The sequence below is a fragment of the Pantoea folii genome (assembly GCF_056678875.1).
In genome coordinates this window covers 1-105,250 of sequence record NZ_JBWXON010000024.1, presented here as the reverse complement: position 1 = coordinate 105,250, position 105,250 = coordinate 1, and the positions used below count along the sequence as shown (strand labels likewise).

The 105,250-nt window shown below is 54.2% G+C and carries 97 protein-coding genes, 2 tRNA genes, 2 pseudogenes and 1 other annotated feature; of the genes and pseudogenes, 43 read left to right on the top strand and 58 right to left on the bottom strand.

What is annotated here, in order from left to right:
* Positions 1–108 precede the first annotated feature (108 nt).
* A complete protein-coding gene (locus AC1MDE_RS23105) occupies positions 109–3,258 on the bottom strand; it encodes a multidrug efflux RND transporter permease subunit AcrB (RefSeq protein ID WP_058962251.1) in 3,150 nt (1,049 codons plus the stop codon).
* A 17-nt stretch (positions 3,259–3,275) separates the two neighbouring features.
* Positions 3,276–4,466 carry an efflux RND transporter periplasmic adaptor subunit gene (locus AC1MDE_RS23100; RefSeq protein WP_034828153.1) on the bottom strand — a complete coding sequence of 397 codons (1,191 nt, stop codon included), beginning with the start codon at positions 4,464–4,466 and terminating at the stop codon, positions 3,276–3,278.
* Between the two features lie 142 nt (positions 4,467–4,608).
* On the opposite strand from AC1MDE_RS23100, the gene acrR reads away from it, so the two are divergent.
* Entirely contained in the window at positions 4,609–5,247 is a 639-nt protein-coding gene (acrR, locus tag AC1MDE_RS23095; RefSeq protein ID WP_058962250.1) for a multidrug efflux transporter transcriptional repressor AcrR, read from the top strand.
* Here acrR and rsmS read toward each other — a convergent pair.
* The 3 genes from rsmS to priC form a co-directional block, all read right to left on the bottom strand.
* Positions 5,244–5,399, bottom strand: a complete 156-nt coding sequence (gene rsmS, locus AC1MDE_RS23090; protein ID WP_064511361.1) for a pleiotropic regulatory protein RsmS — start codon at positions 5,397–5,399, stop codon at positions 5,244–5,246. The genes acrR and rsmS overlap by 4 nt on opposite strands.
* A gap of 12 nt (positions 5,400–5,411) precedes the next feature.
* Positions 5,412–5,657, bottom strand: a complete 246-nt coding sequence (locus AC1MDE_RS23085; RefSeq protein WP_034828157.1) for a GlsB/YeaQ/YmgE family stress response membrane protein — start codon at positions 5,655–5,657, stop codon at positions 5,412–5,414.
* 173 nt (positions 5,658–5,830) lie between these two features.
* Complete coding sequence (gene priC / locus AC1MDE_RS23080) at positions 5,831–6,343, bottom strand: primosomal replication protein PriC (RefSeq protein ID WP_479414714.1); 513 nt, start codon at positions 6,341–6,343, stop codon at positions 5,831–5,833.
* Positions 6,344–6,400: 57 nt separating this feature from the next.
* On the opposite strand from priC, the gene AC1MDE_RS23075 reads away from it, so the two are divergent.
* The 6 genes from AC1MDE_RS23075 to htpG all read left to right on the top strand — a co-directional run bounded on the left by AC1MDE_RS23075 (position 6,401) and on the right by htpG (position 12,816).
* Entirely contained in the window at positions 6,401–6,781 is a 381-nt protein-coding gene (locus AC1MDE_RS23075; protein WP_479402817.1) for a DUF454 family protein, read from the top strand.
* A 153-nt stretch (positions 6,782–6,934) separates the two neighbouring features.
* Entirely contained in the window at positions 6,935–7,486 is a 552-nt protein-coding gene (gene apt / locus AC1MDE_RS23070) for an adenine phosphoribosyltransferase (protein WP_058962246.1), read from the top strand.
* Between the two features lie 284 nt (positions 7,487–7,770).
* Complete coding sequence (gene dnaX, locus AC1MDE_RS23065) at positions 7,771–9,855, top strand: DNA polymerase III subunit gamma/tau (protein ID WP_480345121.1); 2,085 nt, start codon at positions 7,771–7,773, stop codon at positions 9,853–9,855.
* Positions 9,197–9,258: a sequence feature (DnaX frameshifting element), on the top strand. (Overlaps the previous gene by 62 nt.)
* Positions 9,856–9,907: 52 nt before the next feature.
* Positions 9,908–10,237: a YbaB/EbfC family nucleoid-associated protein gene (locus tag AC1MDE_RS23060; RefSeq protein ID WP_031377860.1), complete on the top strand. Its 330-nt coding sequence runs from the start codon at positions 9,908–9,910 to the stop codon at positions 10,235–10,237.
* A complete protein-coding gene (gene recR / locus AC1MDE_RS23055) occupies positions 10,237–10,842 on the top strand; it encodes a recombination mediator RecR (protein WP_007886897.1) in 606 nt (201 codons plus the stop codon). Before AC1MDE_RS23060 ends, recR begins: the two co-directional genes overlap by 1 nt.
* Before the next feature lie 99 nt (positions 10,843–10,941).
* Positions 10,942–12,816, top strand: coding sequence for a molecular chaperone HtpG (htpG, locus tag AC1MDE_RS23050; protein ID WP_479401097.1), 1,875 nt, complete (start codon positions 10,942–10,944; stop codon positions 12,814–12,816).
* 89 nt (positions 12,817–12,905) lie between these two features.
* Here htpG and AC1MDE_RS23045 read toward each other — a convergent pair whose 3' ends face one another.
* Entirely contained in the window at positions 12,906–13,775 is an 870-nt protein-coding gene (locus AC1MDE_RS23045) for a LysR substrate-binding domain-containing protein (protein WP_038648497.1), read from the bottom strand.
* Positions 13,776–13,966: 191 nt separating this feature from the next.
* Between AC1MDE_RS23045 and AC1MDE_RS23040 the strand changes: the two genes are divergently transcribed.
* From AC1MDE_RS23040 to AC1MDE_RS23025, 4 genes are all read left to right on the top strand, one after another.
* A complete protein-coding gene (locus tag AC1MDE_RS23040) occupies positions 13,967–14,797 on the top strand; it encodes a DUF6024 family protein (protein WP_479401096.1) in 831 nt (276 codons plus the stop codon).
* A 151-nt stretch (positions 14,798–14,948) separates the two neighbouring features.
* Positions 14,949–15,593 (top strand): adenylate kinase, encoded by a 645-nt coding sequence (adk, locus tag AC1MDE_RS23035; RefSeq protein ID WP_034828185.1) that lies wholly within the window; start codon positions 14,949–14,951, stop codon positions 15,591–15,593.
* A 117-nt stretch (positions 15,594–15,710) separates the two neighbouring features.
* Entirely contained in the window at positions 15,711–16,670 is a 960-nt protein-coding gene (hemH, locus tag AC1MDE_RS23030; RefSeq protein WP_034828187.1) for a ferrochelatase, read from the top strand.
* Positions 16,671–16,727: 57 nt separating this feature from the next.
* Positions 16,728–18,029, top strand: a complete 1,302-nt coding sequence (locus AC1MDE_RS23025; RefSeq protein ID WP_034828189.1) for an inosine/guanosine kinase — start codon at positions 16,728–16,730, stop codon at positions 18,027–18,029.
* Positions 18,030–18,169: 140 nt separating this feature from the next.
* Here AC1MDE_RS23025 and ybaL read toward each other — a convergent pair whose 3' ends face one another.
* Both ybaL and AC1MDE_RS23015 read right to left on the bottom strand, forming a co-directional pair.
* Entirely contained in the window at positions 18,170–19,858 is a 1,689-nt protein-coding gene (gene ybaL, locus AC1MDE_RS23020; protein ID WP_034828192.1) for a YbaL family putative K(+) efflux transporter, read from the bottom strand.
* 220 nt (positions 19,859–20,078) lie between these two features.
* Positions 20,079–21,275 carry an MFS transporter gene (locus tag AC1MDE_RS23015; RefSeq protein ID WP_034828194.1) on the bottom strand — a complete coding sequence of 399 codons (1,197 nt, stop codon included), beginning with the start codon at positions 21,273–21,275 and terminating at the stop codon, positions 20,079–20,081.
* Positions 21,276–21,437: 162 nt separating this feature from the next.
* Here AC1MDE_RS23015 and ushA point away from each other — a divergent pair, with 162 nt between their 5' ends.
* Positions 21,438–23,189, top strand: a complete 1,752-nt coding sequence (gene ushA / locus AC1MDE_RS23010; protein WP_479402812.1) for a bifunctional UDP-sugar hydrolase/5'-nucleotidase UshA — start codon at positions 21,438–21,440, stop codon at positions 23,187–23,189.
* A 28-nt stretch (positions 23,190–23,217) separates the two neighbouring features.
* Here the strand turns inward: ushA and AC1MDE_RS23005 are convergent, their stop codons facing one another.
* Positions 23,218–23,649: a multidrug/biocide efflux PACE transporter gene (locus AC1MDE_RS23005; RefSeq protein ID WP_034828198.1), complete on the bottom strand. Its 432-nt coding sequence runs from the start codon at positions 23,647–23,649 to the stop codon at positions 23,218–23,220.
* 90 nt (positions 23,650–23,739) lie between these two features.
* On the opposite strand from AC1MDE_RS23005, the gene AC1MDE_RS23000 reads away from it, so the two are divergent.
* On the top strand, positions 23,740–24,609 hold the full coding sequence (locus AC1MDE_RS23000) for a LysR family transcriptional regulator (RefSeq protein ID WP_034828200.1): 870 nt from the start codon (positions 23,740–23,742) through the stop codon (positions 24,607–24,609).
* A 43-nt stretch (positions 24,610–24,652) separates the two neighbouring features.
* Here AC1MDE_RS23000 and ybaK read toward each other — a convergent pair whose 3' ends face one another.
* From ybaK to copA, 4 genes are all read right to left on the bottom strand, one after another.
* The gene (gene ybaK / locus AC1MDE_RS22995; RefSeq protein ID WP_058962239.1) at positions 24,653–25,132 is read right to left on the bottom strand and encodes a Cys-tRNA(Pro)/Cys-tRNA(Cys) deacylase YbaK; all 480 of its coding nucleotides are present in this window, start codon (positions 25,130–25,132) and stop codon (positions 24,653–24,655) included.
* A gap of 24 nt (positions 25,133–25,156) precedes the next feature.
* Positions 25,157–25,333, bottom strand: coding sequence for a hypothetical protein (locus tag AC1MDE_RS22990; RefSeq protein ID WP_479401094.1), 177 nt, complete (start codon positions 25,331–25,333; stop codon positions 25,157–25,159).
* Between the two features lie 305 nt (positions 25,334–25,638).
* Positions 25,639–26,439: a TraB/GumN family protein gene (locus AC1MDE_RS22985; protein WP_480345120.1), complete on the bottom strand. Its 801-nt coding sequence runs from the start codon at positions 26,437–26,439 to the stop codon at positions 25,639–25,641.
* Between the two features lie 71 nt (positions 26,440–26,510).
* A complete protein-coding gene (gene copA, locus AC1MDE_RS22980) occupies positions 26,511–29,009 on the bottom strand; it encodes a copper-exporting P-type ATPase CopA (RefSeq protein WP_480345119.1) in 2,499 nt (832 codons plus the stop codon).
* Positions 29,010–29,119: 110 nt separating this feature from the next.
* On the opposite strand from copA, the gene cueR reads away from it, so the two are divergent.
* Entirely contained in the window at positions 29,120–29,536 is a 417-nt protein-coding gene (gene cueR / locus AC1MDE_RS22975; protein ID WP_058960852.1) for a Cu(I)-responsive transcriptional regulator, read from the top strand.
* On the opposite strand, the gene AC1MDE_RS22970 is transcribed toward cueR, so the two are convergent.
* From AC1MDE_RS22970 to tesA, 5 genes are all read right to left on the bottom strand, one after another.
* A complete protein-coding gene (locus AC1MDE_RS22970) occupies positions 29,512–29,970 on the bottom strand; it encodes an NfeD family protein (protein WP_058960857.1) in 459 nt (152 codons plus the stop codon). The two genes, cueR and AC1MDE_RS22970, sit on opposite strands and share 25 nt — an antisense overlap.
* Positions 29,970–30,884, bottom strand: coding sequence for an SPFH domain-containing protein (locus AC1MDE_RS22965; RefSeq protein ID WP_034828210.1), 915 nt, complete (start codon positions 30,882–30,884; stop codon positions 29,970–29,972). The genes AC1MDE_RS22970 and AC1MDE_RS22965 overlap by 1 nt, the downstream gene beginning before the upstream one ends.
* Positions 30,885–30,947: 63 nt before the next feature.
* Positions 30,948–31,802 (bottom strand): thioredoxin family protein, encoded by an 855-nt coding sequence (locus AC1MDE_RS22960; protein WP_034828212.1) that lies wholly within the window; start codon positions 31,800–31,802, stop codon positions 30,948–30,950.
* Positions 31,803–31,881: 79 nt separating this feature from the next.
* Positions 31,882–32,655 (bottom strand): SDR family oxidoreductase, encoded by a 774-nt coding sequence (locus AC1MDE_RS22955; protein WP_200573220.1) that lies wholly within the window; start codon positions 32,653–32,655, stop codon positions 31,882–31,884.
* Between the two features lie 31 nt (positions 32,656–32,686).
* Positions 32,687–33,313, bottom strand: coding sequence for a multifunctional acyl-CoA thioesterase I/protease I/lysophospholipase L1 (gene tesA, locus AC1MDE_RS22950; RefSeq protein ID WP_480345118.1), 627 nt, complete (start codon positions 33,311–33,313; stop codon positions 32,687–32,689).
* Between tesA and ybbA the strand changes: the two genes are divergently transcribed.
* Entirely contained in the window at positions 33,281–33,967 is a 687-nt protein-coding gene (gene ybbA / locus AC1MDE_RS22945) for a putative ABC transporter ATP-binding protein YbbA (RefSeq protein WP_160867904.1), read from the top strand. The genes tesA and ybbA overlap by 33 nt on opposite strands.
* Complete coding sequence (ybbP, locus tag AC1MDE_RS22940) at positions 33,964–36,381, top strand: putative ABC transporter permease subunit YbbP (protein ID WP_480345117.1); 2,418 nt, start codon at positions 33,964–33,966, stop codon at positions 36,379–36,381. The genes ybbA and ybbP overlap by 4 nt, the downstream gene beginning before the upstream one ends.
* A 44-nt stretch (positions 36,382–36,425) precedes the next feature.
* Here the strand turns inward: ybbP and purK are convergent, their stop codons facing one another.
* The 4 genes from purK to ppiB all read right to left on the bottom strand — a co-directional run bounded on the left by purK (position 36,426) and on the right by ppiB (position 39,407).
* Positions 36,426–37,490, bottom strand: coding sequence for a 5-(carboxyamino)imidazole ribonucleotide synthase (purK, locus tag AC1MDE_RS22935; RefSeq protein ID WP_480345116.1), 1,065 nt, complete (start codon positions 37,488–37,490; stop codon positions 36,426–36,428).
* Complete coding sequence (gene purE / locus AC1MDE_RS22930; protein ID WP_479401089.1) at positions 37,487–37,996, bottom strand: 5-(carboxyamino)imidazole ribonucleotide mutase; 510 nt, start codon at positions 37,994–37,996, stop codon at positions 37,487–37,489. The genes purK and purE overlap by 4 nt, the downstream gene beginning before the upstream one ends.
* A 200-nt stretch (positions 37,997–38,196) precedes the next feature.
* The gene (gene lpxH / locus AC1MDE_RS22925; RefSeq protein ID WP_479414711.1) at positions 38,197–38,913 is read right to left on the bottom strand and encodes a UDP-2,3-diacylglucosamine diphosphatase; all 717 of its coding nucleotides are present in this window, start codon (positions 38,911–38,913) and stop codon (positions 38,197–38,199) included.
* The gene (gene ppiB / locus AC1MDE_RS22920; protein WP_034828227.1) at positions 38,913–39,407 is read right to left on the bottom strand and encodes a peptidylprolyl isomerase B; all 495 of its coding nucleotides are present in this window, start codon (positions 39,405–39,407) and stop codon (positions 38,913–38,915) included. The genes lpxH and ppiB overlap by 1 nt, the downstream gene beginning before the upstream one ends.
* 218 nt (positions 39,408–39,625) lie before the next feature.
* Between ppiB and cysS the strand changes: the two genes are divergently transcribed.
* Positions 39,626–41,011 (top strand): cysteine--tRNA ligase, encoded by a 1,386-nt coding sequence (cysS, locus tag AC1MDE_RS22915; protein ID WP_480345115.1) that lies wholly within the window; start codon positions 39,626–39,628, stop codon positions 41,009–41,011.
* A 173-nt stretch (positions 41,012–41,184) separates the two neighbouring features.
* Here the strand turns inward: cysS and ybcJ are convergent, their stop codons facing one another.
* The gene (gene ybcJ, locus AC1MDE_RS22910) at positions 41,185–41,397 is read right to left on the bottom strand and encodes a ribosome-associated protein YbcJ (protein ID WP_034828230.1); all 213 of its coding nucleotides are present in this window, start codon (positions 41,395–41,397) and stop codon (positions 41,185–41,187) included.
* The gene (gene folD / locus AC1MDE_RS22905) at positions 41,397–42,263 is read right to left on the bottom strand and encodes a bifunctional methylenetetrahydrofolate dehydrogenase/methenyltetrahydrofolate cyclohydrolase FolD (RefSeq protein WP_034828233.1); all 867 of its coding nucleotides are present in this window, start codon (positions 42,261–42,263) and stop codon (positions 41,397–41,399) included. The genes ybcJ and folD overlap by 1 nt, the downstream gene beginning before the upstream one ends.
* Before the next feature lie 176 nt (positions 42,264–42,439).
* On the opposite strand from folD, the gene AC1MDE_RS22900 reads away from it, so the two are divergent.
* From AC1MDE_RS22900 to AC1MDE_RS22875, 6 genes and pseudogenes are all read left to right on the top strand, one after another.
* Positions 42,440–42,943 (top strand): DUF1198 family protein, encoded by a 504-nt coding sequence (locus AC1MDE_RS22900; RefSeq protein ID WP_479402802.1) that lies wholly within the window; start codon positions 42,440–42,442, stop codon positions 42,941–42,943.
* 181 nt (positions 42,944–43,124) lie between these two features.
* Positions 43,125–43,201: transfer RNA gene (locus AC1MDE_RS22895), tRNA-Arg, on the top strand.
* Between the two features lie 348 nt (positions 43,202–43,549).
* Positions 43,550–43,978: pseudogene (locus AC1MDE_RS22890) on the top strand (tyrosine-type recombinase/integrase); the annotation flags it as partial.
* A 193-nt stretch (positions 43,979–44,171) separates the two neighbouring features.
* The gene (locus AC1MDE_RS22885) at positions 44,172–46,844 is read left to right on the top strand and encodes a class I SAM-dependent DNA methyltransferase (RefSeq protein ID WP_479414709.1); all 2,673 of its coding nucleotides are present in this window, start codon (positions 44,172–44,174) and stop codon (positions 46,842–46,844) included.
* A 40-nt stretch (positions 46,845–46,884) separates the two neighbouring features.
* On the top strand, positions 46,885–48,900 hold the full coding sequence (locus AC1MDE_RS22880) for a DEAD/DEAH box helicase (protein ID WP_479414708.1): 2,016 nt from the start codon (positions 46,885–46,887) through the stop codon (positions 48,898–48,900).
* A 3-nt stretch (positions 48,901–48,903) separates the two neighbouring features.
* The gene (locus AC1MDE_RS22875) at positions 48,904–50,166 is read left to right on the top strand and encodes a GIY-YIG nuclease family protein (protein ID WP_479414707.1); all 1,263 of its coding nucleotides are present in this window, start codon (positions 48,904–48,906) and stop codon (positions 50,164–50,166) included.
* Positions 50,167–50,321: 155 nt separating this feature from the next.
* Here the strand turns inward: AC1MDE_RS22875 and AC1MDE_RS22870 are convergent, their stop codons facing one another.
* Positions 50,322–50,489: a hypothetical protein gene (locus AC1MDE_RS22870; RefSeq protein WP_479414706.1), complete on the bottom strand. Its 168-nt coding sequence runs from the start codon at positions 50,487–50,489 to the stop codon at positions 50,322–50,324.
* A 203-nt stretch (positions 50,490–50,692) separates the two neighbouring features.
* Positions 50,693–51,801, bottom strand: a pseudogene (locus AC1MDE_RS22865) (IS3 family transposase).
* A gap of 112 nt (positions 51,802–51,913) precedes the next feature.
* On the opposite strand from AC1MDE_RS22865, the gene AC1MDE_RS22860 reads away from it, so the two are divergent.
* Entirely contained in the window at positions 51,914–52,798 is an 885-nt protein-coding gene (locus AC1MDE_RS22860) for an alpha/beta hydrolase (RefSeq protein ID WP_480345114.1), read from the top strand.
* Between the two features lie 250 nt (positions 52,799–53,048).
* On the top strand, positions 53,049–53,675 hold the full coding sequence (locus AC1MDE_RS22855; protein WP_058960820.1) for a response regulator: 627 nt from the start codon (positions 53,049–53,051) through the stop codon (positions 53,673–53,675).
* A 13-nt stretch (positions 53,676–53,688) separates the two neighbouring features.
* On the opposite strand, the gene AC1MDE_RS22850 is transcribed toward AC1MDE_RS22855, so the two are convergent.
* Complete coding sequence (locus AC1MDE_RS22850) at positions 53,689–57,255, bottom strand: ATP-binding protein (protein WP_479414704.1); 3,567 nt, start codon at positions 57,253–57,255, stop codon at positions 53,689–53,691.
* A 49-nt stretch (positions 57,256–57,304) separates the two neighbouring features.
* Positions 57,305–57,928: a response regulator gene (locus AC1MDE_RS22845; RefSeq protein WP_034828290.1), complete on the bottom strand. Its 624-nt coding sequence runs from the start codon at positions 57,926–57,928 to the stop codon at positions 57,305–57,307.
* Between the two features lie 739 nt (positions 57,929–58,667).
* Between AC1MDE_RS22845 and AC1MDE_RS22840 the strand changes: the two genes are divergently transcribed.
* The gene (locus tag AC1MDE_RS22840; RefSeq protein ID WP_479402792.1) at positions 58,668–61,367 is read left to right on the top strand and encodes a cation-transporting P-type ATPase; all 2,700 of its coding nucleotides are present in this window, start codon (positions 58,668–58,670) and stop codon (positions 61,365–61,367) included.
* Position 61,368: 1 nt separating this feature from the next.
* On the opposite strand, the gene AC1MDE_RS22835 is transcribed toward AC1MDE_RS22840, so the two are convergent.
* Complete coding sequence (locus tag AC1MDE_RS22835) at positions 61,369–62,370, bottom strand: AI-2E family transporter (protein ID WP_480345113.1); 1,002 nt, start codon at positions 62,368–62,370, stop codon at positions 61,369–61,371.
* Between the two features lie 63 nt (positions 62,371–62,433).
* Positions 62,434–63,537, bottom strand: a complete 1,104-nt coding sequence (locus tag AC1MDE_RS22830) for an AI-2E family transporter (RefSeq protein WP_480345112.1) — start codon at positions 63,535–63,537, stop codon at positions 62,434–62,436.
* Between the two features lie 182 nt (positions 63,538–63,719).
* Between AC1MDE_RS22830 and AC1MDE_RS22825 the strand changes: the two genes are divergently transcribed.
* A complete protein-coding gene (locus tag AC1MDE_RS22825) occupies positions 63,720–63,959 on the top strand; it encodes a DUF1272 domain-containing protein (RefSeq protein WP_058960815.1) in 240 nt (79 codons plus the stop codon).
* On the opposite strand, the gene AC1MDE_RS22820 is transcribed toward AC1MDE_RS22825, so the two are convergent.
* The gene (locus AC1MDE_RS22820; protein ID WP_479402790.1) at positions 63,932–64,423 is read right to left on the bottom strand and encodes a 2-thiouracil desulfurase family protein; all 492 of its coding nucleotides are present in this window, start codon (positions 64,421–64,423) and stop codon (positions 63,932–63,934) included. The genes AC1MDE_RS22825 and AC1MDE_RS22820 overlap by 28 nt on opposite strands.
* A gap of 253 nt (positions 64,424–64,676) precedes the next feature.
* Here AC1MDE_RS22820 and AC1MDE_RS22815 point away from each other — a divergent pair, with 253 nt between their 5' ends.
* The 3 genes from AC1MDE_RS22815 (at position 64,677) to AC1MDE_RS22805 (ending at position 66,637) form a co-directional block, all read left to right on the top strand.
* Entirely contained in the window at positions 64,677–64,991 is a 315-nt protein-coding gene (locus AC1MDE_RS22815) for a hypothetical protein (protein ID WP_479402789.1), read from the top strand.
* A 236-nt stretch (positions 64,992–65,227) separates the two neighbouring features.
* Positions 65,228–65,701: an RcnB family protein gene (locus AC1MDE_RS22810; protein WP_479398113.1), complete on the top strand. Its 474-nt coding sequence runs from the start codon at positions 65,228–65,230 to the stop codon at positions 65,699–65,701.
* A 108-nt stretch (positions 65,702–65,809) separates the two neighbouring features.
* On the top strand, positions 65,810–66,637 hold the full coding sequence (locus tag AC1MDE_RS22805; protein WP_480345111.1) for a Cof-type HAD-IIB family hydrolase: 828 nt from the start codon (positions 65,810–65,812) through the stop codon (positions 66,635–66,637).
* Positions 66,638–66,796: 159 nt separating this feature from the next.
* Here the strand turns inward: AC1MDE_RS22805 and AC1MDE_RS22800 are convergent, their stop codons facing one another.
* Entirely contained in the window at positions 66,797–67,942 is a 1,146-nt protein-coding gene (locus AC1MDE_RS22800; protein WP_480345110.1) for an iron-containing alcohol dehydrogenase, read from the bottom strand.
* Between the two features lie 292 nt (positions 67,943–68,234).
* Between AC1MDE_RS22800 and gntT the strand changes: the two genes are divergently transcribed.
* Positions 68,235–69,551, top strand: a complete 1,317-nt coding sequence (gene gntT, locus AC1MDE_RS22795; RefSeq protein WP_045816524.1) for a gluconate transporter — start codon at positions 68,235–68,237, stop codon at positions 69,549–69,551.
* A 47-nt stretch (positions 69,552–69,598) separates the two neighbouring features.
* Here the strand turns inward: gntT and AC1MDE_RS22790 are convergent, their stop codons facing one another.
* On the bottom strand, positions 69,599–70,681 hold the full coding sequence (locus AC1MDE_RS22790) for a malate/lactate/ureidoglycolate dehydrogenase (RefSeq protein ID WP_058960811.1): 1,083 nt from the start codon (positions 70,679–70,681) through the stop codon (positions 69,599–69,601).
* Positions 70,682–70,789: 108 nt separating this feature from the next.
* Positions 70,790–71,035 carry a hypothetical protein gene (locus tag AC1MDE_RS22785; RefSeq protein WP_008103719.1) on the bottom strand — a complete coding sequence of 82 codons (246 nt, stop codon included), beginning with the start codon at positions 71,033–71,035 and terminating at the stop codon, positions 70,790–70,792.
* A 202-nt stretch (positions 71,036–71,237) separates the two neighbouring features.
* On the opposite strand from AC1MDE_RS22785, the gene AC1MDE_RS22780 reads away from it, so the two are divergent.
* The 4 genes from AC1MDE_RS22780 to AC1MDE_RS22765 all read left to right on the top strand — a co-directional run bounded on the left by AC1MDE_RS22780 (position 71,238) and on the right by AC1MDE_RS22765 (position 73,701).
* Entirely contained in the window at positions 71,238–71,378 is a 141-nt protein-coding gene (locus AC1MDE_RS22780; RefSeq protein ID WP_445515029.1) for a small membrane protein YohP, read from the top strand.
* 652 nt (positions 71,379–72,030) lie between these two features.
* Complete coding sequence (gene pagP, locus AC1MDE_RS22775; protein ID WP_082678124.1) at positions 72,031–72,552, top strand: lipid IV(A) palmitoyltransferase PagP; 522 nt, start codon at positions 72,031–72,033, stop codon at positions 72,550–72,552.
* A 150-nt stretch (positions 72,553–72,702) separates the two neighbouring features.
* Complete coding sequence (gene cspE, locus AC1MDE_RS22770) at positions 72,703–72,912, top strand: transcription antiterminator/RNA stability regulator CspE (RefSeq protein WP_034829024.1); 210 nt, start codon at positions 72,703–72,705, stop codon at positions 72,910–72,912.
* Between the two features lie 357 nt (positions 72,913–73,269).
* Positions 73,270–73,701 carry a GNAT family N-acetyltransferase gene (locus AC1MDE_RS22765; protein WP_034829026.1) on the top strand — a complete coding sequence of 144 codons (432 nt, stop codon included), beginning with the start codon at positions 73,270–73,272 and terminating at the stop codon, positions 73,699–73,701.
* Here the strand turns inward: AC1MDE_RS22765 and AC1MDE_RS22760 are convergent.
* On the bottom strand, positions 73,679–75,034 hold the full coding sequence (locus AC1MDE_RS22760; RefSeq protein WP_058960809.1) for an aminotransferase-like domain-containing protein: 1,356 nt from the start codon (positions 75,032–75,034) through the stop codon (positions 73,679–73,681). The two genes, AC1MDE_RS22765 and AC1MDE_RS22760, sit on opposite strands and share 23 nt — an antisense overlap.
* 135 nt (positions 75,035–75,169) lie before the next feature.
* Here AC1MDE_RS22760 and AC1MDE_RS22755 point away from each other — a divergent pair, with 135 nt between their 5' ends.
* From AC1MDE_RS22755 to tatE, 6 genes are all read left to right on the top strand, one after another.
* Complete coding sequence (locus AC1MDE_RS22755; protein WP_479398114.1) at positions 75,170–76,129, top strand: ABC transporter substrate-binding protein; 960 nt, start codon at positions 75,170–75,172, stop codon at positions 76,127–76,129.
* Between the two features lie 2 nt (positions 76,130–76,131).
* Positions 76,132–76,926, top strand: coding sequence for a deaminated glutathione amidase (locus AC1MDE_RS22750; RefSeq protein ID WP_034829032.1), 795 nt, complete (start codon positions 76,132–76,134; stop codon positions 76,924–76,926).
* Between the two features lie 21 nt (positions 76,927–76,947).
* Complete coding sequence (locus AC1MDE_RS22745; RefSeq protein WP_058960808.1) at positions 76,948–77,835, top strand: ABC transporter substrate-binding protein; 888 nt, start codon at positions 76,948–76,950, stop codon at positions 77,833–77,835.
* Positions 77,832–78,782 carry an amino acid ABC transporter permease gene (locus tag AC1MDE_RS22740; RefSeq protein WP_058960807.1) on the top strand — a complete coding sequence of 317 codons (951 nt, stop codon included), beginning with the start codon at positions 77,832–77,834 and terminating at the stop codon, positions 78,780–78,782. The genes AC1MDE_RS22745 and AC1MDE_RS22740 overlap by 4 nt, the downstream gene beginning before the upstream one ends.
* A complete protein-coding gene (locus AC1MDE_RS22735; protein WP_058960806.1) occupies positions 78,779–79,549 on the top strand; it encodes an amino acid ABC transporter ATP-binding protein in 771 nt (256 codons plus the stop codon). Before AC1MDE_RS22740 ends, AC1MDE_RS22735 begins: the two co-directional genes overlap by 4 nt.
* A gap of 107 nt (positions 79,550–79,656) precedes the next feature.
* The gene (gene tatE, locus AC1MDE_RS22730) at positions 79,657–79,860 is read left to right on the top strand and encodes a twin-arginine translocase subunit TatE (protein ID WP_034829040.1); all 204 of its coding nucleotides are present in this window, start codon (positions 79,657–79,659) and stop codon (positions 79,858–79,860) included.
* Positions 79,861–79,991: 131 nt separating this feature from the next.
* On the opposite strand, the gene lipA is transcribed toward tatE, so the two are convergent.
* The 13 genes from lipA to leuS form a co-directional block, all read right to left on the bottom strand.
* The gene (gene lipA, locus AC1MDE_RS22725) at positions 79,992–80,957 is read right to left on the bottom strand and encodes a lipoyl synthase (RefSeq protein ID WP_034829042.1); all 966 of its coding nucleotides are present in this window, start codon (positions 80,955–80,957) and stop codon (positions 79,992–79,994) included.
* A 170-nt stretch (positions 80,958–81,127) separates the two neighbouring features.
* The gene (gene lipB / locus AC1MDE_RS22720) at positions 81,128–81,784 is read right to left on the bottom strand and encodes a lipoyl(octanoyl) transferase LipB (RefSeq protein ID WP_479402786.1); all 657 of its coding nucleotides are present in this window, start codon (positions 81,782–81,784) and stop codon (positions 81,128–81,130) included.
* Positions 81,785–81,853: 69 nt separating this feature from the next.
* Entirely contained in the window at positions 81,854–82,117 is a 264-nt protein-coding gene (gene ybeD, locus AC1MDE_RS22715) for a DUF493 family protein YbeD (protein WP_034829045.1), read from the bottom strand.
* A 159-nt stretch (positions 82,118–82,276) separates the two neighbouring features.
* Complete coding sequence (dacA, locus tag AC1MDE_RS22710; RefSeq protein WP_034829047.1) at positions 82,277–83,488, bottom strand: D-alanyl-D-alanine carboxypeptidase DacA; 1,212 nt, start codon at positions 83,486–83,488, stop codon at positions 82,277–82,279.
* A gap of 122 nt (positions 83,489–83,610) precedes the next feature.
* Positions 83,611–84,711, bottom strand: coding sequence for an endolytic peptidoglycan transglycosylase RlpA (gene rlpA, locus AC1MDE_RS22705; RefSeq protein WP_097117438.1), 1,101 nt, complete (start codon positions 84,709–84,711; stop codon positions 83,611–83,613).
* A 10-nt stretch (positions 84,712–84,721) separates the two neighbouring features.
* The gene (mrdB, locus tag AC1MDE_RS22700; RefSeq protein WP_058960853.1) at positions 84,722–85,834 is read right to left on the bottom strand and encodes a peptidoglycan glycosyltransferase MrdB; all 1,113 of its coding nucleotides are present in this window, start codon (positions 85,832–85,834) and stop codon (positions 84,722–84,724) included.
* A gap of 8 nt (positions 85,835–85,842) precedes the next feature.
* Entirely contained in the window at positions 85,843–87,747 is a 1,905-nt protein-coding gene (mrdA, locus tag AC1MDE_RS22695) for a peptidoglycan DD-transpeptidase MrdA (RefSeq protein WP_034829051.1), read from the bottom strand.
* A 34-nt stretch (positions 87,748–87,781) separates the two neighbouring features.
* On the bottom strand, positions 87,782–88,252 hold the full coding sequence (gene rlmH / locus AC1MDE_RS22690; protein ID WP_038648318.1) for a 23S rRNA (pseudouridine(1915)-N(3))-methyltransferase RlmH: 471 nt from the start codon (positions 88,250–88,252) through the stop codon (positions 87,782–87,784).
* Positions 88,253–88,255: 3 nt separating this feature from the next.
* On the bottom strand, positions 88,256–88,573 hold the full coding sequence (gene rsfS, locus AC1MDE_RS22685) for a ribosome silencing factor (RefSeq protein ID WP_038648315.1): 318 nt from the start codon (positions 88,571–88,573) through the stop codon (positions 88,256–88,258).
* 91 nt (positions 88,574–88,664) lie between these two features.
* The gene (gene nadD / locus AC1MDE_RS22680) at positions 88,665–89,309 is read right to left on the bottom strand and encodes a nicotinate-nucleotide adenylyltransferase (protein ID WP_480345109.1); all 645 of its coding nucleotides are present in this window, start codon (positions 89,307–89,309) and stop codon (positions 88,665–88,667) included.
* A complete protein-coding gene (holA, locus tag AC1MDE_RS22675) occupies positions 89,302–90,333 on the bottom strand; it encodes a DNA polymerase III subunit delta (protein WP_038648309.1) in 1,032 nt (343 codons plus the stop codon). The genes nadD and holA overlap by 8 nt, the downstream gene beginning before the upstream one ends.
* Positions 90,330–90,929, bottom strand: coding sequence for an LPS assembly lipoprotein LptE (gene lptE, locus AC1MDE_RS22670; RefSeq protein WP_058960800.1), 600 nt, complete (start codon positions 90,927–90,929; stop codon positions 90,330–90,332). Before lptE ends, holA begins: the two co-directional genes overlap by 4 nt.
* 14 nt (positions 90,930–90,943) lie before the next feature.
* The gene (gene leuS, locus AC1MDE_RS22665) at positions 90,944–93,526 is read right to left on the bottom strand and encodes a leucine--tRNA ligase (RefSeq protein WP_160867874.1); all 2,583 of its coding nucleotides are present in this window, start codon (positions 93,524–93,526) and stop codon (positions 90,944–90,946) included.
* A 343-nt stretch (positions 93,527–93,869) separates the two neighbouring features.
* On the opposite strand from leuS, the gene AC1MDE_RS22660 reads away from it, so the two are divergent.
* Positions 93,870–94,352, top strand: coding sequence for a zinc ribbon-containing protein (locus tag AC1MDE_RS22660; protein WP_058960798.1), 483 nt, complete (start codon positions 93,870–93,872; stop codon positions 94,350–94,352).
* 85 nt (positions 94,353–94,437) lie between these two features.
* Here AC1MDE_RS22660 and AC1MDE_RS22655 read toward each other — a convergent pair whose 3' ends face one another.
* The 9 genes from AC1MDE_RS22655 to miaB form a co-directional block, all read right to left on the bottom strand.
* Entirely contained in the window at positions 94,438–95,163 is a 726-nt protein-coding gene (locus AC1MDE_RS22655; protein ID WP_034829065.1) for an amino acid ABC transporter ATP-binding protein, read from the bottom strand.
* On the bottom strand, positions 95,164–95,841 hold the full coding sequence (gene gltK / locus AC1MDE_RS22650) for a glutamate/aspartate ABC transporter permease GltK (RefSeq protein WP_058960797.1): 678 nt from the start codon (positions 95,839–95,841) through the stop codon (positions 95,164–95,166).
* A complete protein-coding gene (locus AC1MDE_RS22645) occupies positions 95,841–96,581 on the bottom strand; it encodes an amino acid ABC transporter permease (RefSeq protein WP_034829069.1) in 741 nt (246 codons plus the stop codon). The genes gltK and AC1MDE_RS22645 overlap by 1 nt, the downstream gene beginning before the upstream one ends.
* A 161-nt stretch (positions 96,582–96,742) precedes the next feature.
* Positions 96,743–97,636, bottom strand: coding sequence for a glutamate/aspartate ABC transporter substrate-binding protein (locus AC1MDE_RS22640; protein ID WP_058960796.1), 894 nt, complete (start codon positions 97,634–97,636; stop codon positions 96,743–96,745).
* 439 nt (positions 97,637–98,075) lie between these two features.
* Positions 98,076–99,602 (bottom strand): apolipoprotein N-acyltransferase, encoded by a 1,527-nt coding sequence (gene lnt / locus AC1MDE_RS22635; protein ID WP_058960795.1) that lies wholly within the window; start codon positions 99,600–99,602, stop codon positions 98,076–98,078.
* Positions 99,603–99,606: 4 nt separating this feature from the next.
* Positions 99,607–100,488, bottom strand: a complete 882-nt coding sequence (gene corC / locus AC1MDE_RS22630; RefSeq protein WP_034829075.1) for a CNNM family magnesium/cobalt transport protein CorC — start codon at positions 100,486–100,488, stop codon at positions 99,607–99,609.
* An 84-nt stretch (positions 100,489–100,572) separates the two neighbouring features.
* Positions 100,573–101,046, bottom strand: a complete 474-nt coding sequence (gene ybeY, locus AC1MDE_RS22625; RefSeq protein WP_058960794.1) for an rRNA maturation RNase YbeY — start codon at positions 101,044–101,046, stop codon at positions 100,573–100,575.
* Entirely contained in the window at positions 101,043–102,116 is a 1,074-nt protein-coding gene (locus AC1MDE_RS22620) for a PhoH family protein (RefSeq protein WP_058960793.1), read from the bottom strand. The genes ybeY and AC1MDE_RS22620 overlap by 4 nt, the downstream gene beginning before the upstream one ends.
* A 205-nt stretch (positions 102,117–102,321) precedes the next feature.
* Complete coding sequence (miaB, locus tag AC1MDE_RS22615) at positions 102,322–103,746, bottom strand: tRNA (N6-isopentenyl adenosine(37)-C2)-methylthiotransferase MiaB (RefSeq protein WP_058960792.1); 1,425 nt, start codon at positions 103,744–103,746, stop codon at positions 102,322–102,324.
* A 169-nt stretch (positions 103,747–103,915) separates the two neighbouring features.
* Between miaB and ubiF the strand changes: the two genes are divergently transcribed.
* Entirely contained in the window at positions 103,916–105,088 is a 1,173-nt protein-coding gene (gene ubiF, locus AC1MDE_RS22610) for a 3-demethoxyubiquinol 3-hydroxylase (protein ID WP_480345108.1), read from the top strand.
* An 86-nt stretch (positions 105,089–105,174) separates the two neighbouring features.
* Here the strand turns inward: ubiF and AC1MDE_RS22605 are convergent.
* Positions 105,175–105,249 (bottom strand) — tRNA-Gln (locus AC1MDE_RS22605).
* Between the last annotated feature and the right edge of the window lies 1 nt (position 105,250).

Here is a 105,250-nt window from a genome sequence, read left to right as displayed (position 1 = left end):
TTACCCAAGGGCGGTAAAAAAGAAGCCGCAACGTTATCCGTTGCGGCCTCCATTAAGATCTTAACTGACAAGCATTACGCTTGCGCGGCCTTTTCAACAGGTGACAACTTAGTGTTTGTGCTCGACCGGATGGCCTTGCTCAATCTCCGCTTTGTTCTTACCAAAGCGGCGACGTACCACCACAAAGAACACCGGCACGAAGAAGATCGCCAACGCAGTTGCGGTTACCATGCCGCCCATTACGCCAGTACCTACGGCGTTCTGTGCGCCGGAACCAGCACCGGTACTGATGGCCAGCGGCAGAACACCGAGGATAAAGGCCAGTGAGGTCATCAGAATTGGACGCAGACGCATACGTGCTGCTTCCAGTGTTGATTCCACCAAACCTTTCCCTTCCTTCTCCATCAAATCCTTGGCGAATTCAACGATCAGGATGGCGTTCTTCGCCGACAAGCCAATGGTTGTCAGCAGTCCCACCACGAAGTAGACGTCGTTACTGAGTCCGCGCAAGGTGGTGAAGATCAATGCACCGACCACACCCAGCGGCACCACCAGCATAACGGAGAACGGAATCGACCAGCTCTCATACAATGCGGCCAGACACAGGAACACCACAATCAGCGAGATGGCGTACAGGGCAGGGGCCTGGTTACCGGACAGACGTTCCTGGTAAGACATACCGGTCCAGTCATAGCCGATACCCGCAGGCAGTTTGCCCGCCAGCTCTTCCATCAGGTTCATGGCATCACCTGAGCTCTTACCAGGCGCCGCCTGACCCAGGATTTCCATCGATGGTAAGCCGTTGTAGCGTTCCAGACGCGGTGAACCGTACTGCCACTTCGCCGAAGAGAAGGCGGAGAACGGAACCATGGTGCCAGAGCTGTTACGCACAAACCATTTGCTGATGTCATCTGGCAACATACGCGAGTCAGCCTGGCCCATGACGTACACTTTCTTCACACGACCACGGTCGATGAAGTCATTGACGTACGAACCACCCCAGCCCGCGCCGAGCGTGGTGTTGATGTCAGACAGCGACACACCCAATGCCTGCGCTTTTTCCTGATCGATGATCAGTTTGTACTGTGGCGTATCTTCCATACCATTTGGACGCACGCCCACCAGCGTATCCGGATGCTGGGCAATCATGCCAAACAGCTGGTTACGCGCGGCGGTTAACTTCTCGTGACCCAGGTTACCCTGGTCCGTCAGCATGAAGTCGAAGCCGGTGGCGTTACCCAGTTCGATAATTGCTGGCAGGTTGAACGGGAAGACCATCGCATCTTTGATCTGACCCAACGCCTGCATGGCGCGTCCGGCAATCGCTGGCACTTTCAGGCTGGCATCGCCACGCTCATCCCACGGTTTCAGGCTGACGAAAGCAATACCGGTGTTCTGACCACGACCCGCAAAGCCAAAGCCGTTAACGGTAAATACCGAGTTAACGCTGTCTTTCTCTTTGTTCAGGAAGTAATCGGTCACCTGATCCAGCACTTTCTGCGTACGTTCCTGGGTTGCACCGGCTGGCAACTGCGCCTGCGCCAGTAACAGACCCTGATCCTCTTCCGGCAGGAAGGAGGTAGGCAGTTTCAGGAACAGATACGCCATGCCGACCACGATCACCAGGTAGATCACCAGATAACGACCGGTGCTACGTACGATGTGACCTACGCTATCGACGTAGTGGTTGGTGCTCTTATCGAACAAGCGGTTGAACCAGCCGAAGAAGCCAGTGGTTTTACCGTGATCGCCTTTCTTGATCGGTTTCAGCATGGTGGCACAGAGCGCCGGCGTCAGAATCAACGCCACCAGTACTGACAGTGCCATCGCGGAAACGATGGTGATCGAGAACTGACGATAAATAACCCCGGTCGAGCCGCCGAAGAAGGCCATCGGGATAAATACTGCGGACAGCACCAGGGCAATACCCACCAGCGCACCCTGAATCTGCTCCATTGAACGTTTAGTCGCTTCTTTCGGCGGTAAACCTTCTTCCGCCATCACACGCTCAACGTTCTCTACCACCACGATGGCATCATCCACCAACAGGCCGATGGCGAGCACCATCCCGAACATCGTCAGGGTGTTTATCGAGTAACCAAAGGCACTGATAATCGCAAACGTACCCAGCAGGACCACCGGCACCGCAATGGTCGGAATCAGCGTGGCGCGGAAGTTCTGCAGGAACAGGTACATCACCAGGAACACCAGCACGATCGCCTCAAACAGCGTTTTCACCACTTCGAAGATCGAGATCTTCACGAACGGCGTGGTGTCGTACGGATAAACGGTTTTCATGCCTGACGGGAAGAACGGCTGCAGTTTGGCCAGCTCATCTTTCACCGCTTTGGCGGTATCCAATGCATTCGCACCGGTTGCCAGTTTCACACCGATACCCGAAGCCGGTTTGCCGTTGTAGCGGGCGATGATCTCGTAGTTTTCACCACCGAGTTCAATCTTCGCCACGTCACGCAAGCGTACCTGTGAGCCATCCTGGTTAACTTTCAGCATGATGTTGCCGAACTCTTCAGTATTGGTCAGACGGGTCTGCGCAATGATCGAGGCGTTCAACTGCTGGCCCGGTACTGGCGGTGTGCCACCCAACTGACCGGCGGCGACCTGGGTGTTCTGAGTACCCAACGCACTGATGACATCCACCGGCGTCAGCTGGTAGTTGTTCAGTTTGTGTGGATCAAGCCAGATGCGCATCGCGTACTGCGCACCAAACACCTGAGTATCACCGACGCCAGGCGTACGGCTGATCGGATCTTTGATGTTGGAAGCGACGTAGTCAGAGATGTCATTCTGCGTCATGCTGCCGTCATCACTGACAAAGCCGGCCACCATCAGGAAGCTGCTGGAAGACTTTTTAACCTGAATACCTTGTTGCTGTACTTCCTGCGGCAGCAGTGGCATGGCCAGCTGCAGCTTGTTCTGTACCTGTACCTGCGCAATATCTGCGTTAGTACCGGACTGGAAGGTCAGGGTCAGAGTCAATGTACCGGACGAGTCACTGCTCGAGGCCATATACATCAGGCCATCGATGCCGTTCATGTTTTGTTCGATAACCTGGGTTACCGAATCCTGCAGCGTTTTCGCATCAGCACCCGGGTAGGTTGCCTGGATTTCAACCGCCGGCGGCGCAACATTGGGATATTGCTCAATCGGCAAGCTGATAATCGCAAGAGTACCTGCCAGCATAATGATGATGGCAAGCACCCAGGCAAAAATGGGGCGATCGATAAAGAACTTAGCCATGTATCAGTGGCTCCTGTTTAGGACGATGATTTAGCAGACTGTGATTCCGGTGCTGCTTTGGCATCATCTTTGACTTCTTGTGGTGTCACCTGCGCACCTGGCTTGGCACGCTGAAGACCGACGGTGATCACGCGATCGCCTTCTTTCAGGCCATCAGTTACCAGCCATTTGTCGCCAAATGCCTGATTAGCGGTGATATTACGGACTTCCACTTTGTTATCTGCGCCCACTACCATCGCGGTTGCCTGACCGGTTGGGGTACGAGTTACGCCCTGTTGCGGTACCAGCAGTGCGGTTGGGTTGGTGCCTTCATCCAGACGCGCACGCACAAACATCCCTGGCAGCAGGCGGTGGTCCGGGTTCGGGAAGATGGCGCGCAGCGTGATGGAGCCGGTAGTTTCATCCACGGTCACATCAGAGAATTCCAATGTGCCTGTCTGCGTGTATGCGTTACCGTTTTGCATCAAGAGCGTGACGTTGGCTTTGCCGTCATTCTGTTTCAGCTGACCGGATTCCAGTTCTGCGCGCAAACGCAGGAAATCATCACTGGATTGGGTCACATCGACATACATAGGATCGAGCTGCTGCACGGTTGCCAGCGCAGTGGTTTGACCGCTGGAGACCAGAGCGCCCTCAGTGACTGACGATTTACCAATGCGACCGCTGATCGGCGACGTCACTTTGGTGTAAGCCAGATTGATGCGGGCGGTTTCCACGTTAGCCTGGGCTGCCTGAACGGCTGCAGCCGTCTGTGCAGCGGTGGCCGCAGCGGTGTCATAGTCCTGCTGACTGATGTACTTAGTACCCAGCAGCGGCTTATAACGTTTGATGGTTAACTGCGCGACGTGTGCATTGGCTTGCGCCTGTGCTAAATCGCCTTTGGCGCTGTCATAAGCCGCCTGGTAAGTTGCCGGATCGATCTGATACAGGGACACGCCTGCTTTGATATCCGTCCCTTCCTCAAAATTACGCTTCAGAATAATGCCTGACACCTGAGGGCGCACTTCTGCCACGCGGAATGCCGAAGTACGTCCTGGCAGTTCGGTGGTAATTTTCAAAGGCTCGTTTTTTAACGTCACAACACCCACTTCTGGGGGCTGCTGCTGGGCGGCTTGCTGGGATTTATTATCATCACATCCTGTTAACACAAAGCTGCCTGAAAGCATCAGGACGGCCGCCAGAGGCGCTAATCCTCTGTTTTTATTCATAAATAAACCTCTAGTGTCCGATATCAAATGATCAATGGATCACAAACCGATAAACCCATTGCTGCGTTAAAACACGGGTCGTGCTATGGTACATACATTCACAAATGTATGTAAACTTGCCAGTTTGTAAAAAAAGTCCTCTATGGCACGAAAAACCAAAGCGCAAGCACTTGAAACGCGGAACCAAATTCTGGATGCCGCTTTAGCACACTTCTCTGAACACGGTGTGGCTGCCACATCCCTGGCAGATATCGCAGCAGCGGCCGGCGTCACGCGCGGTGCTATCTACTGGCATTTCAAAAATAAAGCCGATGTTCTGCATGAAATCTGGCTTCGGTGTGACGCTGGGCTTGACGATGTGGAACTTGAGTATCAGACAAAATACCCGGGCGATCCACTTTCTGTTATCCGTTCGATGTTGATCTATATCCTTGACGCCACAGCAAAGGATCCACAAAGACGCGCTTTAATGGAGATTATCTTCCATAAATGTGAATTCGTTGGCGAAATGTCGACATTACAGGATATGCGTCAAAGTTTACTGCTTGAGTGTTACGACCGAATTGAATTGGTGCTACGTGAGTGTATCGAAGTGGGCCAGTTGCCTGCGGGATTGAACACGTTGCAATCGGCGCGTCTGATGTGCGGCTATATCAACGGTATGATGGAAAACTGGCTGTTTAACCCGCAGGCGTTTGATCTGGCAGCAGATGCGCCGCAGTTGGTGGATGCCTTTATTGATATGCTGCGACTCAGTCCCACTCTTTCCTCGGCGCGTTAATTTACGCCCTCTGCCGCCTGTTTCTGCTGATAATCGCGTTGGACAATCGCCAGCGCGGCTAACACGGTTGCGGTCGGCACCTGGTTCTCTTCCAGCAGTTGAATCAAATCCACTGCCAGTTTGATCTCATCGGATGCAGTTTCCAGTGACATGATCTCTCCTTGTTAAATACGTAATTTTGCCGCCACCAGCAGCATCAAAATGGAACCCAGCAGTGCCACCCCAAAGCCAGCGGGATGCAACGTCGCTAAATCACCCGTTGTAAAATAAGTCGCGATGTAACCCCCAATTAACGCACCAATCACGGCCAGCACCAGCGTCGGAACAAACCCACCCGGCCGACCGGGAAAAACCATGCGCTTGATGCAGCCAGCCACCACGCCAATCGCTATCCACATAATTAGGGTCATGATTTTCCTCCTTCATTCATAGGGGGAGTATATATCCTAAATAATTTCAGGTGCAGGCAAGTGGCAAAGGAATGAACCCGCAGGGGCTTACTCATGCAGACACGGGGGGAATGAGCGTAGCCAACGCACCTGCCCTGTGAAGTATGACGGATATAAAGGAAAGTGGGCGGTGATTACCGTGTCGGGCCTGACATTTCCAGTTTGTGCATCGCATGGCGACAGCGTGCCAGCCGCTCGTGCAGCACTTCGATATCGCGGATCAACTGCTGCTGCACGCTGAGGGTTTCGGCGCGCGCCAGATGTTGCTCACGTTGTTCGATCATCGCCAGCAAGCGCGTTTCATAGCCCTGATACTCTTCGCGCTTCGACTGGCGCGGATCAACGCGAGGACGCTCACGCGGGGTGCGCAGTTGCTGGCTCTGGCATTCGCGTTGCAGGGCGGCAATCTGGTCCAGCACTTTCTCCGCCAGCCACTGACGGCGTATGACGTTGGTATCAGCAGCGATGAGCTGGGTTAAATTCTGTTCCAGCTCAGCAAGATAATCAGCGAGCCGCGTGCCTTTGCAATGGAACAGTTGGGCGTCAAAACGGGGCTGTCGGCACGCACCATCGCGTTGCTGCGCGATTTGCCGTCGTAGCTGATCGACAATGGCGAGCAGACGTTGATGTGCGGGCGGTTGGGGCATCACTCTGATTCCGACTGTGTTAACGTAGCGCAGTTCCGATTTTATCAGGCATCAGGCATGCAACGAATTTTTCTTCTGTGTCTTGGCTGGCTGGCGATTGTGCTGGGCACGCTGGGCATTGTATTACCTTTATTACCGACCACGCCATTTATGTTGCTGGCCGCCTGGTGCTTTGCCCGTTCGTCACCGCGTTTTCATCACTGGCTGCTGTGGCGCTCGCCGTTTGGTCGCTATATCCGCCACTGGCAACAGCATCGCGCCATGCCGCCCGGCGCCAAAGGCCGCGCCATGTTGCTGATTGTCATCACCTTTGCCGTCTCTATTTATGTAGTTAACATGCTGTGGGTGCGGATTATGCTGGGCATCATGTTGTGCGCGCTGCTGTTGTTTATGTGGCGTATCCCGGTAGTGGCAGAAAATGCTGACAGCGGCGATTAAGTGCGGCAGGGTTGCATTTAGACAGGTATTTGCATAGATTTGGGCATCTTCGTGCGTGGCTTCCCTTTTTAAACGTCTTCGCTTAACCCGGTTTCCGGGTATTGGCGCTGTCGGATGCTGCGCGTATTAGATATTTTTCCAGGCGTAACACTTATGACCGCAACTGCTCAGCAGCTTGAACTCATCAAAAACAGCATCAAAAGCATCCCTGACTACCCTAAGCCGGGCATCCTGTTCCGTGACGTCACCAGTTTGATGGAAGATCCGCAGGCCTATGCTGCGTCGATTGCCATTCTGGTTGAACGCTATCGTGACAAAGGTATCACCAAAGTGGTGGGTACCGAAGCACGTGGCTTCCTGTTTGGTGCACCGGTGGCACTGGGTCTGGGTGTCGGTTTTGTGCCGGTGCGTAAGCCGGGCAAGCTGCCGCGTGAAACCTACAGCGAGAGCTATGAGCTGGAGTACGGTTCTGATGCGCTGGAGCTGCACAAAGATGCCATTAAGCCAGGTGATGTGGTGCTGGTGGTGGACGATCTGCTGGCCACCGGCGGTACGCTGGAAGCCACGGTGAAACTGATCCGCCGTGCCGGTGGTGAAGTGAAAGATGCTGCGTTCGTGATCAACCTGTTTGATCTGAGCGGTGAAGCGCGCCTTAACGCGATCGGCATTGATTGCTACAGCCTCGTGAATTTCCCCGGCCATTAAGGTCTGTGCGCCGCTGGCCTTGGCCATCGCGGCGCATTTCATTGCGCGTTCCTGCCGTCGTACCTTTGTATCAATATCTGATAAATCGTACCGCTCAAGCGGATGCGCGATGAAATTCAGCGCCTGCAGCGCGGGTATAGGCATATCCTGTTGTGGCTGTTAGACTACTGCCCATATAAACAGGGGTTGCGAAGCTGCATTTTTCCTCTTTGTCTTGTGGCGGAACCCGGTTCACTTAGCCGCACCGCTGTGCCAACTCAATAAATTCCAGTGATTGAATCCACATGAGCTATCAGGTACTTGCGCGAAAATGGCGTCCCCAGGCTTTCGCTGACGTAGTCGGTCAGGAACATGTGCTGACTGCGCTGGCCAACGGATTGTCACTGGGACGAATCCATCATGCTTATCTCTTCTCCGGTACACGCGGCGTGGGGAAAACCTCGATCGCCCGTTTGCTGGCGAAAGGTCTTAACTGCGAAACCGGCATCACCTCCACGCCATGTGGTCAGTGTGATAACTGCCGTGAAATCGAGCAGGGGCGCTTTGTCGATCTGATTGAGATCGATGCCGCGTCGCGCACCAAAGTCGAAGACACGCGCGATCTGCTGGATAACGTGCAGTACGCCCCGGCGCGCGGTCGCTTCAAGGTTTATCTGATCGATGAAGTGCACATGCTCTCGCGTCACAGCTTTAATGCGCTGTTGAAAACGCTGGAAGAGCCGCCGTCGCACGTCAAATTCCTGCTGGCGACCACCGATCCGCAAAAACTGCCGGTGACCATACTGTCGCGTTGCCTGCAGTTCCATCTTAAAGCGCTCGACGTCGAGCAAATTCAGCAGCAGTTAGTGCATATATTGCAGCAGGAGCAGATTGCCGCCGAGCCGCGTGCACTGCATCTGCTGGCGCGTGCCGCTGATGGCAGTATGCGTGATGCCCTGAGTCTCACCGATCAGGCGATTGCCATGGGGCAGGGCAGCGTGACGCGTGAAACCGTGGCGCAAATGCTGGGCACGCTGGATGACGAACAGCCGCTGGCGCTGATTGAAGCGCTGGTGGAGGGCCAGGGCGAACAGGTGATGGCACTGCTGAATCAGGCGGCATCGCGTGGTGTCGAGTGGGAAGCGCTGCTGGTCGAGATGCTGCGATTGCTGCATCGTGTGGCGATGGTGCAACTGCTGCCGGCTTCGCTGGGCGAGGATGATGTGAATCAGGCACAGCGCTTGCGCGATTTAGCGCGCGTCTTACCGCCCACCGACGTGCAACTTTATTACCAGACTTTGCTGATGGGACGTAAAGATCTGCCGCTGGCACCGGATCGTCGCCTCGGCGTCGAGATGACGCTGCTGCGCGCGCTGGCATTCCATCCGCAGGCGACTATTGCCGAGCCGGTTGCGCGGCCCAGCCTGATTCCGCAGGCGGCATCGCAAGCGTCTGCTGGCACTGCTGCGCCAGCGTCCGGCGCTCAGTCTACTGCGCCGGCGGCTTCTGCCACCGCTGCTTCATCTGCAACGCCGGCGGCTTCAGCTCACACCGCCGGACCTGCTGCCACTTCTTCGGCACCTCGCACCGCCTCTGCCGCGCAGCCGCAGATGGCGCCGCCGATGCAGGACGCACCGCCGATGGCTGATGATTACGCCGATATGCAACCGGCGCCAGAACATATGTCCGACTCCACCAGCCAGCTGTTACAGGCGCGAACGCAGTTGCTGCGTCAGGGAGCCGGCAAAGCAAAAAAGAGTGAGCCGGCAGCGCGTCCCGCGCGGCCGGCGAACCCGGCGCTGGAACGTCTTGCCAGTGTCACCGAACGCGTGCAGCAGCGTGCGTCTGAACCCGCGGTAAAAACGCCCGCGAAGCCAGAAGCCTATCGCTGGAAAGCCCAGCAAACGGTCGAGGTAAAAGCGGAGCCTATCGCAACGCCAAAAGCCTTGCGTTCCGCTCTGGAGCATGAGAAAACGCCTGAGCTGGCGCTTCGTCTGGCCGAAGAAGCCCAGCAGCGCGATGCGTGGGCCGCCGAAATAGCCGCACTGACGTTGCCAAAACTGGTGCAGCAGGTGGCGTTAAACGCGTGGAAAGAGGTGGGCGAGAACGCCGTCACGCTGCATTTGCGCAGCAGTCAGCGTCACCTGAATTCAGCGTCGGCAAAACAGGCGTTGACGGAAGCGCTCAGTCAGGCAGCCGGACAAACGGTTGAACTGACCATCGTTGAAGACGATAATCCTGCGGTGTTGACGCCACTGGAATGGCGTCAGGCCATTTATGAAGAGAAACTGGTGCAGGCGCGCCAGTCGATTGAAAGCGATACTCACATTCAGACATTGCGTCGATTCTTCGATGCCGATCTGGATGAAGAGAGTATTCGACCCGTTTGAACACCCGCTGTCGCGCGTGAGTGGCGCGCAGCCCCAGCAGAGAGAGAAGACTATGTTTGGTAAAGGCGGATTGGGCAACCTGATGAAACAGGCCCAGCAGATGCAAGACAAAATGGCCAAAGTTCAGGAAGAGATTGCCGCGCTGGAAGTGACCGGTGAATCAGGCGCTGGCCTGGTCAAAGTCACCATCAATGGTGCACATAACTGCCGCCGTGTTGAAGTCGATCCAAGCTTGCTGGAAGACGACAAAGACATGCTGGAAGATCTGATTGCGGCAGCCTTCAACGATGCAGCACGTCGCATTGATGAAACGCAGAAAGAGAAAATGGCCTCTGTGTCATCTGGTATGCAGCTGCCACCTGGCTTCAAGATGCCGTTCTGATGCAAACCAGTCCACTGCTTGAATCTTTGATGGAGTCGCTGCGTTGCCTGCCGGGTGTGGGCCCGAAATCGGCGCAGCGCATGGCTTTTCAGCTGTTACAGCGCGATCGTAGCGGTGGTATGCGTCTGGCGCAGGCTTTGACCCGCGCGATGTCGGAAATCGGCCACTGTGCCGATTGCCGCACTTTCACCGAGCAGGAAATTTGCACCATCTGCGCCAATCCGCGCCGTCAACAAAACGGCCAGATTTGCGTGGTGGAGAGTCCTGCCGATATCCACGCCATTGAGCAAACCGGCCAGTTTGGCGGCCGTTACTTTGTGCTGATGGGCCACTTGTCACCGCTGGATGGCATCGGTCCGCAGGATATCGGTCTGGATCGGTTAGAGCAGCGGCTGGAGCGTGAAACGCTGACCGAAGTGATCCTCGCTACCAACCCAACGGTGGAAGGTGAAGCCACGGCCAATTACATCGCTGAACTGTGCGGGCAATATGGCGTCGATGCCAGCCGCATTGCACACGGTGTGCCGGTCGGCGGTGAGCTGGAAATGGTCGATGGCACCACGCTGTCGCACTCACTTGCCGGACGCCACAAGATTAAATTCTAATCACTTGCCGATGTCTTCACCGACATCGGCTTGAAATTCCCATCATCATCCCCATTTCTCTCTCGACATATGATCAACCCCGATTTAGTTGAGGTAGCAATGACCATGAAAGGACAAGAGACGCGTGGCTTCCAGTCAGAGGTAAAACAACTTCTGCACCTGATGATTCACTCCCTCTATTCAAACAAAGAGATTTTCCTGCGTGAACTGATCTCCAACGCTTCGGATGCCGCCGACAAACTGCGCTTCCGCGCCCTGTCCACGCCGGATCTGTATGAAGGCGATGGCGACCTGCGCGTGCGTATCTCGGTCGATAAGGATAATCGTACGCTGACCTTAAGCGATAACGGTATCGGTATGCGCCGTGATGAGGTGATTGAGAACCTCGGCACCATCGCGAAGTCCGGCACCAAATCTTTCCTTGAATCGATGGGCTCAGACCAGGCGAAAGACAGTCAGCTGATCGGTCAGTTCGGCGTGGGCTTCTACTCGGCGTTTATCGTTGCGGATAAAGTCACCGTGCGTACTCGTGCTGCGGGCGCGAAAGCCGATGAAGCCGTGTTCTGGGAATCGGCGGGCGAGGGTGAATACACTCTGGCAGAAATTGAGAAAGCCGATCGCGGTACCGAAATCACGCTGCACTTCCGCGAAGGCGAGGATGATTTCCTTGATGCGTGGCGCGTACGCAACGTGATCAGCAAATACTCCGATCACATTGCGCTGCCGGTTGAGATTGAGACCAAAGACGAAGAGAACGACACCACCACCTGGGAGAAGATCAACAAAGCCCAGGCGCTGTGGACGCGCAACAAGTCTGAAATCAGCGACGAAGAGTACAACGAGTTCTATAAACACATCGCCCATGATTACAGCGATCCGGCGATCTGGAGCCACAACCGTGTGGAAGGCAAGCAGGAGTACACCAGCCTGCTGTACATCCCGCAGCGTGCGCCATTCGACATGTTCAACCGCGACAGCAAACACGGCCTGAAGCTGTATGTGCAGCGCGTGTTCATCATGGACGATGCCGAGCAGTTCATGCCGAACTACCTGCGCTTCGTACGTGGCCTGATAGATTCCAACGATCTGCCGCTGAACGTCTCGCGTGAAATCCTGCAGGACAGCCGTGTCACCCAGAGCCTGCGCGCCGCGCTGACCAAGCGTAGCCTGCAGATGCTGGAAAAACTGGCTAAAGACGACGCCGAAAAATACCAGCAGTTCTGGAAAGAGTTTGGTCTGGTCCTGAAAGAAGGCCCAGCGGAAGACAACACCAATCAGCAGGCGATTGCTAAACTGCTGCGCTTTGCCACCACGCAGAGTGAAGGCGCTGAGCAGACCATTTCGCTGGACGATTACCTGAGCCGCATGGTGGAAGGGCAGGATAAGATTTACTACATCACTGCTGACAGCTATGCCGCCGCGAAGAGCAGCCCGCATCTGGAACTGTTCCGCAAAAAAGGTATCGAGGTGCTGCTGCTGTCCGATCGTATCGACGAGTGGATGATGAGCTACCTGACCGAGTTCGACGGTAAAACCTTCCAGTCAGTGAGCAAAGCGGATGAGTCGCTGAGCAAACTGGCCGATGAAGAGACCGAGGAGCAGAAGGAAGCGGAAAAAGCGCTGGAGCCGTTTGTTGAGCGCGTGAAAACGCTGCTGGGCGAGCGTGTGAAAGAGGTGCGTCTGACTCATCGTCTGACCGACACCCCGGCGATTGTCACCACCGACGCCAACGAAATGACCACCCAGATGGCGAAGCTGTTTGCTGCTGCGGGTCAGGATGTGCCGGATGTGAAGTACATCTTCGAAATCAACCCGGAGCATACGCTGGTGAAACGCGTGGCGGATACCCACGACGAAGCGCAATTTGCTGAATGGGTTGAGCTGCTGCTGGATCAGGCGCTGCTGGCTGAGCGCGGCACGCTGGACGATCCCAACCAGTTTATCCGTCGTATGAACCAACTGCTGACGGCATAAGCCATTCAGCGCCCGCGCCGGTTGGCATCAATACCGGCGGCAGGGTTGGCAAGAGACAAAAAAGGTCGGCATTGAATGCCGACCTTTTTTTAATGCAGCGCCTGATCGCGCAGCCAATCCCGGAACAACGTTATCTCCGCATCATGCTGACGTGACATTTTCGTCATCATCCAGGTGGCGCGGTCCACCCGCACAAATCCCAATGGAGCGATAAGCGTACCGTCGCTCAACTCCTGCCTGACCAGTAAACGCGGGGCCATGATCACCCCTAAGCCATTTCTCGCCGCCTGAATGCCCAGAGTGAGATTATCGAAATGCTTACCGACCCAATAATTGCCACGCGCACCGCTGGTTTTCGCCCACTCGGCCCAAGCGTGCAGTCGTGTATCGGCATGCAGCAGCGGCAATGACGCTAAATCCTGCTCATTGTGAAAACGCGCGGCATACTGAGGCGCGCACAGCGGGCCGATGTAGTCATCGCTGATCAGCGTAGCATCAATATCCTCATCCGGTGACTGCTCATAGCTAAGGATCAGCACATCGGTGTGTTCACTGCGCAGCTGATCGATCTCCACCAGCGGCTGAAACTGCACTTCAATATCGGGATAGCGTTGATAAAAACTGCTAATACGTGGAATCAGCCATTGCGAGAGAAAACTGGGCGCGCAAGAGACGCTGAGGTGATGACGCATGCCGGTGCGAATGCTTTCGCAGGTGGTGGAGAGTTCGCTAAACGCCTTCTGACAACTCACCAGCAAGCGCTCGCCGTGTGAGGTTAATTTGACGCGCCCATTGGTACGGACGAATAAGGGCTTTCCCATCCAGCTTTCCAGCTGTCGAATCTGATGGCTAATGGCGCTGTGTGTCACATGAAGACGCTCGGCCGCCACGCTAAAACTGCTGTGCAGTGCTGCCTGATGAAAATAGTGCAGTGCACGTAACGACGGAAGCGCGGTCATACTCATCCCCTGTGTAAAAACCTAACAGGGATTGTCAGTTTATATCATTTTAATGTCCAGCCGCATTGGCCTAACCTTTCCCCCAGATTATGGCGGGTTGACGGATGGCGTTGTCTGTGTTTAACGCGGCTAATGTTCCCCCTCAATCTGCGACACACACAGCATTTTTATAATTAGAGAAATCTCACGCGATGGATCACCAACATGCTTCTGCCAGGGCGGCGGCAGCGCGCGATCGACTTCGCGGCTTGCTTTCACGTCACTATCGGCTGGAAAATTACGACCTCTTCTTTGCACCTTCTTTGCATATTTCGCGGGTGCTGCTCTCACAACTGTTTTTACGTCAGGAACAGGCGCGCAATCAAACGCGTTACGCTTCGCAATATCCGGTCAGTGAACTGAGTGTGTTACCCGCAGTGCCGATGATGGCTGGTAACATTGCGCTGGTGGAGCATGTCGACATGCTGCAGGGGCGGGTGCGTCCGCTGGCGGAGTGTCAAAGTCAGGGCGTGACCGACGCCTCGGAATCCTTTGCCACCTTGTTGCATAAACGATTAATCAGCGATGCGCGATTGTTTGTGGCGCGGCTCGATCGTCATGCGGCGTTAAGCAGTGACCTGGTGTTAATTGCATTGAAAACCAGCGATTTCAGCACGCTGGTGCGCAGCGAATTGCGGTTATTTGAGCAGGGGCTGGCCTTTGGCTCGTCGCTGGATCAAACGCTGGAAATGATGGAAAACAGCGACTGGCGGCCGTTTAATATCGCTAGCGTGGATAATATTACGCTTGAGGCCCCGGTTCAGCTGCAATCGATTCAGCAGCACGGCTTACCGTTCGCCCTGTTCCCCATGCCGGTCAGTCTTATCTTGCCCGACTTACCGCAGGATATGCATCTGCTTCCCGCTCATCACCGATTGCGCCTGCATGCCAACGTGCGAGGCGGTGTGAACAAAAATCAAAACGTCACGCCGATCCTGAAGAGACGTCTGAAAGACGTGTTAAGCGTTAGCCTTGATTCTTAAAAACGGGCACTCTGCTGGTGTTTTGCGCTAAAGCAAGTCAAAGTAAAGCTTTCACCGGAAGCGCGCCCGTTTCCTTGTGGTGCGCGGGTCATAATGGTATGTTCTTGGCCTTCTCAGATTGATCAATGCGATTCGCAAGGGGAATTACGCAATGCGTATTATTCTGCTCGGGGCACCGGGCGCAGGTAAAGGCACTCAGGCTCAATTCATCATGGAGAAATACGGTATTCCGCAAATCTCCACCGGTGACATGTTGCGTGCGGCAGTTAAAGCAGGCACCGAACTGGGCCAACAGGCGAAAGCCATCATGGATGCCGGTAAACTGGTGACAGACGAGCTGGTGATTGCGCTGGTTAAAGAGCGTATCGCGCAGGAAGACTGCAAAAACGGTTTCCTGCTCGATGGCTTCCCACGCACTATCCCACAAGCTGATGCCATGAAAGACGCGGGCATCAATGTGGACTTCGTGCTGGAGTTTGCCGTACCGGACGAACTGATTGTGGATCGTATTGTTGGTCGTCGCGTGCATGCGCCGTCTGGCCGCGTGTATCACGTCACCTATAATCCTCCAAAAGTGGAAGGCAAAGATGACGTGACCGGCGAAGAGCTGACCACGCGTAAAGACGACCAGGAAGAAACCGTGCGTAAGCGTCTGGTGGAATACCATCAGCTGACTGCACCGCTGATTGCTTACTACAGCAAAGAAGCGGAAGCCGGTAACACCCAGTATCACAAGATCGACGGCACCCGTAAGGTGGCTGAAGTGAGCACGCAGCTGGCCGGTATTCTCGGTTAATGCGGATCAGGGGCCGGTTGTCCGGCCCTTTTGCAGCAATTGCTTTCCCCTCCCACGATTTCCGCTACAATTTCCCCCTGATTTTGATCCATTCGTTTTGACATCAAGGAAATACCAATGAGGCAAGAAAAGCCTGGGGTTTTGCTGGTCAATTTAGGCACACCTGATGCGCCTACAACACCTGCCGTTAAGCGCTATCTTAAACAGTTCCTTGGCGACCCGCGCGTGGTGGATACACCGCGTTGGTTATGGTGGCCGATTCTCAATTTCGCCATTTTGCCGTTCCGTTCGCCGCGCGTGTCGAAGCTGTACGCCTCGGTGTGGATGAAAGAAGGCTCTCCGCTGATGGTGTTCAGCAAGCAGCAGCGCGATGCGCTGGCGCAGCGCGTGGATATGCCGGTTGAGCTGGGCATGAGCTACGGCCAGCCAAGCCTCGACGGGGCGGTACAGCGTTTGCTGGACCAGGGTGTCACCAAACTGATTGTGTTGCCGCTCTATCCGCAATTCTCGTGCTCGACGGTGGCTGCCGTTTGGGACGGATTATCCGCCAGCTTTAAACCGCTGCGCTCCCTGCCTGAAGTGGCTTTCATTCGCGATTATGCCGAGCATCCTGCCTATATCGCAGCACTGAAGGCTTCGGTTGAGCGTTCGTTTGCGCAGCATGGCGAACCGGACCTGCTGGTGCTGTCGTATCACGGCATCCCACAGCGCTTTGCCGACGAAGGTGATGATTATCCGCAGCGCTGCAAAGACACCACCGAGGCGCTGGCTGCCGCGTTGGGCATCGCGCCGCACAAAATCATGATGACCTTCCAGTCACGCTTTGGTCGCGAGCCATGGTTGACACCGTACACCGACGAAACCATGCAAGGTTTACCGGCCAAGGGCATCAAACATGTGCAGGTGATGAGTCCCGGCTTCTCCGCAGACTGCCTGGAAACCCTGGAAGAGATCAGCGAGCAGAACTGTGAGTTCTTCCTGCACGCCGGTGGCGAGAAGTTTGAATACATTCCCGCGCTCAACGCCGATGACGAGCACATCGAGATGATGGTTCAGCTGGTCAACGCACGCCGATAAAGTGCTGGCAGAGAGTGTGATATCATTCTCTGCCAGATTTCCCTTACGGCAGCCACGATGAAATTTCCCGGCAAACGCAAATCCAAACACTATTTCCCCGTTAACGCGCGCGATCCGCTGCTGCAAGCCACACCTCAAGAGCAGGAAGAGGGCAGTTGGGTGGTGGGTATCGACCAGACGCTGGTGGATATTGAAGCCAAAGTTGATGATGACTTTCTGCAACGCTACGGACTGAGCGCCGGCCACTCGCTGGTGATCGACGATGCTACCGCAGAAGCTTTGTATAACGAGCTGATGCGCGATGCGCTGATCAGCCATCAATTTGCCGGCGGCACCATCGGTAATACGCTGCACAACTATTCCGTGCTGGCCGATGACCGTTCCGTATTGCTCGGCGTGATGTGCAACAACATCCAGATTGGCGGCTACGCTTATCGCTATCTGTGCAACACCTCCAGCCGTATGGATCTCAACTTCCTGCAAGGCGTGGATGGCGCGATTGGCCGCTGCTTCACTCTGATTGGTGAGCAGGGCGAACGCACCTTTGCCATCAGCCCGGGTTTAATGAACCAACTGCAGGCGGACAGCATTCCGGAAGAGGTGATTGCCGGGGCGTCGGCGCTGGTGCTGACTTCCTATCTGGTGCGCTGCCAGCCGGGTGAACCGATGCCAGCGGCCACGCTGCGTGCCATCGACTACGCGAAAAAACATAACGTGCCGGTGGTGCTGACGCTGGGAACCAAATACGTGATTCAGGACGATCCGCAGTTCTGGCGCGATTTCCTGCGCGATCATGTATCGATCGTGGCGATGAACGAAGAAGAGGCGCTGGCGCTGACGGGTGAGCAGGATCCGCTGCTGGCGTCGAATATTGCGCTGGACTGGGTGGATCTGGTGCTGTGCACTGCTGGCCCTACCGGTTTGTATATGGCTGGCTTCACCGAAGATGAATTCAAGCGCAAAACCAATCATCCGCTGTTGCCGGGCGCGATTGCCGAATTCAACCAGTATGAGTTCAGCCGCGCTATGCGTCATCAGGATTGCCAGCAGCCGCTGCGCATCTTCTCGCACATCGCGCCTTATATGGGCGGCCCTGAGAAGATCATGAACACCAATGGCGCGGGCGATGGTGCTCTGGCCGCGCTGCTGCACGACATCACCGCCAATAATTTCCACCGCCAGAAAGTGCCGAACTCCAGTAAACACGCACGCGGTTATCTCACCTATTCGTCGCTGGCGCAGGTGTGTAAGTATGCCAACCGGGTGAGTTATCAGGTGCTGAATCAGCATTCACCGCGTCTGATGCGCGGGCTGCCTGAGCGGGAAGACAGTTTAGAAGAGTCGTACTGGGACAGGTAACAGTGAACCCGTAACGGCGCGATTTATCGCGCGTTTGTTGGCAGCGGTGCTGCTTGAATTGCGCGATTAATCCCGCCGCTACGGTGTCTGTTGAATAGCGGCGCTACGGTATCAGTTGAATTATGGCGCTACGGTGTCTGTTATATCGGGCATTCCCGCACAATCGGGTTCTGCGCGATCTCTTCCTGCAGCACGTTCAGCATGCTGTTGGCGATCTCACGCTCGCCCATCACCACGCGATTGGCACCGCGCTCCATGATGTAATTCACTTCATCGTCGTAATGCGCGCGGGCAATAATTTCGATATCCGGACGCTTCTCACGCGCGGCGGTGACAATCTCCCCGGCTTCGTAACCGTTTGGAATGGTCAGCAGCAGCCAGCGTGCACAGTCGAGTCGGGCTAACTCCATGGTATCGACGCGAGCCGCATTGCCCAGCACCGCCTTGATCCCTTGCTCACGCAGCGCTTCAACGCGCGGACGGGAATTTTCCACCACCACCAGCGGCACATCGGCTTCCATCAGCTGCTGGCCCAGCAAGCTGCCAACGCGGCCATAACCCACAATGACCGCGTGATTGCAGATATCTAGCGGAATCTGCTTCTCTTCTTCAATCGCCTCTTCCAGCGTCTGCTCTTCGATGGTTTCAGTCTTATCGAGGTAGCGCTCCAGAAGGGTAAATAGAATCGGGTTGAGCATAATCGAGAGGATCGCAGCCGCCAGCACCAGATTGCGTCCTTCATCACTCAACATGCCGAGTGAAATACCTAATCCGGCAAGGATAAAAGCGAATTCCCCAATCTGCGCCAGACTCACCGAAATGGTCATAGCGGTGCGGCGCGAGTGGCCGAGCAGCGTCACCAGCAGCCAGGCGGCGATGGATTTCCCGAGCACGATGATCGCCAGCGCGCCCAGCACCGCCAGCGGCTGCTCGATCAAAATCATCGGGTCAAACAACATACCGACCGAGACAAAGAACAGCACCGCAAAAGCATCGCGTAGTGGGAGAGTATCGTGCGCGGCACGGTGGCTGAGTTCGGATTCGTTAAGCACCATACCGGCAAAGAAGGCGCCGAGGGCGAAGGAGACATCGAAGAATTCAACCGCACCGAAAGCGATACCCAGCGCCAGGGCCAGTACGGATAAGGTGAACAGTTCACGCGATCCAGTCGCGGCGCTTTTTGCCAGAATCCACGGCACCACACGACGGCCCACCACCATCATCAGCACCATAAAAGCGACGACTTTGCCGATGGTCAGCATCAGGTCCCAGAACAGCAGAGAGGGGCTGGCGTTGCCTTCTTCCAGCATCCCGGCAATGGCGGGCAGCAGCACCAGCGTCAGGACCATCACCAAATCTTCAACAATCAGCCAGCCAATGGCGATCTGCCCCCGCTGGCTATCAATCAGTTGGCGCTCTTCCAGCGCACGCAGTAACACCACGGTACTGGCGGTGGAGAGACAGAGGCCAAACACCAGACCGGTCATCCACGACCAGCCCATCGCCCACGACAGCCCCATTCCCAGCAGCGTGGCCACCGCGATCTGCGCGATGGCGCCGGGAATGGCGATCGACTTTACCGACATCAAATCCTTCAGCGAGAAGTGCAAACCCACGCCAAACATCAGCAGGATAACGCCGAGTTCGGCGAGCTCAGGCGCGAGGTTAGTATCGGCGACGAAGCCCGGGGTAAAGGGACCGGCGAGCACGCCAGCCAGCAGATAACCGACCAGCGGGGAGATTCGCAGACGGTTGGCAATCATTCCAAGGATAAAGGCGAGGACCAGGCCCCCGACAATGGTGGTGATCAACGGTGTGGTGTGATGCATGCCTGTCTCCTTGTGTGCAAATGTATCCGCTTGTAACAACCTAGTGTAATGCACAATCGCTAACCACGTTTAAACATTTGAGCGGTGAAAAGCGAATAAATTGAAAAAATGAGAAGAAAACGCAGCTGAAGCAGCATTTTCCTCAGTTATCTCACACTATCGGCAGGTTTTACGCAGAATGGAGGGGGGCGAGGAAAAAGCGTTGCCCCCCAAAAGCGGCTTACGCGTGGCGGTTATCAGGTAAGAAAGCGGTCAAAAGGCCAATTAAAGGCAGCCAGGCACAGATTTGATATACCCATTCGATGCTGGTGTGGTCTGCCACCACGCCGAGTACTGCAGCACCAAGCCCGCCCATGCCAAAGGCAAAACCGAAAAACAGCCCGGAAACCATACCGATACGTCCTGGCATCAGCTCTTGTGCGTACACCAGAATGGCGGAAAACGCTGAAGCGAGAATCAACCCGATGATCACACTCAACACGCTGGTCCACATTAAGTTGGCGTGAGGCAACAGCAAGGTGAAGGGAGCAACGCCGAGAATCGATACCCAAATCACGTATTTACGGCCGATTTTATCGCCAATCGGCCCGCCAATAATGGTGCCCGCAGCCACCGCGCCGAGGAAGGCAAACAGATGGAATTGCGAGGCCTGAACAGAAAGTCCGAACTTCTGGATTAAATAGAAGGTGTAGTAGCTGCTCAGGCTGGTGAGATAGAAGTATTTAGAGAAGATAAGCAGCAGCAAAATGCTGATCGCCAACGCCACTTTCTTACGCGGCAGCGGGTTAACCGGCGCAACCGTTGCCTTTGCCTTACTGGCGCGCTGCTGGTGGCTATACCAGCGGCTGACCTGCAGCAGCACGATAATGCCGAGCAGTGCCGCCAGCACGAACCAGGCAAGATGCCCTTTGCCGTAAGGGGCCACGATCATCGCTGCCAACAGTGGGCCTAACGCGCTACCAAAGTTGCCGCCCACCTGGAACAGGGATTGAGCCAGGCCATGACGTCCACCGGAGGCCATACGCGCCACGCGCGAAGATTCCGGATGAAACACCGAGGAACCACTGCCCACCAGCGCGGCAGCGAGTAGCACCTGCGGATAGGTGCTGGAGAACGTCAGCAGCACCAGACCACACAGCGTAAAGCCCATCCCCACCGGCAAAGACCAGGGTTTTGGGTATTTGTCGGTGTAATGACCGATGATCGGCTGTAGCAGCGAAGCGGTGACCTGAAAGGTTAGCGTTATCAGACCTATCTGGACGAAGTTAAGGCTAAAATCTTTTTGCAGCATCGGGTAGATCGCCAGCAGCAGCGATTGCAGCATATCGTTGAGCAGATGCGCGAGGCTGATGGCACCTAAAATGCCAAAAGCGGTCCGTCCCGGTGCGCGTGCCGGGGTTGCGATGTCACTTGCCATAAAAATCCTGAAGAGTGCGGTTATCGTTATCAGTTTGTTACTACCGCATGACTCTATAAGCCTTTAGTCTTGAGTTAAAGTGCCATCTGTGCGACACAGAAGGGTGATAAAGCACATTAAGTCCACGGCAAAGTGGAAAGACGCAGAATAAGGAGATCGGCTTTGTTGTTATTCCCGCGGAGAGGGCGCTGGCTGGCGCTGATCATGCTGTTGCTGCCGATGCTGGCGCAGGCATGGCAGACGGATCGCAGTTATCGATTCAGTATTCTGCACACCAATGATCATCACGGTCGCTACTGGACCAATGCGCAGGGCGAATACGGTCTGGCGGCGCAGAAAACGCTGATGGATAAACAGCGTTATGATGTGCAGGCTAAAGGCGGTGGTGCCTTGATCCTTTCCGCCGGGGACGTGAATACTGGCGTGCCGGAATCGGATCTGCTCAATGCCGAACCCGATATTCGTGGCATGAACCTCATCGGCTACGATGCCATGGCGCTCGGCAATCACGAATTCGATAAGCCGCTCAGCGTGCTGCAACAGCAACAGAAGTGGGCCAAATTTCCCTTCCTCTCTGCCAATATCTATCAAAAGGGCACCGACCAGCGTCTGTTCAAGCCGTGGGCGATCTTTAATCGCATGGGGCTGAAGATCGCGGTGATTGGCCTGACCACCACCGATACGCTGAAAATTTCCAATCCGGAAAATATTGCCAATATCGACATCCGCGATCCGGTGAAAGAGACGGAAAAAGCGGTGGCGGAACTGCGTGCCAGTGAAAAACCCGATGTAATTGTGGCGCTGACGCACATGGGCCATTACGACGATGGGCAGCACGGCAGCAACGCGCCGGGTGATGTGGAACTGGCGCGCAGCCTGCCGCCGGGCACTATTAATGTGATTATTGGTGGCCACTCGCAGGACGCGGTGTGCATGGAAAAAGATAACGTCAGCGTGAAAGATTATCAGCCCGGCCAGCCTTGTCAGCCCGATCGCCAAAATGGCGTGTGGATCATGCAGGCAAAAGAGTGGGGCAAATACGTCGGGCGCGGCGATTTCACCTTCCGCAACGGCGAATTGACGCTGGACAGCTATCAGCTGATCCCGGTGAACCTCAAGCACGAAGTGAAGAATCTGGATGGCAGCGTTTCCTGGCTTACCTGGCAGGAAGAGATCCCACCCAACAGCGCAATGATGAAATTGTTGACGCCGTATCAACTGCGCGCGGCAAAGAAACTCGACGTCACGGTTGGCAGCAGTGATGGCGTGTTCGTGGGCGAACGCGACAAAGTGCGCTTTGAACAAACCAACCTAGGGCAGCTGATTCTGCGCGCGCAGATGGCAGCGACCCAAGCGGATTTCGCGGTGATCAGTGGTGGTGGCATTCGCACTTCACTGGCCGCAGGCAAACTGAGCTGGCGCGATCTGTTGCAGGTGCAGCCGTTTGGTAATCAGGTGGTGTCAGTCACGCTGACCGGAGACGAATTACTGAAGTATCTTGCCACGGTTGCCAATATCAAGACCAACTCCGGTGGTTTCGCGCAATTCAGCAATATCAGTCTGGTGGCGGATGGCAAAGCGGTGAGTGAGGTGAAGATCAATGGCGAGCCGCTGCAAAAAGACAAAACCTATCGCATGGCCACCAACAGCTTTAATGCCAGCGGCGGTGATGGTTATCCCAACATCGAGGCGCATGCGGGCTTCAGCAATACCGGACTGCGCGATGCAGATGTGCTGCGCGATTTTGTCACGGCGCACTCACCGCTGAAAATCGCCGACTATGCGCCAACCGGCATCGTGCATTTGACGGAGCAGCAGGTACAGGAGCGCGACAAAGCGCAGGAAAAACCCAGGAAGCGCAGCTACCCGCAAGCCATTTTGGCGTGGATCTGGCCGCGTGCGCTGCACAATTAAAAACGGCGCCCGATTGGGCGCCGTTGTTTTATGCCTGACAGGATTTCTGCGTCAGCCAGCGCTGGCGCAATTTATCCCACATCCAGTTATAAGCCATGGTATAGGGCAGGAAGAACAGGAAGAACGCCACTTCCAGCATGAAGGCTTCCAGCAGCGTGATCTTCAGCATCCAGGCGGCGATCGGCAAACCGATAACGATAAAGCCCCCTTCAAAGCCCAGCGCGTGGATGGCGCGCAGGCCGAGGCCGCGTTTTCTCTGCGGCGGCCAGATGCGATCAAAACCGGTGTTATAGATCATGTTCCACAGCATGGCGACCGTTGACAACATAATCGCCAGCGCGCCCATCTGAAACAGCGGCTTTTCCATAATCCAGGCGGCCAGCGGAGCCACAGTGAGAATCGCCAGCACTTCAAATCCTGCAGCATGATAAAAACGTTCTTTCAGCGAACGGGTACGCATATAAACCTCCTTTTGGGTAACGCGACACATTTTCTCACCGCAAAATGCTAAGATAAAATGATTACCTATCGATAAAAGCGATGGTTCACCATGAAATACTCCCCGGAATCCCTTGAGGCCTTTGTCCAGACTGTCGCCAGCGGCTCGTTTTCTGCGGCGGCGCGTGCGCTGGCCAAAAGCCAGTCCACCATCAGCAGCGCCGTGGCAAATCTGGAAGACGATCTCGGTTTCACTCTGTTCGATCGCAGCGGTCGTCAGCCGGTACTAACCGAGCAAGGACAGCGCGCACTGGCGCAGGTACAGCAGATTCTGGCGGCCAGCCAGCGGTTGGATGAGCTGGCGGTGCGGCTGTCACAGGGCGTGGAACCGCGACTCAGTCTGGCGATTTCTGATTTCTGGCAGGCCGATCATCATGAAAATCTGCTCAACCGCTTTGAAGCGCGTTATCCGGATATTGAATTTGAATGCATGATTGCTGAGGACGCGGACGCGCTGGACCTGCTGCAGGCCGGTCGCGTGCATCTCGGCGTGGTGCGTGCGCAGCCGCAGCTGCCGCCTGATTTAGCGGTGGCACGTTTACAGGTGGGGGCGGAAATGGCGATCTATCTGCATCAGGAGCATGTGCTGGCGCAGTCAAAACAGGTGAGTGAAGCACAACTCGGTGAATTGCGTCATTTACGGCTTAATACCTGGGTGCAAAACCGTGAACCCTTGCCTGCTGGCCGAGTGTGGTCGGCGCCTTCTTATTTATTGCTGCTGGAAATGGCGGAGCAGGGATTTGGCTGGAGCGTATTACCGCGCTGGCTGGTGGAGCAGTTTGGTCATCAGGTGTTGAAAGAGTTGCCGGTGCCAGGCTGGCCACAGCGCATCGCGGTGGATGTAATCTGGTCGCGACGCAATCCGCCAGGTCCTGCCGGGCGCTGGATGATTGATCAACTCTGCGCCCAGCAACCGGATTAATCGCGGCGCGACACGTCGGGCAGTGCGGCATCCAGCAGCCGGATTAATCGCGGCGCGCCACGTCGGCCAGTGTGGCATCCAGCAGTCGTGCCAGGTCATGCGCCGCCAGTTCTATATCCAGCCCGCGCTTACCGCCGGAGACAAAGATGGTGGCAAATTCTGCAGCCTGCTGATCGATCACCGTTGGCAGACGTTTTTTCTGACCCAGCGGGCTGATGCCACCCACCAGATAGCCGGTGACGCGCTGTGCCAGTTGCGGGTCGGCCATATCCGCTTTTTTGGCGCCCAGCGCCTTTGCCACTTTTTTCAAATCGAGCTGCGAGGAAACTGGCGTCACGGCTACCGCCAGCGCTTTGGCATCGCCGTTGAGCGCCACGAGCAGGGTTTTGAACACCTGGCGTGCATCGAGATTGAGCTTACGCACCGCCTCATCACCAAAATTTGTTTCGTGGCTGTCATGCTCATAAGGATGAAGGGTAAAGGCGACCTTTTGTTTTTCCAGCAGTTTTACGGCGGGTGTCATGTTCTGTCCTTGCTACGAAAATTCTTATTTCAGTTTTGGTGAATAATACTGGCGAAATTCTGAACTTTGCGCGAAAATTGGCCCGCGCCAGCAATGCTGGTGATAACCAAAATCATAAACAAATTCCTCTTTGACGGGCCGATAGCAATATTGGCCTTCTTTTTTGCCTGCAATTCGCCGCGCATCCGCTTTGTTTGCCATCTGCTGCTCAACGGCTCAACGGCTCAACGGCTCAACGGCTCAACGGCTCAACGGCTCAACGGCTCAACGGCTCAACGGCTCAACTGCTCAACGGCTCAACGGCTCAACTGCTCAACTGCTCAACTGCTCAACTGCTCAACTGCTCAACTGCTCAACTGCTCAACTGCTCACTGCTCATCCGCTGTGCCAACCCTCCGCCGCGCATCCGGCAAAGCACATTTCCGCACAATCAGAGAGACGCACGTCATCGATCTGATCGCTTTCAGGACATGAGGATGCATAAGGTCTTGCGGTGACGGCATTTGTTACGATTTCAACAATCCTGGCAGGTTATCCTCGCCATACAGATGCAGTGCACCGACAGCCACCACATAGCGGCCTTTCGGCAGCGCCTGCAATAACTCGCGCCAGTGCTGATTGCGATTGCGCATCAGCGAGTCATTGAGATCGCTACTAAAGGTAGTCGGCAGAGCCACCGGTTGCTGCGTGGGCGGTGCATCCAGCCACCAGCTGATCATGGTTTGCAGCAGGCGGGCGTTGGTGTGCCAATGCTCCAGCGTGTCCAGTAACAGCGATAACCCCTCCTGCGGTAGCGACTTCAGCAGTGCGATCTGGGTTTCCGGGCCTTCCAGTTCAATAATGCGCTTATTAGCCGATTTCGCCGCCATCAGCAGTTGGTAATCAATGCCATATTGCGGCCGTAACCCCAGACGCTGCGCCTGTTGTGCCTGCAGCATCAAGGCGATTTGCCAGAACGGCAGCGTGTCGAACACTGCCATGGAAAGCGAAAGCTCATCGCACAGCACATCCAGTCGCTGCAGCACCTCGGCATCCAGACGCATTGACAGCGGTGCACAGGCATCATCATTGCTGAAGGGCGATGCACCCTGAGTGATATCCGCCTCAACAATCAGCGCATCGGCGCGACTCAACTGGCGTAACAGGCCCGCTGGCAACGGCTGCATATCGCGCGTGCCCATATGAATACTGCCCGTCAGATGCAGGCGTCGATCGCCCAATTGGATATCCATTGCCGGCCAGGTATAGCGTGCCGGGAAGAGGCTGGCGGCCATCTGCTGGAAGCTGTGCCACAGACTGCGTCTCATGCCCTGTCCTTTTGAAGTCAAAAATCCATGCTAGCGATTTCAGTCACTGAAAAACAGGGCAGAGAGGGCGATTAGCGTTTTGCTGGCTTAAAGCGCAACAAACGATTCGCGTTACTCACCACGGTAATCGAAGACAGCGCCATCGCCGCGCCCGCCACGATTGGGCTAAGCAGCAAACCCGTGAATGGGTAGAGCACGCCCGCCGCAATTGGAATCCCCAGGCTGTTATAGACAAAAGCCCCGAGCAAGTTCTGGCGCATATTACGCAGTGTCGCGCCTGCCATCGCCAGCGCATCGGCAACACAGTGCAAATCGTTGCGCATCAACGTCATGGCGGCGGTTTCGACGGCCACATCGCTGCCGCCACCCATGGCAATCCCCACATCGGCCTGCGCCAGCGCGGGCGCATCGTTGATGCCATCGCCGACCATCACCACTTTGCGCCCCTGCTGCTGCAACTGCGCAATCGCCTGCGCTTTGCCTTCGGGCAGCACGCCCGCGATCACTTCATCAATACCGGCTTCGGCAGCAATCACCTGCGCGGTTTTCTGATGATCGCCGGTCAGCATGATTAACCGATAACCCAACTGGCGCAGGCGCTGTAACGCCTCCGCACTTTCCGGGCGCAGGCTGTCACGCAGGGCGATCAGGCCGAGCAACTGACGATGATCGGCCAGCAGCACTGGCGTAGTGCCTTGCGCGGCGAAACGGTCGATATCTTGTTGTGCAGCGCGGTAATCAATCTGCTGCTCATCCAGCAGCGCCTGATTGCCGAGCAGCAGCGTTCTGCCTGCCACTTTAGCGCTCACGCCTTTGCCGCGTATTGTACGAAATTGCTTAGTCGGCTCATCGCTGAGATCCGGCGCTGCCGCCAGAATCGCTTTGGCCAGCGGATGGTTCGAACTTTGTTCCAGTTGCGCCGCAGCGCTCAGCACCTGCTGACGATTCCAGTCGCCATACACCAGCACATCGCTCACCTGCGGGGTGCCGCGCGTCAGCGTGCCGGTTTTATCAAACACGATGGTATCGACTTCGCTGGCACGCTGTAGCGCATCAGCATCGCGCACCAGCACGCCCAATTCTGCCGCGCGACCGACGCCGGCAATCACCGACATCGGCGTTGCCAGCCCCAGTGCGCAAGGGCAGGCGATAATCAGCACCGTGGTGACGATCACCAGCGTGTAGGCCAACTGCGGCTGCGGGCCGACCAGATACCACGCCAGACCCGCCAGAAGAGCAATCGCCACCACCACCGGCACAAACACTGCCGAGATGCGATCGGCCAGGCGGCCAATGTCCGGTTTACTGCTCTGCGCCTGGCGCACCAGGTTGATGATACGCGCCAGCGTGGTGTGGCTGCCGGTGGCGCGTGCCACGAAGCGCAACGTGCCATCCTGCACCAGCGTCCCGGCATAGACTTTATCGCCCGGCTGTTTCGCCTGCGGCACCGCTTCACCGGTTAACATCGCTTCATCAAACCAGGCTTCGCCGCTTTCGACTTCGCCGTCCACCGGCACGCGATCGCCCGTCACCAGCTTCAGCAGCATGCTGGGTTGCACCTCGCTCAGCGGCATTAACGTTTCACCTTGTTCGTCGATGACACAGGCTTGCGCCGGGGTGAGATCCAATAGCCGTTCGAGGGCTTTGGAGGCCCGCTGGCGTGCTCGCTGTTCCAGCGCATGGCCGAGATTAATCAGACCGACGATCATCACGCTGGCTTCGAAATAGAGATGTCGTGCCTGCATCGGGAAAAATTCCGGCCACAGCGCCACGCTCATCGAATAGAGCCAGGCGGCGCCAGTGCCTAAGGCCACCAGCGTATCCATGGTGGCGGTGCCGTGCTGTAGGCTGCGCCACGCACTGCGATAGAAATGGCCGCCGGCGATCACCATTACCAGCAAAGTGATCACGCCGAGCGAGCGCCATAACGTTTGGTTGGCGTCACTCAACATCATGTTGTCGCCGAGCATGCCCCAGATCATCATGGGCACGCCGAGCAGCAGCGCCAATGCCGCCTGCCAGCTAAAGCGGCGCATCGCCTGCTGTGCGCTAACCTGCTGGCGTTCACGCCGCGTCTGTTCATCGTCGATCACTTCAGCGGAATAGCCCGCCTGATCCACTGCGCCAATCAGCGCCTCGGCTTGCGCATCGCCTAACACCAGCGCACTGCGCTCTCCGAGGTTGACGCGGGCCTGACTGACACCAGGCACTTTCTGCAACGCCTGTTCCACCCGGCTCACACAGCTGGCGCAGCTCATGCCGCCGATCAGCAAATGGTGCACCGGAAGGTTTTCTTCTGCCGGTTGCGACTCCGTTGTCAGCGCCTCCGGCGGCGGCTCTGTTGCTGTCAACGGCTCAGGCTTTGGGCTGTCTTTCACCGCCGCGTGATAGCCGGCCTGTTCCACGGTCGCAATCAGATCGCTGATGCTGGCAGCACCGGTAACGCGCGCTTCCTGCTGCGTGACATCCGCCTGTTCCACATCGTCGCGCTGCTCCAGCGCTTCTTTGACCCGTTTGACGCAGTGGCCACAGGACAAACCGTCCAGTACCAGTAATTGTGTGTGTGACATCTTAAACTCCTTAAACGAGAGGTTTGACTGTCTGCAAACTTTGCATTAGTTATAGAGCCTAAACCTTCCATTCAGGGGAAGGTCAAGCGGTCATGAGGTGAAGACAAAAGATGAACATCAGCGATGTGGCAAAAAAAACCGGGCTAACCAGCAAGGCGATCCGTTTTTATGAAGAGAAGGGCGTGGTGACGCCGCCGTTACGCAGTGACAATGGCTATCGCAGTTATGCCGCGCACCATATCGATGAGCTGAATCTGCTGCGTCAGGCGCGTCAGGTCGGGTTTACGCTGGACGAATGCCGCGAGCTGGTGACGCTGTTCAACGATCCCGCACGCCACAGCGCGGATGTCAAAGCGCGCACCTTGCAGAAAGCAGATGAAATCGCTGCACACATCGAAGAATTGCATGCAATGCGCGCGCGACTGCTGGAACTTGCTGAAGCCTGCCCCGGCGATGACAGTGCCGAGTGCCCGATCATCAATCATCTGGCGGGCTGCTGCCATCAGGGCGAAGGGAAACGCGGCTGAATCTGCAGCGTGATACCGATCACACCGGTGACGATCACGGGCGTTCCGGCGGGCAAATCTTCTGTCGCCTGCACTCGCCAACTGCTGTCGCCTATGCGCACATGGCCTAACCCATCTTTAAGGGTGTTATCAAGGGTCAGGTGCATCCCGATCAGCTGCGATCCGCGTTGATTCAGGGTGTTAGGCTGCTGTGAAACCTCGCGGTAGCGCATCCAGCGATACCAGAAATAGACGCACAGCAACGTCAGCACCGCGAACAAAATGCCCTGATGCGTCCACGAGAAAGGGAAAAACCATTCAATAAGACCGACCAGCACCGCCGCTAATCCACTCCACAGCAGATAACCGCTGGTGCCGAGCATTTCAGCCGCCAGCAGCAGGCCACCCAGCGTCAGCCAGAACCAGTGTGGATGGGCAATCAGCTCAATCAGGATCACGGTTTACGCTCCTGACGGCTCTCCTTCAACAATTCGCCGATCCCGGCAATCGAACCCAGCAAACTGCTGGCATCCAGCGGCATCATCACCACTTTGCTGTTATGTGATTCACCGATCTTCTGCAACGCATCGGTATATTTCTGCGCCACAAAGTAGTTCACCGCCTGAATATCGCCTGCGGCAATCGCTTCCGATACGGCACGCGTGGCGTTGGCTTCCGCCTGCGCCTGACGTTCACGCGCTTCGGCCTGCAGGAAGGCGGAGGTACGTTCACCTTCGGCTTTCAGAATCTGCGACTGCTTGTCACCTTCAGCACGCAGTATCGCCGCCTGGCGCACGCCTTCTGCGGTAAGGATGTCAGCACGCTTGGTACGTTCGGCTTTCATCTGCGCATTCATTGCCGCGATTAATTCCTGCGGTGGACGCACGTCACGAATTTCGATACGGGTGATCTTTACGCCCCACGGATTGGTGGCTTCATCAACGATGTGCAGCAAACGGGTATTGATGTTATCGCGCTGCGACAGCATCTCATCCAATTCCATGCTACCGAGCACCGTACGGATGTTGGTCATGGTCAGATTGAGGATCGACAGCTCAAGATTGCTGACTTCATAGGCCGCGCGCGCAGGATCAACCACCTGAATAAAACACACGGCATCAATAGTGACGTTAGCGTTATCTTTGGAGATGATTTCTTGCGAGGGGATATCGAGGACTTGTTCCATCATATTGATTTTGCGACCAATACGATCCATGAACGGCACGATTAAACTCAGGCCGGGTGGCAGGGTTTTGGTGTAACGGCCAAAACGTTCCACCGTCCACTGATAGCCTTGTGGCACAATTTTTACACCGGCCCACACCGTAACGAGTGCGAGCACGATAATGACGGGAATCACAGTCAACATATAACCTCCTGGTTGTCAGATTGTCGGGCCGAGTCGTTCGGCCCGTTGCACGCGCGGTACCGATCAGTACAGCAGCGAGTACAGCTGGCGGCGATAGCGCGTGGCGAGTGCATCGCCCGTACCGAGCGCGGCCAAAATCTCCTGGAACATCTTGCGTACCTGGCCTTCTCCGGCACTGAGATCGCTCTTCAGGAAGCTGAACAGCAGATCCAGCGCTTCTTCGTTACGGCCCACCTGATGCAGCTGTAAAGCAAGTTTAGCAGCCAGCTCCGCATTCGCGGGCTCGGCTGCCAGCTGTTCCTGCAGTTGTTGAATTTCAGGGGTATCGGCAGCTTGTTTTAGCAGATCGATTTGCGATACCAGGCTTTGATAACGGGTGTCCTGATCCTGCAATGGCACCACCGCCAGCACCGCTTCTGCTTCTTCACTGCGGCTCAGGGTGATCAGCACCTCTGCCAGCAGGAAACCAATTTCACTGTTCTGGTTGCTCAGCGCCCAGGCATCTTTCAGCAACGGCAGCGCATCCAGCGGTTTGCCTTCTTCCATCAGCTGCATCGCCTGATGGGTTTTGATCTCTTCTTCACGCGGCAGCACTTTTTGCAGCAGCGCGCGAATCGCTTCTTCCGGCTGCGGGCCCTGGAAGCCATCCACCGGCTGCCCGTTCTGGAACAGATACACGGTTGGAATCGAGCGCAGACCAAACTGCGATGCCACCATCTGCTCTTTATCACAATCCAGTTTGGCCAAAATAAACTGACCGGCGTACTCCTGTGCCAGACGCTCCAGCACTGGCGTCAGCTCCTGACAGTGTTGGCTGCGATCGGACCAGAAATAGAACAGCACCGGCATCTGCGTGGATTGTTCCAGCGTCTGGTGCAGGTTGGATTCGTTGATGTCGATAATCAAAGCGTGTGACATGAATACGTCTCTTTGCAGAAAGTGTGTTGAGAATATGGGGGCAAGCTGCCCCGCTTCAAGTTCAAATCTAGCTTGTCGATCAGTTGCTGCGCAAGATGCGATCCAGCATCCAGCCCGGTAACAGGCGTTTCAGCAGGCTCATTACCCATGCGACCAGCGTCACCGGATAGCGCAGGCGCGGATGTTTGCTTTCCAGCGCGTGACGCAGCTTGGGCAAAATGGCTTCCGGCGGCAGGGTGAAGCGTGCGGCAATGCCGGGATTGCGCACCGGTTTGTCCTGCTCGCCCTGATGCACATTGTCGGTGAAACGCGTGGCAATCGGCCCAGGTTCGATCAAGCTTACGCGCACGCCGGAAGCGCGCACTTCCATGCGCAGCGCATCGCTCCAGGCTTCCAGCGCCCATTTGCTGGCGGCATAGGCACCGCGCCCGGGTGTGGAGATCAACCCCAGCACCGAGCTGGTATTGATAATACGGCCATTGCCGCTGGCTTGCAGGGCAGGCAGCAGGCGCATCGTCAGTTGATGCGTGCCAAACAGGTTGGTGGAGAACTGCTTTTCCAATTGCGCGCGCGAGACGCTACTCAACGGACCATACTGACCAAAGCCGCCGTTGTTGAACAGGCCATGCAGGCGATGCTCGCACAATTCCAGAATATGGTCGGCTGCGGCATCCACGCTGGCTTCATCATCAAGATCGAGCAGCACGCCAATAAAGCCCAGCGCCTCCATGCGCGCCACATCATCCGCGCGACGGCAGGCGGCAATCACGCGATAACCGCGAGACTGCAAATCGTTGGCGGCCGCTAAGCCGATGCCGCTGGAGCAGCCAGTGATTACAATTGTTTTTTGCATTTCTTTACCTGTTAAAAATCACACGCATGCTTTAATTCTGCTTTACTAGCGGAGCCAGTTCGTTGGCCATCAGATTGGCGATAAACGGCTGCGCATCCGGATTGGGGTGAATACCGTCCTGCTGCATCCATTCCGGCTTCAGATAGACCTGCTCCATAAAGAAGGGCACCAGAGGAATGTTGTACTGCTTTGCCAGCTGCGGATAGATCGCGCTAAACGCTTCGGTATAACGACGTCCATAATTAGCGGGTAAACGAATTTGCATCAGCAGCGGCTGTGCTTTAGCCGCTTTGACTTCGTCGATCACTTTACTCAGATCCTGCGCGATATTGGCAGGCGGGAAGCCGCGCAAGCCATCGTTACCGCCCAATTCGATTAACACCCAACGGGGTTGATGCTGTTTTAATAGGCCAGGCAAACGCGCCAGCCCTTGTCCGGCGGTATCTCCGCTGATGCTGGCGTTAATAATCTGGGGCTGCTGTTGCCAGGTTTTATTGAGCAGGCTGGGCCATGCCGCAGTGGCGGACATGCGATACCCGGCGCTCAGGCTGTCGCCCAGTACCAGCAAGGTATCGGCGGCGGCGATGCGGGACACCAGCAGAAGCAATAACAACAGGAAGGGATAATGCCAGCGGAAAACATTGTTGCAGTTCATCATCTTACTAAGTCCGTCGGTCAGGGAGAGCATCAGCTGACCATCCTTACCGGAGTTGAGCTGGTTGTCAAACCAGCTGAGACCATTGCGCTGATTGGCGAATCGGGTTCCGGCAAATCCACATTACTGGGCATTCTGGCCGGGCTGGACGATGGCAGCAGCGGCGAGGTCAATCTGCTCGGCCAGCCGCTGCATCATATGAACGAAGAGCAACGTGCCGCGTTGCGCGCGCGGGAAGTCGGCTTTGTGTTCCAGTCCTTTATGCTGGTGCCAACACTCAATGCGCTGGAGAACGTGCAGCTGCCTGCCTTGCTGCGCGGTGACAGCGATCGCGATAGCCGCGCCCAGGCGGTGGATCTCTTAACGCAACTTGGTCTGAAAGATCGTCTGCATCATCTGCCCGCGCAGCTTTCCGGCGGGGAACAACAGCGTGTGGCGCTGGCACGCGCGTTTAGCGGCCGTCCCGGTTTGCTGTTCGCCGATGAACCGACCGGCAACCTGGACCGCAAAACCGGCGATCGCATCGCCGACTTACTTTTCTCCCTTAACCGCGATTTCGCCACCACGCTGATTCTGGTGACGCACGATGAGCAACTGGCGGCGCGCTGCGATCGTCGGCTGCGTCTGCGCGACGGCAAGCTGTGGGAGGAGACATGATTTGGCGCTGGTTTTGGCGTGAATGGCGCTCGCCGTCGCTGCTGATTGTCTGGCTGGCGCTCACCCTGGCGGTGGCCTGCGTGCTGGCGCTGGGCTCGATCAGCGATCGCATGGAAAAAGGGCTCAGTCAGCAGAGCCGTGATTTTATGGCGGGCGATCGTACCCTGCGCAGCAGTGCACCCGCGCCAGAAGCCTGGCTGAACAAAGCGCGCGATGAAGGGCTCTCGGTCAGTCGTCAGCTCAGTTTTATGACCATGACCTTCGCCGATCAAACGCCGCAGCTGGCGGATGTGAAAGCGGTGGACGATGCCTATCCGATGTTCGGCACCTTGCAGACCGATCCGCCGGGATTAAAACCGCAGGCGGGCACGGTGCTGGCCGCGCCACGCTTGCTGGCGCTGCTGAATCTGAAAGTTGGCGATAACGTTGATGTCGGTGACACCACGCTGCGCATTGCTGGTGAAGTGATTCAGGAACCGGATGGCGGCTTTAATCCGTTCCAGACGGCGCCGCGCCTGCTGATGAACCTCGCGGATGTCGATAAAACCGGTGCCATTCAGCCGGGTAGTCGGCTCAGCTGGCGCTATAAATTCTCCGGCGATCCGGCTCCGCTGGCGCGTTATGACAGCTGGATCCAGCCGCAGTTAAAAGCCGGTGAGCGCTGGATCAGCGTCGAGAACTCCGAAGATGCGCTCGGTCGCTCAATGCAGCGTGCGCAGCAATTCCTTCTGTTATCAGCACTGCTGACGCTGATGCTGGCGATTGCCGCCGTTGCGGTGGCGATGAGCCATTACTGCCGCAGCCGCTACGATCTGGTGGCAGTGCTGAAAACGCTGGGCGCCACGCGTAGAGCCTTACAACGGCTGATCATCGGCCAGTGGCTGGCGGTGTTGCTGCTGGCGGCCATCGCAGGCAGCGTGCTGGGGCAGGGGATTGAGGTCATCCTGCTGGCGATGCTCAAACCGGTGCTGCCCGCCGCCTTGCCTGCCGCCAGCTTCTGGCCGTGGCTGTGGGCGATTGGCGCGATGTTTGTGATTTCGCTGCTGGTGGGATTGCGCCCCTATCGCCTGCTGATGGCGACGCAGCCGCTGCGTGTGCTCCGGCGCGATGCGGTGGCGAATGTCTGGCCGCTGCGGTTTTATCTTCCCGCGATGGCGCTGGTGGTGGTTGGCCTGCTGGCGTTATTGATGGGCGGCAGCAAAATGCTGTGGGCGCTGCTGGCGGGCGTGGTGATGCTGGCGCTGCTGCTGTCACTGCTCGGCTGGGGCACGCTGCTGCTGCTGCGTAAGCTGGTGGTGCGCAATCTGGCGATGCGTCTGGCGATCAATCGTCTGCTACGGCAGCCGGTGATGACGCTGAGCCAGCTGGCGGCATTTTCGCTCTCCTTTATGCTGCTGGCGTTACTGTTGGTGATGCGCGGCGATCTGCTGGATCGCTGGCAGCAGCAGTTACCGCCGGATGCGCCAAACTACTTCCTGCTCAACATGACGCAGGAACAGGTGCCGCAGGTGCGCGACTTCCTCAATCAGCATCATATTAAACCGGAATCCTACTACCCGATTGTGCGTGCGCGTCTGACCGAGCTGAACGGCAAAGAAGCCGATCCGAAGATGGATAACGCGCTGAACCGCGAACTCAATCTGACGTGGCAATCGGAGCGTCCGGATCACAATCCGCTGCTGGCCGGGAGCTGGCCGCCGAAAGCCGGTGAAGTATCGATGGAAGTGGAGCTGGCTGATCGCCTTGGCCTGAAGCTCGGCGATACGCTGACCTTCAGCGGTGATACCCAGCAGTTCAGCGCCAAAGTCACTAGCCTGCGCAAAGTGGATTGGGAGAGCCTGCGGCCGAATTTCTTCTTTATCTTCCCGCCGGGCGCGCTGGATCAACAGCCGCAAACCTGGCTGACCAGTTTCCGCATGGACAGCAATCCGGCACTGCTGGCACAGCTCAATCGCGCCTTCCCGACGCTGAGTTTGCTGGATGTCGGCAGCATGCTGAAGCAGATCGGTCTGGTGCTGGCGCAGGTCAGTCAGGCGCTGGAGATCATGGTGGTGCTGGTGACGGTGTGCGGCGTGCTGCTGCTGCTGGCGCAGATTCAGGTCGGTATGCGTCAACGCAGACAAGAGCTGGTGGTGTATCGCACGCTGGGTGCCAGTAAACGCCTGCTGCGCGGCACGCTGTGGTGCGAGTTTGCCTTGCTTGGTGTGGTGTCGGGGATCGCGGCGGCACTGGGCGCAGAAGCGGCGCTGTGGGGATTACAGCGTAAAATCTTCGATTTCCCCTGGGAGCCAGACTGGACGCTGTGGATTGCATTGCCGATTTGCGGCGCGCTGCTATTGTCAGTGTGCGGTGGCTGGCTGGGCGTGCGACTGCTGAAAGGGAAGGCGCTGTTCAGGCGGTTTGAAGCGGCTTAATCTTGTGCACAAAAATCAAAGGCCGCTTGCGCGGCCTTTTTCATTTACAGCTTCTCAACCGCCCAGGCAATTCCGCTGGCGTACTCTTCCGGTAGCAGCGGCATCAGCGCGTTCAGCGCCGCCGTAAGGCGTGCCTGATCGCTATCGGTGAGATTTAAGTGCCCCACCTTACGGCCAGGACGCACTTCTTTGTCATACCAGTGCAGATGCACCAGCGGCTGTTGCAGCCAGTCGACATTCACGTCGGTGCCAATCAGGTTCACCATCACCGACGGCGCAAACACCACCGGTTTCGGCAGTGCCAGACCCAGCACCGCACGCAGATGCAGCTCAAACTGGCTGATCGACGCGCCGTTCTGCGTCCAGTGACCGCTGTTGTGCACACGCGGCGCCAGTTCGTTGATCAGCAGACCTTCAGGCGTGATGAAACACTCCATCGCCATCACACCAACGTATTTCAGCTCATGCATGATCGCGCTGAGCATCGCTTCCGCCTGCTGCTGTTGCGCGGCATCGGCCTGCGGGAAGGCCACGCTGGTGCGCAGAATGCCGTCCTGATGCAGGTTATGGGTCAGTGGATAGAACACTGTGGTGCCATCCTGACCGCGCGCACCGACCAGCGACACTTCACCGCTGAAGTTGATGCCCTGTTCAACGATGCACTCGCCGTAGCACTCATCCGGCAACGAATCGGTTTCATTGGCGCGCAGACGCCACTGACCGCGACCGTCATAACCGCCGGTGCGACGTTTCACAATCGCCAGTTCGCCCAGCGAGCTGAATACCTGCGGCCACTCGCTTTTATCCGCCAGCAACTGCCAGGGCGCCGTCGCCAGGTTCAGCTGATCGAGCAGCTGTTTCTGCGTCAGGCGATCGGCCAGACGCGGGAAGATATCGCGGTTCACAAATGCCGGATGCAACGCCAGCTCACGCGTTAACGCGGTTTCCGGCCAGCGCTCAATCTCTGCGGTGATCACGCTTTCGGCGATTGGCAGGGCAGAAGGTTCGGCATCCAGACCCACCGGATACACCGCGATGCCCAGCGGTTCGCCCGCCTGGCGCAGCATACGGCCTAACTGACCGTTGCCGAGTACGCAAACCGGTTTCATGCATCCACCCGCGGATCTGGGTTGTTCAGCACTTCGTCAGTCTGGGTTTGACGCCAGGTGGCGAGACGCGCCGCCAGGTCTTTGTCATGCACCGCCAGAATCTGTGCCGCCAGCAGCGCAGCGTTAGCCGCACCGGCTTTACCGATCGCCAATGTGCCGACAGGAATACCGCGCGGCATCTGCACGATGGAGTAGAGGCTATCCACACCGCTCAGCACGGCGCTTTGTACCGGCACGCCCAGCACTGGCACCAACGTTTTGGCAGCAATCATGCCCGGCAGATGCGCAGCACCGCCCGCTCCGGCAATGATCACGTGGAAACCGTTATCCGCGGCGGTTTCGGCAAAGCTGAACAGTTTGTCTGGCGTACGGTGAGCAGAGACCACTTCAACGTGGAACGGAACATCCAGGCTGTTAAGAATTTCCTCGGCGAACTGCATGGTAGCCCAGTCACTTTTAGAACCCATGACGATGGCGATACGAGCCGGGGTGGCGTTGGATGACATGCGGTCAACTCCTGTGAATAGTCAAACGAACCTGGCCGGGCGGGCAGGTAAAGAAGGGCACAGAGAATAGCATGAGAAGAGAGCAAGGAAAACGGTTGCGTGGCCGGAAAACGGGCAATGATGCGTCAGGATGGGCAGATGATGAATCTTCATCCCGCTAAGTGTCGAGCACTGGCGCGCCCGACTATGAAGATGCGATTTTAAAACGGGAATTCGATCAGCTGCACGCCATCGGCATCAACCTGAATCATCGAACCATTTTCATGCCAGGCACCGAGTACCACACGTTGGGCGCTTTCACCTTGCACCAACAGCTCATGCACCGCCGGACGGTGAGTATGCCCGTGAATCAGAATCCGCACCTGCTGGCGCGTCATCGTATCGATTACGGCTTGCTGATTAACATCCATGATGCTCATCGACTTGTGCTGATTGGCTTGCTTGCTGTCGGCGCGCATACGTGCGGCAATGCGCATACGAATCCGCAACGGCAGGGCGAGGAACAAGCGCTGTAGCCAGCGCTGATGCACTTTGGCGCGGAAGCGCAGGTAGCCTTCATCGTCAGTACATAAAGTATCGCCATGCATAATCAGCACGCGATGGCCGTACAGGCTGAGCACTTGCTCTTCCGGTAGCAACGTCATCCCGCTGGCACGCGCAAAACGTTTACCGAGCAGGAAGTCTCGATTGCCATGGATGAAGAATGTGGGGATTGGCAGGGCTTTTAGTGCAGCAGCGATTTCACGATGTAGCGGATTAGGATCATCATCGCCAATCCAGGCTTCAAACAGATCGCCGAGGATGTAAAGCGCATCGCAATCGCGCGCATCACCCTGCAAAAAATGCAGAAAACCGGCAGTAATTGCCGGTTCTTCTGTGCACAGATGCAAATCTGCGATAAACAGCGTGCGCGACATTACTCGCTAACAGTCACTTTCTGGATGACAACGTCGTCAACCGGAACGTCCTGATGCATGCCGCTGCGGCCCGTTTTCACCGCTTTGATTTTCTCAACCACGTCCATGCCTTCAACCACTTCAGCGAACACGCAGTAACCCCAGCCCTGCAGGCTTTCGTCACGGAAGTTCAGGAAGTCGTTGTCTGCTACGTTAATGAAGAACTGTGCAGTCGCAGAGTGTGGCGCCTGAGTACGGGCCATCGCCAGCGTACCTTTGGTGTTCTTCAGACCGTTGTTGGCTTCGTTACGGATGTCTTCTTTGGTGTCTTTCTGCTTCATGCCAGGCTCGAAACCGCCGCCCTGAATCATGAAACCGTTGATAACACGGTGGAAGATGGTGTTGTCGTAGAAACCTTCACGGCAGTAGTCCAGGAAGTTTTTCACGGTAGCCGGCGCTTTGTCATCGAAGGTTTTGATTACGATGTCGCCATGGTTCGTCTGGAAAGTGACCATTATATTCGTCCTGTTACGGGTGTCGTCAGTATCAACTGCCGCGCCTGCTAAGCGGCGGGGCATTTTTGTAGACGCCTCTTATATCACAAATTCCGATGGCTCGTCAGTAAGGCAGCCACAGAAGGTAAGCGAGCGATGCACAACTGAGAAAAATACGGCACAATACCCAGCTACGCTGGAAAGGCGTATCCCGCAAACGTTAATAACGGAATCGTTCAATGCTGAAGATCTATAACACCCTGAGCCGTCAGAAAGAGGAATTCAAACCGATCCACGCTGGTCAGATCGGCATGTACGTCTGTGGAATTACGGTTTATGACCTTTGTCATATCGGCCATGGGCGTACCTTCGTTGCATTTGATGTGGTGTCACGTTATCTGCGCTATGTGGGCTATCAGCTCAAATATGTGCGTAACATTACCGATATTGAAGACAAGATCATCAAACGTGCCAACGAAAACGGTGAGAGCATCGAAACGCTGACCAACCGTATGATCGCTGAAATGCACAAAGATTTTGACGCGTTGGGTATTCTGCCGCCGGATCTGGAGCCGCGTGCCACGCGCCATATCCCTGAAATCATCGAACTGGTTGAGCGTTTAATCGAACGCAAACACGCTTATGTGGCCGATAACGGCGACGTGATGTTCGATGTGCTGAGCGACAAAGGTTACGGCGTGCTGTCGCGTCAGGATCTGACTCAGCTGCAGGCGGGCGCGCGCGTTGAAATCACCGAGATCAAACGCAACCCGATGGACTTCGTGTTGTGGAAAATGTCCAAACCTAACGAGCCCGCGTGGAATTCGCCGTGGGGCAACGGTCGTCCGGGCTGGCACATTGAGTGTTCCGCGATGAACTGCAAACAGCTGGGCACCCACTTCGATATCCATGGCGGTGGATCGGATCTGATGTTCCCGCACCATGAAAACGAAGTGGCGCAGTCAACCTGTGCGCACGACGGCGATTACGTCAACTACTGGATGCACTCCGGCATGGTGATGATCGATCGCGAGAAGATGTCGAAATCACTTGGCAACTTCTTCACCGTGCGTGACGTACTGGCGCATTACGATGCCGAAACCGTGCGTTACTTCCTGATGTCGGGCCACTATCGCAGCCAGCTCAACTACGGCGAAGATAACCTCAATCAGGCACGTGCGGCGCTGGAGCGTCTCTATACCGCACTGCGTCACACCGATGCCAGCGCCACGCCAGCAGGCGGCGAAGAGTTTGAAGCGCGCTTCCGCACCGCGATGGATGACGACTTCAACACGCCGGAAGCCTACTCGGTGTTCTTCGACATGGCGCGTGAAGTCAATCGCCTGAAAACCGAAGACAAAGCCGCCTCTGATGCTCTGGCCGCCAAACTGCGTCAGCTGGCGAACGTGCTCGGCATCCTGCAACAGGATCCAGAGCAGTTCCTGCAGAGCAGTGCGCAGGTGAATGATGACGAAGTGGCAGAGATCGAGCATTGGGTCAAAGCGCGTTCTGATGCGCGTGCCGCAAAAGATTGGGCACAGGCGGATGTGGCGCGTGACAAGCTGAATGAGCTGGGCGTGATTGTTGAAGATGGCCCGCAGGGTTCGAGCTGGCGTCGTAAGTAATAGCGTCGGGTGCGCGTTTATCGGCACCCGAATAGGCAGATTGAAGGGTGCGCTGTCAGCGGCACCCGAGTTGCCAGGTTGCTGGGTTCACGCTGATGCGTACCTGAAGTTACCAGCCGCAGAATAGCAAAAGGGGCGAACCGTAGTTCGCCCCTTTTTCATTGCCTGAACGCTTAAGCTACAACGGTAATTTTATAACCCGCGAACTCAACTTTCTGGCCTGCCACAATCTTGCAGCGCTTACGCGTTTCGATTGCGCCATCAACACGCACTTCGCCATCCGCGATAGCCACTTTTGCCTGCGCACCGCTCTGTACCCAACCTTCAAGTTTCAGCAGGTCACACAAATCAACGTGAGCATGTTCGCCCAAAGAAAAACTGGCCATTATGCCTCCTCCACGTCGTGATACTCTTCGCACGCGACTAATGTATTTTGAATCAGGGTCGCGACAGTCATTGGACCGACGCCACCGGGAACCGGGGTGATATAAGACGCACGCTCAGACGCGCTCGCAAAATCCACATCGCCCACCACTTTACCGCTCTCCAGACGATTGATGCCAACATCAATCACCACCGCGCCTGGCTTGATCCAGTCACCCGGAATAAAGCCTGGTTTACCGACCGCCACCACCAGCAGATCGGCATGCTCAACGTGATGACGCAGATCTTTGGTGAAACGGTGCGTGACGGTAGTGGTGCAGCCCGCCAGCAGCAGCTCCATGCTCATCGGACGACCAACGATATTGGATGCGCCAACCACCACGGCGTTCAGGCCGTAGGTATCGATATTGTAGCGCTCCAGCAGCGTGACGATGCCGCGTGGCGTACAAGGACGCAGCTTCGGCGCACGCTGGCACAGACGACCGATGTTGTAAGGATGGAAGCCATCGACATCTTTGTCCGGCACGATACGTTCCAGCACTTTGACATTATCGATGCCGGCTGGCAGCGGCAGCTGAACCAGAATACCGTCGATTTCGCTGTCATTGTTCAGCGTATCGATCAGTTCCAGCAGTTCGGCTTCGCTGGTGGTCGCAGGCAGATCGTAAGAGCGGGAGATAAAGCCCACTTCATCACAGGCGCGACGTTTGCTGGCGACATAGATCTGCGAAGCGGGGTTCTCACCCACCAGCACCACTGCCAAACCTGGTGCACGTTTACCGGCTGCCAGACGCTGCTGTACTTTTTCGGCAACCTCAAGGCGCACCTGCTGCGCAATCGTTTTACCGTCAATAATTTTTGCTGCCATCAGAGAGGAAATCCATCTGTAGAGAGTTAAATCGGGGATTGGCGCCTATTCTGTCAGAAGCGCGTCCGGCTGTCAGGTAGAGATTCATTTCGCCCGTGCGTTTCACGACTTTCCGCAGTGACGTGAGACCGCCTTAGCGCGTATTATGTCCCTCAGGAAATTATGTGGATGCCGTGATGATTTGGTTAATACTCGCCACGCTGGCGGTGGTGTTTGTTGTAGGGTTTCAACTACTGACAGCCGGTTCGCGCCATGCTGCGCAGGCGCTGAGTAAAAGGCTGCAACTGCCGCCTGTGCACATCGAATCGATGCTGTCGCTGATGGGTAAGGATGCGGCCAAAGAGTTCACCGATTACATCGCGGGCGATAATGAAACCCATCTGGCTAACGGCGCAGCGGTGATGCTGATCTGGCAGGTGTTGATTGTCGATGGCAGCGACGAGAACGCGGTGCGCTGGCACGGGATTTTGACCAAAGCTGGGTTTTCAGGGCTGATTTCGCGGCAGCAACTGTTGTTAGCGCTGGGGTTTTTGCGGCAGCTGGAGCCAGAGAGTGCGGAGCTGCATGCGCTGCGGGAGCAGTATAATGCGCGGTTTACGCAGCAGGGGATCGAGCTGGAAGGGGAGGCTGGCGAGGTGAGTAATTTGGTGTCGATGAGCGAGTGGCGTAAGCGGCATTGATGGGCGGGGGAAGTGTTGGGTATGGTCATGGGCATGGTATTGAGGGCGGATGGCGTGCGACGTGGGGCGTAGTGCTCGGTCTTTAGGACGAATTGTTCAATGATTCAACACTCTGGAGCCGCAGGGCGGCAAAAACGTTGACGCGAGAGCGTGCAAACGTATAATCCGACGCAACCAATATGCGCCCTTAGCTCAGCTGGATAGAGCACCGGCCTTCTAAGCCGTAGGTCACAGGTTCGAATCCTGTAGGGCGTGCCAAATTTCAGATAACACATTTCAAAAAACTCTCCCTTATTTCCCCTAATAGCTAAATTTTTTATGTTTCGGCCACATAAATGCTAATTCAAATTTATCCTAATTTAGTAGCGTATCGTATGTATGGCTCGTCTTATTATGTGGGATTAAAAAAGCTTTGGTAACACTCAAAAGTAAAAAAACCTTTTTCTATTCGATCAAGCTTTTCCCATTTATTGCAAGAAATGGAAGTTTATTTAGGTAAATTGATAGTGAGTCTGGCCTGAAGTTCATGTAACTGGCTTATAAAAAAATTAACACAAACTGCATAAAATAATTTAAATGAAAAGCTCCGGTTCGAGTCCGGCCTTGCTTACTCCACATCTCGCTCCCTTGTCGCGGCAAGCTTTAGGCATTTTGGAAAAGATCAAAAGCATGAATAGGAGTCGAGAGCTATTTTTTTGTGGGAGATCACGATCCGCTTAAACCGATGAGGGAGGACATGGTGTATAGGGCTCAGCAAGTGATGGGCTATAACACGAAAACAGAAGTGTATGGGCATGGTTTCAGGACGATGGCATGTAGTTCACTAATTCAGTCAGGATTGTGGTCGAGGGATGCAGTAGAGAGGCATATGAGCCATCAGGAGCGTAACGCTGTACGTGCGGCTTATATTCATAAGGAGGAGCATCTGGGGGGAGGAGGTTGATGTTGCAGTGGGGGGCTGATTATCTGGATGTTAATCGGGAGAAGGGGATGAGCCCGTTTGATTTTGGGAAACTAGAGTCTCTGCGGTATTAACGGCTGTCTTGAGGATAACTTTCCGCTGAGGATTAAGTACTCTGAGCAAAGTCTGCCGCCTTGCGGTGGTAGGCATAGGGCTTAAGTTTTTTTTGATTGAACCTAGGTAACGCATTGGAACTACTTGATAAAATTTTCTTCGGTTAGAATGAGTGCATCATGCTCTACGGATACTGAATTTTTAGGAAAAATAATGACTGTTAATCAGGCGAAAATTTTAGAACATCTCGAACAACAGGTTGAAAATACTGAACAAGACGAATTTATCTACGGCTTTTTAACTGCTTTTGAGTTCCCTAAATCTACCCTGAGTCAAATTCGACAAGGTGGGTCGCGTAATGTTGCGAAAGAGCCAGGACACGTTGCATTAAAAAATAAACTCTACTATCAGCCAGTGGCGGATAATGATGATCTTGAATCTGCTTTTGACCAACGTATTGCCGATGCGGCGGTAGCAAAAAATAAGATCCGCTTTGTTCTCATGACAAATTTTGTTCACTTTTTAGCCTGGGACACACTGGCACAGGAACGTCTAGATATCGAGTTTAAAGAATTACCACGTAACTACGGTTTTTTCTTACCGCTGGTAGGGCTGGAGAAGGCTATTCTCAATAGTGAAAACCCGGCCGATGTGAAAGCCGCTGAGAAGATGGGAAAGCTGTTTGATCTTATCAAGGAGCGTAATGATTTAAGCAAAGCAGAGGATATTCACGCGCTTAATGTTTTCCTCACTCGTTTGTTGTTTTGCTTTTTTGCTGAAGACACAGGCATCTTTGAGAAAGGTCAGTTTACTTCCGCAGTTAAGAGCTACACCGCCGAAGATGGTAGTGATTTAGATCAGTTTCTCACAGATCTGTTTGCCGTTATGAATAGCAAACCGAATAGCAAATTACGCTTGCCACTTCCGATTCATTTAGCCGCATTTCCTTATGTTAATGGTGGCTTATTCGCCAGTGAAGAACTTGTTCCAGAGTTGGGGTTGAAGGGCAGACGTATCTTAATTGAATGCAGTGCAATGGACTGGAGCGAGATTAACCCTGACATTTTTGGCAGTATGTTCCAGGCCGTGATTGATGTGGAGCAGCGTAGCCGTTTAGGACAGCATTACACTTCATACAGCAATATCATGAAGGTTATACAACCATTATTTCTCGAGCCATTACGTTCAGAGCTTGAGAAACAACGCACAAACATCAATGGTCTCAAACGTTTGCTTCTCCGTCTGAGGAAACTGAAAGTTTTTGATCCTGCGTGTGGTTCAGGGAACTTCTTGATTGTCGCCTATAAAGAACTGCGTCTTTTGGAGATGGATGTTATTCAAGCTCTTTTAGAAAGTGATCCGCAATCGATCTTAATGAGTAGTATCCATCTTGATCAGTTCTATGGTATTGAAATTGATGATTTTGCCTGTGAGGTAGCACGTCTATCTCTCTGGCTTGCGGAGCATCAATTAAATAAACAATGGGAAGAACACATTGGTTCAGCACCATCAGCATTACCGTTGCGTTCATCAGGTAAAATTTGGAGCGGTAACAGTCTTCAAAAGGACTGGCAAGAAGTATGTCCAAAGAACGTTGATGATGAAGTTTATGTAATTGGTAATCCTCCCTTTTTAGGTACCGTTGGTCGTTCGGATCTACAGCGTTCTGATATGCAGAAGGTGTTCAATAACTTCAAAACATTAGGTGGTTTGGATTTTGTTGCATGTTGGTTCTGGAAAGGGGCGCAATATATCCAAAATACCCACGCTGAACTAGCTTTAGTAGCCACTAATTCTCTTTGTCAAGGGGAGCAAGTGGCAACTCTATGGCCACCGATTTTCGCGCTAGGGTTACATATTCATCTTGCTTATCAGACATTTACTTGGGCGAATAATGCACGTGATAAGGCCGCAGTGCACGTAGTTATTATTGGTTTATCAGGAAAAAGTAAAACGCGCCAACTTTACCAATTAGTGGATGATAATTGGCACAGTAAGCTGGTCAGTAATATAAGCCCTTATCTGGTTGAAGGAAGCAATATCGTTGTGGAGCCGAAATCCAAACCATTAATAAAAGACGTTCCTCAATTATTATTTGGAAATAAACCTACTGACGGTGGTCATTTGCTTATGAATCTCCACGAACGGGATAAGCTTCTTGAGGTGGAGCCACAAGCTGCCCGTTGGATAAAGAAGGTTCTGGGAGCTGATGAATTTCTAAACGCGAAAGAGCGTTGGTGCTTATGGTTAGCAGACATAACGGATGCTGAGCTTAGAGCTATGCCCTATGTTTTCAACCGGGTACAAAAGGTGGCTGAAGCTCGAAGGAAAAGCCCTGATAAAGGAGCTCAAAAAATGGCTGAGCGTCCTCATCAATTCAGGGATTTAAACAATCCTGATGATTATATATTGATCCCAAGTGTTTCATCTGAGAGAAGAAAATATATACCTATAGGTTTTTATGATGCAAATGTGATTTCAACTAATGCAAACTACATTATTCCTAATGGTACATTGTACGAATTTTCCATCCTCACCTCTTTAATACACAACGACTGGATGCGGTTAGTCGCCGGGCGCCTAAAAAGTGACTACCGCTACTCAGCGAAAGTGGTTTACAACTCATTCCCATGGCCTGATGTGACTGATGCGCAGCGTAAATCTCTTATCGATCTAGCCAAATCGGTGTTACTAATACGTGAGAATTATCCAGAAAGCACTCTGGCTGAGTTGTATGATCCGCTTAAAATGCCAGCTGACCTTTTAGAAGCCCATCAAGCACTGGATAAGTTCGTTGATCGCCTCTATCGTGACAAACCATTCAAGGACGCCACTGAGCGTTTAAGCTGCTTGCTACAGCGTTATGAATCATTGACTAAAGAATAAGCTTTCGCTCTGCCAGTCAGGGCATACAGAGGATTGCATTGTGGAAAATATTTTACAGGTGACTTACGGTCAGACTGGGCAAAGTGCGAGTCTAAATGAGTTTGGTATGCGGGAAATGCAGTCACGAGCCTTTGAGCAGCGCAATAGCCCTTATCTACTTATCAAAGCTCCGCCAGCGTCTGGTAAATCAAGAGCATTGATGTTCCTTGCCCTAGATAAACTTGTTAATCAGGGTTTACGCAAAGCTATTGTCGCGGTCCCTGAAATGTCTATCGGAGGTTCGTTTAAAGATACTGAACTTACGAAACACGGTTTCTTTGCTGACTGGAAAGTAAAACCTGAAAATAATCTGTGCATTGGCGGTGGAGAGGCAGGAAAGGTTGAAGCCTTTAAACGATTTATGGCGAGTCCTGACGATATTCTGATCTGTACTCATGCCACCCTGCGTTTTGCTTTCGATAAGCTTAATGTTGAATCGCTTAATGATTGCTTGGTCGCAATTGATGAGTTCCATCATGTCTCTGCGGATGAAAACAACCGTTTGGGCAATCTGATTGATGCTCTGATGAAAGGTTCTAATGCACATATTGTTGCAATGACTGGTTCTTACTTCCGAGGGGATACCGTACCCATTCTGCAACCCGAAGATGAAGCCCAGTTCACGAAAGTTACCTATACCTACTACGAACAGCTCAATGGATACCAGTATTTAAAATCTTTAGGCATTGGCTACCATTTTTATCAGGGTCCATACATTAAGGCACTACCTTCAGTGCTGAATGCTAGCAAAAAAACAATCATCCATATTCCCAATGTTAATTCCGGCGAATCAACAAAAGATAAGCATGCCGAGGTTGATGCCATCCTGGATGCGCTGGGTGAGGTGCAACAGCAAGAGCCAGATACCGGTATCTATCGAGTGAAACGCAAAAGCGATGGCAAATTGTTGCGTGTAGCGAATCTAGTTGATGATAACCCGGCAGAAAGACCGAAAGTACAGGCGTATCTACGTAATATCCATTCCGCCGACGATATGGATATCATTATTGCGTTAGGTATGGCGAAAGAGGGGTTTGACTGGCCATTCTGTGAACATGTACTGACCATTGGTTATCGCAGCTCGATGACAGAAATTGTACAAATAATTGGGCGTGCGACACGAGATTGTGAAGGCAAAACTCACGCACAGTTTACCAACCTTATTGCTCAGCCTGATGCTCAAGATGATGACGTTAAAGTATCGGTAAACAACATGCTTAAAGCCATCACCACCTCGTTGTTGATGGAGCAGATAATGGCTCCAAATATTCAATTTAAACCACGATCTCAATGGACTGGCGAGCCGTTACCTGACAATACGGTTCTGATTGATGATCATGCATTACCGGTATCAGATAAGGTCCTAACAATCCTTAATGGTGGTAAAAACGAGATCCTGGCGGCGTTAATGGCGAATGAACAGGTGGTTAAAGAGGCTATAACCGAATCAATACCGCCTGAGGTGATCACACAGGTAGTGTTACCATCGGTGATACAAACGCTTCACCCTGACCTGACTGAATACGAACTGGAGCAGGTACGCAGTGGTATTCTGCAGAGTCTTTTTGTAGGTCAATATGGTGGTCTCATTGATGAAGCCGATTTACCGACGGATGCTATTATCGATAACACCCTAGGTCAGCGTACCGGCAATTCGAACGACTCATTAAACATCAACAATCAGTTCATAAAAATGGGTGATAAATTCATCAATATTGAGAATTTGAATATCGACCTAATTGATGTGGTGAATCCTTTTCACGGTGCTTACGAGATTTTATCAAAATCTGTCACCGCGACGATGCTAAAAACTATTCAGGAAGCAGTCAGAGCGAATCAGGCGCAGGTATCTGAGGAAGAAGCTGTGATGCTCTGGCCCAGAATTAAAGCATTTGCCAGTGAACATCAACGGGAACCATCACTGAATGCCAGTGACGCAATAGAGGTTCGTTACGCTGAAGCACTGGCCTATATTCGGAAAATGAAACAACAGCGTGCTGTGCGACAGGAACCGTAACTCATGCTCAGACTTTCTCCTGTTCAACCTCGTCACAAAGTGACCATTGACGATATTTTTTCTGAAGCTGATGATCTGGGTTTACTGGTGGTTGAACCACTGAAAATTTATTCACCTACGGGTAATCTTTCGGTCAGTCGGTTAGAAGAGATTAATTCGTTTTATGCTGTTCACGGTCATTCTCCTCGAGCCGAATCGGATGAGTTTAAAGAAACTTTGCTTGCTCAACGTTTGCGAGCACTCAGAGATAACAAACAATGCCATGACGTGTTGCAGCCGTTTGATATCCACGGCTTGCTTGCGGATGAAAACACCGGGAATCCCCACGAACCATCGGTATCATTGTTAACTCCCTCTATCATGGTTGATAAATCTGAGTTGGTCACTTCGCTGGAGGATATTTTTGCTGATGACGATGATGGATTGCTCTCATTTGCTGAGCCCGAAATTTTCACGTTAAAACATGTTCCTATTGAAAAGAAAACACAGCCTGACGATATTGCCAAACGACAGCCTTGCCCAGATTTTTATCGATTTTCCCCACTGTTTGAGACAGTCCAAAATGGTCTGAAAACGGGAGCGTTTTCATTTGTTCGCTTCCGCCATGAGTTAAAAATTCATGAAGGTGATTTTTTTATTCTCAATGGGGTTATGGGCTATGTCGACAAAGTTGGCGATAAGTTAGAGGAATATGGTCCCTGGAATGCCCGTCTGCATCTGGTGTTCGAAAACGGGACTGAGATGAATATGCTTTTCCTTTCACTTACGCATGGTTTAGTACGAGACACAGAAGGTCGCAAAATTATTCTGAACGGCCAAAATGTGCGGCCAGATGAGACACCGATTCCAACAGGATATGTCTATGTCCTTGCCACGCATAGCAACCAGCCAGCTCTTCAACGTTTTAAACCTGATTTGTATAAAATTGGCTTTACCGAAGGAACTATCGAAGAGCGCATCAAACACGCTGAAAAAGATAAAACCTTCCTCGAAGCACCCGTTCGTATAGTTATGACCACGCAATGCTTCAACATCAACACTCACAAACTTGAAACGCTTATTCATGGTTTTTTAGGTAAGCAACGGCTCAATATCACGCTACGAGGTTTGGATGGACAAATTTATAATCCTCGTGAATGGTTCCATGCTCCTTTAGCGACTGTTCTCTCGGTAATTAAGTACATTCTTGATGGTACTATTTCACAATACCGAATGGACAATACGACAGGGAAGATAGTGGCGAAGAGAGATACTCATCATTCATGAGGCTGGTAGTAATAATTTAACTATGATTTGAGCCCCCTGGTTCTGTAGAAGTTTTTGTCCACATAACAAGGTTTGCTCGATGAGATATAAGCTGACACTAAACTAGGGATTATAGTGTCAGCCTTCATCGGCAATTTCAGCGATGCTTCTGTTCTTTAAGATTTGCGAGTAAATAAATCAATAACATTTGATTTTTCATCTTCTTTTACTACAGATGTCAGACTATTCTTGAGTTTAATTTTTGAATTAATATCAAGTAATGGTTTATCTGCTAAATATCCGCGTGGAAGAGAAAGAATATCTTCAGCGTCAACACGTGACATGCTTAAAGTTTCAAGTAAGGTTGATTTAGAGAATGTGTTTGTTTCAAACAACAAATTGATACATCGTGGCAGTAATCTCACTGACTCCGGTTTACGAAGATCATCTGACCTGCCCCCAGTATTAGATACAACCTTCAGTTAGTAATGTCGGTTGGTGACCCTGACCCCGAATATGATCCATGCATAATCAGGAATAACCGGCTTCAGGTTGGTTGCTTATTCTGGCAACCGGCAGATTTTTCGGCGAATTCGAATGGGGTCATCCAGCCCAGCGCAGAATGGGGACGACTCTGGTTATAGTGTATGCGCCAGGCCTCGATTTTGCACCGGGCATCCTCCATGGACATAAACCAGTTCTCGTTCAGGCACTCCTGACGCAACCTGCCGTTGAATGATTCCACCGTGGCATTATCCGTGGGCGTACCTGGCCGTGAGAAGTCAATCCGGATATCACGTTCGTACACCCACTTATCCAGCATTTTTCCCGCAAATTCAGAGCCATTGTCTGTTTTCAGGAGCTGTGGTAACGGGCGTCTCAACGCGATGGTATTCAGCATCTCAGCCACTTCTGAAGAGCGCAGGTTCTGGCCTACGCAGATCCCCAGACATTCGCGCGTGTAGAGATCGATTACCGTCAGAAGGCGAAGCCGGCGACCGTCAAACAGCGCATCGGAGACAAAGTCCATCCCCCATACGTGATTGGGATACAGCCCCTGCGGCTGGGGTTGACATTTCAGCACAGATTTATTGCGACGGGGGCGTTTTAGCCGCAGCGATAATCCCTGCTCGCGGTAAAGCCGGTAAATACGCTTGTGATTATCGCGCCAGCCTTCCCGTTTCAGCATGACGTGAACCCTGCGGTAGCCATAGTGAACACGGGTTTCAGTTATTTCCCTGATGCGCAGCCGCAGTGCGCTGTCGTCAGCCGCAACGGAGCGGTAACGGTATGAACTGCGGCTGATCTTAAGCGCGAAGCAGACCTGTCTTTCACTGGCACCGTAGCGGGTCTGCAAGTCCCTGACCTATTCGCGCAGGCGTGCCAGCGTCAGCTCTTTTTTGCCAGAACGTCCTGCAGCATGGCCTTGTCGAGGCTCAGATCGGCAACCAGCTTCTTCAGGCGTAGGTTTTCCTCCTCGAGCTGCCGCATATGCTTCAGTTCTGAAGGAGAAATCCCGCCGTACTTTTTGCGCCAGGTGTAGAACGTGGCATCGGAGATGCCCAGCTTGCGGCAGACTTCCGGTACGGGCGTACCCAGCTCAGCCTGCTTCAGGGCAAAGACAATCTGCTCTTCGGTGAATCGTGACTTTTTCATCGGCACAACCTCCGCTCAGGGGAGTCATTATCATGCCGGAATTCTGTTTCTGAATGGAGCAGGATTTCGGGTCAGGGTCAGGTGGCTCCACACCCTTTTACCGGAGCAACTTATGAACAAGACACAGCATCCCTTTACCGATCACGATCGTTTGCAGGTGCAGCAATCACTGGCCGAGCAGCAAGCGCATCGCGAGAACTTTAGCGGCACAATGCGCGAGTATTATGACGAGATGACTGCAGAGACACCGCTGGCAGCAGTCGTGCACTGTGAGCACGTCGCGGATTCGGGTTGGTGGCTGCATCCGCAGGAGGCATGCACCGAGCAGGTTATCGTGTTCATCCATGGCGGGGCATATATGCTCGGCAGCGCGCAGGCTTATCGCGGATTTGCCAGCCAGCTGGCGGTGCGCACCGGCTATTCAACCTTCGTGCTGGACTATCCGCTGGCACCGGAACATCCATTCCCGGCCGCGCCGGACAGGGTGATTGAGATACTGAAAGAGCTAGTCGACAGCGGCATTGAACATATCGCGCTGATGGGGGATTCAGCCGGTGCTGCGCTGTCACTGGTGGCGCTACAACATCATCAGCTGGTGCAGAAAATCCGTGCTGCGTTGCTGTTTTCACCATGGACCGATCTGACCTTCAGCGGCGATTCGTTTAATGATCCCAGCACACGCGATCCGATTTTCCAGCCATCGATCCTGCGGGATGCTGCTGCGGCTTATTTGCAGGGCGCATCGGCGGAGGATCAACGCGCCTCGCCATTGTTTGCGCAGTACCGTCAGTTACCACCGCTGATGATTCAGGTTGGCACCGAAGAACTGTTGCTGGATGACGCCACGCGCTTAGCGGCTCACTTCGCTGAGCAGGGCGGTGAAGTGCTGTTGGATATCTATCAAGGCATGCACCACGTGTTTCAACGGGATATCCGGTTGGATGCAGCGCGTCACGCACTGGATATCGCCGCCCGTTTTATTCGCCGGCATCAGTAACACTTCATGTGCCCGGCCAGTGATTTCCGCAACACAGGCCGGGCACAAATCCATCCTCTCATCCCCCCCATCACATTTATTTTAGCAACCGCCAAATCCACCGATATAACCGTTAAGGGATCGTTTCCGAAGAGGGGGGCTGGCGAGTCAAAGGCGAGTCAGTTTGGCGCTGATGCCTGACGGTTAATGACGCACGTCAATTCACCCAGCCGCTCTACTTTATCGGTCAATGCGCGGGACGGGGTGAAGAATGGAAAAGGTACTGATTGTTGACGATCATCCAATCACGCGATTAGCGCTCAAGCTAGTCATTGAACAAGACAATCGGATAGTCGTAGGAGAAGTGGGCGATGGCATTCAGGCTATAAAGTTTGTGAAAAAACTGCAGCCGGATTTAGTGATTATTGATATCGATATCCCGGTGCTCAACGGTATCGATGTCATCAAGCGCGTGCGCCAGAGCGGGCACAAGAGGGGGATTTTGGTGCTCTCCGGCAAAGACAGCGAGCACTATATCCGCCGCTGTGCCATGGCGGGTGCCAATGGTTTTATCAGTAAGTGCAAAGAGTTAACCGAGCTGAAAGATGCGATTCGCGCCATCAGCAAAGGATATGCCTTTTTCCCGATGAATTGTGCGCGTCAGGGCTTGCATCTTGAGGATGAAAACAGCGACCAGCGCAAGATTGACGAGCTGTCGCCGAAAGAGCTGGATGTGTTGCGGCAGCTGGCGCGCGGCGAGAAAGTGGTGGATATCGCGCGAGGCATGAACATCAGCGATAAGACCGTCAGCACCTATAAAAGCCGGCTGATGATGAAGCTGGAGTTAAAGAATCTGGTGGATGTGCTTGATTTTGCCCAGCGGCACAATCTGGATTGAGACGCTCGGCAGTTCATGCGCTGAACTCGTCTTTGAGAAAGGTTTCGATAGCCTGATTTAACACTTGCACGCAGCCCAGCGTTTTATCGAGCATCTGGCCGAGATGGCGTTCATCGGCTGGGGCGCTACAGGCTTGTTCTAATTCGCGGCACTGATCGGCAATCGATATGGCGCCGATGATCTGCACTGAACCTGCCAGACGGTGCAGGCTGCGCTCCAGCGCGGGCCAGTCGCGATTCTCGTAACAGGTGCAGGCCACCTGCATATCCTGCAGATTCTCATCGCGGGTGGCGCTGAGCAGGCGCTGCAGCATCTCGTTGTCCTGATGAGCCAGTTCGCGCAGGGCGTTAAGATCGAGCAGATGATTCAGCGCGACATGGCCGGGACAGGGCACAGCAGCAGGGCGCGGCACCTTTTGCAGCAGTGCTTCCAGCTGCGGCAGACGCAACGGTTTGAACAGGCAGTCATCCATGCCCGCTTCGAGGCAGCGGGAACGCTCTTCCGGCTGCGCGTTGGCGGTCAGTCCCATAATGGTGAGCGGTTCACGCTGTTTCTTGCGCAGTTCGCGCGTCAGGGTAAAGCCATCCATCACCGGCATGCTGCAATCGGTGATCACCAAATCAATCTGGTTTTCCTGCCACAACCACAGCGCCTGTTCGCCATCCTCGGCTTCAATCACTTTGTGTCCCAGTCGGGTGAGCTGGCGTTTCAGCAGCAAGCGGTTGGCAGGATGATCATCCACCGTCAGGATGGTTAACGGCAGGCCACAGGCATCCTGCTGGCGTATCGGTTCCACTGGCACGCTGACCGCTTCACGGCAATCTACCGGAATGCGCACGCAGATGCGGGTGCCGCGCCCCGGCTGGCTGTGCAGCGTCAGGCTGCCCGCCATCATCGCCACCATTTGTTCGCAAATCGCCAATCCAAGTCCGGTGCCGCGCTGTTTTTTGCCCGATGCGGACTGTTCGTAAGGATTGAATATCAGTTGCTGATCCTCTTCGCTGATGCCGATGCCGGTATCCTGCACCGTGAGTTCCAGCGTAGCGCGATCGCCTTCTCCAGGTTTGCTACGCACCTGTACTTCCACCGTGCCGCGCTCGGTGAATTTGATGGCGTTGCTTATCAGGTTAGAGAGGATTTGCCGCAGACGCATCGGATCCAGCAGCAGTTCGTCTGGATGCAGCACATCAATCTGATAGTGCAGCAGCAATCCTTTCTGGCGCGCCAGCCCTTCGAACACGCGCACCACCGGTTCGGCCAGCGTATCGAAGCGCACCCATTCCGGCGACAGTTCCAGCTTGCCCGATTCGATTTTCGCCATGTCGAGGATATCGCCAATCAGCCCCATCAGCGATTGCGCGGATTCATAGGCGACGCGTACCGATTCTTTATCGCACGGCTGTTGCAGACGATTGGCGACCGCCAGCTCCAGTAATCCAATAATCGCGCTGATCGGCGTGCGGATTTCGTGGCTCATAGTGGCGAGGAAGGTACTTTTGGTGCGGTTAGCTTGTTCGGCGCGCTCGCTGGCCTGCAGCAGATCGCGGGTCAGTTGTTCATGTTCCGTCACATCCTGCCAGCTGCAAATCATTCCGGCGATGTTGCCGTGATTATCGCGAAACGCCACTGCGCGGTGGATGACATCACGCAGTTCGTGGCCGTTATCGATCTGGCCGCGCTGCGGTGCCATCTCCAGTGAGGTTTGCTCCGCCAGCAAGGCCATTTGCGCCTGGCAGATGGCGTGCAACGGGTGCGCGCTGTCACTGAGCGGCAATTGGCTAATATTGGAGTGTGCATCGTTGAAGAACTGGCTCCAGGCCGGATTTTTGTTGGTCATCTCGCCTTTGTGGTCAATGACGTAAATCGGCACCGGCGTGCCGTTGAACAGGGTTTTCTGGAAGGTGGCTTGTTCCTGCAGCCGCGCCTGCGCCTCTTTACGCTGACGCACCGCGCGATGCAGATGGTAGTTCCAGAAAAGCGAGGTGATCACCAGCACCGCGAAGATCCCGGCCAGCCAGTAGAATTCGTGGCGATACGCCATCCATGTATCGAGTTTAACATCGGGCGTGCCCTGCCATTTCATCGCCAGCAGCGAGATATCGCGCGGCGGGATGGTCGCCAGCACCTTGTTCAGGATGCTTAGCAGTTCCGGATTATCGCGCCCCACGGCAAAGGCAATCCGCGCCGGATTTTCCCCGAGGCGTGAAACAATCTGGAGGCGATTACTGAAGTAACGATCGATCATGTAGCGCGCGGCAATCAGGTTATTCACCGCGCTATCCACCCGGCCTTCGTTAACCATCTGCAGCGCGATGCTGGCGTTCTCGACGGTGACCAACTTGATGTGGGGGAAATTTTCCTTCAGCCAGCCGATAAGTTCATGCTGGGGCGTAATCGCCAGCGTGTCGGTGTCATTGAGTGATTTGGGCGCACCCAGCGTGTTTTTGCTCACCAGCACATACGGCGGCAGCACGTAAGGGCGGGAGAAGAGGGCGCGCGCTTCACGCTGCGGGCTGTGGGCCAGCGAGCCAATCAGCTCAACTTCATGGCGGCTCAACTGGTCGATCATCGCGTTGACGGATGAGGCCTCCACCATGGTGAAGTCGATGCCGGTGCGCAGGTGGATCAGGCGCAGTAAGTCTGCTGTCATACCGTTAAATTTGTTGTGCCGATCTTTTAGCGTGAAAGGCGCATCGAGCGGGTTCATCACCACGCGCAGCGTCTGATGCTGAGCCAGCCAGCGCCGCTCGCGGTCGGTGAGTTGCAGAGGCGGCGCCGCCATCATCGGCGGCATGCTTTGCACCCATTGATGGAAGATGGCTTTATGCTGCTGCAAGGGAATGGCGTTCAGCACCGCATTGACGCCCCGAAACAGTGGCGCATTGCGGATGGGCAACACAAAGCGCGGTCCGGCATCGGTGGGCTCAAAAATGCGTATCACGGACAGCGTTGAGGCGTAGTTGCGTTCAATCAGGTAGTTGGCGGTGTTGAGATTGCCAATAAAGTAGTCGTTTTCGCCAAAGGCTAAAGACGCCAACGCACTGAGCGCAGAAGGATAGCGGGTGATTTTCGCTTCCGGATAACGCGCCTCGATCCAGGCATCGCTCAGGTAGCCTCGCGGCATGGCGATTTGCATCGGCGAATTATCATCACTCATTTCAGACATGATGTTATCGCGTGACACCATCGCAGGATAATCAGAGGCAAACGGGGTACTCAACAGCAGTTCTTCGCCAGTGGGTTCCGGGCTGCCCGCGCTGTCCACCAGCATATCGACCTTGCCTTGCTGCAGCGCATCAAGCGCCGCACTGCGGCTGCTGTAATAGTGCGTGTTGATGTGCAAACCGAGGTAATGCAGGACTAAAGCGGTGTAATCCGCGGAAATTCCTTCCAGCGTGTTGGCATCAATGACCATATCGAACGGGGGATTTTCAGGCGCGTAAATGGCGACGCTGACTTCGCGCTTTTCGCCCAGCCAGCGCCAGTCGTTGTCGGGGAGATCAAAGGTCAGCAGGACATTTTGTTCACGGCTGACCAACTGCATGATGCGGGGATCTTCCGCCCTGATTGGCTGACTCATCAGGCAGAGCATCAGGCCTATCAGGAGGAGTAATTTAACCATCACTCTGTCAGGCGATATTATTGCGTTTAGCGAACTCGTAAAGGCCGACCATATTTTGAATGTCGAGCTTTTCCATTAATCGGCGTTTATAAGTGCTGACGGTTTTATCACTGATTTTCATCCGCTGTGCCATTTCCACCACTTTCATTCCTTTGGATAAATACACCAGTACCTGCAATTCTTTACTGGAGAGGCCAGCAATTTTATTTTTGTCTTCCTGAATATCATCCGGTAAACCCTGACGTCGGCGATTTAAAGGAAAGAAGCCATATCCGGCATTAATCGCGCGAATGGCATCGTGCAATTCGGTCATGTTATTGCGCTTGCTAATAAAACCATCGGCACCGGCAGTGGCGCTGCGCTTGATGTAGTGGTCAACGTCCTTGCCGGTCAGCACCAGAATACCGCCGTTAAAGCCGTTGTGGCGCAGCCTCTGTACCAGATCGATGCCGTTGTAAGAAGGCATATCGATATCCACGATGATCAAATCCGGCGACAGTTTCTTGGTGAGCGCTAATGCTTCAAATCCGTCATCCGTTTCGCCCACCACATTCATGTTATCCGTTTCAAGCAGCAGTCTTAATGCCATCCGAACCACCGGATGGTCATCAACGATAAGAACTTCCTTCATATGGCTGTCCTGTTTATTGCGGTGAATAGAATATTCATAAGGATTGGTTTCATTGGTTAGCAGATTTTAAGAGTAAAGTTTAAATGGCGCAAATAATTATTTTGTAAGGTTTTCCTGATGCGATAAATATCATGACCTGACGTGTAATTTATATATTTACTATAGTTTTTAATCAGTTTTCTAATTATGCGATGAGTCATTTAAATTCAGTGATGTCACTGGGCCTTGAGGTGATGAGTTCGACGTGAAAACAGTAAAAAGTTTTCACTGTGGGTAAATGTTAAGGTGTGCAGGTAGTGGTCTTATCGGGGCGAGACGAGAAATCAGAGTCTCTCGTCGGAAAGACAAAGTGTGACCTTGTTTAGATTGGGTTTAATTTTACCTGAAGGTAAAGTTATTTATGTGATCCTAAGAGTAACGTCATAAAATGTCACTGAACTAATAGTCATGTCAGTAAGTAACCTTGCATAAATAAACAAGTGAAGTTGGTCCAACATGCTGTTTTAAATGATTAAATTTATGTTTATGTTGTGATTTTTTATCGGCAAATAAAGCATCATCACCTCTGATTTCCAGAGTGTGATTAATTCAATGCTGAATGATTATCAGCGATGTTAATTAACGGTCTAATTAACTAAAACATGACCCCGGTCATCTCGGTAAAGATTAATAATATTAAACTGGGCTTTTGTTTTTACTCTCCTTTTTTCATTTTATTGTCAACCGCACGGGGTGAAATATGACCGTTGTTCCTTTCCGTCCAGATCGATCGGATTTATCTGATCGACCCTTATATCAGCTCGACAGTACCAGCGCTTTTATCCGCTTAAACAGTTCGCCCAGTGGCTTGCAGACCGAAGAGGCGAAGGCGCGTCTGGCGGCTAACGGGTGCAACGTGCTGCCACAGAAAGCCGAAAAATCACTGCTGATGCGCTTTCTGGCGCACTTTAAAGATGTGCTGATCTACATCCTGCTGGCGGCAGCGCTGATTACCGCGGTGATGGGCCACTGGGTGGATACCTTTGTCATTCTCGGCGTTGCTGTCATCAATGCACTGATTGGATTTATCCAGGAAAGTAACGCCGAGAAGTCATTGAAAAGCATTCAGAACATGCTGTCGAACGAAGCGATGGTATTGCGGGATGGACGGCAGATGACGATACCGACCGAAGAGCTGGTGGTCGGTGACGTGGTGTTGCTGCGTCCTGGCGACAAGGTACCTGCCGATCTGCGTTTGTTCGACGTGCACAATTTGCGGGTAGAAGAAGCCATCCTCACTGGGGAATCCACGGTGGTGTCCAAATTAAGCGATGCGCTGGAAGGCGAAAAGTCGCTGGGCGATCGGCTGAATCTGGCTTATTCCGGTACTACGGTGAGTTCTGGCACTGCCGCAGGTGTGGTGATCGCCACTGGCGGTGATACCGAGTTGGGGCACATCAACGCGATGATCTCCTCCATCGAAGAAGCAAAAACGCCATTGCTGGTGCAGATTGAAAAACTCGGTAAGGCGATTTTCTACATCATTTTGCTGATGATGGCCGCGCTGTTCGTGTTCGGTTATCTGCTGCGCGACATCCCGCTGGCGGAACTGCTGCTGGCGGTGATCAGCCTGGCGGTGGCGGCGGTGCCAGAGGGTTTGCCGGCGATTATATCGATCATTCTCTCACTTGGCGTGCAGTCGATGGCGCGCAATCATGCCATCATTCGTAAGCTGCCGACGGTAGAAACCCTCGGTGCCATGTCAGTGATCTGCTCGGATAAAACCGGCACGCTGACCATGAACGAAATGACGGTGAAAGCGCTGGTGCTGGCGAACAGTCACTGGCGTATCAGTGGCAACAGCTACGAGCCGAAAGGAGAGTTTCAGCTGGAGAGTGGACAGCGCGATGAGGCATTGCTCAACGGCTTTTTACAGACGGTGGATATCTGCAACGAGAGCCAACTGAGGCAGGATAATCAGGGTCACTGGGGGATTGTCGGTGGCCCTACCGAGGGCGCGCTCAAGGTGCTGGCGGCGAAAGCGGGAATCAACTCGGAATCTGTGCAGGTGCTGAGCAAGCTGCCGTTTGACTCGGCCTACAAATACATGGCCGTGAGTTGCCTGATTGATGGCAAAGCGTGCCTGTTACTGACTGGCGCACCGGATGTGCTGCTTGCGCTATGTCAGCAGCAGCAGGGCGCGCAGGGTGCCGAAGCGCTGGATCGCGACTACTGGAACGCCGCGATCACCACTTATGCCAGCGAAGGGCTGCGCACCGTGGCCGCGGCCTGGCGCTGGCTGCCGGAGGGCCAGCAGCGGATCGATCACGCCGATCTGCGCGAGGGCATGATGATGCTGGGTCTGGCGTGCATGATGGATCCGCCGCGTCCGGAAGCGATTACCGCCATACGCGACTGCCAGCAGGCCGGGATTCGCGTCAAAATGATCACCGGCGATCACCCGGAAACGGCGATGGCCATCGGTCAGATGTTAGGCATCGGCAACAGCGACAGCGCCGTCACCGGTTATCAGCTGGAGCACATGGATGATGCGGAACTGGGCAAAGCGGCACGCGAGTACGATATTTTCGCACGCACCAGCCCGGAACATAAGCTGCGTCTGGTGAAAGCGCTGGCAGAGAGCGGGGAAATCGTCGGGATGACCGGCGATGGCGTGAATGATGCCCCTGCGCTGAAACAGGCCAATGTCGGCATCGCCATGGGCATCAAAGGCACCGAGGTGACCAAAGAGTCGGCGGACATGATTCTGGCGGATGACAACTTCGCGACTATCGCGGCGGCGGTGAAAGAGGGGCGTCGCGTTTACGATAACCTTAAGAAAACCATTCTGTTTGTGATGCCGACCAACCTCGCACAGGGGCTGTTGATCATCATCGCCATTCTGATGGGCAATCTATTACCGCTGACGCCGGTGCAGATTCTCTGGATGAATATGGCGACCTCAGCAACACTCTCATTTGGGCTGGCATTCGAAGCCGCCGAGCGCAATATCATGCGTCGGCCGCCGCGTAACGTGCGCAGCCATGTGATGGATGGTTACGCCATCTGGCGAGTGGTTTTTGTCGGGTTACTAATTTCGATTAGCGCCTTTGTGCTGGAAGCCTGGCTGCAGCCGCGCGGTTACTCGCCGGAGTTTATCCGTACGGTGCTGCTGCAGATGCTGGTGACTGCTCAGTGGGCGTACATGCTCAACTGCCGCAATAGCAATGGCTTCTCACTGGATGCTGGCTTGCTGAAAAATCGCGGTATCTGGCTGGTAACGCTGGTGCTGGTGGCGCTGCAGGCGATGATTATCTATCTGCCGCTGATGAATACGCTGTTTGGCACCGAGCCGCTGCCGATTAAATATTGGTTTATTTCGCTGGCAGTCAGCGCCGGGATATTTGTGCTGGTGGAAATTGAGAAGCATCTGACGCGCGGCTGGCGCGTCGCCCGATAACTCACTCTGGCTGGCGCAGTGCCAGCCAGACTTTTTTCAGCAAGAAGGTGAGAGGAATCGCCAGTATCGCACCGGTCATGCCCAGCAGCGCTTGCCAGAACAGGAAGGCCAGCAGCTGCACGGTCAGGGTGAGATTAAGGCGCTTGCCGAGCATCAGCGGCTCCAGCACCGAACTGAGCAGCAGGTTCAGCACCACAAAGAATCCCACCATCATCAGGCTGGTTTGAGTATCGAACAGGATAAAGGTTTGGATCACCGGCGGACTGGCCGCGAGAAAGGAACCGAGCACCGGAATGTAGTTGAAGATAAACATCAGCACGCCCCACAAAAAGGCGAACTTCAATCCCAGCAGATGCGCCATGCCCCAGACAATCACGCCGCCCAGCAGGCCGGTCAGCGTTTTCACCCGCGCATAAACAATCACACTCTGAATCCCTTCTTCCAAAGCGATAAACAGCGCAGTGTGCTGTTTACTGGCGCGCAGGGTGCGTTTCAGCAGCGGCAGCTCAATCAGCATAAACAGCAGCATCAGGAACACCATCAGCCACCACGAAAGCAGGCCGGGGATTAACGACAGTTGATAGGTGACAAAGCGCACCACCGCACCGGCATCGACAAAATTCAGCATCTCATCGGCGGTGAGGGCAATGCCCATCTGGCTCAACGAGAGCGTCAGGTATTGCAGCTTGGCTGCTACCAGATTGGGTGCCTGACGGCTGAGTTTGATCAGGTCGGGCGCGGAAGCGCTGAGTGACATAATGGTGATGACGATCAGCAGCAGCAAAATCACAATCACCAGCAGAGAGGAGAGCGTGCGCGGGATGCCGCGTTGCGCCAGGCGGCTAATCAGCGGATCGAGCATCACGGCAAGAAACATCGCCAGCAGTACCTGGTTGATCAGCGGCGCGCCAAGGCGCAGCCCAAATAGCACGAGGGTCAGACATGCGAGCAGAATGAGTGCCTGCGCCAGCGGCGCGAAAGATTTTAACCAACCCTGGTACATCGATGCAGTTCTCCGGTAAACGGGCGGTTGCCGAGTGCAGCAACCGCCTGACAGGGAAACGCCTTACTCGCGCGATTTCCCCTCTTCAATCACTTCTTCGTCGATTTCCTCGACATTGTCGCGGTTGTCGCGCCCGGAGAGCAGGTTCCAGCAGGCGATAAACAGCGCGGCAATCAACGGGCCGATGACAAAGCCATTGATACCGTAAACTTCCATGCCGCCCAGCGTCGAGATCAGGATCAAGTAGTCAGGCATTTTGGTGTCTTTTCCGACCAGCAGCGGACGTAAAATGTTGTCTACCAGACCGACGATCACCACAAAGAAGCCAACCAGGAACAGACCTTTCCATATCGCGCTGGTGGCGAAGAAGAAGATTGCCGCAGGCACCCAAACGATGGCGGAACCGACCGCCGGGATCAGCGACAGAAACGCCATCAACGCACCCCACAGCAAGCTGCCGTCAATGCCGGTGAACCAGAAGGCAAGACCGCCCAACACGCCCTGAACCACCGCGACCACCACCGTGCCTTTGACGGTAGCGCGTGAGACGGCGGCAAATTTCACCATCAGGTGATGCTTCACGTAGGTAGAGAGCGGCAGTGCTTCCAGTATCAGATTCACCAGCCATGGGCCATCCTTCAACAGGAAGAACAGCAGATAGAGCATCACGCCGAAGCCAACCGTAAAGGTGAACGTTCCTTTACCGATCATGAACACGCTGCCTGCCATGTATTGGCCGCCTTTGAGGGCAAATTCAGACAGTTTCTGCTGAATCTGGCCGGCATTGTTGAGGTTGTGCTCCGCGAGATAACTCTGCGCCCAGTTCGGTAAGTGCTGCATTAATTCGGCAAACACCGTCGGGAACTGTGACGAGCTGTTCTGCAGTTTGGTGTACACAGTATTGACTTCAACTACCATCGACGAGGTGATAATCGCTAATGGCGTGAACACGATCAGACAGATGATCGCCAGAGTGGCAAAGGCAGCGAGCCCGTTACGATCGCCCATTTTGCGGCGCAGCAATGACTTCAGCGGATGGAAGATCACCGCCAGAATGGCTGCCCAAAAAATGGCAGAGAAGTATGGTGTCAGCACATCAAAAAAGGCGTAGGTGACTATCGCCAAAATAACAATAAAGAAGCAGAAGTTAAGTCCTTTAATACGCATTCAATTGTCTCGTGAGTAAACGTGGCGATTGAACTATAGAACGTGATTAGCGGAATGTAATGCTTTTAAGCCACGCGTGCGGACATCGGATGTCCCGATTTGTCCTGCTGATGTCTGCAACCGGGCTAGCGCGTTTGAGGTAACACGGTGATGATGGTGAAAAATCTGACTGGAGATGAACCATGCTGGAACTGCGTCCCAACTGCGAATGCTGTGATAAAGACTTACCGCCGGACTCACCCGATGCACGCATCTGCTCGTTCGAATGCACCTTTTGTGTCGAGTGCGTGGAAACCACGCTGAATCATCGCTGCCCAAACTGTGAGGGGGAACTGGTGCGCCGTCCGGTGCGTCCGGCGGCGGCGTTAGCACGCCATCCGGCCTCGACCACGCGTCATTTATCGGCTTCCGCGACACGCTGAATGAGTTCGTCAAGCTGCGCTTCGTTGAAGACTTCGATGCCGTGCTGGCGCAGCAGGGCGGCGGCCACCCCATTGCCTGCAATTTTTTCGCCGCTGAAGTGGCCATCATAAATCTGCCGACTGCCACAGGTTGGGCTGCCATCGGTGAGCAGGGCAAAACGACACTGCGCCTCCTGCGCGGCGCGCAACGCCAGCCAGGCGGCCAGCACATAGTGCTGAGTGACATCATCGCCGTTTGATTCGATAATTTTCGCCTCACCCTTGAGAACCTGTTCAGCATTACCGCCACGAATTTCAGCGGGCAATCGCGGGGTGTTCAGGCCTGCCGCTAACTCGGGGCAGTGGATCACCAGACGATGTTCGGCGCGCCACCGCGCCTGTGTGCGAGAGATGAGCAACTTATCGCTGCCATTATAACGAACCATAAATCCCATCAGGCAGGCACTGACTAATATTCTTTCCATGACTCCATCCTTCGGAAATAAATCGCAGCGGTAACGTAATATTCTAACGCTGATATCGAAGTTGAAATAAAAATCCATTAAGCGAGGTAAAGCCTGCGCTATATTTAGCGCGATATTAATCACGATTGTGAATTAATCGAGGTGCTGCAGGATTCTAACGTATTAATGCCGGATAAATTGATGAATAACGCTGAAGTCTGGTTAATAAAAGGGTTTTCCGACGCAGGTTGAAGGGAATGGTATTGATTTAGCAGTGTTTTATCGCCTGGTGGTTGTGTGGTTATCGTTGGGGGCAGGTTCGTTTCTATCACCACGACGGTGCGAAATTTATCAAACCGCTATTCTGGTCAGAGCACAGACCTTATTTGTGCATCAGATCCCTCGCACAGCAGATTATTTTTCTGCGCCATTTTATTTTTACGGTTTTTTCCGAAAAGCAGGGGTTTTTAAAAGAATTTTGCATTTTAAAATGGTATTGTTTATCCGCAATGCTAGTGATGTGGCGTTGTGTGCTTCAGTTTTACCCTCAATTTTAGGGTTTACCCGCTTTATGCAATTTATGGAATAGCATTCTCCACCCGATCCTCGCGATCGGGTTTCTTTCCTCTCCGCTGTAGTATGAATCCGCTGACTTTAAGACCAGATAATGTCAGAAAAGACACAATCGTTAAGAAATCGATAATTTGTAGTAATTTAATGTAAGTATGCGATTTTTAAGAGTTTTGGAAATCCTCTTTTGCTTTTGATTGGTGAATAGTGTCTCTCGACGGCGCAGTAACTGCCGTTATCATTGGAGGCAACATCATGAAAAAAACAACATTAAGTCTTATTGCGTCACTTATTGCATGCAGCACACTGTTCTCTTCCGTCTCCTGGGCTGATGGCCCGGGCGACCAGCGCTGGCAGCAGCACGGCGGCGACCAGCATCAGGATCATGGGCGTGGCCCTGACCATGGCGGCGATCGCGGCCCCGATCATGGCTACAAACATGGCCCGGACCGTGGCCCGGATCATCATGACCGTTATGCCGACCATCGTGGCCCAGATGGACACCACGACGGCGATCACTTCGCCTGGAACGGCCACGATTTCCGTCGCGGTCACCCGATGCCGCCAGAATTCCGTGGCCCGCACTATCGTGTAGATGACTGGCGTGAACGCCGTCTGCCAGAGCCGCCGCGCGGTGAGTACTGGTCTTACATTGACGGCAATTACGTCCTGATTGCTGCCGCCACTGGCGTGATCACCTCGCTGCTGCTGAACGGCGCATTTAACTAATCTCCCCCACGGATGGCTTCGGCCATCCGTGTTTCTCTCTGCTTTCTGCCCTCACCAGGTTATTCTCTATGCGACCCTTTTTTCCCTACAACGCGCTAAGGAGTCATGATGACCGTGGTAAAAATGGTGGCAGTAGACAAGGACGGCACCTTTCTCGACGATAAAAAGCAGTACAACCAGGCTCGTTTTCAGGCTTGTTATGAAGAGATGAAACGGCGCGGCATCAAATTTGTGGTCGCCAGTGGCAATCAGTATTACCAACTCAAATCCTTCTTCCCCGATATCTCCAGCGAAATTGCCTTCGTCGCCGAAAACGGTGCATGGATCATCGATCGCGATGAAGAGCTGTTCTGCGGCGCATTCAGCCGCGACGATATCGATGCGGTACTCGACACCCTGCACAACGGGCACTACCCGGAACTGCGTTATATCCTCTGCGGACGTGAAAGTGCTTACTACTTCGAAGGTCTCGACGAGAGCTGGCTGGTGAAGATGCGCCACTACTGCCACCGTCTGAAGCCGATTCGCAGCCTCGATGAGGTCGCGGATGACAAACTCTTCAAGTTCGCCCTCAATCTCTCCGATGATTATGTTGAACCGTTAATGGCCGATATCGAACGCTTGCATCAGGGTTCGGCCGCAGCGACCTCCAGCGGCCACGGCTCAGTGGATCTGATTGTGCCAGGCAATCACAAAGGGCATGGGCTCGATCTGCTCGGCAAACGCTGGGGCATCGATCGCAGCGAGATTTTGGTGTTTGGCGATGGCGGTAACGATCTGGAGATGTTGCAGCAATCGGGCTTTAGCTTCGCCATGGCGAATGCACCGCAAAAAGTGAAAGATGCCGCACGCTATGAAGCGCCCAGCAACAATGAAGAGGGCGTGCTGCAGGTGATCGAACAGATGCTGACGGGCAAAGCGCCGTTTAGCCTCTGAGCGTCATCTGACACTTAATTCATTGTTTGCTTTGCCGATGCGCGAGGCGTATGCAGGCGCGGCGAGATGAAGCTGCACGACATTGCGCTGTAAAGTGGCGGGAAAGTCATGTTGTGCGGGTATGCTTTGGCGCGCCCGCACCGTCTAAATCAACCGATGTTATGCAACGTGCCAGGCCGCAGTAATCATCTCGGTGAGGGTGGGGGCATCGTAACTGACCCAGCCGTTTTTACTGTTGGCGCGCGCGACAATCCAGTCAACGTCGGTGGCGCTCAAGGTCGGCCCATCCTGCCAGAACGGCACAATCGCATGCGCCTGCAACCAGGCTTTGAGCGCCAGCGCGGGCGGCGCCGGATCGTCCGGTAGCAATGCTTGCCCCAGCTGTGTCATCAAACGCTTCTGTTCGGCGTGTTCTGTTTCCGCCAGCACATCGAGGAATGGGAACAGCAAACGTCCACACACTTCTCCGTGATGGAAAGGTTTGATGGCGCCCAGTTCACCGGCAATCCCATGAATCACGCCCAATCCCGCACTGCTCAGGCAGACACCGCCCAGCCAGGAAGCCATCATCATCGCTTCTCGTGCTTCATCACCTTGTGCATCGTCACGATTCAGGTTTGGCCATGCCTGAAAGAACAGCCGCAGCCCATTCAGCGCCGTTTGTTGGGTAAACAGATTGCCTTTGCGCGACAGATACGCTTCAAACAGATGGGTAAAGGCATCAATGGCGCAGGTGGCCAGTACGCTATCTGGTGTGCCCTTGAGCAAATCGGCATCCAGAATTGCCACCTGTGGTACAAACACCGGATGGCGCAACGAGGCTTTCACCTGAATATGCTGCTGATTGGTCACCACGGCGTTTTGCGTCGCCTCACTGCCCGTTCCCGCTGTGGTGGGAATGGCGATCAGTGGCAGAGTGATCGCCTGAACCGGCGTATCACCCACTTTCTCCAGGTAACGTGCGGTATTCAGCGGATGCTGCATCATGGCGCTGAAGGCTTTAGCCGCATCCAGCACGCTGCCGCCGCCGATTGCTACCACGCGATCCACATGGCCGCGCCAGCGATTCACCCAGGCATCAATTTCATCCGGCGAGGCTTCATGGCTGACAATTTCATAGCTCAGAATCTGGTCATTGAGTGCCGCGCCCAGTCTTTGCCAGGCAGGACCGTTGAGGAAAGAGCGGCCACAAAACAGCAGCGTCGGTTGGGGATGGGCGGCCAGCAGTGGTATTAGTCGGTCGATGCTGCCACGTCCAAACAGGGTTTGTTGATTACTGTACAACTCGATCAGATTCTCACTCACCTGCAGATCCTTTTTTTGAAGGGCATAAAGACCTTAGTGTAACCAAATCCCGTCAGGCCTCCGCTGCAAACATTCTGATAACTGCCAGGCAAAAAGTTGATCACCTTCGCAAAACAGAAATTCCCCCCGCACGGCTGATGCTTTGTGCGCAATGTTACCCTTAACATGATACCCGTAACATTGTGCGACAGACCGCGTGCCTCTCAGCGATGTCACCGAATCGACTGTCATTTGGGATCAACAAAACAAACCGCTGACGACATGCTGTCGTGCGCAAAAGTGGAGAAAAATTATGCCATTACTCTATGTGGCGATTGGCGTAGCCTTACTGCTGCTGTTAATGATTCGCTTCAAGCTGAACGGATTTATCGCGCTGATCCTGGTCGCGCTGGCGGTGGGCATGATGCAGGGTATGCCCGTCAACAAAGTGATTGGATCGATCAAAACTGGCGTGGGCGGCACGCTTGGTAGTCTGGCGCTGATCATGGGCTTTGGCGCGATGTTGGGAAAACTGCTGGCTGACTGCGGCGGTGCCCAGCGTATTGCCACCACGCTGATTGCTAAATTTGGTCAAAAACACATTCAGTGGGCGCTGGTCTTAACCGGCTTCACGGTGGGCTTCGCGCTGTTCTATGAAGTGGGCTTTGTGTTGATGCTGCCGCTGGTGTTCAGCATCGCGGCGTCGGCGCGTGTGCCGCTGTTGTACGTCGGCGTGCCGATGGCTGCGGCATTGTCGGTGACGCACGGTTTCCTGCCTCCGCATCCAGGTCCAACGGCGATTGCGACGCTGTTCAACGCCGATATGGGTAAAACGCTGCTGTATGGCACCCTGCTGGGTATTCCGACCGTGATTCTGGCGGGCCCGGTGTATGCGCGCTTCCTGAAAGGCATCGACAAACCGATTCCTGAAGGTTTGTGGAACCCGAAAACCTTTACCGAAGCGGAAATGCCCGGCTTTGGCGTCAGCGTCTGGACGGCGTTAGTGCCGGTAGTGCTGATGGCCTTGCGTGCCGTGGCGGAGATGGTGTTGCCGAAAGGGCATCTGTTGTTGCCGTATGCGGAGTTCTTTGGTGACCCGATTATGGCAACGCTGATTGCGGTACTGATCGCTATCTTCACCTTTGGTCTGAACCGTGGACGTAGCATGGATGAAGTGATGGGCACCATCACCGACTCGATCAAAATCATCGCCATGATGCTGTTGATCATTGGTGGCGGCGGGGCGTTCAAGCAGGTGCTGGTGGACAGCGGTGTCGATAAATACATCGCGAGTATGATGCACGAGACCAATGTATCGCCGATCTTTATGGCGTGGTCCATCGCGGCGGTGTTGCGTATCGCATTGGGTTCAGCCACCGTGGCGGCGATTACCGCTGGCGGGATCGTTGCGCCACTGATTGCCACCAGCGGTGCCAGCCCGGAACTGATGGTGATTGCCGTGGGTTCTGGCAGCGTGATCTTCTCTCACGTCAACGACCCGGGCTTCTGGCTGTTCAAGGAATACTTCAACCTGACCATCGGTGAAACCATCCGCTCCTGGTCCGCGCTGGAAACCATTATTTCGGTGTGTGGTTTGGTCGGCTGTTTGCTGCTGGCTAACGTGATCTGAAGGAAATTAGCTGAGGCGATGTGCCTCAGCTTTCTTATTACTGGGATCTACTGCGCCAGCGCGCGGAAGGCCGCCAGCTCTTCATCGGACATGCCCGCTTGTAATGCCGCTGCACAAATCTGTTCCCAACTGTTGCTGTCGAGCGGAATCCCCTCGCGATCGCGTTCGATACGATTCTGTTCTTCCCATTCACCCGGCACCTGAATCGGTGCATCGCCGCTTTGTGGCGAGCGTTTTACCCATTCGAGGAACGATTCTGCTTCTTCCTGCATCGCCGGGGCATCAAACGCTTCGGGATTAACGATGATGGTGGTCATGCAGTTGAAAATGGCGTCATGGCTGCTGACCAGCGTGGCATCGTGCGTGGTGCGACCACCGGAAAGCGCACCGCCCAGAATTTCGCACATCGTGGCCAGCGCGTAACCTTTATGCAGACCGAAGGGCATCAGCGAGCCATAAGGTGCCTGATGCATCACGCCGGGTTCGGTGGTGGGCTGCCCCTGATGATCGATCAGATAACCGGGCGCGACCTGTTGCCCTTTGTTCCACGCCACGCGTGTTTTGCCGTAGGCAATCCCGCTGGTAGCGAAATCGAGCAGCAGCGGTTTGGCATTTTGGCGTGGGAAGATGGCACAGAAGGGGTTGGTGCCAAAACGACGGTCGCTACCGTTAAAGGGCGCAACCATCGGATCACCCATCACGTTGACGAAATGGAAAGAGACGAATCCCGCAGCTGCGCACTGTTCCGCCCAATGACCGATACGACCAATATGGTGGGAGTGGTGTAAGCCGACCGCAGCGATACCCAGCTTCGCTGCACGCTCAATACCCAACTGCATCGCCTGATGTGCCGCCACCTGACCAAAGCCGTTATGTCCGTGCAGGGTGAGCACCGCACCGGCATCCTTTTCAATGGTGGTGTGCTGGTTCAGCTGCAGGAATCCCTGCTTCAGTGAACTCATATAGCTCGGGATCATTCCTACGCCGTGTGAATCGTGACCGGCCAGATTGGCGGCCACCAGATGGTCAGCCACTAAACGTGACTCTTCAGCGCTGCTGCCGGCATGTAACCAAATGGCCTGAACAAATTGATGTAACTGGGAAGGGGGAAGTCGGTAAAGGGCACTCACGCGGTCAATCTCCTTGTCATGTTCGATAATGCATCCTGCGCTTAAAGCTATCATTACCGCAAGTGAGTGTTATCAAAAGCAAAGGGCCACAATCTGTGGCCCAAAAACTCAATGCGGCTGTTCAAAGCCCGCTTTCACCATCTGATCGCGCAACGCGCGGGTAATTTCACGGTTCCCACCCGTGACCGGATAAATAACATTGTTGACGACATCGTCAAGGTAATGCTCTTCAAACTCTTGCATGGTGAGTTGGGTGCCACCTTCATCATTAATAGCAATGCTGCCACTGATGTGGTTGCCGTAATCCTTTGCCTTCAGGCTGTAACGCCCCATGCTGGTATTAATCGTGCTCATAAGATCTCCTTGTTACGTAGGCAGTGATAACAATTGAGGCCTGCTAGAGGCGCTGTAAGTTTAGACAGCACGAGCCGGCGGTGCGCAGCGGGAGAGAGAGATAAAATCGCGACATGCGACCCGTCTCGCAGAAATAAAACTGAACGGAAGGCAACGCTCATCACCATGCGTGACAGTGCTCGCACTGCACAGCGAACGCAGAATGATCATCTATACTGGAAAACAGGCGCGTTATTTTTCATCACTGAAGGAGCGAACAATGAAAATAATTCTGTGGATTATTGCCATCATTTTTATCGTGGGATTACTGACGATTACGGGTGTATTCAAACTGATTTTTTAGCATGAACAGGCACCTGAGGTGCCTGAATTCTTTATTCTGCCCGGGACGCGGCAAATTCGCTCAATGTGAGCATTGCCGGAATCAAGTCCCGCCAGTCAATCGGTTTATCACACCTCGCGCAATACGCACCATGGTGTGAGTTATTTTTATCCTCTTCCACTTTCGGCAATGTGAAATAAAATTTAGCGCAGCCGCAGCGTCGACAGCGAATCGTCATTTCAATGTTCCTCCCTCTCCATCCTGGAAAGATGAGATTTATCCTATTCGCCCTCAAAGTTCAATTCATAAATTTAATTAATTTATTTCCGATATAAATGATTGTCGTTAAGTTGCTGAAAATTAAGTTGTCTCTCTGGGTGATTATCACGCAGAGAGTGCATTTAATGTGCATTTTTCCTGACGGCCGGGATATTTCTTTCTATAGAAAAACCACAACCTAATCTAAATCATCGGAAAATAATGTTGTAACACAGACTATCCCTGGAGTTTTTAGCCGCCTTTTTAGATATCGTTTTAAGTTGTTGCGCTAATAATCGCCCACTTACCGAATGCGCCTTTTTACTGGGGGCGAATTTAAGAGATGACTTAATAGGATTTTTTTGTGAATCGGCCCATTTTATCCGCACTTTTGGGCGGAATTTTGACGTTACCCATGACGTTTTTGGCATCAGCAGTCACAACATCGCAAGCCGTTGAGGCGGGATGGAACACATTTAGCACCAATGTTGAGCAAACCTGGTCGCAGCCACAGCATCATGACTTTTACCTACCCGCTATCACCTGGCATAACCGCTGGACCTATGATGACGAGCATATCGAAAAGTACAACGAGCGGCCGTGGGGTGCAGGGGGCGGTGTCTCTCGTTGGGATGAGAAAGGCAACTGGCATGGGCTCTATGCCATGGTGTTCAAAGACTCGTTCAACAAATGGGAGCCTATCGCTGGCTATGGCTGGGAAGCGACCTGGCGGCCATTGAACGACCAGAATTTCCACATCGGTGCAGGCTACACCGCGGGCGTCACCGCGAGAGATAACTGGCGCTATATCCCGGTTCCACTGGTTTTGCCATTAGCATCAATAGGATATGGGCCAGCCACTTTCCAAATGACTTATATTCCAGGGACTTATAATAACGGCAACGTCTATTTTGCCTGGCTGAGATTCCAGTTTTAGCGTGTGAAAAGCGTCAAAAAGTGTGAAGGGGATGCAAAAAATCAATATTTATCACTTTTTCATCAATTCTCACTGGACAAATGTCACCGCAATTGCTGTACTAGATGCCGACACAGTTTAGTGTCCATTTTTCATGTAAAGGTAATATAGATGTCCAAGATCAAAGGTAACGTTAAGTGGTTTAATGAGTCGAAAGGCTTCGGTTTCATTACTCCAGAAGATGGCAGCAAAGATGTATTCGTACACTTCTCTGCAATCATGAGCAATGGTTTCAAAACTCTGGCTGAAGGTCAGCGTGTAGAGTTCGAAATCACTGACGGCGCTAAAGGCCCATCTGCTGCTAACGTTATCGCTCTGTAAGTTAACAGTTAGAATTTTGAAAACCCGCCTAATGGCGGGTTTTTTTTGTCCTTTTTACATGTGCCACCAGGTCAGGGAATAGCCCAACACGGCCGCCATGGCGACGAAAAGCGCCATCACTTCATTGTAGCTACGTGGAATCAGGTTTTTCATGTGCGCGCCCCAGAGGTGTATTTCACTCAGCATCGCAAAGCCAGGTTAAGCCAACCTTAAGCCGTGATGACAGTCTGATGACAGGGCACATTCTGCGGCGTATTTCACAGAACCTGGCAGTAACATTCTCATAACAATCCTTACTTGCAGCTTTTTACGCAACAACGCTATATAACTGCATGCAAGGACTCATGAGGAGGCAGGATGAATATACGTCAGGCACTGGCAAAAGACAGTTTTGCCCTGAGTGCGCTGTTAACCGAACTGGGTTACAGCGGCACAGAAAAGTTTATTGATACACGTCTGGCGCAGTTATGCAGCCATCCCGACGAAATTTTATTGGTGGCAGAACACGGTAATCAGGTTCTGGGATTTCTCTCTTTGCACTTTATCCCCCAACTGGCGCTGCCCGGTGATTTCGCCCGCATCAGCTATTTTTGCATTGCGGAAGGCGAGCGCAGTAAAGGCAGTGGCCAACAGCTGCTCAGCCATGCCGAACAGCTAGCGCGTGAACGGGGCTGCGATCGCATGGAAGTGCATTGTCACGCTTCCCGCCTTAAAGCCAACCAGTTCTACTCGCGTGAAGGCTATGTGGAATCTCCGCGTTATCACATCAAAGATCTGGGCTCGCTTTAAGTTCACGCCCGGTGGCGATGACCAGCGCGTCAGCAATGCTTTCAAGCTGATCGAACGGGAGCAGTGAAGCACTGACGCGAATAAAGGGCTCGCCGTTGAGGCAACAGCGTTCTCCCGGCAGTACAGCGATGCCGCGTGCTGCCAGGGTGATCATGGCGTACTGCTCTGATTCCACCGGGATCTGTACGCTTAACCCATCTCGCTCTTCCAGTACCACTCCGCGTTTTGCCAGTGCCGCCAGTAACTGCTGGCGACGCTGCGCGTATACGGTCTTCGCCTGTTGAATGCTCTGCTGTGTGGCCTCATCGGTGAGCATCCATGCCACCGCATCCTGCAAGATACGGCTGGTCCAGCTGACGCCGAAGTTACGCCACGACTGTAAGCGTTTCACCATGTCTGCCGTCGCGGATAACGCCGCCAGGCGCAGATCGGGACCATAGGCTTTGGAAAAAGAATGAACGTGAATGACCCGCTCCGGGAAGTGAAAACCGAGGCTCCAGGCCGGCCAGCGCGACAGATCGCCAATGCCATCATCCTCGACAATCATCGTGGTACTGTTCGCCAGCACCCTTGCTAACTCGGCACTGCGTCGCTGTGTCACGCTATAGCCGGTGGCCGAATGCGTGCGCGGCTGATAGATAAACATCGCCGGTGATTTTTGCAGATGTGTGGCCAGCGCCGTGGGTATCGGCCCCTGATCATCACAGGGCAGCGGCAAAATTTCTGCGCCGATATTTTCCAGCATATCCAGCAAACGGGTGGCCGTGGGATTTTCAATTACCACCCGATCGCCCGGCGACAACAGCGTCTGCACAATCAGGTTCATGGCATCAAAGCCGCCATCAGTGGCCAGCCAGGCTTCCGCCGGATAGGGCCAGCGTGGACTGATGGCCGCTTGCAATTGTGGGGAGATCGCTTCGCGCTGATAGCTGTTTAACTCAGGCGAGGCAATGCCGGCGAGGATCGCCCGTTTAAGATCGGGTAGCAACGCCGGATCGGGTGACGCCATCGCCAGCGCCGCCCGGATGTTCTCGCCGTAGTTACCAATCTTCTCAAAGCGGATGGGGCGTGGCAGTACGCTGTTGCCACACACCCACACGCCACTGCGTCCTTTACCCGCCAGCACTTTCTGCTTCTTCAGTTGCGCCCAGGCAGCAGAAACGGTTGCCGGACTGACGCCCAGCCGCTCTGCCAGTTCGCGCACCGCGGGCATTTGCATGCCAACAGCAATTTGGCCGTCCCGAATTAAGGATGAGGCGGTAAGCGTTATTCCCTTTACCGAAGCATCGTCTATTTGATGGCTAAGCCACTCGACATCTACCGTTTGCGTCATAAGAAAATCATTTGTTCAGTAACAAAGAATTGATTGTTCAGATTAGTATTCGCGTTTTAGACTCAAATTCAAGCACTATTTGCTGAATAAATAAACAGCGCCAGATCTCTGGCCGAAAACGGGGAAAGCACAATTATGGTAACCATCAGACTGGCGGTGCGTGACTGGGATTATTTCACCCCGCTGGCACTCGGCGACATCAAACCAGAAGGCTTCACGCTGGAGATTGACCGCGTGGGCACGCTGGTTGATAACCTCGCGACCAGCGACAAATACGACGCGGGTGAAGTGTCATTCAGCCGCTATGCTCAGGCATGCGCCAGAGGCGATAACGCACTGCTCGGCCTGCCGCACTTCCTGATGCGCGGCTTCCGCCAGCGCTGCATCATCACCACCGCTGACAGCCCGATTGCCACGCCCGCTCAGCTGAAAGGCAAGAAAATCGGGGTGACCGGCTGGCAGGATTCTGGCAACACCTGGACGCGCACCGTGCTGCGTGAAGCTGGCGTGGAGATCGATGATGCGTACTGGTTTGCCGGCCGTCTGACCGAAGAGCATCCGATTGTGGATCGCCTCGCGGGCTTCGGTCGTCCGGGCCGCATCGAACCTGCACCGGGTGAGCGCCCGCTGATCGAACTGCTAAAGGCCGGTGAGCTGGATGCGGTGTTCACGCCCTTTATGCCGGAAGGTTTCTTCCTGAAAAATTCTGGCCTGCGTCAATTGCAAAACGACTTTGTGACCGCCGAACGTGACTACTTCAACCGCGTCGGCTACGTGCCGGGTATCCATCTGCTGGCGATGAAACCGGCACTGGCGGAAATGCATCCCTGGCTGCCGCAGGCGTTAAGCGAAATCATCGATCGTTCGTACCAGATGTGGATGCAGAAACGCGAGAAATACGCCGACACCACACCGTGGCTGCTGGATGATTTGCGACGTACCGCGCAGGAATTACCGGCAGACTGGAATCAAAACGGATTCTCCGCTAACAAAAAGATGATCGCCGATTTTGCTAACGAGCTGTTCCAGCAAGGCTTAACCAAAACATTACTGACGCCGGAAGCGATTTTCCCGGCAGCAGTGCAAGGGGAGTGAAGATGAAAGTTGCAATGGGGCAGTTTGCTGTCAGCCGGGAATGGCAGGAAAACACCGATATCTGCATCGGTTTAATGAACAATGCACTTGCTGGAGGCGCGGATTTACTGGTCCTGCCTGAAGGCGTGCTGGCGCGTGATATTGCCGACCCTGATTTGGTACTGAAAGCCGCACAACCGCTGGATGGCCCTTTCATCACACAGTTGCTGGCGGTCAGTAAGGGCAACGATTTAACCACCATGATGAGCGTGCACGTGCCGACAGAGGGCAACAAGGCGCTCAACGTGCTGATTGCCATTCGCAACGGTGAACTCATCGCCGCCTACGAAAAGCTGCATCTTTATGATGCGTTTGCGATGCAGGAGTCACAGCGCGTGAATCCAGGCAACGAAATCCCACCGCTGGTGGAAGTGGCGGGGATGAAAGTGGGCCTGATGACCTGCTACGACGTGCGTTTCCCGGAACTGGCGCGCCGTCTGGTGCTGGACGGTGCTGATGTGTTGGTATTGCCTGCCGCGTGGGTCAAAGGCCCGCTGAAAGAGATGCATTGGGAATTGCTGTGTACGGCACGCGCACTGGAAAACACCTGTTACATGGTGGCCGTGGGCGAATGTGGCCCGCGTAACATCGGCAACAGTCTGGTCATCGATCCTCTCGGCGTGGCGATAGCCAAAGCGCCAGAGTCGGCGGCACTGGTGTTCGCCGATCTCGATCCACAACGCATTGCCTACGCCCGCAGCGTACTGCCGGTGCTGGAAAACCGCCGTTTTGCACGTCCTGAACTGAAACCACTTTGATAGATTTTGGGGAACTGGCTCATGAATAAACTTACCACAGCAATAACGTTGGCGCTGGGGCTGACAGTCAGCGCAGTGCAGGCAGCGGAAACTATCCCAACGCAGAAAGTTGATCAGGCGCTGCATGACCGCTTGCCAGCAGAGATTAAAAGCGCTGGAAAAATGATTTCGGTAAACAACGGATCGTTTCCTCCTTATGAGATCGTGAACGGTCCACATTCGATGGACGGCGCCTCAGCCGACCTGACGAATGCTTTGGCTCAATTGCTGGGTGTGAAAATTGAACATGCCACGGTCAGCGGTTTGTCGGGTGTTTTAGCTGGCATTAACTCGGGCCGTTATCAGATGGCGATTGGGCCGATTGGCGACTATCCCGATCGTCAGCAGAAAGTCGACTTCATCGATTTTGTGCAGGAGTTCGTGGTGTTCGGCGTTCAAAAGGGCAATCCAGCGAAAATTAACGGTCTGGAAGACACCTGCGGCAAGCGTATTGCTGTGATGGCAGCCGGTTCAGCTGAGCAGGTGATTCGTAAGCAGTCGGACGCTTGCGTTGCCGCGGGCAAACCTGCGGTGGTGGTGCAATCCTTTACCGATCAGCCTTCATCGATTCTGGCAGTACGCTCTAAGCGTTCTGATGCTTTCTTCTCTTCACAGGCACCGCTGACTTACTTTATCGATCAAGCCAATGGCCAGCTGGAGCTTTCCGGTAAAGGGCAGAAAAACGGCTTTGGCGATATTTTCCAGGGCACGGTGGTACCAAAAGGTTCCGAACTGGGCAATGTAGTACTCGACGCCTATAAAGAGCTGTTCGCCAACGGCACCTACGCGGCGATCATGAAGAAGTGGAAACTCGACGGCAATATCTTGCAGCAGCCGGGTCGTAATCTGGCGCAGGGGACAGCAAAATGAATCCAGTCACCCACAATACGCGAGCCAGGGATAAGGCCAACGTGCAGCAGCGCGATGTCGCTTTCGCCCGCAGTGCGCCCACTTATGGACGCTGGATCTCATGGATTGTGGTACTGGTGGTCGCGGCCAACTTTCTCTGGCTGGTGGCGACCAATCCCAATTTTGAATGGAAAGTGGTGTTGCAGTGGTTCACCGAAGGTTCGGTGATGAAAGGGCTGCAGGTGACGCTCGGGCTGACGGTGGTCTCGATGATCCTCGGTACGCTGCTGGGCCTGCTGCTGGCGGTATGGCGTCTTTCGGAAAACAAACTGCTGAGCGGTATCTCGTCGCTCTACATTTGGTTTTTCCGGGGTACGCCGCTGTTGGTGCAACTGATCTTTTGGTACAACCTGTCGACGCTGTTTCCGAACATTTCGATTACCGTACCCTGGACGGATATTACCTTCGCCAGCTGGAATACCAACGATCTGATTACGCCGCTGACCGCTGCGTTTGCCGGACTGGCACTGAATGAAGCGGCGTATATGGCGGAGATCATTCGCGCCGGGCTGTTGTCTGTGGATCAGGGACAGGTGGAAACCACTCAGGCGTTTGGCATGAGCCGCAGCCGTGCATTACGCCGCATTATCATTCCGCAGGCGATGCGATCCATTATTCCTCCCACCGGCAATCAGCTGATCAGTATGATCAAAGCGACCTCGCTGGTGAGCGTAATAGCCATGGGCGATCTGCTTTACTCGGTGCAGGCCGTGTATAACCGCACCTTTGAAATTATCCCGATGCTGATGGTGGCCGTGATTTGGTATCTGCTGATCACGTCGATCCTGAATATTGGGCAGTCAGCAATTGAACGCTACTACGCACGCGGCACCAAACGTACCGTGGTGAATAAACGCCGGACAGACACGGCTGTCGCAGCGACACATCAGCTGAAGGAGGATGTATGAGTGAGATTCAGCCGCTGGTCTCTGCGCGCAATGTCCAGAAGAGTTATGGCGATAACGAGGTATTGAAAGGGATCGATCTGGATGTGTTTCCAGGTGAAGTGGTGGTGATTCTCGGGCCATCGGGATCGGGCAAATCGACCTTCCTGCGCTGTATAAACCATCTGGAAGATATGAACGCCGGCTCCATCATGGTGGGTGAAGAGCAGATTGGCTACGAATTGAAGCGTGGAATTCTGCATCGCCTGTCGGCACGGCGGATTGCTCACCAGCGTCAGAAGATCGGCATGGTGTTTCAGCAATTCAACCTCTATCCACACATGACCGTGCTGCAGAACATTATTGAAGCGCCCATTGGTGTGCATAAGTTTCCCCGCCAGGAAGCGTTGCAGCATGCGCGCGAACTGCTGACAACGGTCGGATTGAGTGACAAAGCCGATGCGTGGCCACGTCATCTTTCCGGTGGGCAGCAGCAGCGTGTGGCGATTGCTCGCGCGTTAGCCATCAAACCGGCGTTGATGCTGTTTGATGAGCCGACTTCCGCGCTGGACCCCGAACTCGTGGGAGAGGTGCTGGCGACGATGCGCACGCTGGCCGATCGTGGTCTGACCATGATCGTGGTGACGCATGAGATTGGCTTTGCACGTGAGGCGGCGGATCGGGTGGTGTTTATGGATGGTGGCGTGGTGGTGGAGCAGGGGACGCCGGAGCAGGTGATTAGTAATCCGCAGCACCCGCGTACGCAGGCATTCTTGAGCCGCTTTATTTAATGTTGCGCGGGTGTTGATCGTAATCTGTTACAGATTCTAGTTGTTACAGCTGATAAACTGCGCGTTAATAGTGATGTCTGTTTTTCGCTAAGGTTGAAAGGTAAAGTATGGAAGGTTTCAGCATTGCCAAACTGCTGATCATCGGTGCACTTATTGTACTGCTGTTTGGTACCAACAAGTTACGTTCACTGGGTGGTGATCTGGGTTCCGCCATTAAAGGCTTCAAGAAAGCCATGAAAGACGATGAATCCACCGCAACCAAAAGCACCGCTGAAGAAGCGCCGGCTGAACGCGTGAGCCACAAAGAGTAATCTCACTTCAAACGTCAATAAGTGTAAATATTTATGACGTTGATAAAAAAACCAGACTGCTTCCAGTCTGGTTTTTGTTTTTTGGCACGGGTGAAAAAGCCTGGTTGCGGGCGTCACACCCGCAGAACCGATTATTTCACTTCCAGCCCTTTGGCCTGCATATCCGCGTGATAAGAAGAACGTACGAACGGGCCACAGGCCGCGTGGGTGAAGCCCATCGCCATGGCTTCTTCTTTCATCTCATCAAACTCTGCCGGGCTCACATAGCGCTGTACCGGCAGGTGATGGCGGCTTGGCTGTAAATACTGGCCAAGTGTGAGCATGGTGACACCATGACGACGCAGGTCACGCATCACTTCCACGATTTCCGCATTGGTTTCACCCAATCCGACCATCAGGCCAGACTTGGTTGGCACGTCCGGATGCGCTTCTTTGAAACGCTCCAGCAGCTTCAGTGACCAGTCGTAATTGGCGCCAGGACGCACCTGACGGTAAACGCGTGGCACGTTTTCCATGTTGTGGTTGAACACATCTGGCGGCGTGGCGGTGAGGATTTCCAGCGCACGATCCATACGACCACGGAAGTCAGGCACCAGCGTTTCAATTTTGATATTAGGGCTTTTTTCGCGAATGGCAGTGATGCAATCGGCAAAATGCTGAGCCCCGCCGTCGCGCAGGTCGTCGCGGTCAACCGAGGTGATCACCACGTAACGCAGCGCCATATCGGCAATAGTTTGTGCCAGTTTCAGCGGTTCGTTGGCGTCAGGCATATTTGGGCGGCCGTGGGCGACGTCGCAGAATGGGCAACGACGCGTACAAATCGCACCGAGGATCATAAAGGTGGCGGTGCCGTGGTTAAAACATTCAGCGAGGTTAGGGCAGGAGGCCTCTTCACACACCGAGTGCAGACCATTTTTGCGCATGGCGGCTTTGATACCCTGAATGCGGCTGGAATCCGCAGGCAGTTTGATCTTCATCCACTCCGGCTTACGCAGAATCTCTTCACGCTCGACCATCACGGTTTTCACCGGAATCAGCGCCATTTTGTCGGCATCGCGATACTTGACGCCACGTTCCATCTGAATTGGTTTACTCATAAATCTGCAGGTTCCGGTCGGGATTGCGATTTGAAAGCTTCCTCACTCAAACTGAGAACCAGGCTTTCAACTTTATTTGAAAATATGGTAAAAATTATATCATTTCGTCTGCGCATAAGCAGCCGATATGCGAGCGCTAAAGTTACAATTTTGTAAATGAGCACAGACAGTCAAGGTAAGACCCTGGCCTCATTTTGCCAATCAAGCTGGGTGAAACCCGTTAAGCGGGCGAAATGTTGTACCAAACGGGGTTGTACGTCGGCGGTTGTGACGCCCGGCTGCTTTTCACTTAACTGCGTCATGCGCATGCCGGCATAACCGCAGGGATTGATGCGCAGGAAAGGTGCCAGATCCATCGCCACGTTTAATGCCAGGCCGTGGAAGGAGCACCCTTTGCGAATGCGAAGGCCTAATGAGCACACTTTGTCATCGCCGATATAAACGCCGGGTGCGTCGGCACGTGCGCGCGCAGCGATACCATAATCCGCCAGGGTGGCGATCACGGTTTCCTCCAGCGCAGTGACCAGCTCTCTGACACCGATTTTGTGACGTTTAATATCAATCAACACGTACATCACCTGTTGCCCAGGCCCGTGATACGTCACCTGGCCGCCACGATCGCTTTGTACCACCGGAATATCGCCCGGCATCAACAGATGTTCGGCTTTGCCTGCCTGGCCCTGGGTAAACACCGGATGATGTTCCACCAGCCAGATTTCATCGGCAGTGCTGCTGTCACGTTGATCGGTAAACTGATGCATCGCATCGGAGACAGGTTGCCAGTCGCGCTGGCCCAGTTGACGAACAAGAAGCGTGTTAGCTGACAAAGCGGAGATCCGGTAGAGAGTGAAGGGCTGAGTATAACGCTGGCAAAGCCGCCTTTGCCAGCGCGGGTATTACAGGACCATGCGCACGATATCAATGTTACCCAGTTCTTCGTACAGGGTTTCTACCTGTTCGATATGCGTTGCGGTGATGGTGATAGAAACCGAATGGTAGTTACCTTTGCTGCTCGGTTTCACTGCCGGGGTATAGTCGCCGGGGGCGTGGCGCTGCACCACTTCAACCACTTGATCAACCAGCTCCGGTTGCGCCAGACCCATTACTTTATAGGTGAAGGGGGTAGGGAATTCGAGCAGTTCATTCAGTTTGGTTTTCATGTTGGCTCCGGTGCTTAAAATTGAGAAGAGCAGCCCACAGGCGGCCCCTACAACAGGTAGTGCATAAAAAATCGATAAGGGAGGCTTTCCAGCCTCCCCTATACGTTTGAAACGGGGTTTCTAATTATATGGTATCAGACAGACGATTTTTCAAGCGTCTTAGCCAAACCAGTGATGGAACATCAGTTTGATGTAATCAATGATACGGCTGAAGAAGCCGCCTTCCTGCACTTCGTTCAGGACCACCAGCGGACGCTGTTCAATGGTTTTGCCATCCAGCTGGAAGTTGATGCTGCCCACCACCTGGTTTTTCTGCAGCGGTGCATGCAGTTCGGTATTGGTCAGTACATAGCTGGCTTTCAGGTCTTTCATACGACCGCGTGGAATGGTCAGGTAGGCATCTTTTTCAACGCCAAGCTGGACGCGATCGCTGTTACCAAACCAAACCGGCTCAGAGGCGAACTCTTTGCCTGCTTTCAGAGGTGCGACGGTCTCAAAGAAACGGAAGCCCCAGGTCAGCAGTTTTTTACTTTCGGTTTCACGACCTTTATAGGTGTGACCGCCCATAACAGCAGAGATCAGACGCATCTGGCCTTCAGTGGCAGAAGCCACCAGGTTGTAACCTGCCGCATCAGTGTGACCGGTTTTAATACCGTCAACGTTCAGGCTGGTATCCCACAGTAAACCATTGCGGTTCATCTGTTTGATATTGTTGAAGGTGAACTCTTTTTCACGGTAGACCGAGTATTCGTCCGGCACATCACGAATCAATGCCTGGCCTATCAGCGCCATATCACGCGCCGAGCTGTACTGGCCTTCAGCATCCAGGCCGTGCACGGTCTGGAAGTGGGTGTTTTTCAGACCCAACGCGCCAACGTAGTTATTCATCAGGCTAACAAACGCATCCTGGCTGCCGGCAACGTAATCGGCCATCGCCACACAGGCATCATTCCCTGACTGCAGTACGATACCGCGCGTCAGCTGAGAAACCGGTACGCGATCGCCAGGCTTCAGGAACATCAGTGAAGAGCCTTTGAACACCGGGTTACCGGTTGCCCAGGCATCTTTACCTACGGTGACAATGTCATCGTTATGGATTTTGCCTGCTTTGACTGCCTGACCAATCACATAGCTGGTCATCATTTTGGTCAGACTGGCTGGATCGCGGCGCGCATCGGCGTTCTTTTCGGCCAGAACTTTACCTGAGTTGGCATCGATCAGCACATAAGCTTCAGCATCGATTTCCGGGACGCCCGGGATCATCGTCTTAAGGTTAACATCGTCCGCAAAGGCGGCATGGCTGAGAGAAAGGGCGACCAGTGATCCCACTGTCAGGCGTTTCAGAAAACGAGAGGGTTTCAGCGTATTCATGTTAAGGACTACAACATCCGTGGGCTAAGAGTGAAAAAAGTGCCTTACTATAGCAAACGCCCGATCGAGCGACATCTTGCTTTGCAAATCAGTTTCAGCAGTAAAGGTAACTGCCCGTAACATTACGGACGGGCAGTTGTAATAAATGAGCTCATCTGTGCTTCAGTGGTCAGGCGCTGTTGTAACGCAGCGGCTTCCGCCCGGCTGCTGTAACCACCGAGTTGAATACGATAAACGTTGCCATTGGCTTCCACGTTTCCAGGCACGCCAAAACGTTTACCCAGGCTGGTCGCCAGTTGACGGGCGCGCGCCGCATCATTGACCGCACCGACCTGAACGACATAACCACCGGCGGTATGCGTACTCTGAGGTGCAGCGCTGGCTGGAGCAGAAACCGATGCCGCGACAGGCGCAGCGGATGTTGCCTGCACAGGCGTGGCGGCCGGTTCACTGCCTTCCAGTACACCGTTTGCTAAAGGCTGAGGCGCGCCGAGGAAACCGCTGCTCTGCACCGGAGCACCGAGTCCACCGTTACTCTGCAGGGTGCTGTTATCGACTGCGCGAACATCCTGTGGCGCAGGTGCAGGCGTGGTATTGGCGCTGCCACCCATCATCACCATGCCGCCGTTAAGATCCGGGCGCGCGGGCAGGGCGTAGCTCTGCTTCGCCACTGTGGTGCCAATGGTGCCGGGGCCGGAAACAGAACCATCCGGTGCGACTTTGATGTAATCCACGCGAACACGGGAATTATTCGAGATATTCAAACGGTCGCCTGCCGCGCGAGACAGGTCAATGATGCGGCCGGGGGTATACGGACCACGGTCATTAACACGCACCACGATCTGGCGACCATTGGCGAGGTTAGTGACGCGCACATAGCTTGGCAGTGGCAGAGTAGGGTGTGCCGCAGTTAAGGCATCCGGGTCGTAAGCTTCGCCGATCGCTGTGCGATTACCTTGCGCTTCTGCACCGTACCAGGTGGCCAGTCCGACTTCGCTGAAGTTCGAAGGATCCTTGATTACGCGATAATTTTTACCATTAACGCTGTAATCCTGGCTGGTAGAAGGATTGATCGGTTCATAGCGCGGTTCAACGCCTGGGATTTCCACCACCGGGCCATTATAGGCCGGCTGCGGTGGCGCAGTATTATTCTGCTGTTCCGGTGCGGAACAGGCAGCCAGTACCAATGATGCCAGTGCAACCCCAAGCCAATCCTTACGCATGTGCAGCCTCTTAAACGCTTTTAGATAACATTTTTCGATGAGTATGGATCGACATCACGATGCCAAATCCGGCCATTAATACAATCAACGCCGACCCGCCGTAGCTCACCAGCGGCAGCGGAACACCGACCACGGGTAAGATACCACTTACCATACCAATGTTAACGAAAACATAGACGAATAAAATCAACATCAAACCACCGGCCATCACGCGACCAAAGGTGGTTTGCGCGCGCGCCGCAATAATCAGGCCGCGCAAAATCAGCAGCAGATACAGTACCAATAGCACTAATACGCCGACCAGGCCGAGTTCTTCTGCCAGTACCGCAAAGATAAAGTCGGTGTGACGTTCAGGCAAAAACTCCAGCTGTGACTGGGTGCCATGCAGCCAGCCTTTGCCACGTAAACCACCTGAACCTATCGCAATCTTGGACTGAATAATGTGATAACCGGCACCGAGCGGGTCACTCTCTGGATCGAGCAGCATCATCACGCGGTCGCGCTGATAATCATGCATCAGGAAGAACCACAGCACCGGAATAAAAGCCGCCACCAGCAGCACCGCCACAGCAATCAGCTTCCAGCTCATCCCCGACAGGAACAGCACAAACAGGCCGGACGCGGCGATCAGAATCGAGGTGCCGAGGTCAGGCTGTGCCGCCACTAACAGCGTCGGCATGAAGATCAACACCAGCGCAATGCCAGTATTTTTCAGCGTCGGTGGGCAGACATCGCGGTTAATAAAGCGCGCCACCATCAGCGGCACCGCTATTTTGGCTATTTCGGAGGGCTGGAAACGCACAAAGCCAAGATCGAGCCAGCGCTGCGCCCCTTTACTGATATGGCCAAAGGCATCCACCGCCACCAGTAATATCACGCAGACAATATAGAGATAGGGCGCCCAACTTTCATACACGCGCGGCGGCACCTGCGCCATCACCAGCATGATAATGATACCCATGGCAATCTGACCGAGTTTACGCTCCATCATGCCCGGATCCTGACCGCTGGCGCTCCAGATAACGATGGCGCTGTAGGTCAGTAGCGCAAGGATGATCAGCATAAACAGGGGATCGATATGGATACGCGTCCAGATCGATCTTTTCTGCGGGCTATCGTTCATGGACATCTTTATTCACCTTCGTAGCCAGGCGGCGTCGGTGCGGCTTCAGGCAGCACGGTATTGTTGTCACCTAACATTATGTGGTCGAGAATCTGACGCATCACCGTACCCACTGCCGGGCCAGCACCGCCGTTCTCCAGAATCATGGTCACGGCAACGCGCGGTTTATCGTAAGGCGCGAATGCCGTCATTAACTTATGGTCACGCAAGCGTTCAGCAATTTTGTGCGCGTTATAGGTTTCGTTCTCTTTCAGGCCGAATACCTGCGCAGTACCGGATTTCGCAGCGATTTTGTAAGGTGCATCAGCAAAACTTTTGTGCGCCGTCCCGTTCGCGCGGTTGGCCACGCCGTACATGCCATCTTTGGCGATTTCCCAATATCCCGAGTGGATATCGCCAATCGGCGCATCCGGCGGCTGGCGATACGGCACCATGGCCTGACCTTCACGGGTGGCGCGCAGCAAATGCGGCACTTTGATAATGCCGTCATTAATCAGAATCATCATGGCTTTGTTCATCTGTACCGGGGTTGCGGTCCAGTAACCCTGACCAATTCCCACCGGAATGGTGTCCCCCTGATACCAAGGCTTCTTAAAGCGTTTCAGTTTCCACTCACGCGTTGGCATGTTGCCGGGGCTTTCCTGTGGCAAATCAATACCGGTGCGATGGCCATAGCCAAATTTGGTCATCCACTCTGACAGGCGATCAATGCCCATGTCGTAGGCGACCTGATAGAAGAAGGTATCGGCAGACTCTTCCAGCGATTTGGTGACGTTAAGACGGCCGTGTCCCCATTTTTTCCAGTCGCGATAGCGTTTTTCCGAACCGGGTAACTGCCACCAGCCGGGGTCAAACAGGCTGGTGTTGCGGTTAATCACGCCTGCGCTTAGCGCAGAAACGGCAACATAAGGTTTCACCGTTGAGGCGGGTGGGTAGGAGGCCTGCAACGCGCGGTTATACAGCGGACGGTTCTCATCGCTCAGCAGGGCTTTGTAATCCTTGCTGGAGATGCCATCGACAAACAGATTAGGGTCGTAGCTCGGTGTGGACACCAGCGCCAGAATTTCACCGGTGCGTGGATCGCTGACCACCACGGCGGCACGGCTGCCGGTCAACAGGGTTTCAATATATTGCTGCAGTTTCAGGTCAACGGTCAGATAGATATCACGGCCGGCCTGTGGAGATTGCTCATGCAACTGGCGGATCACCCGGCCGCGGTTGTTCACTTCAACCTCTTCGTAGCCGGTTTTGCCATGCAGCACATCTTCGTAATAGTTCTCGATGCCCAACTTGCCGATATCATGCGTTGCCGCATAGTTAGGCCATTTACCTTCATCATCGAGGCGTTTAACGTCGCGGTCGTTAATTTTAGAGACGTAGCCCACTACATGCGTCAGCGTCTGGCCGTAAGGATAATAGCGGCGCTGATAACCTTTCACTTCCACACCGGGGAAGCGGTACTGATTGACGGCAAAGCGCGCCACCTGCACTTCGTTGAGTGCGGTTTTTACCGGAATGGAGGTGAAACGACGTGAGCGCTTACGCTCTTTTTCAAAGGCGTCGAGATCGTCGTCTGTCAGATCCAGCACCGGGCGCAGATCCTGCAGCGTCTGCTTCAGGTCATCGACTTTTTCGGGTACCAGTTCAGCCTGGTAAATGGTGCGGTTCAGCGCCAGCGGGACGCCATTGCGATCAAAGATGATGCCGCGGCTGGGCGCAACGGGCACCAGCTTGATGCGGTTCTCATTGGAACGGGTGCTGTAATCGTCGAAACGCAGGATTTGCAAGTGATAGAGGTTGACCACCAGCACGCTGGAGAGCAGGAAAATGCCAACAAAAGCCACCAAAGCCCGGCGGACAAAGAGTTTTTGTTCGGCAGTGTAATCGCGAAAGGCGTTGCTCTGTAATTTCATCCGCTGCGTTTATTGTCTGGAGGTTGTCAGGCGTTTATTCACGGTGATAAGGATGATTCGTGGTGATGCTCCAGGCACGATACAGGCTTTCGGCTACCAGCACACGCACCAGCGGGTGAGGCAACGTCAACGTGGACAGCGACCAGCTCTGCTCGGCAGCGGCTTTACAGGCCGGCGCCAGTCCTTCCGGGCCGCCAATCAACAAGCTGACATCGCGGCCATCTTGTTTCCAGCGCTCAAGCTGTTGCGCCAGCTGTGGGGTTTCCCACGGCTGCCCAGGAATATCCAGCGTGACGATGCGATTGCCTTTGCCGACGGCCGCTAACATCGCTTCACCCTCTTTTTCCAGGATGCGCTTGATGTCCGCGTTCTTGCCGCGTTTACCCGCAGGCACTTCGGTCAGTTCAAACGGCATATCCTTGGGGAAGCGGCGCAGATACTCCATGAAACCGGTCTGAACCCAGTCAGGCATTTTGGTGCCGACGGCCACAAGCTGCAGTTTCAAGGCTTAGCTCCAGAGCTTTTCCAGCTCATACAGCTGGCGGCTCTCTTCCTGCATCACGTGTACGATCACTTCGCCAAGATCAACGACGACCCAATCAGCGGCAGCTTTACCATCGACGCCTAGCGGTTTTAAACCCGCGGCACGGGATTCCTGAACCACGTGATCGGCGATCGAAACCACATGACGCGTCGACGTGCCGGTGCAGATGATCATGCAATCGGTGATGCTCGATTTGCCCTGAACATCAACAGCAATGATGTCCTGGCCTTTAATATCGTCAATCTTATCAATAACGAAATCTTGGAGTGCTTTACCTTGCAAAAGGTTCCCCTTAAAAACAGGTGATTACGAGAAGGCTGAATGCCCGGAAAACATAGCCTAAAATGAAGCGGCGCAGTATAGCACGCAACGATCAACCGCGATATAAGCCAGCGCGATCGATATAATCGATAACCGCATCGGGCAGCAGATCGGTACAGGATTGCCCCTGATGGCGACGCTGGCGTATTTCCGTGGCGGAGATGTCGAACAGCGGCGTATCAGCCAGCCAGATATGGCCTGCCGGTGCTTGATGCAACTGTTCTGCGTGCTGTGCACGATGCGCATCCAGCCACTGCTGCATCTCAGGCGTTTCCATCTGCGTTGCATAGCCCGGTCGCTGGCACACCAACAGATGGCACAGAGAGAGGAGATCCTGCCAGCGATGCCATTTGGCTAACGTTAGCAGAGAATCTTGTCCGATGATAAACCCGAGGGGCTGTTCTGCACCGCGTTCCGCACGGAGTGCTTCAAGGGTTGCCACCGTCCATGACGGCGTATCCCGCTCCAGTTCTCGCGTATCAATATCAAACAGGGGGCGGGTCGCAATCGCACAGCGCAGCATTTCCACGCGCTGCCGGGCACTGGCTTCAGGCTGTGGCCGATGCGGTGGCACGTTGTTGGGTAGTAGCGTGACCTTTTTCAGCCCTACCTGTTGCGCCAGCGCTTCCACCGGGCGCAGATGGCCAAAGTGGATAGGATCGAAGGTGCCGCCAAACAGCGCGTAAAGTTTAGACATCCGTAAAGCTTAGGGGAAAATCGCGGTGACACAGCAGCAGCGACAAGGTTTCAAGCTGCGGCCAAAGGTTTTGACCGTAATCCTGCTTCATGGTCAGCTCCAGTTCGGCGAGCAGATGGACGGCGCGTTGCAGACGACGTGCATCAAGGCGTTGCAGCGCATCGGTAAACAGTGCGCGACGGTTTTGCCAGATGCGCTGTTGATCCATTAGCGCACGCAAGCCCTGTTTACCCTGATTGCGCTGCAAATGCAGCAGCGTCAGTAAATCACGTTGCAGAGAACGCAGTAAAATCACCCCTTCAGCATCCTCTTTTTCCAGCTGATGCAGAATATGCAGGGCGCGCTTGCTTTTGCCCGCCAGCAGGGCATCCACCCAGTGGAAGGGCGTAAAGTGTGCAGCGTCATTTACCGCGTCTTCCACGCGGGGCAGAGTGAGTTTGCCATCTGGCCACAGCAGTGACAGACGTTCCAGCGCTTGCGCCAGCGCCAGCAGATTGCCTTCGTAGCAGTAGCACAGCAGTTGAATCGCCGCGTCATCAACACTCAACTTCATGGCTTTGGCACGGCTCGCGACCCAGCGCGGTAGCTGCGCTTGTTCGGGCGTCTGGCAGGGAACCAGCACGGCATGAGCGCTGAGCGCTTTAAACCAGGCGCTGTTTTCCTGCGCTTTGGTGAGTTTTGCCATGCGCAGCACCAGCAGGATATCGCTGTGCAGCAGGCTGGCGAGTTTAACCAGTTGCTCGGCCATCGCTGCATTGGCACCGTTTTCTGGCAGTTGCAGCGTTAAGGTCTGGCGTTGCGTGAACAGGCTGAGTGCCTGACAGCTGGCAAAGATCGCATCCCAGTCGGTTTGCGCATCAAGAGTGACACTGAAGTGTTCTTCAAAGCCTTGAGAAGATGAGGCCGCGCGAATGGCATCGGCACTTTCCTGAATCAGCAACGGTTCATTGCCGGTCAGAAAATAACAGGCGCGCAGCCCCTCACGAAGCTGCGCGCTCAGTTGTTCAGGATAAATCCTGATCATTGCAGACTGGTTGCTGACGAAGAGGGCACTTCTGGTGAATTCTCACCTGGTGCGATGATCTCCGGCTGTGGCAACGTGTCTTTATTGCTTTCCTGCGCGGCATGAACCGTTAACAGTTTACGCACCAGTTGCTCGGCGGCACGCTGGCGCATCTCCTGCACGATCATGTCTTGCTCGGCATCCTTCGCCAGTGCGGCATTCGGGTTGTCGAAGAAAGAACGGTACACGGTGGTGCTGATCGGGTAGATGCCTTTGCCCGGGATCAGAACCTGCGCGGTCACTGTCATCACCAGTGAATACTCAGCAGTGGTGCCGCTGATAAACACTGACGCGGTATCACGCCCCAGCACTTCTGCACCTAAGCGCAGTGTCGGGTATTTGGCACTGGCCTGTTTGCTGTCATTAACAATGGTGACATCATTGATACGCAGCTGTTGGCGCACGGTGCGCGCCATTGGGCCATACGGATCGCCACTCTGGACGATCAGCGTTTTCATCTCGTTAGGCACCATGGTGGTGCCACGCGGGTGAAAACCACAGCCTGCGGTGATCATCACCGCAAGCAGGACAAACAGCCTGATAATCAGTTGTCGCACAGTTCCTCCTGAACTTAACCTACGACCAGGTTAAGCAGTTTGCCAGGGACATAAATCACTTTACGAAGTGTGACGCCTTCCAGATATTTCGCCACAATATGCTCCTGCGCAGCACGCGCCTGAACCTGCTCCTGCGTAGCATCCGGCGCAACGGTAATCTTGCCGCGCACTTTGCCATTCACCTGTACAACGACCAGCAGTGAATCTTCCACCATCGCGGATTCATCCGCAACCGGCCAGCTGGCTTCATCGACACTACCTTCTCCGCCCAGCGCCTGCCACAGAACATAGCTGGCGTGCGGCGTGAACGGATAGAGCAGACGAACGACCGCCACCAGCGCTTCCTGCATCAGTGCGCGATCTTGATCGCTCTCCTGCGGGGCACGAGTCAGCTTGTTCATCAACTCCATGATGGCAGCGATAGCGGTGTTGAATGTCTGGCGACGACCCACGTCATCGGCCACCTTGGCGATGGTTTTGTGCAGATCGCGACGCAGCGCTTTCTGATCGTCGTTCAGTGCATTGAGGTCCAGCGCCACGGTGGCACCTTTCGCTACGTGTTCGTAGGCCAGTTTCCACACGCGCTTCAGGAAGCGGTTCGCACCTTCTACACCCGATTCCTGCCATTCCAGCGTCATTTCTGCTGGTGAAGCAAACATCATGAACAGACGCACGGTATCGGCACCGTAACGTTCAACCATCAGCTGTGGATCGATGCCGTTGTTTTTCGACTTGGACATCTTGCTCATGCCGGCATAAACCACTTCGCGGCCTGCGTTGTCGACAGCCTTAACAATACGACCTTTTTCATCGCGCTCAACGCTAACATCAACCGGAGAAACCCAGTTACGCTCGCCGTTCGCGCCGGTGTAATAGAACGCATCGGCCAGTACCATACCCTGACACAGCAGACGTTTGGCTGGCTCATCAGAGTTCACCAGGCCTGCGTCACGCAGCAGCTTGTGGTAGAAGCGGAAATACATCAGGTGCATGATGGCGTGTTCGATACCACCGACATACTGATCCACCGGCAGCCAGTAGTTCGCAGCGGCAGGATCCAGCATGCCTTCGTTGTAATTGGCACAGGTGTAACGCGCGTAATACCAGGATGATTCCATAAAGGTGTCAAAGGTATCGGTTTCGCGCAGCGCTGGCTGGCCGTTAACCGTGGTTTTCGCCCACTCAGGATCGGCTTTGATCGGGCTGGTGATACCGTCCATCACCACATCTTCTGGCAGAATCACTGGCAGCTGATCTTCTGGCGTTGGCATCACGGTGCCGTCTTCCAGTGTCACCATTGGAATTGGCGCGCCCCAATAACGCTGACGGGACACACCCCAGTCGCGCAGACGATAGTTGACTTTACGCACGCCGACGCCTTTCGCCGCCAATGCATCAGCAATGGCGTTGAAGCCTGCCTGATGATCCAGACCGTTGAACTCACCCGAGTTGAACAGCGCGCCTTTATCGGTCATCGCCGCTTCGCTCAGATCAGGCGTTGAACCATCCAGATTCAGGATCACTGGCTTGATGTTCAGGTTGTACTTAGTCGCGAACTCCCAGTCACGCTGGTCATGGCCTGGAACAGCCATCACTGCGCCGGTGCCGTATTCCATCAGGACAAAGTTAGCGACCCAGACTGGGATCTCTTCGCCCGTCAGCGGATGGATAGCAAACAGGCCGGTGGCCATGCCTTTCTTCTCCATCGTCGCCATATCGGCTTCAGCCACTTTGGTGGTGCTGCATTCTGCGATGAAGTCAGACAGCGCAGGGTTGCTGGCCGCAGCCTGGCGCGCCAGTGGGTGGCCAGCTGCCACAGCAACATAGGTGGCACCGAGGAAGGTGTCCGGACGTGTGGTGTAAACTGTTAATTTCTCTTCGCTGTACGCCACATCGAAGGTGATTTCCACACCTTCAGAACGGCCAATCCAGTTACGCTGCATGGTCTTGACCGTTTCAGGCCAGTCTTCCAGCTTATCCAGATCGTTGAGCAGTTCTTCCGCGTAAGCGGTGATTTTTACGAACCACTGAGGAATCTCTTTGCGCTCAACTTTGGTGTCACAGCGCCAGCAGCAGCCGTCGATAACCTGTTCGTTAGCCAGCACGGTTTGGTCATGTGGGCACCAGTTCACCGCTGAGGTCTTTTTATAGACCATGCCTTTTTCATACAGCTTGGTGAAGAACCACTGTTCCCAGCGATAGTACTCTGGCTGGCAGGTGGCCAATTCACGGCTCCAGTCATAGCCAAAGCCCAGCAGTTTGAGCTGGTTCTTCATGTATTCGATGTTGTCATAAGTCCATGGCGCGGGTGCGGTGTTATTTTTAACCGCAGCGCCTTCGGCTGGCAGTCCAAACGCATCCCAGCCAATCGGCTGCAGGACATTTTTACCCAGCATGCGCTGATAGCGCGCAATCACATCGCCGATGGTGTAGTTACGCACGTGGCCCATGTGTAGGCGGCCAGAAGGATAGGGCAGCATAGAAAGGCAGTAGTATTTCTCTTTGCCTTCCTGCTCGGTCACTTTAAAGGTTTCGTTTTCGTCCCAGTGCTGTTGGACGCGGGATTCTATCTCTTCCGGGCGGTATTGCTCTTGCATGGCTGCCTGTGGTCCTTTATGAAAATCGTTAACCCTGAATAGTTCACGTTACAGGCGGGCGGCAAAGGTGTGAATACGCTCGCGCTTAACGAAGTAAGCGACGGCGTGAACACGTGCAGCCAACGCACCTGCGACTTGAAGTATGACGGGTTCGCATACATTTAGATCCGCATAGCATACCCATAAGGCTCTTCCTCAACAACATTTCACGCCCCGGCTGAGTGGATTTCTACTCAATGCGCCGCCGCTTTCACCCTTTTGCGATTTACTCCGCTTTCGTCACGGCAAATATGACAGAACAGCTAAACTTACTATCAGCTATTCCCGCGGAAAGGAGAACAAAATGAATAACGTGGCGCAGGAGTATCGTGCAACGATAGCGGCATTAACCCAGCGGCTGGAGCAGGGCGAGCGTGATGTTGATGCCCTGGTCGCTGAGGCACGGCAGGAGTTATTAGCGAAAAAGACGCTGACCTCTTCTGAAGTGAATGAGGTGATGCGGGCGGTCAGGCGTGATTTACATGAGTTCGCGCTCAGTTATCAGGAATCTTCAGATGTGCTCGGTGACTCCGTATTTTTGCGCGTCATTCGCGAGAGCGTATGGAAAGAACTGGCGGATATCACGGACAAAAGCCAGTTAGAGTGGCGCGAGGTGTTTCAGGATCTACGACATCACGGTGTTTATCAAAGCGGTGAAGTGGTGGGGTTGGGTAATCTGGTGTGTGAGAAGTGCGGTTTTACCCGGGCGATCTATACACCGGAGAGCTTAACGCGCTGCCCGGAGTGTGGGCACGATCATTTCCAGCGTCAGCCTTTTGAACCTTAATGAGCAGAAAACGATAAGATGCATCGCGCCGCTGCGTGCGTGATGGGAAATCACAGCCATGCAGTGGCGCGATGGATGGCGCTAATTAATGCAGGATCTTCGCGAGGAAGTCTTTTGCGCGGTCGGACTGCGGGTTATTAAAGAAGTCATCTTTGTTAGTGTCTTCGACAATTTTCCCTTCATCCATAAAGATCACGCGATTGGCCACTTTGCGCGCAAAGCCCATCTCGTGCGTCACCACCATCATGGTCATGCCTTCGTTCGCCAACTCCACCATGACGTCCAGCACTTCATTGATCATCTCTGGGTCGAGCGCAGATGTCGGTTCGTCAAACAGCATCGCGATCGGGTCCATACACAGCGCGCGGGCAATCGCCACACGCTGTTGCTGGCCGCCCGAGAGCTGTCCAGGGAACTTCTCCGCATGCGCAGCCAGACCAACACGCGTCAGCAGCTTGAGACCTTTCTCACGCGCAGCGGCTTTATCTCGCTTTAACACCTTGACCTGCGCCAGCACCAGGTTATCGACAATGCTGAGGTGCGGGAACAGTTCGAAGTGCTGGAACACCATACCAACTTTGCTGCGCAGTTGTGCCAGGTTGGTTTTCTTGTTGTTCACTTCGGTACCGTTAACCTGAATGCTGCCTTCCTGCACCGGTTCCAGACCGTTCACCGTTTTAATCAAGGTTGACTTACCTGAGCCGGACGGTCCACAGACCACCACCACTTCACCTTTTTTCACTTCGGTGGAGCAGTCGGTCAGCACCTGAAAGTGACCATACCACTTAGAAACATTTTTCAGGCTAATCATTTAAACCGTCCTCTTTCTTTTCAGATAGCTAACCAACAGTGAAGCGCTCAGGCTGATCACAAAATAGACCAGACCGGCAAACAGAACCATTTCAACCTGGGTACCGTCACGCTCGCCAATCGTCGAGGCGGTACGGAAGAAGTCAGCCAGGCTTAACACATACACCAGCGAGGTATCCTGGAACAGCACAATGCCCTGCGTCAGCAGCAATGGCACCATGGCGCGGAACGCCTGCGGCAGGATGATCAATTTCATTGATTGCCAGTGCGTCATACCCAACGCGAGCGCAGCATTCGACTGTCCGCGTGAGATGCTCTGGATACCCGCTCGGATGATTTCCGAATAGTAGGCCGCTTCAAACAGTGCAAAAGCAATCATGGCGGAAATCAGGCGAATGTCAGTTTTGGGGGAAAGTCCCAATACCTGTTGCAGTAATGCAGGCACCACCAGATAGAACCACAGCAGCACCATCACCAGCGGGACGGAGCGGAACAGGTTGACGTACAGCTTAGCGAACCAGCGAATCGGCGCGAACGGCGACAGACGCATCACGGCCAGAATCGTGCCCCAGATAATGCCGAACACCACGGCGACGGCGGTAATCTTGAAGGTGATGATCAAGCCATTCCACAAATAGGGCAGGCTGGGAGGAATCGAACTCCAGTCAAACTCGTACATTATTTGCCTCCCAGATTGCCGGGCAGGCGAATTTTACGTTCTACCAAACTCATAATCAGCATGATCACCAGGTTAATACCCACGTAAGCCAGGGTAATGGCGGTGAAAGATTCATAGGCGTGCGCCGAGTAGTCGAGCAACTTACCGGCCTGCGCCGCCATATCCACCAGACCAATGGTCGAAGCGATGGCAGAGTTTTTCACCAGGTTCAGCATTTCCGAGGTCATCGGCGGCACAATCACGCGATAGGCATTCGGCAGCAGCACGTAGCGATAAGTTTGTGGCAGCGTCAGCCCCATCGCCAACCCTGCGTTTTTCTGACCGCGTGGCAATGATTGAATCGCGGCACGTACCTGTTCACAAACGCGCGCAGCAGTGAACAAGCCGAGGCAAATGGTTGAGGAAACGAAGAACTGAATATTGGGGTCCAGTTCTGCTTTAAACCACATCCCCAGTTTTTCGCCAACCAGTTCTGGCGCCACCAGATACCAGAAGAAGAACTGGACGATCAGCGGGATATTACGAAACAGTTCCACGTAGCAGGTACCAATGGTCGACAGCAGTCGATTGGGCACGGTACGCAGAATGCCGAAGAAGGAACCTACCAGGAAGGCGATAATCCAGGCGCAGCAGGAAACCGCAACGGTAACCTGAAATCCGGACCACAGCCAGCCGAGGTAAGTCGTATTGCCGAACGGGGCCTGTTGTAAAAAGATGCCCCAGTTCCAATCGATACCCATAACGAGCTCCGGTAAAAAAAGGGTAGCGAGGCTACCCATAAGATTGTTGAGCGGTGTCTTGCGTCCTGCTTCAGGGGAACGACCTGTTGCAGTCTGTCTGTCCGCACCGCGTGTTCAGCAATCGAGAGGGCAGCCTAACTGCCCTTGTTTTCATTGTTAATTCAGAGTGCTTTATCGTTTGGTGCTTTGAACAGCGCCTGCATGTCAGAAGACAGCTCGAAGTTCATGTTCAGATTCTTCGGTGGGATTGGCTGTTTGAACCAGGTATCGAACCACTTAGCGGCTTCACCCGAGGTCTGCGCTTTCGCGATGGTTTCATCCATCAGCTGTTTGAACTGCGGGTCTTCTTTACGCAGCATACAGCCGTAGGCTTCTTTCGACTGAGGTGTGCCAGTGATCTGCCAGTCGTCTGGTTTCTTCGCTTTAGCACGTTCACCCGCCAGCAGCGCGTCATCCATCATGAAGGCCACGGCACGACCGGTTTCCAGCGTACGGAAAGAATCGCCATGGTCTTTGGCGCTGATGATGCGCATATCCATTTTCTTCTCGTCGTTCAGCTTGTGCAGCAGAACTTCAGAAGTGGTACCAGAGGTCACGACAACGGTTTTGCCTTTCAGGTCTGCGAAATCTTTGATATCGCCACCCTTTTTCACCAGCAGACGCGTACCGATGATGAAGACGGTATCGGAGAAGGCGGCTTGCTGCTGACGTTCCAGGTTGTTGGTGGTAGAACCACATTCAAAATCGTAAGTGCCGTTTTGCAGCAGTGGAATACGGTTCTGAGAGGTGATCGGCAGCATTTTTACTTGCAGATCAGGCTTGTTCAGCTTGGCTTTGATCGCCGCTACGATGGCGTTTGAGTAGTCTTGTGAATAGCCTACCACTTTTTGCTGGTTGTCGTAGTAAGAAAAGGGAACTGATGACTCACGATGCCCAACGACGATCACGCCGCTATCATTAATTTTTTTCAGGGTGCCGGTGAGATCTTCCGCCTGGGCCGCTCCCGCTGCTGCTCCCAACAGCAGAAGAGATAATGCCACTTTGCGTGTCTGCATGTTCCTACTCCTTTGAATGGATGTCGCGCAGAACATAAACTGCGCAGATTGTGATGTTGTGTGTATTTCGTGCTGCTTTTTTAGTTATCCCTTAGCGCAACTGCGCGCAGGATAGTGATTAACATAGCGAATTGTTAACGCAATGAAACAAAAAAGTTTGTTTTTTGCGAGCCGCTCCGCACCATTAAGAGGCAATAAAAAGCCATTGCGCCGTTTCGGTGCGTGTCAGTGCCAAATAATAGTGCGTGAACATGGCATTACGCTGACAAAACGCTGATGTTGAGAAAATCACTGAAATAAATAGCAATGATCGTGCCAGCACGGTGAAATGCGTGAAAAAGCCAGCAGAGAATCTGGTAAAGCGTAGCCGATGGGAGCGGAAAACAGCGCAAAAAAAAGGCGAAGTGAGCACTTCGCCTGTCAGAATGTGATCGGAGTGTCAGTGGCGGCGACGAATAATCGCCAGAACGATGCCGATTAACGTCAGAATCCATACCGGCCAGATGCCTGCTTTGGCATAAGGGGTCTCACCAGTGGTGGGTGTTACCCTGGCTTCCAGCACGTCACGCGTGAACTGCGGGATCTCTTTTTCAACCTCGCCGTTGGCATTCACCACCGCCGTGACACCGTTATTGGTGGATCGCAACAGCGGACGGCCCAATTCCAGTGCACGCATACGCGCCATCTGGAAATGCTGCCAGGGGCCGATGGAGTGACCAAACCAGGCGTCGTTAGATACGGTCAGCAGGAAGTTGGTATTAGGACGGAAGTTGGCTCGTACCTGCTCGCCCAACACAATCTCGTAGCAGATGGCGCTGGTAAGATCATAACCCGCCACCTTCAACTGCGGCTGCACATAGGCACCACGGCTGAACGATGACATCGGCAGATCGAAGAACGGCGCCAGCGGACGCAGCAGATCTTCTAGCGGCACAAACTCCCCGAACGGCACCAGATGGTTTTTCTGATATCGGTTATGGCTTTGATAGCTGTAAGGCTGCTCGCCGCCCAGCACAATCACGGAGTTGTAATCGTGGTAGCGGTTATCCCCTTCAACGCGTGAATCGACAATCCCGGTAATTAGCGAGCTGCCGCGCTCGCGCAGTTCGGCATCCAGCGCTTTGAGGAACGGCTGCTGATTGCTTTCAAGGTCGGTAATCGCCGATTCCGGCCAGATAATGATGGGCGCTTTGCCCATATAAGGCTGGCTGTAAGAGGTGTACACACGCAACGTATTCAGCAACTGCTGTGGGTCCCACTTCATCGACTGGGGAATGTTGCCTTGCACCATCGCCACGTCCACGCTGCGTTCCGGCAACGGCTGATACCATTGCAACATGCGCAGTGGCCATGGCAGCAGCAGCAATACCGCGGCCGCCACCAGGCTCTTCACCGTACGATGATAAAGCGCATGCACCAGCAGACCGGCGATCACCATCAACAGGAAAGTGATGGTTTCAACGCCCGCCAGCGGCGCAAGGCCTTTGAGTGGACCGTCGATCTGGCTGTAGCCGAACTGCAGCCACGGGAATCCGGTCAGGATCCAGCCACGCAGAAATTCGCTGATTTGCCACAATGCCGGTGCCGCCAGCACCAGACGCCACAAGGTCGCACGTGGCCACAGGCGATTAAGCACCGCCGCAAACAGCATCGGATAAATCGCCAGGTAAGCGGCCAGCAATATCACCAGGAAGACGTTAACCGGGCCAGGCATACCACCAAAGGTGGCGATGCTGACGTAAACCCAGTTAATGCCACTGCCGAACAGCCCAAAGCCCCAGACGAAGCCAATCGCGGCGGCTTGAGGGCTGCGGCGATCCAGTAGCAACAGTTGCAGTCCCGCCAGGGAAACTAATGCGGCAGGCCAAAAATCATAGGGAGAAAAGGAAAGGGTGCCAACGGCACCCGCAATCAAAGCCAGCAGCAGGCGAACCCGCTGCTGCGAGTAGAGAGAGGCTAAAGCCATAAAATTATTCGTCTTCCAGTTGCGGTTGTGGAGAGTCTTCCGGAATTTTCACATGCACCTGGATGATACGGCGGCTGTCGGCCATCGCGACTTTGAATTGGTAACCATCAATGTCGATGCTCTCACCGCGCGCGGGAAGGTGGCCGAATCCCTGCATCACCAGACCGCCAATGGTATCCACTTCATCATCACTGAAGCTGGTACCAAATACCTCGTTAAAATCCTCGATAGGCGCAAGCGCACGTACGGTATAGGTATGGCGGTTTAACTGACGGATATCACGATCTTCTTCATCGTCATATTCATCTTCAATTTCACCGACAATCAATTCGAGGATATCTTCAATCGTGACCAGTCCGGAAACGCCACCGAATTCGTCAATGACAATCGCCATATGATAGCGCTGGGAACGGAACTCTTTCAGCATGCGGTCAACACGCTTACTTTCAGGCACGACAACGGCGGTGCGCAGCACTTTCTCAATGCTGAAAGGTTCAGACGCGCTGCTCATAAACGGCAGCAGGTCTTTGGCCATCAAAATGCCTTCGACGTGGTCTTTATCTTCGCTGATCACCGGGAAGCGTGAGTGGGCGGAATCAATAATGACCGCAAGGCACTCTTCAAGGCTTTGGTTGCGTTTAAGGGTGATCATCTGGGAGCGCGGGATCATGATGTCACGCACGCGCTGCTCGGCAATATCCAGCACCCCTTCGAGCATGTCGCGGGTGTCCTGGTCGATCAGCTCTTTTTGCTCAGAATCGCGGATCAGTCCCAGTAGCTCATCACGGTTTTTGGGTTCACCGTGAAAAAGTTGGTTAATTAACAGGGAGAAAAATCCCTTTTTACTACTGGGTGCGTCGCTGTTTTGAGAATGGTCGTCGCTCATGGCGTTTTTATTTCGTTCTCTCTGGTGAGGGAAAGGAACTGCTGGCATCCGCGCCAGCAGCGCAATAACCTGAACCTAAAGGGATCAGGCGTCTTCTTTCTCCGAAATGTACGGGTCAGGATAACCAAGAGCAAGCATTATCTCGGTCTCCAGCGCCTCCATTTCTTCGGCTTCTTCATCTTCAATATGGTCATAGCCTAGCAGGTGTAGCGTGCCGTGGACTACCATATGCGCCCAGTGGGCTTCAACGGTTTTGCCTTGCTCTTCCGCTTCTTGCTCAACAACCTGACGACAAATAATCAGGTCGCCCAGCAGTGGCAGCTCAATCCCGGGGGGCGCTTCAAACGGGAAAGAGAGCACGTTGGTCGGCTTATCCTTACCGCGATAAGTCAGATTAAGCTCATGACTCTCCGCTTCATCCACCAGACGGATGGTGACTTCACTTTCCGGCTGGAAAGGCGTCGCGGCGGCTTCGAGCCAGCGCTGGAAAGCGGGTTCGGCTGGCAGGCCATTTTCATCGGCACAGGCCAACTGTAAATCTAAAATCACCGCGCTCATGAAGGCTCCTGCGGGCTGGATGGGGCGGCAAGTTGAGACGCTAGTGTTTCACGCTTGCGCTCTTCTGCCAGTTTGTCACGGCGCTTCTGATCGGCTTCTTCCCACGCTTCATAAGCATTCACGATGCGTGCGACAACCGGATGACGCACCACGTCTTCGCTGTGGAAAAAGTTAAAACTGATTTCATCGACTTCCGCTAAAACCTCAATGGCATGACGCAGGCCGGATTTGGTGCTGCGCGGCAGGTCAATCTGTGTGACGTCACCGGTGATCACCGCTTTGGAGTTGAAACCGATACGTGTCAGAAACATCTTCATCTGCTCGATGGTGGTGTTCTGACTTTCATCGAGAATCACAAAGGCGTCATTGAGTGTGCGGCCGCGCATGTAAGCGAGCGGAGCCACTTCAATCACATTGCGCTCCATCAGCTTTTCCACGCGCTCAAAGCCGAGCATTTCAAACAAGGCATCGTAGAGCGGACGCAGGTAAGGATCGACTTTCTGGCTCAGGTCACCCGGCAGGAAGCCTAGTTTTTCGCCGGCCTCTACCGCAGGGCGCGTCAGCAAAATACGGCGGATTTCCTGACGTTCCAGGGCATCAACGGCAGCGGCCACCGCCAGATAGGTTTTACCGGTACCAGCTGGGCCCACACCGAAGGTGATGTCATGGTCGAGGATATTAGCCACATACTGCGCCTGATTGGGCGTACGGGGTTTAATCACACCGCGCTTGGTTTTGATGTGAATCGCCTTACCAAACTCCGGCACGCTTTCGGCGGTTTGCTCCAGTACACGGCTCTCTTTGATCGCCAGATGCACCTGGTCCGGTTCAATATCCGGGATTTGGCCACGCACTGGCGCAGTACTCACGTACAGGTCACGCAGAATGTTGATGGCTGCGTCAACGCTGAGCGATCGGCCCACCAGTTTGAAATGGTTGTCCCGGCGGTTGATTTCGACACCGAGGCGTTTTTCCAGCTGCTTCACATTGTCATCAAACGGACCGCACAGGCTCATCAGTCGGCGGTTATCAGCCGGTTCAAGGGCGATTTCACGAGTTTCGATATTCAAATGAATCCTTTGGGTCACTCAGGGCCAGTTGAAGAAGGTGTATCCAATGCTCCATCACAGATTGAGCATCTATACGGAATTATTTATGGGGCAAGGCCCGGCTGCAAGTTACAGAAGCGATATTTGGGCGTTGCAGGTGGAATGCAAGGGGCACGGGATGAAACAGGCGGCAGCACCTTGTGCACTGCCGCGCAAAGTTGGAGTATCAAGGCTGGTAAAGACCGACACCGATGTCATTTTCACGGCGCGTGCGGGCTATCACCGCATCGGGGCTGAGGCTGACACGCAATGCCATTTCATCTTCAGTGCGGATCAGTTTGCCACGCAGCGAGTTGGCATGGACATCGACAATTTCCACGTCAACAAACTTACCGATCATCTCAACAGGCGCTTCGAAGTTCACCACGCGGTTGTTGTCGGTGCGTCCGGTCAGTTCCATGACATTTTTACGTGAGATGCCTTCTACCAGCACACGCTGTGTGGTGCCGAGCATGCGGCGGCTCCACGCCATCGCCTGCTGATTGAGGCGATCCTGCAGAATATACAGGCGCTGCTTTTTCTCTTCTTCCGAAACATCGTCAGGCAAATCAGCGGCAGGCGTACCCGGACGGGCCGAGTAGATAAAGCTGAAGCTGACATCGAAATTCACGTCGCCCACCAGTTTCATGGTCTGCTCAAAATCCTGCTGCGTTTCGCCAGGGAAACCAATGATGAAGTCTGAACTCATCTGAATATCAGGACGTGCTTTCTGCAGCTTGCGGACGATGGCTTTATATTCCAGCGCGGTGTGCGCACGCTTCATCAGCGTCAGGATACGATCGGCACCGCTCTGAACGGGCAAGTGCAGGAAGCTCGCCAGCTCTGGCGTGTCACGGTAGACATCAATAATGTCATCAGTGAATTCAATCGGATGGCTGGTGGTAAAGCGGATGCGGTCGATGCCATCAATGGCCGCCACCAGACGCAACAGTTCCGCGAAGCTGCAGAGCTGGTCATCAAAGGTCGTGCCGCGATAGGCGTTGACGTTTTGGCCCAGTAAATTCACTTCTCGCACGCCCTGCGCAGCCAGTTGCGCGATTTCCAACAGAATATCGTCACATGGACGGCTCACTTCCTCGCCTCGGGTGTAAGGCACCACGCAGAAAGTACAGTATTTGTTACAGCCTTCCATAATGGAGACAAAGGCCGTCGGGCCTTCTGCACGCGGTTCTGGCAGACGGTCAAATTTCTCGATTTCCGGGAAGCTGATGTCAATCACCGGGCTTTTCGTCCCGCGCACCTGATTCAGCATCTCTGGCAAGCGATGCAGCGTCTGTGGACCAAATACAATATCCACGCAATTGGCGCGTTCACGCAGGCGTTCACCTTCCTGCGAAGCGACACAGCCGCCGACGCCAATAATCACGTCAGGATTTATCGCTTTCAATTTCTTCCAGCGTCCTAACAGCGCGAAAACCTTCTCCTGCGCCTTCTCACGGATCGAGCAGGTGTTGAGCAGCAGGACATCCGCCTCTTCAGCGTCCTCGGTCAGGGTGTAACCGTGCGTGCTGTTCAGCAGATCGGCCATCTTTGATGAATCGTACTCATTCATCTGACAGCCCCAGGTTTTAATATGCAGTTTTTTGGTCATCGAACTAGCCATTGATTCAGAGCAGGGAAGTGCAGGGCGCGTATTGTAATGCTTTGCTGCTGTTGTGACCAGCACAGCAGGGTCTGAGATTGTGCAGCAAATTTCCGGTACACTTTATCTATCAACGTGATGACGTGAGCTATCGCGACAAGCAGAAGGATTAGAGTCAATGCAGGATTCACATTTTGATGTGGTGGTGGTGGGCGGCGGTATGGTTGGTGCCGCGCTGGCTTGTGGACTGGCACAGCAGCAATTTCGTGTGGCGGTGATTGAACGTGCCGAACCCGCTGCGTTTGATGCAGAAAGTCCGCCCGATGTCCGCCTTTCCGCGATTGGAGCCTCGTCGGTAGCACTGCTGCGTCAGTTGAATGTGTGGGAACGCGTGCTGGCGATGCGCTGTGCGCCTTATCGCAAGCTCGAAACCTGGGAGTGGCAAAGTGCACATGTGACCTTTGATGCTGCCTCGCTGGGCTTGCCAGAGCTGGGATATATGGTGGAAAACAGCGTGCTGCAACGTGCGCTGTGGGAAAAAATGCAGGAAGAGGGGATCACGCTGATTTGTCCCGCCAGCCTGCAGCAGCTTCAATCGCATCGTGGCGGCTGGCAGGTCCAGCTGGATAATGGCACCACGCTGGATACGCGGCTGGTGGTTGGCGCGGATGGCGCCAACTCGCGCGTGCGCCAGCTGGCGGGAATTGGCGTCCGTGGCTGGCAATACGCGCAGTCCTGCATGCTGATTAGCGTCGAATGTGAGCATGATGCGGGGGATTCGACCTGGCAGCAATTTACGCCAGAGGGGCCACGTGCTTTTCTGCCGCTGTTTGATCGCCACGCTTCTCTGGTGTGGTATGACGCACCGGCGCGTATTCGCCAGCTACAGGCAATGCCATTGTCACAGCTTGAAAAAGAGATTCATGCCCACTTCCCGGCACGCGTCGGGCGTATTCAGGTGAAGAAGGCGGCCTCATTCCCGCTGGTTCGTCGCCACGCTACGCGCTATGTTTTGCCAGGATTAGCGCTGGTGGGTGATGCAGCACACACCATCAATCCCCTTGCCGGACAAGGCGTAAACCTCGGGTATCGCGATGTTGATGCGTTGATCAATACGTTGGTGGAGGCGCGCAGCCAGGCTCAGTTATGGTCATCGGATGCGGTGTTACAGCGTTATCATCGTCAACGCTATAAAGATAATTTGCTGATGCAGGGGGGAATGGATCTGTTCTATTTTGCCTTTAGCAACACGCTGGCCCCATTGCGTTTTGTGCGTAATCTGGGATTGATTGCAGCGGAGAATGCTGGAGCGCTGAAACGTAAGGCGCTGAAGTACGCGTTGGGCTTATAGATGGCAGAGCGTCGCAGGGCGCTCATGGCAGTTTCCCGGATGCAGAAAACAATAAAGCCCGCAAAAGCGGGCTTTATTGTGCAATTTGGCTGGGGTGCAGGGATTCGAACCCCGGAATGCTGGTATCAGAAACCAGAGCCTTACCGCTTGGCGACACCCCAA

What these genes read in the sequence shown, in the direction of transcription:
- AC1MDE_RS23105 (WP_058962251.1), bottom strand. Translation starts at nt 3,258, where the DNA reads ATGGCTAAGTTCTTTATCGATCGCCCCATTTTTGCCTGGGTGCTTGCC.
- AC1MDE_RS23100 (WP_034828153.1), bottom strand. Translation starts at nt 4,466, where the DNA reads ATGAATAAAAACAGAGGATTAGCGCCTCTGGCGGCCGTCCTGATGCTT.
- acrR (WP_058962250.1), top strand. Translation starts at nt 4,609, where the DNA reads ATGGCACGAAAAACCAAAGCGCAAGCACTTGAAACGCGGAACCAAATT.
- rsmS (WP_064511361.1), bottom strand. Translation starts at nt 5,399, where the DNA reads ATGTCACTGGAAACTGCATCCGATGAGATCAAACTGGCAGTGGATTTG.
- AC1MDE_RS23085 (WP_034828157.1), bottom strand. Translation starts at nt 5,657, where the DNA reads ATGACCCTAATTATGTGGATAGCGATTGGCGTGGTGGCTGGCTGCATC.
- priC (WP_479414714.1), bottom strand. Translation starts at nt 6,343, where the DNA reads ATGCCCCAACCGCCCGCACATCAACGTCTGCTCGCCATTGTCGATCAG.
- AC1MDE_RS23075 (WP_479402817.1), top strand. Translation starts at nt 6,401, where the DNA reads ATGCAACGAATTTTTCTTCTGTGTCTTGGCTGGCTGGCGATTGTGCTG.
- apt (WP_058962246.1), top strand. Translation starts at nt 6,935, where the DNA reads ATGACCGCAACTGCTCAGCAGCTTGAACTCATCAAAAACAGCATCAAA.
- dnaX (WP_480345121.1), top strand. Translation starts at nt 7,771, where the DNA reads ATGAGCTATCAGGTACTTGCGCGAAAATGGCGTCCCCAGGCTTTCGCT.
- AC1MDE_RS23060 (WP_031377860.1), top strand. Translation starts at nt 9,908, where the DNA reads ATGTTTGGTAAAGGCGGATTGGGCAACCTGATGAAACAGGCCCAGCAG.
- recR (WP_007886897.1), top strand. Translation starts at nt 10,237, where the DNA reads ATGCAAACCAGTCCACTGCTTGAATCTTTGATGGAGTCGCTGCGTTGC.
- htpG (WP_479401097.1), top strand. Translation starts at nt 10,942, where the DNA reads ATGACCATGAAAGGACAAGAGACGCGTGGCTTCCAGTCAGAGGTAAAA.
- AC1MDE_RS23045 (WP_038648497.1), bottom strand. Translation starts at nt 13,775, where the DNA reads ATGACCGCGCTTCCGTCGTTACGTGCACTGCACTATTTTCATCAGGCA.
- AC1MDE_RS23040 (WP_479401096.1), top strand. Translation starts at nt 13,967, where the DNA reads ATGGATCACCAACATGCTTCTGCCAGGGCGGCGGCAGCGCGCGATCGA.
- adk (WP_034828185.1), top strand. Translation starts at nt 14,949, where the DNA reads ATGCGTATTATTCTGCTCGGGGCACCGGGCGCAGGTAAAGGCACTCAG.
- hemH (WP_034828187.1), top strand. Translation starts at nt 15,711, where the DNA reads ATGAGGCAAGAAAAGCCTGGGGTTTTGCTGGTCAATTTAGGCACACCT.
- AC1MDE_RS23025 (WP_034828189.1), top strand. Translation starts at nt 16,728, where the DNA reads ATGAAATTTCCCGGCAAACGCAAATCCAAACACTATTTCCCCGTTAAC.
- ybaL (WP_034828192.1), bottom strand. Translation starts at nt 19,858, where the DNA reads ATGCATCACACCACACCGTTGATCACCACCATTGTCGGGGGCCTGGTC.
- AC1MDE_RS23015 (WP_034828194.1), bottom strand. Translation starts at nt 21,275, where the DNA reads ATGGCAAGTGACATCGCAACCCCGGCACGCGCACCGGGACGGACCGCT.
- AC1MDE_RS23005 (WP_034828198.1), bottom strand. Translation starts at nt 23,649, where the DNA reads ATGCGTACCCGTTCGCTGAAAGAACGTTTTTATCATGCTGCAGGATTT.
- AC1MDE_RS23000 (WP_034828200.1), top strand. Translation starts at nt 23,740, where the DNA reads ATGAAATACTCCCCGGAATCCCTTGAGGCCTTTGTCCAGACTGTCGCC.
- ybaK (WP_058962239.1), bottom strand. Translation starts at nt 25,132, where the DNA reads ATGACACCCGCCGTAAAACTGCTGGAAAAACAAAAGGTCGCCTTTACC.
- AC1MDE_RS22990 (WP_479401094.1), bottom strand. Translation starts at nt 25,333, where the DNA reads ATGGCAAACAAAGCGGATGCGCGGCGAATTGCAGGCAAAAAAGAAGGC.
- AC1MDE_RS22985 (WP_480345120.1), bottom strand. Translation starts at nt 26,439, where the DNA reads ATGAGACGCAGTCTGTGGCACAGCTTCCAGCAGATGGCCGCCAGCCTC.
- copA (WP_480345119.1), bottom strand. Translation starts at nt 29,009, where the DNA reads ATGTCACACACACAATTACTGGTACTGGACGGTTTGTCCTGTGGCCAC.
- cueR (WP_058960852.1), top strand. Translation starts at nt 29,120, where the DNA reads ATGAACATCAGCGATGTGGCAAAAAAAACCGGGCTAACCAGCAAGGCG.
- AC1MDE_RS22965 (WP_034828210.1), bottom strand. Translation starts at nt 30,884, where the DNA reads ATGTTGACTGTGATTCCCGTCATTATCGTGCTCGCACTCGTTACGGTG.
- AC1MDE_RS22960 (WP_034828212.1), bottom strand. Translation starts at nt 31,802, where the DNA reads ATGTCACACGCTTTGATTATCGACATCAACGAATCCAACCTGCACCAG.
- AC1MDE_RS22955 (WP_200573220.1), bottom strand. Translation starts at nt 32,655, where the DNA reads ATGCAAAAAACAATTGTAATCACTGGCTGCTCCAGCGGCATCGGCTTA.
- ybbA (WP_160867904.1), top strand. Translation starts at nt 33,281, where the DNA reads ATGCCAGCGGAAAACATTGTTGCAGTTCATCATCTTACTAAGTCCGTC.
- tesA (WP_480345118.1), bottom strand. Translation starts at nt 33,313, where the DNA reads ATGATGAACTGCAACAATGTTTTCCGCTGGCATTATCCCTTCCTGTTG.
- ybbP (WP_480345117.1), top strand. Translation starts at nt 33,964, where the DNA reads ATGATTTGGCGCTGGTTTTGGCGTGAATGGCGCTCGCCGTCGCTGCTG.
- purK (WP_480345116.1), bottom strand. Translation starts at nt 37,490, where the DNA reads ATGAAACCGGTTTGCGTACTCGGCAACGGTCAGTTAGGCCGTATGCTG.
- purE (WP_479401089.1), bottom strand. Translation starts at nt 37,996, where the DNA reads ATGTCATCCAACGCCACCCCGGCTCGTATCGCCATCGTCATGGGTTCT.
- lpxH (WP_479414711.1), bottom strand. Translation starts at nt 38,913, where the DNA reads ATGTCGCGCACGCTGTTTATCGCAGATTTGCATCTGTGCACAGAAGAA.
- ppiB (WP_034828227.1), bottom strand. Translation starts at nt 39,407, where the DNA reads ATGGTCACTTTCCAGACGAACCATGGCGACATCGTAATCAAAACCTTC.
- cysS (WP_480345115.1), top strand. Translation starts at nt 39,626, where the DNA reads ATGCTGAAGATCTATAACACCCTGAGCCGTCAGAAAGAGGAATTCAAA.
- ybcJ (WP_034828230.1), bottom strand. Translation starts at nt 41,397, where the DNA reads ATGGCCAGTTTTTCTTTGGGCGAACATGCTCACGTTGATTTGTGTGAC.
- folD (WP_034828233.1), bottom strand. Translation starts at nt 42,263, where the DNA reads ATGGCAGCAAAAATTATTGACGGTAAAACGATTGCGCAGCAGGTGCGC.
- AC1MDE_RS22900 (WP_479402802.1), top strand. Translation starts at nt 42,440, where the DNA reads ATGATTTGGTTAATACTCGCCACGCTGGCGGTGGTGTTTGTTGTAGGG.
- AC1MDE_RS22885 (WP_479414709.1), top strand. Translation starts at nt 44,172, where the DNA reads ATGACTGTTAATCAGGCGAAAATTTTAGAACATCTCGAACAACAGGTT.
- AC1MDE_RS22875 (WP_479414707.1), top strand. Translation starts at nt 48,904, where the DNA reads ATGCTCAGACTTTCTCCTGTTCAACCTCGTCACAAAGTGACCATTGAC.
- AC1MDE_RS22870 (WP_479414706.1), bottom strand. Translation starts at nt 50,489, where the DNA reads ATGTCACGTGTTGACGCTGAAGATATTCTTTCTCTTCCACGCGGATAT.
- AC1MDE_RS22860 (WP_480345114.1), top strand. Translation starts at nt 51,914, where the DNA reads ATGAACAAGACACAGCATCCCTTTACCGATCACGATCGTTTGCAGGTG.
- AC1MDE_RS22855 (WP_058960820.1), top strand. Translation starts at nt 53,049, where the DNA reads ATGGAAAAGGTACTGATTGTTGACGATCATCCAATCACGCGATTAGCG.
- AC1MDE_RS22850 (WP_479414704.1), bottom strand. Translation starts at nt 57,255, where the DNA reads ATGAGTCAGCCAATCAGGGCGGAAGATCCCCGCATCATGCAGTTGGTC.
- AC1MDE_RS22845 (WP_034828290.1), bottom strand. Translation starts at nt 57,928, where the DNA reads ATGAAGGAAGTTCTTATCGTTGATGACCATCCGGTGGTTCGGATGGCA.
- AC1MDE_RS22840 (WP_479402792.1), top strand. Translation starts at nt 58,668, where the DNA reads ATGACCGTTGTTCCTTTCCGTCCAGATCGATCGGATTTATCTGATCGA.
- AC1MDE_RS22835 (WP_480345113.1), bottom strand. Translation starts at nt 62,370, where the DNA reads ATGTACCAGGGTTGGTTAAAATCTTTCGCGCCGCTGGCGCAGGCACTC.
- AC1MDE_RS22830 (WP_480345112.1), bottom strand. Translation starts at nt 63,537, where the DNA reads ATGCGTATTAAAGGACTTAACTTCTGCTTCTTTATTGTTATTTTGGCG.
- AC1MDE_RS22825 (WP_058960815.1), top strand. Translation starts at nt 63,720, where the DNA reads ATGCTGGAACTGCGTCCCAACTGCGAATGCTGTGATAAAGACTTACCG.
- AC1MDE_RS22820 (WP_479402790.1), bottom strand. Translation starts at nt 64,423, where the DNA reads ATGGAAAGAATATTAGTCAGTGCCTGCCTGATGGGATTTATGGTTCGT.
- AC1MDE_RS22810 (WP_479398113.1), top strand. Translation starts at nt 65,228, where the DNA reads ATGAAAAAAACAACATTAAGTCTTATTGCGTCACTTATTGCATGCAGC.
- AC1MDE_RS22805 (WP_480345111.1), top strand. Translation starts at nt 65,810, where the DNA reads ATGACCGTGGTAAAAATGGTGGCAGTAGACAAGGACGGCACCTTTCTC.
- gntT (WP_045816524.1), top strand. Translation starts at nt 68,235, where the DNA reads ATGCCATTACTCTATGTGGCGATTGGCGTAGCCTTACTGCTGCTGTTA.
- AC1MDE_RS22785 (WP_008103719.1), bottom strand. Translation starts at nt 71,035, where the DNA reads ATGAGCACGATTAATACCAGCATGGGGCGTTACAGCCTGAAGGCAAAG.
- AC1MDE_RS22780 (WP_445515029.1), top strand. Translation starts at nt 71,238, where the DNA reads ATGATCATCTATACTGGAAAACAGGCGCGTTATTTTTCATCACTGAAG.
- pagP (WP_082678124.1), top strand. Translation starts at nt 72,031, where the DNA reads ATGACGTTTTTGGCATCAGCAGTCACAACATCGCAAGCCGTTGAGGCG.
- cspE (WP_034829024.1), top strand. Translation starts at nt 72,703, where the DNA reads ATGTCCAAGATCAAAGGTAACGTTAAGTGGTTTAATGAGTCGAAAGGC.
- AC1MDE_RS22765 (WP_034829026.1), top strand. Translation starts at nt 73,270, where the DNA reads ATGAATATACGTCAGGCACTGGCAAAAGACAGTTTTGCCCTGAGTGCG.
- AC1MDE_RS22760 (WP_058960809.1), bottom strand. Translation starts at nt 75,034, where the DNA reads ATGACGCAAACGGTAGATGTCGAGTGGCTTAGCCATCAAATAGACGAT.
- AC1MDE_RS22755 (WP_479398114.1), top strand. Translation starts at nt 75,170, where the DNA reads ATGGTAACCATCAGACTGGCGGTGCGTGACTGGGATTATTTCACCCCG.
- AC1MDE_RS22750 (WP_034829032.1), top strand. Translation starts at nt 76,132, where the DNA reads ATGAAAGTTGCAATGGGGCAGTTTGCTGTCAGCCGGGAATGGCAGGAA.
- AC1MDE_RS22745 (WP_058960808.1), top strand. Translation starts at nt 76,948, where the DNA reads ATGAATAAACTTACCACAGCAATAACGTTGGCGCTGGGGCTGACAGTC.
- AC1MDE_RS22740 (WP_058960807.1), top strand. Translation starts at nt 77,832, where the DNA reads ATGAATCCAGTCACCCACAATACGCGAGCCAGGGATAAGGCCAACGTG.
- AC1MDE_RS22735 (WP_058960806.1), top strand. Translation starts at nt 78,779, where the DNA reads ATGAGTGAGATTCAGCCGCTGGTCTCTGCGCGCAATGTCCAGAAGAGT.
- tatE (WP_034829040.1), top strand. Translation starts at nt 79,657, where the DNA reads ATGGAAGGTTTCAGCATTGCCAAACTGCTGATCATCGGTGCACTTATT.
- lipA (WP_034829042.1), bottom strand. Translation starts at nt 80,957, where the DNA reads ATGAGTAAACCAATTCAGATGGAACGTGGCGTCAAGTATCGCGATGCC.
- ybeD (WP_034829045.1), bottom strand. Translation starts at nt 82,117, where the DNA reads ATGAAAACCAAACTGAATGAACTGCTCGAATTCCCTACCCCCTTCACC.
- dacA (WP_034829047.1), bottom strand. Translation starts at nt 83,488, where the DNA reads ATGAATACGCTGAAACCCTCTCGTTTTCTGAAACGCCTGACAGTGGGA.
- rlpA (WP_097117438.1), bottom strand. Translation starts at nt 84,711, where the DNA reads ATGCGTAAGGATTGGCTTGGGGTTGCACTGGCATCATTGGTACTGGCT.
- mrdB (WP_058960853.1), bottom strand. Translation starts at nt 85,834, where the DNA reads ATGAACGATAGCCCGCAGAAAAGATCGATCTGGACGCGTATCCATATC.
- mrdA (WP_034829051.1), bottom strand. Translation starts at nt 87,747, where the DNA reads ATGAAATTACAGAGCAACGCCTTTCGCGATTACACTGCCGAACAAAAA.
- nadD (WP_480345109.1), bottom strand. Translation starts at nt 89,309, where the DNA reads ATGTCTAAACTTTACGCGCTGTTTGGCGGCACCTTCGATCCTATCCAC.
- holA (WP_038648309.1), bottom strand. Translation starts at nt 90,333, where the DNA reads ATGATCAGGATTTATCCTGAACAACTGAGCGCGCAGCTTCGTGAGGGG.
- leuS (WP_160867874.1), bottom strand. Translation starts at nt 93,526, where the DNA reads ATGCAAGAGCAATACCGCCCGGAAGAGATAGAATCCCGCGTCCAACAG.
- AC1MDE_RS22660 (WP_058960798.1), top strand. Translation starts at nt 93,870, where the DNA reads ATGAATAACGTGGCGCAGGAGTATCGTGCAACGATAGCGGCATTAACC.
- AC1MDE_RS22655 (WP_034829065.1), bottom strand. Translation starts at nt 95,163, where the DNA reads ATGATTAGCCTGAAAAATGTTTCTAAGTGGTATGGTCACTTTCAGGTG.
- gltK (WP_058960797.1), bottom strand. Translation starts at nt 95,841, where the DNA reads ATGTACGAGTTTGACTGGAGTTCGATTCCTCCCAGCCTGCCCTATTTG.
- AC1MDE_RS22645 (WP_034829069.1), bottom strand. Translation starts at nt 96,581, where the DNA reads ATGGGTATCGATTGGAACTGGGGCATCTTTTTACAACAGGCCCCGTTC.
- AC1MDE_RS22640 (WP_058960796.1), bottom strand. Translation starts at nt 97,636, where the DNA reads ATGCAGACACGCAAAGTGGCATTATCTCTTCTGCTGTTGGGAGCAGCA.
- lnt (WP_058960795.1), bottom strand. Translation starts at nt 99,602, where the DNA reads ATGGCTTTAGCCTCTCTCTACTCGCAGCAGCGGGTTCGCCTGCTGCTG.
- corC (WP_034829075.1), bottom strand. Translation starts at nt 100,488, where the DNA reads ATGAGCGACGACCATTCTCAAAACAGCGACGCACCCAGTAGTAAAAAG.
- ybeY (WP_058960794.1), bottom strand. Translation starts at nt 101,046, where the DNA reads ATGAGCGCGGTGATTTTAGATTTACAGTTGGCCTGTGCCGATGAAAAT.
- miaB (WP_058960792.1), bottom strand. Translation starts at nt 103,746, where the DNA reads ATGACCAAAAAACTGCATATTAAAACCTGGGGCTGTCAGATGAATGAG.
- ubiF (WP_480345108.1), top strand. Translation starts at nt 103,916, where the DNA reads ATGCAGGATTCACATTTTGATGTGGTGGTGGTGGGCGGCGGTATGGTT.